This is a genomic window from Nitrospira sp. BLG_1 (assembly GCF_047338595.1).
GTDB lineage: Bacteria > Nitrospirota > Nitrospiria > Nitrospirales > Nitrospiraceae > Nitrospira_D.
This window is the reverse complement of the sequence record NZ_JBLFBO010000011.1, coordinates 1-86,371: the sequence shown is the minus strand read 5'-3', so window position 1 is coordinate 86,371 and position 86,371 is coordinate 1. Positions and strand designations below refer to the sequence as shown.

Annotated in this window: 79 protein-coding genes and 1 pseudogene; 33 read left to right on the top strand and 47 right to left on the bottom strand. The window is 55.1% G+C overall.

Features of this window, described 5'->3' with window-relative positions; genetic code table 11:
* The 9 genes from ACMTNU_RS11540 to ACMTNU_RS11500 all read right to left on the bottom strand — a co-directional run.
* Positions 1-229 (bottom strand): DUF1778 domain-containing protein (locus ACMTNU_RS11540; RefSeq protein ID WP_413935405.1); only part of this gene is annotated, 229 nt, incomplete at its 3' end.
* Between the two features lie 97 nt (positions 230-326).
* Complete coding sequence (locus ACMTNU_RS11535) at positions 327-647, bottom strand: HigA family addiction module antitoxin (RefSeq protein ID WP_413935402.1); 321 nt, start codon at positions 645-647, stop codon at positions 327-329.
* Between the two features lie 13 nt (positions 648-660).
* Positions 661-939 (bottom strand): type II toxin-antitoxin system RelE/ParE family toxin, encoded by a 279-nt coding sequence (locus ACMTNU_RS11530; RefSeq protein WP_413935401.1) that lies wholly within the window; start codon positions 937-939, stop codon positions 661-663.
* A gap of 370 nt (positions 940-1,309) precedes the next feature.
* Complete coding sequence (locus tag ACMTNU_RS11525) at positions 1,310-1,666, bottom strand: c-type cytochrome (RefSeq protein WP_413935400.1); 357 nt, start codon at positions 1,664-1,666, stop codon at positions 1,310-1,312.
* 33 nt (positions 1,667-1,699) lie between these two features.
* The gene (locus ACMTNU_RS11520) at positions 1,700-4,927 is read right to left on the bottom strand and encodes an efflux RND transporter permease subunit (protein WP_413935399.1); all 3,228 of its coding nucleotides are present in this window, start codon (positions 4,925-4,927) and stop codon (positions 1,700-1,702) included.
* Positions 4,927-6,066, bottom strand: coding sequence for an efflux RND transporter periplasmic adaptor subunit (locus ACMTNU_RS11515; RefSeq protein WP_413935398.1), 1,140 nt, complete (start codon positions 6,064-6,066; stop codon positions 4,927-4,929). The genes ACMTNU_RS11520 and ACMTNU_RS11515 overlap by 1 nt, the downstream gene beginning before the upstream one ends.
* 71 nt (positions 6,067-6,137) lie before the next feature.
* Positions 6,138-7,418, bottom strand: coding sequence for a TolC family protein (locus ACMTNU_RS11510; protein WP_413935397.1), 1,281 nt, complete (start codon positions 7,416-7,418; stop codon positions 6,138-6,140).
* Positions 7,419-7,491: 73 nt separating this feature from the next.
* The gene (locus tag ACMTNU_RS11505) at positions 7,492-8,337 is read right to left on the bottom strand and encodes a TrmH family RNA methyltransferase (protein ID WP_413935396.1); all 846 of its coding nucleotides are present in this window, start codon (positions 8,335-8,337) and stop codon (positions 7,492-7,494) included.
* 58 nt (positions 8,338-8,395) lie between these two features.
* Positions 8,396-8,737, bottom strand: a complete 342-nt coding sequence (locus ACMTNU_RS11500; protein WP_413935395.1) for a hypothetical protein — start codon at positions 8,735-8,737, stop codon at positions 8,396-8,398.
* A gap of 165 nt (positions 8,738-8,902) precedes the next feature.
* On the opposite strand from ACMTNU_RS11500, the gene ACMTNU_RS11495 reads away from it, so the two are divergent.
* The 3 genes from ACMTNU_RS11495 to ACMTNU_RS11485 all read left to right on the top strand — a co-directional run bounded on the left by ACMTNU_RS11495 (position 8,903) and on the right by ACMTNU_RS11485 (position 12,233).
* Positions 8,903-9,367, top strand: coding sequence for a helix-turn-helix domain-containing protein (locus ACMTNU_RS11495; protein ID WP_413935394.1), 465 nt, complete (start codon positions 8,903-8,905; stop codon positions 9,365-9,367).
* Positions 9,368-9,770: 403 nt separating this feature from the next.
* The gene (locus ACMTNU_RS11490) at positions 9,771-11,651 is read left to right on the top strand and encodes a hypothetical protein (protein ID WP_413935393.1); all 1,881 of its coding nucleotides are present in this window, start codon (positions 9,771-9,773) and stop codon (positions 11,649-11,651) included.
* Between the two features lie 168 nt (positions 11,652-11,819).
* The gene (locus ACMTNU_RS11485) at positions 11,820-12,233 is read left to right on the top strand and encodes a hypothetical protein (RefSeq protein WP_413935392.1); all 414 of its coding nucleotides are present in this window, start codon (positions 11,820-11,822) and stop codon (positions 12,231-12,233) included.
* Positions 12,234-12,309: 76 nt separating this feature from the next.
* Here the strand turns inward: ACMTNU_RS11485 and ACMTNU_RS11480 are convergent, their stop codons facing one another.
* The 3 genes from ACMTNU_RS11480 to ACMTNU_RS11470 form a co-directional block, all read right to left on the bottom strand.
* Entirely contained in the window at positions 12,310-12,459 is a 150-nt protein-coding gene (locus ACMTNU_RS11480) for a hypothetical protein (RefSeq protein ID WP_413935391.1), read from the bottom strand.
* A gap of 80 nt (positions 12,460-12,539) precedes the next feature.
* On the bottom strand, positions 12,540-12,992 hold the full coding sequence (locus ACMTNU_RS11475) for a hypothetical protein (protein ID WP_413935390.1): 453 nt from the start codon (positions 12,990-12,992) through the stop codon (positions 12,540-12,542).
* Positions 12,993-13,098: 106 nt separating this feature from the next.
* Positions 13,099-13,665: a heme-binding beta-barrel domain-containing protein gene (locus ACMTNU_RS11470; RefSeq protein WP_413935389.1), complete on the bottom strand. Its 567-nt coding sequence runs from the start codon at positions 13,663-13,665 to the stop codon at positions 13,099-13,101.
* Between the two features lie 267 nt (positions 13,666-13,932).
* On the opposite strand from ACMTNU_RS11470, the gene sthA (ACMTNU_RS11465) reads away from it, so the two are divergent.
* The 3 genes from sthA (ACMTNU_RS11465) to ACMTNU_RS11455 all read left to right on the top strand — a co-directional run bounded on the left by sthA (ACMTNU_RS11465) (position 13,933) and on the right by ACMTNU_RS11455 (position 17,216).
* Complete coding sequence (gene sthA / locus ACMTNU_RS11465) at positions 13,933-15,330, top strand: Si-specific NAD(P)(+) transhydrogenase (RefSeq protein WP_413935388.1); 1,398 nt, start codon at positions 13,933-13,935, stop codon at positions 15,328-15,330.
* Between the two features lie 267 nt (positions 15,331-15,597).
* On the top strand, positions 15,598-16,080 hold the full coding sequence (locus ACMTNU_RS11460) for an aminoacyl-tRNA deacylase (RefSeq protein WP_413935387.1): 483 nt from the start codon (positions 15,598-15,600) through the stop codon (positions 16,078-16,080).
* A 107-nt stretch (positions 16,081-16,187) separates the two neighbouring features.
* Positions 16,188-17,216, top strand: coding sequence for a Tim44 domain-containing protein (locus ACMTNU_RS11455; RefSeq protein WP_413935386.1), 1,029 nt, complete (start codon positions 16,188-16,190; stop codon positions 17,214-17,216).
* Between the two features lie 31 nt (positions 17,217-17,247).
* Here the strand turns inward: ACMTNU_RS11455 and ACMTNU_RS11450 are convergent, their stop codons facing one another.
* From ACMTNU_RS11450 to smbP, 4 genes are all read right to left on the bottom strand, one after another.
* Positions 17,248-17,472: a hypothetical protein gene (locus ACMTNU_RS11450; RefSeq protein ID WP_413935385.1), complete on the bottom strand. Its 225-nt coding sequence runs from the start codon at positions 17,470-17,472 to the stop codon at positions 17,248-17,250.
* A gap of 32 nt (positions 17,473-17,504) precedes the next feature.
* Positions 17,505-18,293: a UPF0149 family protein gene (locus ACMTNU_RS11445; protein ID WP_413935384.1), complete on the bottom strand. Its 789-nt coding sequence runs from the start codon at positions 18,291-18,293 to the stop codon at positions 17,505-17,507.
* Positions 18,294-18,332: 39 nt separating this feature from the next.
* Positions 18,333-18,941: a short chain dehydrogenase gene (locus tag ACMTNU_RS11440; protein WP_413935382.1), complete on the bottom strand. Its 609-nt coding sequence runs from the start codon at positions 18,939-18,941 to the stop codon at positions 18,333-18,335.
* Between the two features lie 102 nt (positions 18,942-19,043).
* Positions 19,044-19,391, bottom strand: a complete 348-nt coding sequence (gene smbP / locus ACMTNU_RS11435; protein ID WP_413935381.1) for a small metal-binding protein SmbP — start codon at positions 19,389-19,391, stop codon at positions 19,044-19,046.
* Positions 19,392-19,480: 89 nt separating this feature from the next.
* Here smbP and ACMTNU_RS11430 point away from each other — a divergent pair, with 89 nt between their 5' ends.
* The 4 genes from ACMTNU_RS11430 to ACMTNU_RS11415 all read left to right on the top strand — a co-directional run bounded on the left by ACMTNU_RS11430 (position 19,481) and on the right by ACMTNU_RS11415 (position 21,838).
* Entirely contained in the window at positions 19,481-19,711 is a 231-nt protein-coding gene (locus tag ACMTNU_RS11430; RefSeq protein ID WP_413935380.1) for a VF530 family DNA-binding protein, read from the top strand.
* Positions 19,712-19,727: 16 nt separating this feature from the next.
* A complete protein-coding gene (locus ACMTNU_RS11425; RefSeq protein WP_413935379.1) occupies positions 19,728-20,273 on the top strand; it encodes a YaeQ family protein in 546 nt (181 codons plus the stop codon).
* A 154-nt stretch (positions 20,274-20,427) separates the two neighbouring features.
* On the top strand, positions 20,428-21,084 hold the full coding sequence (locus tag ACMTNU_RS11420; protein WP_413935378.1) for a hypothetical protein: 657 nt from the start codon (positions 20,428-20,430) through the stop codon (positions 21,082-21,084).
* A gap of 334 nt (positions 21,085-21,418) precedes the next feature.
* A complete protein-coding gene (locus tag ACMTNU_RS11415) occupies positions 21,419-21,838 on the top strand; it encodes a hypothetical protein (protein ID WP_413935377.1) in 420 nt (139 codons plus the stop codon).
* A gap of 581 nt (positions 21,839-22,419) precedes the next feature.
* Here ACMTNU_RS11415 and ACMTNU_RS11410 read toward each other — a convergent pair.
* The 3 genes from ACMTNU_RS11410 to ACMTNU_RS11400 all read right to left on the bottom strand — a co-directional run bounded on the left by ACMTNU_RS11410 (position 22,420) and on the right by ACMTNU_RS11400 (position 25,854).
* Positions 22,420-23,457, bottom strand: coding sequence for a hypothetical protein (locus tag ACMTNU_RS11410; RefSeq protein ID WP_413935376.1), 1,038 nt, complete (start codon positions 23,455-23,457; stop codon positions 22,420-22,422).
* Positions 23,458-23,574: 117 nt separating this feature from the next.
* Complete coding sequence (locus ACMTNU_RS11405) at positions 23,575-24,297, bottom strand: restriction endonuclease (protein WP_413935375.1); 723 nt, start codon at positions 24,295-24,297, stop codon at positions 23,575-23,577.
* A 369-nt stretch (positions 24,298-24,666) separates the two neighbouring features.
* Positions 24,667-25,854, bottom strand: coding sequence for a class I SAM-dependent rRNA methyltransferase (locus ACMTNU_RS11400; protein WP_413935374.1), 1,188 nt, complete (start codon positions 25,852-25,854; stop codon positions 24,667-24,669).
* A 137-nt stretch (positions 25,855-25,991) separates the two neighbouring features.
* Between ACMTNU_RS11400 and ACMTNU_RS11395 the strand changes: the two genes are divergently transcribed.
* From ACMTNU_RS11395 to ACMTNU_RS11375, 5 genes are all read left to right on the top strand, one after another.
* A complete protein-coding gene (locus ACMTNU_RS11395) occupies positions 25,992-27,653 on the top strand; it encodes an alpha-keto acid decarboxylase family protein (RefSeq protein WP_413935373.1) in 1,662 nt (553 codons plus the stop codon).
* Positions 27,654-27,900: 247 nt separating this feature from the next.
* Entirely contained in the window at positions 27,901-29,145 is a 1,245-nt protein-coding gene (locus tag ACMTNU_RS11390; protein WP_413935372.1) for a glycosyl transferase, read from the top strand.
* Positions 29,142-30,470 carry a glycosyl transferase family 2 gene (locus ACMTNU_RS11385; protein WP_413935371.1) on the top strand — a complete coding sequence of 443 codons (1,329 nt, stop codon included), beginning with the start codon at positions 29,142-29,144 and terminating at the stop codon, positions 30,468-30,470. Before ACMTNU_RS11390 ends, ACMTNU_RS11385 begins: the two co-directional genes overlap by 4 nt.
* Positions 30,467-31,174 carry a mechanosensitive ion channel family protein gene (locus ACMTNU_RS11380; RefSeq protein ID WP_413935370.1) on the top strand — a complete coding sequence of 236 codons (708 nt, stop codon included), beginning with the start codon at positions 30,467-30,469 and terminating at the stop codon, positions 31,172-31,174. The genes ACMTNU_RS11385 and ACMTNU_RS11380 overlap by 4 nt, the downstream gene beginning before the upstream one ends.
* Before the next feature lie 5 nt (positions 31,175-31,179).
* Positions 31,180-32,055 carry an HAD-IIB family hydrolase gene (locus ACMTNU_RS11375; RefSeq protein WP_413935369.1) on the top strand — a complete coding sequence of 292 codons (876 nt, stop codon included), beginning with the start codon at positions 31,180-31,182 and terminating at the stop codon, positions 32,053-32,055.
* Positions 32,056-32,085: 30 nt separating this feature from the next.
* On the opposite strand, the gene ACMTNU_RS11370 is transcribed toward ACMTNU_RS11375, so the two are convergent.
* The 6 genes from ACMTNU_RS11370 to ACMTNU_RS11345 all read right to left on the bottom strand — a co-directional run bounded on the left by ACMTNU_RS11370 (position 32,086) and on the right by ACMTNU_RS11345 (position 36,851).
* Positions 32,086-32,529, bottom strand: a complete 444-nt coding sequence (locus ACMTNU_RS11370) for a type II toxin-antitoxin system VapC family toxin (RefSeq protein WP_086426157.1) — start codon at positions 32,527-32,529, stop codon at positions 32,086-32,088.
* A gap of 4 nt (positions 32,530-32,533) precedes the next feature.
* Entirely contained in the window at positions 32,534-32,803 is a 270-nt protein-coding gene (locus tag ACMTNU_RS11365) for a hypothetical protein (RefSeq protein ID WP_413935368.1), read from the bottom strand.
* Positions 32,804-32,833: 30 nt separating this feature from the next.
* Positions 32,834-33,925: an LPP20 family lipoprotein gene (locus ACMTNU_RS11360; protein WP_413935404.1), complete on the bottom strand. Its 1,092-nt coding sequence runs from the start codon at positions 33,923-33,925 to the stop codon at positions 32,834-32,836.
* Between the two features lie 41 nt (positions 33,926-33,966).
* On the bottom strand, positions 33,967-35,460 hold the full coding sequence (locus tag ACMTNU_RS11355) for a COG3014 family protein (protein WP_413935367.1): 1,494 nt from the start codon (positions 35,458-35,460) through the stop codon (positions 33,967-33,969).
* A 170-nt stretch (positions 35,461-35,630) separates the two neighbouring features.
* Positions 35,631-36,239, bottom strand: a complete 609-nt coding sequence (locus ACMTNU_RS11350) for a penicillin-binding protein activator LpoB (RefSeq protein ID WP_413935403.1) — start codon at positions 36,237-36,239, stop codon at positions 35,631-35,633.
* 45 nt (positions 36,240-36,284) lie between these two features.
* Positions 36,285-36,851, bottom strand: coding sequence for a hypothetical protein (locus ACMTNU_RS11345; RefSeq protein WP_413935366.1), 567 nt, complete (start codon positions 36,849-36,851; stop codon positions 36,285-36,287).
* Between the two features lie 146 nt (positions 36,852-36,997).
* Between ACMTNU_RS11345 and ACMTNU_RS11340 the strand changes: the two genes are divergently transcribed.
* Positions 36,998-37,168 carry a hypothetical protein gene (locus ACMTNU_RS11340; RefSeq protein ID WP_413935365.1) on the top strand — a complete coding sequence of 57 codons (171 nt, stop codon included), beginning with the start codon at positions 36,998-37,000 and terminating at the stop codon, positions 37,166-37,168.
* Between the two features lie 220 nt (positions 37,169-37,388).
* Here the strand turns inward: ACMTNU_RS11340 and ACMTNU_RS11335 are convergent, their stop codons facing one another.
* Positions 37,389-38,267, bottom strand: coding sequence for a caspase family protein (locus ACMTNU_RS11335; protein WP_413935364.1), 879 nt, complete (start codon positions 38,265-38,267; stop codon positions 37,389-37,391).
* Positions 38,268-38,462: 195 nt separating this feature from the next.
* On the opposite strand from ACMTNU_RS11335, the gene acs reads away from it, so the two are divergent.
* From acs to ACMTNU_RS11315, 4 genes are all read left to right on the top strand, one after another.
* Entirely contained in the window at positions 38,463-40,352 is a 1,890-nt protein-coding gene (acs, locus tag ACMTNU_RS11330) for an acetate--CoA ligase (RefSeq protein WP_413935363.1), read from the top strand.
* A 6-nt stretch (positions 40,353-40,358) separates the two neighbouring features.
* A complete protein-coding gene (locus ACMTNU_RS11325) occupies positions 40,359-40,583 on the top strand; it encodes a hypothetical protein (protein WP_413935362.1) in 225 nt (74 codons plus the stop codon).
* A gap of 23 nt (positions 40,584-40,606) precedes the next feature.
* Positions 40,607-40,846: a hypothetical protein gene (locus ACMTNU_RS11320; RefSeq protein WP_413935361.1), complete on the top strand. Its 240-nt coding sequence runs from the start codon at positions 40,607-40,609 to the stop codon at positions 40,844-40,846.
* Between the two features lie 301 nt (positions 40,847-41,147).
* Positions 41,148-41,321, top strand: coding sequence for a hypothetical protein (locus ACMTNU_RS11315; RefSeq protein WP_413935360.1), 174 nt, complete (start codon positions 41,148-41,150; stop codon positions 41,319-41,321).
* 199 nt (positions 41,322-41,520) lie between these two features.
* Here ACMTNU_RS11315 and ACMTNU_RS11310 read toward each other — a convergent pair whose 3' ends face one another.
* The 10 genes from ACMTNU_RS11310 to ACMTNU_RS11265 form a co-directional block, all read right to left on the bottom strand.
* Positions 41,521-42,102: an NYN domain-containing protein gene (locus tag ACMTNU_RS11310; RefSeq protein WP_413935359.1), complete on the bottom strand. Its 582-nt coding sequence runs from the start codon at positions 42,100-42,102 to the stop codon at positions 41,521-41,523.
* An 18-nt stretch (positions 42,103-42,120) separates the two neighbouring features.
* Positions 42,121-42,774: a riboflavin synthase gene (locus tag ACMTNU_RS11305; RefSeq protein ID WP_413935358.1), complete on the bottom strand. Its 654-nt coding sequence runs from the start codon at positions 42,772-42,774 to the stop codon at positions 42,121-42,123.
* Positions 42,775-42,914: 140 nt separating this feature from the next.
* The gene (locus tag ACMTNU_RS11300; protein WP_413935357.1) at positions 42,915-44,102 is read right to left on the bottom strand and encodes an MFS transporter; all 1,188 of its coding nucleotides are present in this window, start codon (positions 44,100-44,102) and stop codon (positions 42,915-42,917) included.
* Entirely contained in the window at positions 44,099-44,908 is an 810-nt protein-coding gene (locus ACMTNU_RS11295) for a hypothetical protein (RefSeq protein ID WP_413935356.1), read from the bottom strand. The genes ACMTNU_RS11300 and ACMTNU_RS11295 overlap by 4 nt, the downstream gene beginning before the upstream one ends.
* A gap of 2 nt (positions 44,909-44,910) precedes the next feature.
* Positions 44,911-46,200, bottom strand: a complete 1,290-nt coding sequence (locus ACMTNU_RS11290) for a hypothetical protein (protein ID WP_413935355.1) — start codon at positions 46,198-46,200, stop codon at positions 44,911-44,913.
* Positions 46,197-47,315, bottom strand: a complete 1,119-nt coding sequence (gene ribD / locus ACMTNU_RS11285) for a bifunctional diaminohydroxyphosphoribosylaminopyrimidine deaminase/5-amino-6-(5-phosphoribosylamino)uracil reductase RibD (protein ID WP_413935354.1) — start codon at positions 47,313-47,315, stop codon at positions 46,197-46,199. The genes ACMTNU_RS11290 and ribD overlap by 4 nt, the downstream gene beginning before the upstream one ends.
* The gene (gene ppdK / locus ACMTNU_RS11280; RefSeq protein ID WP_413935353.1) at positions 47,312-50,146 is read right to left on the bottom strand and encodes a pyruvate, phosphate dikinase; all 2,835 of its coding nucleotides are present in this window, start codon (positions 50,144-50,146) and stop codon (positions 47,312-47,314) included. Before ppdK ends, ribD begins: the two co-directional genes overlap by 4 nt.
* 215 nt (positions 50,147-50,361) lie before the next feature.
* Positions 50,362-50,853 carry a hypothetical protein gene (locus tag ACMTNU_RS11275; RefSeq protein ID WP_413935352.1) on the bottom strand — a complete coding sequence of 164 codons (492 nt, stop codon included), beginning with the start codon at positions 50,851-50,853 and terminating at the stop codon, positions 50,362-50,364.
* Positions 50,854-50,916: 63 nt separating this feature from the next.
* Complete coding sequence (gene glyS / locus ACMTNU_RS11270) at positions 50,917-53,046, bottom strand: glycine--tRNA ligase subunit beta (RefSeq protein ID WP_413935351.1); 2,130 nt, start codon at positions 53,044-53,046, stop codon at positions 50,917-50,919.
* 63 nt (positions 53,047-53,109) lie between these two features.
* A complete protein-coding gene (locus tag ACMTNU_RS11265; protein ID WP_413935350.1) occupies positions 53,110-54,045 on the bottom strand; it encodes a glycine--tRNA ligase subunit alpha in 936 nt (311 codons plus the stop codon).
* A gap of 255 nt (positions 54,046-54,300) precedes the next feature.
* On the opposite strand from ACMTNU_RS11265, the gene ACMTNU_RS11260 reads away from it, so the two are divergent.
* The 5 genes from ACMTNU_RS11260 (at position 54,301) to ACMTNU_RS11240 (ending at position 59,276) form a co-directional block, all read left to right on the top strand.
* Positions 54,301-54,735, top strand: coding sequence for an RrF2 family transcriptional regulator (locus tag ACMTNU_RS11260; RefSeq protein WP_413935349.1), 435 nt, complete (start codon positions 54,301-54,303; stop codon positions 54,733-54,735).
* Between the two features lie 6 nt (positions 54,736-54,741).
* Positions 54,742-55,599 carry a sulfite exporter TauE/SafE family protein gene (locus tag ACMTNU_RS11255; protein WP_413935348.1) on the top strand — a complete coding sequence of 286 codons (858 nt, stop codon included), beginning with the start codon at positions 54,742-54,744 and terminating at the stop codon, positions 55,597-55,599.
* Between the two features lie 285 nt (positions 55,600-55,884).
* Complete coding sequence (locus ACMTNU_RS11250; protein ID WP_413935347.1) at positions 55,885-56,469, top strand: fibronectin type III domain-containing protein; 585 nt, start codon at positions 55,885-55,887, stop codon at positions 56,467-56,469.
* A gap of 180 nt (positions 56,470-56,649) precedes the next feature.
* Positions 56,650-58,515, top strand: a complete 1,866-nt coding sequence (locus ACMTNU_RS11245; protein ID WP_413935346.1) for a transketolase — start codon at positions 56,650-56,652, stop codon at positions 58,513-58,515.
* A gap of 299 nt (positions 58,516-58,814) precedes the next feature.
* Positions 58,815-59,276, top strand: coding sequence for a c-type cytochrome (locus tag ACMTNU_RS11240; RefSeq protein WP_413935345.1), 462 nt, complete (start codon positions 58,815-58,817; stop codon positions 59,274-59,276).
* Positions 59,277-59,375: 99 nt separating this feature from the next.
* Here ACMTNU_RS11240 and ACMTNU_RS11235 read toward each other — a convergent pair whose 3' ends face one another.
* Both ACMTNU_RS11235 and ACMTNU_RS11230 read right to left on the bottom strand, forming a co-directional pair.
* A complete protein-coding gene (locus ACMTNU_RS11235; protein WP_413935344.1) occupies positions 59,376-59,699 on the bottom strand; it encodes a cupin domain-containing protein in 324 nt (107 codons plus the stop codon).
* A 41-nt stretch (positions 59,700-59,740) separates the two neighbouring features.
* Complete coding sequence (locus ACMTNU_RS11230; protein ID WP_413935342.1) at positions 59,741-60,169, bottom strand: hypothetical protein; 429 nt, start codon at positions 60,167-60,169, stop codon at positions 59,741-59,743.
* Positions 60,170-60,300: 131 nt separating this feature from the next.
* Between ACMTNU_RS11230 and ACMTNU_RS11225 the strand changes: the two genes are divergently transcribed.
* The 6 genes from ACMTNU_RS11225 (at position 60,301) to ACMTNU_RS11200 (ending at position 71,043) form a co-directional block, all read left to right on the top strand.
* On the top strand, positions 60,301-61,191 hold the full coding sequence (locus ACMTNU_RS11225; protein ID WP_413935341.1) for an HDOD domain-containing protein: 891 nt from the start codon (positions 60,301-60,303) through the stop codon (positions 61,189-61,191).
* Entirely contained in the window at positions 61,188-62,603 is a 1,416-nt protein-coding gene (gene sthA, locus ACMTNU_RS11220) for a Si-specific NAD(P)(+) transhydrogenase (RefSeq protein ID WP_413935340.1), read from the top strand. Before ACMTNU_RS11225 ends, sthA (ACMTNU_RS11220) begins: the two co-directional genes overlap by 4 nt.
* A gap of 307 nt (positions 62,604-62,910) precedes the next feature.
* Positions 62,911-65,043 (top strand): TonB-dependent receptor plug domain-containing protein, encoded by a 2,133-nt coding sequence (locus ACMTNU_RS11215; protein WP_413935339.1) that lies wholly within the window; start codon positions 62,911-62,913, stop codon positions 65,041-65,043.
* 11 nt (positions 65,044-65,054) lie between these two features.
* Entirely contained in the window at positions 65,055-67,202 is a 2,148-nt protein-coding gene (locus ACMTNU_RS11210; protein WP_413935338.1) for a TonB-dependent receptor plug domain-containing protein, read from the top strand.
* Between the two features lie 6 nt (positions 67,203-67,208).
* The gene (locus tag ACMTNU_RS11205) at positions 67,209-68,168 is read left to right on the top strand and encodes an ABC transporter substrate-binding protein (RefSeq protein WP_413935337.1); all 960 of its coding nucleotides are present in this window, start codon (positions 67,209-67,211) and stop codon (positions 68,166-68,168) included.
* A gap of 10 nt (positions 68,169-68,178) precedes the next feature.
* Positions 68,179-71,043 carry a response regulator gene (locus tag ACMTNU_RS11200; protein ID WP_413935336.1) on the top strand — a complete coding sequence of 955 codons (2,865 nt, stop codon included), beginning with the start codon at positions 68,179-68,181 and terminating at the stop codon, positions 71,041-71,043.
* Positions 71,044-71,061: 18 nt separating this feature from the next.
* Here ACMTNU_RS11200 and ACMTNU_RS11195 read toward each other — a convergent pair whose 3' ends face one another.
* From ACMTNU_RS11195 to ACMTNU_RS11170, 6 genes are all read right to left on the bottom strand, one after another.
* On the bottom strand, positions 71,062-71,412 hold the full coding sequence (locus tag ACMTNU_RS11195) for a PilZ domain-containing protein (RefSeq protein WP_413935335.1): 351 nt from the start codon (positions 71,410-71,412) through the stop codon (positions 71,062-71,064).
* A 61-nt stretch (positions 71,413-71,473) separates the two neighbouring features.
* Positions 71,474-73,621 carry a putative bifunctional diguanylate cyclase/phosphodiesterase gene (locus ACMTNU_RS11190; protein ID WP_413935334.1) on the bottom strand — a complete coding sequence of 716 codons (2,148 nt, stop codon included), beginning with the start codon at positions 73,619-73,621 and terminating at the stop codon, positions 71,474-71,476.
* A 507-nt stretch (positions 73,622-74,128) separates the two neighbouring features.
* Positions 74,129-75,580, bottom strand: a complete 1,452-nt coding sequence (locus ACMTNU_RS11185; protein ID WP_413935333.1) for an RtcB family protein — start codon at positions 75,578-75,580, stop codon at positions 74,129-74,131.
* Entirely contained in the window at positions 75,577-76,008 is a 432-nt protein-coding gene (locus ACMTNU_RS11180) for an archease (protein ID WP_413935332.1), read from the bottom strand. The genes ACMTNU_RS11185 and ACMTNU_RS11180 overlap by 4 nt, the downstream gene beginning before the upstream one ends.
* 191 nt (positions 76,009-76,199) lie before the next feature.
* A complete protein-coding gene (locus ACMTNU_RS11175) occupies positions 76,200-77,348 on the bottom strand; it encodes a M24 family metallopeptidase (RefSeq protein WP_413935331.1) in 1,149 nt (382 codons plus the stop codon).
* 237 nt (positions 77,349-77,585) lie between these two features.
* Positions 77,586-80,984 carry an AsmA-like C-terminal domain-containing protein gene (locus ACMTNU_RS11170; RefSeq protein WP_413935330.1) on the bottom strand — a complete coding sequence of 1,133 codons (3,399 nt, stop codon included), beginning with the start codon at positions 80,982-80,984 and terminating at the stop codon, positions 77,586-77,588.
* Between the two features lie 219 nt (positions 80,985-81,203).
* Here ACMTNU_RS11170 and pgm point away from each other — a divergent pair, with 219 nt between their 5' ends.
* Both pgm and ACMTNU_RS11160 read left to right on the top strand, forming a co-directional pair.
* Positions 81,204-82,850: a phosphoglucomutase (alpha-D-glucose-1,6-bisphosphate-dependent) gene (pgm, locus tag ACMTNU_RS11165; RefSeq protein ID WP_413935329.1), complete on the top strand. Its 1,647-nt coding sequence runs from the start codon at positions 81,204-81,206 to the stop codon at positions 82,848-82,850.
* The gene (locus tag ACMTNU_RS11160; protein WP_413935328.1) at positions 82,847-83,644 is read left to right on the top strand and encodes a class I SAM-dependent methyltransferase; all 798 of its coding nucleotides are present in this window, start codon (positions 82,847-82,849) and stop codon (positions 83,642-83,644) included. Before pgm ends, ACMTNU_RS11160 begins: the two co-directional genes overlap by 4 nt.
* A 692-nt stretch (positions 83,645-84,336) precedes the next feature.
* On the opposite strand, the gene ACMTNU_RS11155 is transcribed toward ACMTNU_RS11160, so the two are convergent.
* The 3 genes and pseudogenes from ACMTNU_RS11155 to ACMTNU_RS11145 all read right to left on the bottom strand — a co-directional run.
* Positions 84,337-85,185 carry a glycosyltransferase gene (locus ACMTNU_RS11155; RefSeq protein ID WP_413935327.1) on the bottom strand — a complete coding sequence of 283 codons (849 nt, stop codon included), beginning with the start codon at positions 85,183-85,185 and terminating at the stop codon, positions 84,337-84,339.
* A gap of 19 nt (positions 85,186-85,204) precedes the next feature.
* Positions 85,205-85,429 (bottom strand): annotated as a pseudogene (locus ACMTNU_RS11150) (efflux RND transporter permease subunit); the annotation flags it as partial.
* Between the two features lie 634 nt (positions 85,430-86,063).
* The coding region (locus ACMTNU_RS11145; RefSeq protein ID WP_413935326.1) for a hypothetical protein at positions 86,064-86,371 on the bottom strand (308 nt) is incomplete at its 5' end.

Sequence of the window (86,371 nt, the reverse complement as noted above, 5' to 3'; positions counted from 1 at the left end):
GCTGTATACGGGGGTTGTGGCGAGTTGGAGCATCCAGAGCGGCTTGAAACTCAGCCCACTTGGACTGACTCAATAGGAACGTACGACGATCAGCCAGCCTTTCATTAGCACGAGACAAGGCACTCTCCCGAACTAACTCACTCACGGAACGATTGGATGCAGATGCAGCAGCTTCCAGTATCCGCTTATCTGCAGAACTTAATCGAAGGTCCAACTTGTCACTGCACACTGACCTGGTCCGCACCTTTGTACCTCCTGTTGAAGTCGGTCCGTTACGTCGAGCGATGCAACTGGGTTAAGCACGCTACTATTCTCTTACATGGACCTTAGGCCGATACAAGTGATTCCCTGCTTTGCTCAATGTGTTTCCTCACCTTGCTCGACATGGCTTCTTCTGCAAGGCGCAGCTCGTAGGTCTTCTGCAGGTTCATCCAAAATTCAGCGGTGGTGTCGAAAAATGCCGCTAGACGAACGGCAGTATCGCCCGTAATGCCTCGCTGTCCTTTGACAATTGCTGTAATCCGATTCGCCGGCACATCGAGGGCCTTTGCGAGCATATTGGCATTGATCAGAGGGACTGCCGGCTTCATGAACTCCTCTAACAGAATTTCTCCTGGATGCACTGGCCGCATGCCATTTTTGATCATGGTGTTACCTCTCTCAGTGATAATCGGTGATCTCAACATCATGGGGGCCATCAGACATCCAAACAAAACAGATCCGCCACTGATCGTTGATCCTGATGCTGTGCTGTCCGGCACGATCCCCTTTCAGCTTCTCCAGCCGATTACCTGCCGGTGACAACAGGTCCTTCAGGTCGGATGCGTTGTCCAGCATCGTCAGTTTCCGTTCTGCGACTCGCCTAAAACTGGAAAACTCCTTTACCGTTTCTCCTGAAAAGAAACTTTCCGTCTTTTTGTCCCGAAAGCCTCTTATCACGACCAGAATACCATCAGATATTTATGATTTACGTAACGTGTAAAATTATACCCTAGTCAACTTTTGCCTGCAACTCATGAGGTGCCAGTAGTGGCACCTGCTCCTGTAACTCATTGATTTTTCATGACATGAAATGTCACTTTTTGCACTGTGTTTTGAGCTTATCTATTTGATCTTGCTCACTTTCTTCTTGTCCTGAAAAGGCCGGTGTCGACAGTTCGATTCTGTCCCTCGGCACCACATTCCACACCTTCTAGAATTCTTGTGTATCGGTAGGTCCCAACTTCGTATAGGGCGGCGCTTGTGGGAAGCCCTCGGTCCTTCACCACTTCGTTTCTACTGGAGAGCAATGCGGAAACTGTTCGGAGGATTATCTCTTCAGCGCCCGAATGTAGGCCAGAACCGCCCGACTCTCGTCTTCGGACAGGCGGCCTTTCCATGACGGCATATTGGGCTTGCCTTCATGGATGGTCTGAAGCAACAGCGCATCAGGCTTTTTCTTTGTGGCAGGTCTCGTCAAGTTGGCCGGATCGGGCCCTAGTAACAGGTACCCGTCTCCCTTTCCCTCCGGCCCATGGCAGCCGGCGCAATGTTTCACAAAAATCTTTCTCCCTTTGACCTGATCGACATTCGGCTGGTCGGTTTCCTTCGGCGCTGCCATCACAAGCTGACTGCTCACAATGATGGCACCTACCGTAAGAACTATTTGAACGAGCATCTTCCACATACCAAAATCACCCTTGTCTGAATCAGTGGTCCATCACGCCAATGGGATCTCGCCGGGATGGCGCGTAAACCGTGGTTCACCGTTCCCATGATGCTGGTCGCCCGCTGTGTGATGCGACTCATATGCCGATCCGGTCGGTGGAGCTCCCGCCTGCCTTGGCCCCGGTTCACGACCTTCCAGCCACCGATAGAGCACCGGCAACATGATCAGGGTCAGGAGTGTCGAACTCACTAATCCGCCGATGACCACGATGGCCAGCGGGCGCTGCACCTCCGAGCCGATTCCCTGAGCGAATGCAAGCGGCACGAGGCCCAACAGTGCGACCAACGCCGTCATTAAGACCGGGCGCAATCGAAGCAGGGCCCCCGAGGTCACGGCCTCATCCAAGCTGTGTCCGTCTTCACGCAACTTGTTCATATACGACACCAGCACGATCCCGTTCAGCACGGCCACACCGAAGAGGTTGATGAATCCGATCGACGCCGGCACACTGAGATACTCCTTGGTCAACCACAGCGCCATCACTCCCCCAATCAACGCAAACGGCAGATTCAAGATAATCAGCGTCGCCTGTCGAAGAGAGTTGAAGGTAGAGTACAAGAGAAAGAAAATCAGTCCAATCGTGATCGGCACGATGACTTTCAGCTTCGCCATCGCCCGCTCCATGTTCTCAAACGATCCACCCCACGTCACCCGGTATCCGGTCGGGAGCGCCACGTGCTCATCAATCTTCTGCTGCGCCTCGGCCACAAGGCTCCCGATGTCCCGTCCAAGGGTATTGAATCCGATCGAGACGTACCGTTGCAACTGTTCCCGGCTGATGCGGCCAGGCCCCTCTTCCAACTGAATAGTGCCGAGGTCAGCCAAGGGAATGAGGGCACCGGCCTGGTCGCTGACTTTGATGTTACTGATCGTTTCGACGCTATCTCGGTACGGTTTTGGAAACCGCACGACGAGATCGAACCGTTGCTGCCCTTCATAGACGCGGGTCGCGACCTCTCCCCCGATGGCCGTCGAGATGATTTCACGCACATCGGCCACATTGATCCCATGACGGGCGATCTTGCTGCGGTCGATATCGATGGTCAGATACGGCTGCCCATATAATTGCTCTACTTTGATGTCTCGCACGCCTCGCACGGATTCGAGTACCTCGGCAATTTCTTGCGCTTTGTTCCGAAGGGTTTCCAGATCGTCGCCGAACAGCTTCACCGTGGCTTCCGTACGCACACCGGAAATCAACTCGTCGACCCGCTGCTGGATCGGCTGACTGATGAGGAAGGTCGCACCGGAGACCGAGGTCAAGCGCTCACGGAACTTCTGCATCAGCTCCGGCATGGTCCGAGCCGTGGTCCATTGATCCAGCGGCTTGAGCCGAACCACGGGATCGCTCTCATTCGGTTCCTGCGGATCATTACCCAGCTCTGTTCGACCGATCTTGGAGACAACCATCTCGACTTCCGGAAACTCCATCACCGCCTGCTGCATCCGCTTCTCGATCTCGATGGAGGCGGGCAACGATACACTGGGAAGCCGGATCGTCTGTGGAGCGATCGTTCCTTCGTTCAAGGTCGGGATAAACTCCGTCCCCAGTGACGGCACTAACGACAAGGCTCCGATGAGCGCCCCGATGGCCATTACCAAAACCGTTATTCGATGCCCGAGCGCCCAATGAAGGGCCGGCGCATAGATCGCCTTCGCAACTCTCACAATCCACGGATCTTCTTCATTGCCTTGCCTCAGGGCGAGCGAACAGAGCACCGGCGACAACGTCAGCGAGAGAAGCAGCGACACCAGGAGCGCGATCATAATGGTATAGGCCAGCGGTTTGAACATCTTGCCTTCCATGCCGTGAAGCGACAAAAGCGGGAAGAACACCAGGATAATGATCAGAATGCCGAACACGACCGGTTGGCCGACTTCCTTCACCGCAGTGGTGACGAGCTGCAGCCTCGGCATGGTGTCGGCCGAATGGTGGGAGAGATGACGGTAGACGTTTTCGACGACGACAACCGATCCATCGACGATCATCCCGATCGCGATCGCGAGTCCTCCGAGCGACATCAGATTGGCAGTCAGCCCGATCTGTCCCATGACGATAAATGTGGCCAGCGGCGCCAAGACCAGCGTCCCCACCACGATGAGCGCACTGCGGATATTGCCAAGAAACAGAAACAGGACAACAACGACCAGTACGACCCCTTCCGCCAGTGATTGATAGACGGTGTTCAACGCTTCGGTGATCAGTTCGATCCGATCGTAGAACGGGACGATCCGCAATCCGTTCGGCAACAGACCTTTGGCATGAATTTCTTCCACACGCGCCTTCAACCCTTCGACGACATCCCGGGCGTTCCCGCCGCGCAACATCAGCACAATGCCGCTCACCACTTCACGATCCCCATTCAGAAGAGTGGCACCATGTCGCACTGCATGGTTGATCACGACTTGCGCCACATCAGAAACATAGACTGGTGTCCCACCGGTTTCCTTAACCACGATGTGCTCAATGTCCTGCAGCGAGCGGATCAACCCGTTCCCCCGCACGATGTACTTTTCTGCGTGTTTCTCCAGAATATTTCCACCGGCATTTGCGTTGTTCTTCGCCACCGCACTAAATACATCGTGAAGCGTCAGATTGTATTTACGTAATAGCCCCGGCTCGACCAGCACCTGATACTGTTTGACGTAGCCACCCATTGAATTGACGTCGATGACCTCTGGTGTGCTTTTCAGAATGGGCCGAATCACCCAATCTTGGATCGTACGCTGCGCGATCAAGTTTTGATGTTCTACTTCCGCATCGACTGCGGCTCCCTGAGGCGCGTTCAAGTAATACTGAAACACCTCGCCCAAACCGGTACTGTTCGGCACCAGCATGGGCTCGGCACCGGGAGGGAGCTGTTCTTCCACTTCGAGCAATCGCTCGAGCACCAGCTGCCTGGCCAAGTTGATGTCCATGGAGTCGTCGAACACGATCGTAATGAGCGACAGCCCGACTTTTGTGAGGGAACGCATTTCCGTGAGCGCGGGAACGCCCGTGAGCTGAAGCTCGATCGGATAGGTCACCAACCGTTCCACCTCGGCCGGGGAGAGGCCGGGGGCCTTGGTCACCACCTGCACCAACACGCTGGTGACGTCCGGAAACGCATCAATCGGAATCGTCCGGAAAGCATACACCCCTCCGGCCCCGATCATGAGGGCACAGATGATGACTAACATCCGCTGCCGCAAGGAGATGTCAAGGAGACGGGAGACCATCAGACGGGTTTCTTCAACAACTCGGACTTCAACACAAAGGCGCCGTGCGTCACCACCGGCTCTCCTTCGTTCAGTCCGCCCAGGATGGACGTCAGCGTGCCATTCGACTCACCGATGTGCACCTCGCGCATTTCATATTCATTCACGCCGCGCTGCACAAAGACGAAGGTCCGTCCCTGATCTCGTTGCAACGCCGCCTCCGGCACCGCCAAGCGATCCGGTTGTGACTCGGAATAGAGCCGTATGGTGGAAAACATCTCCGGCTTCAGCCGCCCATCCTGGTTCGGTAGTTCGATCCGCAACTGCATGGTCCGTGTGATCGGATCCAGCACATCGCCGACGTACGTGATCGTCCCCTTGAACACTTCTTTCGGATAGGCGTTGATCCGGACGTCGACCTGCGTGCCGCCGGACGCATGCACCGAATGGACGAAGGGAATGTCTTTTTCCGGTATGTTCGCGAGTACCCACACCTCCGAAAGGTCGGCGATCACAAACAGATTTTCGGTCGTCTCGACGACTTCCCCGCGCGTCAGTTTCCGTCCGATGATCCGCCCTCCGAAGGGTGCCACGATCGGTACCACCGACCGTATCTGCCGGCTCCGTTCGAGTCGCCGAAACTCTTCGTCGTTCATCCCGAGCAACTTCAACCGATCATGCGATTCATTACCTTCGGCTTGCGCGCTCAACAATTCCGCTTGCCGCCGTTGCAACTCGGCCTCGCCGATCACCTGCTCTTGCAACAGAAATTGCGCACGATTGAAGGCTTGCTCCGCAACGTGGAGTTTGGCTTTCGCCTTGAGATACGCCGACTGCGCCAGTCCCAGCTCACTGCTGTACAAAATCGCGAGAGGCGCGTTCGCTTTCACTTCCTGCCCGAGATCGGCATAGACCTCGACGACTCGCCCGCGAACCAGTGTCGTAATCTCAGCCATGTTCCGTTGATTCGGTTGCACGATCGCCGGAAAATCCCGGTGCGTACGAAAGTCACTGCGGACGACAGGCTGAACCACCAGCCCTACTCGTGACGACTCTTCCGCCGACAACGTGATACGTCCCGGCGTGGAAACGGCAGCCGGCGTTTTACTGGCCACCACATCACTCGGTGTCCCATCACAGCCCGTATCCAGTATCATCATACTGAACAACACACTCCAGAGCCCTCGGCTGAGATACGATGACTGAGGTTGGATGCAATAAGCCTGCGTGTTCACAAGGTTCCCCCTACCGCCTGTTCCAGTCTGGCCAGCGAAACGGAAAGGTCATGCCGAGCCAGGGCATAGTCTACTAAAATCTGTCGCTGCACACGCTGGGCATCCAGCACTTCCAAAAGACTCGAGGCGCCCTGTTGAAAACTGAACTGCGCCAGCCTCAACGCTTCCTGCGCCTGCTTCAGCAACCCCTTATCGAACACATCGATCAACTCGGCGGTCGTACGAACATCTTGATAATGCTGATAGACGGCTCGCCCGAGCTCATTGCGCGTTCGGAGCAGCTCTGCCTCATCTCGACGCTTCGCCCCTAATGACGCAGCAATCTCTCCCTGACGTCGATACCACAGCGGCATCGGGATTGAGAGTCCTCCTTGAAACGCTTCTCGCCCCATCTCACGCCAGTAGCTGCCATTGACCGTGACCGACGGCACACGGGCCTGTCGTTCGAATTCAATCTTCCAGTCCGATTGTTCCACGGACTTCAATAAGCGCTGGATCGTGGGATGCTGGTCCATCATCCGAGCCATAAGCCCCTCAATCTGTAAGTCCCGAGGAAGCATCCTGAATTCACCGTGAACCAAGTAGGACGGCCCAAGCGCACCGCCGGTCAAGGTGTCGACGGCAACACGATTGATGCGAACAAGATTATCGGCACGGGCGAGTTGCTGGCGGGCCTTTAGAACTTCCACTTCCGCCTTGATGGATTCGAACTGTGGAGCTTCGCCTGATTTGACGCGCGCCTTCACGATCCGGGCCACGCCTTCGACGGTATCAAGGTTCTGCTTGGCCAAGTCTGCATCCTGTTGAGCCAGGAGCAAATCGTAGAATGCCACCTTCACTTGTGAAGTCAGGTTCAAGCGAGTCTCTAACATGCCGACGTTGGCTGTCGCCAATCCAAGATCGGCGACTCGTTGACGCGCCGCACGCAACGCCGGCCATTCGACCGGTTGTCCAACAACGACGTTGTATTCTGTCAGCGAGTTTGGATCAAGATTCGGGCCGACACCGCCCCGCGTTGTATCGCGAAGCATCCCGTGGCCACCAGCACCTCCAACCGTGGGATTTGGATACGCGCCTGCCGCCGTCTGCTGGCCTTTTTGCTGTTCAATGGTGCCTTCCGCGAGCGAGACTACCGGATTCTTGGCCAAGGCCAGATCGACGATCGTCTCAAGACCATAGACTTGATTCCCAGATTCCGTAGCCACCGACATTGCGGCCACTCCAACGGATCCGACGTTCACCATGCCCAGGAGTAGTAGAGCATGTACCACTCCCATCCTGATTCCTTGCCTCAACATCACCACCCTTCCCTCAACTATCCTAGGCCCAATCTATCTGATTTTCAAATATCTACACCGACTGTGGGGGCTTTCTTCGTGGCGCTGCGGAGTCAATCGGCAATCCGCTGAAGTAGAAGGCCGAGATCGCCACCGTCGCCGCCACGTTCAATGACTCAACCCCTTCAGCCAATGGAATGGAAAACCTGATCTGAGACGCCTTCATGATTTCCGATGACAGCCCCGCGCCCTCGTTACCTACAGCAACCAGGAGCCGGCTGGGTACGGTTCGAATCTCTCTAATGGGAACTCTATCAGTTGACGACAGGACCGCTGAATAGATTCTACATTCAGACAACGTCACTGTCCGAAGATCCGTTGTCCGAAAAATGGGCAGTTCCAGGAGCGTACCAGCTGTCGCACGGACAACCTTGGGACTGAAATGATCCGCAGAGTCATGGCTCAACCACACAGCAGACAGATTCAGTGCGGCAGCGGTTCGGATAATCGCCCCCACGTTCGCTGGGTCTTGCAACCGATCTCCATATACACCCAGGACGCGCGACTGCCCAAGTACCTGCGCCTCGTCCCACTGAGGTTGCTGGACAACGGCCAGAATCCCTTGAGGCATCTCCACATCTGTCAGTTTTTCAAAGGCAGGATCCGAGCACACGAACTGTTGCGCCTCTAAGTTAACGCGCCTGCTCCGGTCCACGCTGGTCTCAGCACGGAGATAATGAGGCGATACAAGGAGACTCTGTATCGCCTGGGGATGGTGGGAGATCAGATCATGACAAGGCTTGGCGCCTTCTACAACGAAGACGCCCTCGCGTGATCGAACGTGTTTCTCTCGCAGCAACTGCCGGATCAACGAGCTCTGCGCACGGGACAAGACCTGGGGGTGTGGCCCAGTATCCACTATGATGACCCCGACCGCATGCTAGGAGGGAACCGACCAAACCAGATGAGGTGGTCGTTCACCGACGCCTTCGCTCGGACGCCGCTTCCGCCGCGCGAATACGCTGAGCGCGGGCCTTCGCTCGCTTCAAGGCCGTCAGTTTGCCTCGAGTCCTGGTTTGCTCAAACTGGAGTTGTTCCAGCTGAGATTGCAAGTGGGCCTTTTCCTGCTTGTGCAGACTGGCACATTCTGCTTTAGAAAGCTGGGTCCAATCCCCGCTGTTTCTGGCCCGCTTGATTCGATCGTCTAACGATTCTCGAAGCTGCTTGGCCCTCATTGTCATCAGCGATTTCAGCGCTTCCTGACGACGCTGCACCTCTTCTTCCTCAGCCATGATGCCACGAATATCCGTTCCTAACATAGGTACCTACCTCCTTGACACACAGACTCCACAACGAGCGTCCGCATTATAACCGAACTGACAGGCAATCTGGAATGCCCCGCAACGCATTGATTAAACAGGATAAATAACGAATTATTCACCAGGTTCCTTGAAGCCATTTCGTTCATTGTGTATCATCCATCCATGCTGATCGGAGCATGCATTCAGGGTTGGAGACTTGCACGAAAGCAATCGATTGAGTCGTTATCGAGCGCAGCTGATCTGCCCCACGAGCTCCTTGAGCAGATTGAGGCGGACCAAACAGACCCTACAGCGGGAACGATCGAGGCACTCGCTCGTGCGCTCCGAGTTCCGCCCTCCTGGCTGTTTGATGATCCTCGATCTTTCGAATACCTGTTTACGGATGCCTCAGAAGAAGATCAAGAACCGGATGCAATCCAGCTTGATCCCGTGACCGATCGAATCTTGGCCGGCTCCCGTGCGGATCGATCGCTCTTCGTTCTCTTAACGACTCTCATGCAAGCCGGCGACCCGAAACTCCTGAGAGCCGCCGAAATGAGCCTGCGAAGCTTGGTCAAACAATCCCGCCAAGCAACTGTCCCCTGGCAGCAACGCCCGTCAGGACACTTCGAACCGCCGAGCGACTAGCCACATAATCCAGGAACGCTGCTATTGCCACAGCTTCAGGTTTCGAGTTTCATGTTTAACGTTGTCCTAAACCGTGAACCTTGTCCCTCAACTTGCATTATTTGCAACTCGTGAATCGATAACAACGGTGAATCGTATCTCGTGCTAGCGTGAAGCGCCCGGACCCAGAGTCGAACCAGCGTCCCCACCTATTTCGTGAAACAAACTGTTCCTATTCTATCTCTATTGATACACTTCGGTTGTGACAGCGCTGACCACAATTACTCGCGATCCATCACGGAGGATGCTGCTGCGTGAAGGTTTTTTACTCATCCTCCTTGTACCAATTGTCGGATGCGGCAACCATCACGTCCCCTCTCCACTCCATCCGTTGCCCACGTCCTCACTCGCCGTGAGGGAACTGGTGATCGATCGGGTTAGCCCGGTTGTCGAGAGCCTTTTCAACTCTACATCTCGTGAGGCTCACAACACGATTACCGCCTCCCACCAAACGGTCGGGACACGACCAGCCAGATACAAGCCACGAGCGGTCACTGACACGTTAAAAAACCCCTGGGAAGGCCTGAGGAATCTTGAACGTTATGGACTCCTCGCCATGGAATCGGCAGCAGCCAGTCCCCTGGATCTTCCAACACTCCTGAATAGACTCGAGACCAGTATGAATCGGTCCTCTGCGCCGTTGACGACAGTTCTCATCCCGACTGGTTCACATCGCAGCAACACGATAGCGTTCATCCGTGAGGTGCTTCATCAAGCCGCGCTCCATCGAGAACATGCATTGGCAGATCTTTCCGACCAGGAACGGACCTTCCTCTTCGAGCACGGACGAACACTGGCGGAATCCTATACACCTCAAATCTCCATACTCTCTGACGTCACGATGTCTCAGATCCTCGCGAACACCAGGTTTGCGGAGCTCTTGCAAAAACGTGTGAAATACGATCATCTCCTTGCTGCAGGCCAAGTCCTGGCACAGTTGACCACTACGCAGTGGTTAGAAGAGCTATACGAGACATTCCCGGATCCCGTCTCTCCAGCACAGATTCCTCCTGGTATTACCGGCGAAGTCAGATTTGTCGTCCATACATCGGAAGGGCTCGTCATCATTGGAGGCCCAGGTCCGAACAGCTATGCATTGGAAGGGCCCGTGGCCCTTATTCTTGATCTTGGCGGGGACGATTCGTATCACGGTCTCATCGGTGCATCGTACGACGTCCGGTATGGAAATGCCGTCGTGATCGATCTGGCCGGCAATGACCGTTACACTGGAGCCCCAGTGGGATTAGCCACAGGCCGACTCGGTGTCGGACTTCTCTTCGACCGATCCGGAGACGACAACTATGAACTCTCTCCAGGATCAGGTGGAGTGGGCTTGGGAGGGCTAGGCATCTTGGTCGATACCCAAGGACATGATCAGTACCATGGTAACCGATTGACGCAGGGCGCTGCGATTGGAGGGCTGGGGCTCTTGATCGATACAGCCGGCAATGATCGTTATAGTAGCCATGGATTTGCCCTCGGGTTTGGGGGACCTCTTGGACTCGGCGCCAGCATTGATACGGACGGAGATGATCAGTACCAATGCGGTGAGGTCATTCCCAGCGCCTACAACGCCCATGAGGCGTTAGAGTCGAAACCAGGCGATCCGGAGTTTCAATACGACTGCTTCGGCCTCGGTGCCGGCGCCGGTTCGCGCGTCCTGACGACACAACCTCAATGGATCGACCAAAGCTTAGCCGGTGGCATGGGTCTGTTGCTCGATCTAAAAGGGCGTGATCGATATCAAAGCGCAAACTTCTCACAGGGAATGGGATATTTTTTTAGTGCAGGAGTCTTGCTTGATCTCGACGGTGAAGATGACTACCAGGCTGCCCGCTATGGCCATGGCGCCTCCGCCCACCATGGTGTGGCACTCTTTATCGACCGCCGGGGGAACGATCACTATGGATCAAAAGGCCCATACTATAATGGTGGAGTGGCGTGGGACCACAGTATCAGCTTAACCATTGATGCAGGAACCGGTCAGGACAGCTATGCATTCGATCGCACAACCGGTCTTGGGAAGGCCGACCACACCGGCTGGGCCGTCTTTCTGGACGAAGGCGGGCGCGACATCTATAGAGTCCAGTCAGGGTTTGGTGAGACCTCGGAACGGAGCCTTGCCGGTTTCATCGATCTCACTGGTGAGGACCAATACAGTCTCCTGTCAGGAGTCCCAGATTTCCGCCCAGGAAACAGCATGGTCTTCTCCCATGGACCCGGGAGTTTTTTCCAGGACCGGTAAGCCTCACCATCCACACCATCTCGGAACATGGGGGACACGTCCCCATGCCCACGGAATCTACTGACCAAGTAGACAGAAAGGGGTTGTTTTTTCTCTTTCAGACGTAGAAAATACCGGCGCTTTCTCAGTATTGGCCTAATCATCCACATTCTATAGAGAGGCATAACCGTGAGGCTGCGTAATCTTGTACAGCTTGTTGTGGCAGTCAGTATCTGGGGCGTAACGAACCACCTCTGGGCCTACGATGCGAGTCCGAATATCGGCACCGCAGAGGGCTCCTGTGCCGACGTGATCTTTTCCGCTTTTACACCACCCCCATACTCCTATGAGAAGGGCAATGAGGCAGCGCCAAAGTCAGACTTCTCGTTCTTGGCGTCGAAGGCAACCCGTATTGATAGCCTGAAGGTCACCGTCAAGGACGAGAAGGTCCCGGTTACCATTACACCGCAAGGAAATGGATATCTGGTCAAAGGCAAACTGCCTGCCAGCGCAACAGGATCCTACGTCCGGGTCGACATCTTCGCTGAAGGGCTGACGCTTTGTCAGCGTGCGGATGGGTGGCTCTTAAAAGTTGCGAAGTAATCTGATCTAACTGAGGGCAGTGGGCAGGTTGTTCTCCTGCCCACCTTGCTCCGGTTCTCGCCAGCCAAGAACAGCGTTACGGTTCCTGCTCTTCAACAGACTCAATCACTTCCCGCAACTTCGCCACAAAAGCCACCGGCTGATTGAGGGCATTCTCCGTCAATTGAAATTCACTGACGAGCACGCCGTCCTTATCGACCAGTACGAGGCGATACCCCTGCTTCATGGAACACCTTTCTTCTCCCTGAGACATGTCAGAACTTCGGAGGTACCTTGCAGACGGAGAGTCGTCAGCTCGGAGATAGGTCAAAAGGGAACACGAATGCCGAGATGGACTTCGTTTGGGATGAGGTGCGGTCCTAACAGGCTTCTCAAGCCTGCGGGGGGCTGGCTGGAAAGGAATGAAGCCGACGGTGCCGTATGGAGGACGCGATCACGCTCCGTAACATAGCCACCGCCAAACCCTGCCGCAACATAGGGAACCAGCGTCAGACCACTCACCGAAATCTGTGTCGAGACGGCTGGGGTTGTCCGCAAGGCCATGCCGCTCTCCCCCGCCGGTGAAACGGATGGTGCCTGCTTCAATTCCACCTCTCCTGTCGTTGCAAGAACAGATGGTCCCGCTATACCAAGGTGCGCCGGTCCTCTCGGAGCAGATCCGTCTTTCGTTGTGCCTGCATAGGACAGTGCAGCCCACAGACTCAATAGGACCATGACGCTCACTCCGGAAGACCCTTTGATCACACGAACCAGCAGCATGATTCCACCATACAATTTGCCGGATCTCGATTCAAGCGGTCGTCAAGTCACCCAGCAATGGCATTGATTGAGTCATCATGGTCATTTCAACCACGCGGCCAGTACATTACGTCGAGACACGCGTGAGCGTATTCTCATCCGTATGATGAAACAGATCCTTCCGACCCGGCATACGGAGTTGCGTATCCTCCTTATAGTGAAATCGATTCCGATCAAAAATCGTCACCGTCAGTTCATAGCGCACCGTCTTGAACTCCCTGGTGAGAAACCGATTCGAACAGATCCCATAGGTCTCCGACCCGCCTTCCGCCACCAGCGTAAAGGCCGTGGCGGTCGGCTCCACCGTCCCGCCAGCCAGCACGGCCACCCCGCGTGGCACAATAAAACAGCGTAGCACCTGTCGCTCACCGGGATCCCACAGCCAATACCCGACCTCTTCATGAAACGGGTCCGCCTCTCCGAGGCGATGCGCAACCGTCGCATAGCGCAAGCCATACAATTCCTGTTCATGATTACGCACTACGCCGATTGGAGCAAATGTGACCCGCTCGCGAAACCGATTCTGCTCTGTCCCACGATCATCGGATGGCGCTTCATCAGCACCCTTGTCTCCCTCCCAGACACCCGCTAAGACCGCCAATGGCCCAAGCTGTCTCACCCCATCTGCTTCCATGCGCTCCTCCTGCCGGATACTGGTCCTGAACAAAGCATTGCACAAAGACGCAGCCGTCGAACGAATACGAAACTCTCGGCACCATTGTAAGAGGTTCATCACAACCGGTACAAATCAGCAGCATGGAATGAAGCCGCCTCTGAATTCACCCTTGCGTCACAGTCGCTCAAGGATCGGATTCGCACATCGTCTATTTTCTTGGCGAGAAGACACCTCCACGATATCGTACCTGCAACACACTCGTGGACCCGATGTAGGTGCCCCTCTATGCGTGCCTATGACCTGGTGGTCGTCGGCAGTGGACCCGCCGGCCAAAAAGCAGCCGTCCAAGCGGCGAAACTGTCCAAGCGCGTGGCCATCATTGAGAGGGCCCGGCAACTTGGAGGCGCCTCGCTCAATACCGGCACATTACCCAGCAAAACCCTCAAAGATACCATTGAGTACGTCCATGGCTTGCGTCGGCGAGGATTGGCCCAGTTGGGCGCAGCACTCACCAGACAACTGACCCTGCCAGACCTGATGACCCGCAAAGATCAAGTCATCGAGACCGAAGTCGGTGTGATCACTCATCAACTGCAACGCAATCATATTGACATCATTCCAGGCACTGCCGCTTTTCTTGACCCGCATACTCTCAGCGTGACGCGATCGGATGGGCAGATCGATCAGGTCCGGGCCTCAACCATCATACTGGCCACAGGCTCACGACCACGCCGTCCCTCAGAAATTCCGTTTGACGATCTGATTATTTGCGACTCTGACTCCTTCCTCCGTACCACCATGAATCCGACCAGCATTATCGTGATCGGAGGAGGCGTCATCGGTACTGAGTACGCCTCAATGTTGGCTGCGTTCGGAATCAACGTCACCCTGATCGATCGGCGGACACAGATGTTGCGGTTCTTGGACCTGGAAATCGCACAGGCCCTTGAGGCTCAAATGCAGCAGAATGGGGTCACGATGCGACTCGGGCAGGAATACCTGGACATATCCGTCGACCGCACGGCTCGCCCGACAGTCCATTTTCAACATGGAGAGGCCGTCACCGCTGACATGTTACTCTACACGATGGGACGAGTCGGTAATATCGAAGCGCTGAATCTGGGAGCAATCGGCCTCACGACGGACCAGCAGGGACAGCTCTCCGTGAACGCCCACTACCAAACAGATCTCCTTCACATTTACGCGACCGGCGATGTCATCGGGTTTCCCGCGCTTGCCGCAACCGCCATGGAGCAGGGACGACTCGCGGCCTGCCATGCGTTTCAGTTACCCGACACGCATAAACCGAACGTGATTCCGTATGGCATTTACAGTATTCCTGAAGTCTCGATGGTGGGCCTTCATGAGGAGGAGCTCACCGCCGCGAACATCCCGTACGCCACCGGGAGAGCCTTCTTTCGAGAAATGGCACGGGGGCACATCAGCGGCGACCTCCATGGTCTCTTAAAGGTGATCTTTCACCGCGAGACGCACGCGTTGCTGGGTGTCCACATCATTGGAGCCGGAGCGACGGAGCTGATTCACATCGGCCAATCGGTCCTTACCTATGGGGGAACCGTCGAGTACTTCGTCCATAACGTCTTCAATTATCCCACGATGGCCGAGTGCTATCGTACCGCAGCCCTCGATGGGTTAAACCGGCTGCTCCATCCCCACTCGTAGGACACTCGCATCAGGCTGCCAAACAGGGCCTCTTCTCACCTGGAGTGCCCACGCGCTGGGAGAGCTCGGGTCAATTGGCCAACAGCAGATTTGCTAAAACCGTTAAAAGGAATATACTCACCGTATACCTGCCGGTCGTCATGAGCTACGTGGAGTCGTAGTCATGAAGATGATCCCGACGATCAGCTCTGCATCTTCCAGAAGTTTCTTCACTGAATTCCCACCAGCGATTTCCAGCTGGAAACGCCCACCACAGGAGGTCTGGCCATGCCTATTCCACGCACCCTGAAGTCACGTCTTGATCACGAACATGTCCATTACGATATCTTGGCTCACTCTCACACAAATCGCGCGCGTGCAGTTGCCGAAAGCCTCCATCTCCCGGAACAGTCCATGGCCAAGGTGGTTATCGTAAAGGTCAAAGAGCGATTCATCACCATGGTTCTGCCGGCCACGACAAAGCTCGATTTCCAACGCCTGCGAGGAATGTTCGGCACCCACCGCGTCCGACTTGCGACCGAGGAAGAATTGGCACAGCTCTTCCCAGACTGCGAAGTCGGCGCGATGCCGCCGCTCGGCACCCTCTACGGCCTTCCGGTCTACGTTGACCGCTCGCTCATCGGGGACGAGGAGATTCTCTTTGAGGCAGGGACTCACTCAGAAGCGATCCGGATGCGTTATTGGGATTTTGCAGCGCTCGTATTTCCCACAATCGCCGAATTTAACCGGCCGTCCACAGCAAGCTGTTGACATCTGGAGATCCGCCGAGTCACAGCCCAAATATTCGGTTTTCTTCCCCTAAAACTGGTAGGATAGGATCGTGCCTGAGAGTGTCACCCTCTTGTGAAAGGACATCTATGCAAAACAGTTCAAAGCTTATAGCAGCCTGCATCATCGCCTCGCTTATCGGCCTACCCACCCTGTCATTTGCCAAAGCGCGAGGAGGTGGTGGAGGATATTCAAGCGGGTCTCGTGGCGGAAATTCATCAATGGGATTCGGAAGCCGTGGATCACGAACCCATCAAGAGAACGGTGCCAAGCCCATTGAACAATCCACGACCTCCAGACCTTCAACGACACCACCACCTCAGACCACGAACAGCCCGACGGCTCAACCGACCCCGGCCACGTCTCCTTCCTGGTTTCAACGCAATCCCTTGCTTGCCGGGATCGCCGGTGGTTTAGCCGGAACATGGCTCGGCCATATGCTCTTTGGCGCGACAGAGAGCAACGCTAAAACCACGGACACGGAATCGGGATCTGGATCGGCACCGGCATCCGCATCGGGGAACTCCTTTGGGCTCATTCTCCTCCTGATGGCAATCGGAGCAGGCGCCTTCTACTTTTTCAGAAAGTCTAAGCAGACTCCTGCACCGGTATTCACCGGGCTCTCACGCAGCACCTCTACCAGAGGAAGCCTCCTCGACGTATCGGCCAACCGCTCCACCGACGATGTCGACACTGAGACCTACACTGTCACATCCGAGGATAAAGCGGCTTTCCAGCAATTACTGACGGAGATTCAATCCGCATGGAGCACACAAGACGTCGCGGCATTGCGACGGTGTGTGACACCAGAAATGTTGAGCTATTTCAGCACCGCGTTGGCCGAAGACAGCAGTCGCGGCATACAGAATCACGTGGAAGACGTGGTGTTGCTGAAGGGAGACGTACGCGAATCCTGGGCTGAAGATGGTACCGACTACGCCACCGTCGATCTTCGCTGGAATGCCCGTGACTATACCGTCTCCACAACCATCCCACGTGGAGAACCCGGCTATCTGGTTGAAGGCAGTGAAGACACCGCAACCGAATCCATCGAAGTCTGGACCTTCATGCGTGTGCAGAATGGCCAGTGGCTTTTGTCAGCCATCCAGCAGCAATAATCGATGCAAGGAGGCGGCTGGCTCAGCCGAGTCAGCCGCCGATCCACTTCCAGAAACAAGGCGTCAGGACGTAGGCTGCGGCCGAGACCAACACACCGACCACCACACCCAGCAGCCCCGCCACATAGAGTCCTGCAAACGGTGCAGCCAACACGACCAAGAGCATAAACAAGGCTATCGAAGGATGGGCTTCATAAAACGTGCGGCGGGAGTCGGCTGAAAATAAATCGGCAGAGGGGTCAGATCGATACGACATAGTGAAAATGTAGATATAACCGCTTACCTCTGTCAGTGGAAGACCGGCGCCTGCCCTGTGCCCTTCGTGAGATCACAGCACTTTTTAAACTTCTTCCCGCTCCCGCAGAAACAGGGATCATTGCGCCCAATTTTGATAGGGAGTGAGGAGTTCGTGTCGATGTCGCCCGATTCGAGTCGTACGCGATAGATCGACCGTCCCAGATGCGCATACTCACGCATGGCCTCGGGGAAGATCTCCATCACCGACTCGGCAAGCTGATCAAAGGTCCCCTTCTTGTTTCCCTCCTGATAGTAGGCGTCGGCAAGTGCTGGTGAGCTAAAAAATGTGAGTGTCATCAACAACGCGCCGATCTCCTCATCAAATTCATCCGGTGTATACGCATCCCACACCTCAGACAGATACTCATAGCCCATGCCAAATCCCTGTGCCCATTGACTCAACGGCGAATCGATCGTCAGATTCTCCATGAGATCAGGTCGTACCTCACACCCCGGTGGAAGGGATACCGCGCCTCCTGGCCGCTCCCTAACACTGTCGTTGTAGAGTGCCATCATGGCCTGGAGTACCTGGTTCGCTTCATCGTCCGTCTCGTACCCCGCATCTTGATCGTTGAAGACAAGGGGAATCCATTCTGACGGCTGGATCAACTCCGGCCCGTTCGCGAGGCCGAACAAGAAGCCGGCCAATTGGGGATAGGTCAAGGTGTCTTCAGGTCGTTGTGGTGCAGACAAGAAGCGCGTGAGGAGAATTGCCTGGTCAATCGTGAATGGTGGGACAACAGGCACCATCGCATGAGCAGTCTTGCAGATTGAGCTCATGCATTGCAATCCCTCTTCATCTTGACGAAGTGACCGGAGTCATGTACCTGTAAGCCTCCGTGGATCGATCGTCTGTCCCGTCATGGTCCCTTCGACACTGGCAAGATAGGCCTTCGCCACTACGGCAGCCGGCATGCCAGTCGCGGGGTCCATCTTGCGCGCGACAAGGGTTTCCGTCACCCAAGGTGGACTCACCACATTAACTCGGATCCCACGTGGCAATTCAAGAGCAGCCGCCCGGACAAAACCTTCAAGCCCGGCATTCACCATACTGATGGAAGCGCTGCCCTTGATCGGTTCCTGACCGAGCACTCCGGTTGTGAGCGTCAATGACCCACCATCGGCAATGAACTGCCGACCGATCCGCACGAGATTGGCTTGTCCCATCAGCTTGTTCGAGAAACTGAAGAGATAGTCTGCATCAGTCAAATCATCGAGACTTCCAAACTTTGCCTGTCCGGCCGCACTGACCACCGCATCGAATTTTCCCACTGTCTGAAACATCGCACGGATCGAATCTGGCGCGGCCAGGTCGACAGTTACGGCTCCTGACTTCCGCCCAGCCACGACGACCTCATGCCGCTCCGAAAGCATCTTCACCACAGCTGATCCAATCGTCCCCGTTCCACCAACTACAATCACACGCATAGCGTATTCTCCTTCCAGTGCCCCTCTCTCCAAACAGAAACGGGCAGGAGACTTTTCCCCTGCCCGTTCATACGAGATCACCGCAATTGAGGGTCTGAATGCTTACTTTGCTTCGCTCAAATGCGTGAGCGCCTCTTCGGCATGTTGCGTGGCAACGTCGGCATGGCCCGCCTTGCCATGCTCGATGGCTTCCGTCAGATGCTTGATCCCTTCGCCCAAATGCGGATTTTTCCCTCCCCGCTCGGCATGATTCCGTGACTTTTCCGCATGGGTCGCCAGTACGTCAGCATGCCCCTGTTTGCCATGCTCCACTGCCTCTTTCGCATGCGCAATGGAGTCCAACACGTTCCCGGCTGGAGACGGCTGAGCGTTGAGCACCGGAACACTCACCAACATCCCAAGCGCACCGAGAATGAATGCCCCGCGATAGAATTTACTCTTCATCGTCATGCCCCTCCTGGTTAAGCGTGTTGTGCCGAGTACCACTGTCTGCAATCTGGGGTTTACCTTAGCACAACATTTCTGTAGCCTGTCAATCAATGGACCTTCCACATTCCACCTCTCACCCCCGCGATCCGTTGCACGGAATCACCTTGGAAACTATTGTCACGACCCTGGTTGCACGCCACGGATGGGCCGAACTGGGTCGGCGCGTACCCATCCGCTGCTTCCGCCATCATCCAACGATCAAGTCCAGTCTGACATTCCTGCGCAAGACCCCCTGGGCGCGCACACGTGTTGAGCAACTGTTTGTCAGAGACCTGCCCTAGACTCCCCCTTGACCCTATGGCAACGAACGCAACCATCTATAAGGCCGTCCTGCAGATCTCCGATCTAGACCGTCACTACTTTCAGGACCATACGCTGACCCTGGCACGACATCCATCCGAGACCGAAGAGCGCTTGATGATGCGAGTGCTCGCGTTTGCACTCCATGCAGACGACGTCTTGGCATTCGGCCGTGGAGTCGGCACCGAGGATGAACCGGCCCTATGGCAACGGGATGCTACTGGGGCCATTGATCTCTGGATCGAGATCGGTCAGCCGGATGAAAAAACCATTCGTCAAGCATGCGGCCGTTCCAAACAGGTCGTCATCTATGTCTACGGACCTCGCGGTGCAGAAGCCTGGTGGGAAAACCAGCGTGCCTCACTCGACCGCCTCAAGAACCTCGCTGTCACGCTGATCCCGATGGAGGGCATCCGCACCCTCGCAAATATGGCAAAACCTTCCATGCACTTACAATGGACAATCCAAGACGGGCATATCTGGATCGCGGATGGTACGCAGACCCTCCAATTAGAATTACAACGATTGAAAGGGTGCGGTTGATGTCGTTCTGGATATCCAGATAACCGGGGTGGTAAAGGGTAGCTGTGATCTACTTGTTGCTGCCCCAGCCTGAATAGAACGGGGTATGATGATGCCAATCCTGGAAGAGGTCGAGATGCAAACCTCTGTGCCACAAAGAGAGGTGTCAGCGCGCATGAGTAACAGGGAGCGCCTCATCCATCGCGTCTGCCTGGCGACGGTGTTGCTGGTAATAATCACTGCCGCAGCTCAGGCGGTCCAGGCCGCAGACGGAGGCCAGGCGAAGTTCAGGCGCATCTCGACGCAGTACATCGCAGCGTTGGGTGATCCCAAATCGACCTCTGGGAACGGCGCACAGTTGTGGGGTTTGTGGCCGGTGGACCCAGGCCCTCGGGGTGTGAAGCTGAACCGCTATGACTCCTTGAAAGGTGCTGGTGGCGTCGCTCCAGCACGTTGGATGTTTGACGAAGCGGACTGGTGGTTGGAGGAACATGGCTTGATCATGGAGCAACCGACCGTTCCGCTTCCTCCCGGTAAATATGTGGTCACAGGCGCCCGCAAAGTGACAGCCGTACTGACAATTCATCCTGCCGATGGCCATGGCGACAGGCGCTGGGAGCTCGATCGAGGCGCGACGCTCTACGACGTGACCCACCTCGCCTGCCGGTCCGCACGCTATACCCCGTCAACGGCGGGTAGTTCGTGCTCACCGGCCAACGCGAAACAAACGGCATTTCCTGTTGCACCAGGGGGAGCGATGCCTCCGGTCGAGGGCTGCGCGAAACAGGATTACGCGGTGCTCATTGTGATCGGGGTGGGCGTGGAAAACTGAACTGCGGTGGCGCATCCACAACTTGCGCGGCGACTGCAATACAAGACTCCTGATTTATTCTATCCATCCCAAGCTACTCGTCACATCCTCCGGTACAGCTTGATCCGCCAGCGGATTGGCCACCGTCAGGGCTTGGTCCGAAGGAAACAGTCAGCCAGACTCGCAATGCTTCCGTCAGCCACGTGCAGGATCTTCACAACGAGCGAGCCACCCACCCCTGTCTTTGCAAGTCATCCGAGGTTTGCTATTTGTCCCTCAGGGATTACACAATAGGTCATAATCATTGAGCTCCGCCATCCCGGCCACTCTCAACAATCAACAGCGAGGTGTCATCATGAATGTTCGATATACCCTAGTGATCGTTATGATACTCAGTGCCTTTAGCAACATCGGCGAGGTCAGGGCCGGCTATGATTCCCCCCCTCCCGGCTCTAGCAGCTCGGGTGGCTGCGGCGTCGTATCGTTTTCCACATTCATGCCGAAGCCTTACTCACAAGCAGACAACAATACCGAAGTCGCGCCGCAATCGGCATTTTCGTTTGTGGCATCCAAGGGGACGTTTCCCAAAACCATTACCGTGATGATCAAGGACGAAAACGTCCCGGTCACCGTGACGCCTCACTTCGATGGGTTTCTCGTCAGCGGCAAGATCCCCGCCTCAGCCAAAGACACCTTCATCAGAGTGGCTATTACGGCGAAAGGCCCCAATCTCTGTGAGCGCGGCGACGGATGGCTCTTGAAAGTGGGAAAATGATTAAGGGCAGGATCGAGATGGCTCCGGTTGGTTGGCCGGTGTAGGCCATTCCTAACGCAACACCTGGTAGATTGCTGACGACACGGCGGTGCGCCGTGTCGTCAGAGCATCATCTCCGTAAACAGTCGAGCATCTTTCTTTATTCTCAGTTGACCGCAAAGCAACCAACCCGCCAAGGCAAAGCAGTCGGCGTTTCCCGTCGAGCCAAGAGGAGCGAGGCCTCTGGTCGAGGGCCATGCGAAACAGAATTATGCGGTGCTCATTGTGATCGGCATGGGCCTGGCAGACTGAGCCACGGTGGCTTACCAAGGGCCTTCCGAGCAGGCTAAACGGAGACTCCCTCAGTCAATCAGTGAAGAGAGGGGAACAGGTTGGCTTAGGCATTCGATCAGAAACGATTCGCTGGTACGCATGAAAGATTCCCGACCCCCTATCTTTTCCTCGTGATTCTACCTATACAGATACAAGAAACAAGACATGCCCCATATTTTACCCTCGCTTCGCGTCGCCCGAACGGCTGAGGTTACCTGTGAGTGGTGTGTCAGCGCCACGAGTCAGGTGGAGCGATTCGTTGGACTTCATCAGTGAACACGTTTGTATGTCTTTCCCTTCAGCACGTTTCTAACTTGAAGTTCGTTGAGTACTTCAACCTCATCTGTGATTTTCGCCTCGTCCCAGCCGAGAGCGGCAAGTGTTCGTATCTGCTTGACCTGATCTGGTGATAGAGTTTTCTCTCGTGCAGCCATCACACGCAAATAGAAGTCATCATCTTTCCATAGTTCGGAAATAAATGGATTCGGAATTCCTTTCCGAGGATTGCGCCTCACATATTCGGCAACAGCGTGGTCTCGTTCTTCCAGAGAAATTTGCACTCTGTCAGTAATACGATGCTCGTGAAGGAACTCCAGGCCCTTCAGGCCCCCAGGAATCATGTTCAGACCATTCGGGCGAAGAGTATATGTGTCTACAAACCACTCCTCCCAACTCATCGCAACGTCGTAAGATGCATTGATGTCAAGAAGTTCTGAACCATAGGCTACGTTGCTTAAAGAAAGGCTATCGTGCCACGCTTTGTGGAATAACTTTCTGCTCCCTGTTCGCATTTCATAAAGATGCTCATCGAGCCTCTCAAGCCAGTTTCTCTTTGTGATACCAGCGTAGGAAAACTCGGCAGCGTCACTCGTAATAGTGTGCAGGTAGCATTTATATCCTTCGTTTGCGTCGCCCCAGTTCTTTAATAGGCACTGCAAGGGCATTTTGTATCCCCACTTGGTGCCGTTTTCGTACCTTTGCCAGAATTGGCCAACCACGCGTTGGTCTGAGATAGGGCGAGCAAGTTCTGGGTATTTGTAGTAGGCCTTGACCTCGTAGTCGATCTTCATGCCCGCCAGGTCAAGCGTGAATCCAATATCCGCGTCATATCTGTACAACCGTTCCCAGGCATTCTTTCCCTGCGAGGTACGATTGCTCTCCAGAAGTCGGTCTATCAATCCCCGTTCCTCTTGGTCTTCGTTGACGTTTCCGAGATAGCCATCGAACAGGCGAATAATTTGGACCAAATTATCGAGTTTTGGCATTAACGCTTGGCAGTTGTGTATATCGAGATACCTTAGCTTCATGCATGAAGTCCCGCGGACAAATATGAGGCCAAACGATCGCGTTGAGCAGGTGCCGCGGAGGGAAGCGACGAGGGCACCCGGCAGCTACGCTGCCGGGTGCCCCGCTCGAACGCGGGGTTAGGCATCGATCTCGCCGTACAACACTTGAAAATGCTTCATCGCCAAGTCCTTACTGCTCTCAATGAAGTCATACACCTGGCGGTATGTTGTAAGAATAATTGTTCCGTCGGTGTTTCCACTCTCATTGAGCCGTGGGAGCGCAATTGGGAGGGCCCATACTGAGCCCTCCATCTCGAAGAGAGGACCTATGTGTAGAATTGGGTGATATGCCTTGATCAGAAGCTGCTGGCGCTGAACGTGTTCTTCGTTCCATTTGATCTTCGACATCTTCCCCGGGTAGTCCCAGTAAGGGAACAGGCGATCAGCCTGTGGGCGATATCTCTTCCCCATCGCAATCCGCCAACGATCGAAGAATAGTACCTGAAGTTCCTCGAAAGTAAGGAGATCGAGATTGGTATTCTGCACCGCCTCTTTAGCGCCAGACTGAAACCCCACCCGAGAGATGATGAACCCGCGGTGCGCTCCGAAGTCGGCAAGCACTGTTCTGAAAGCATGGATGACCTCTTGGGGTATCGGCTTACTCCAAAACTTGCACTCGCACAGATACACGGAGGGCGGGACCGTTTGACGGTCACGTATCGCGACATCGATCTCCTTCTCTCCCCGCACAAGCTTAACCCGCTTGCCCACTGTGACATCGCAATCAAGTTCTGAGAACAGTTGTGCGACTTGGTCCTGCAACTCCTTCCAATCTCCAGGTTCGTGGTCAAAAATTCGCATCTGCTAACGCTGACTTATCGATGCCTAACAATGTTTAGATGGCCTGTATAATCCAGTTAAGACACGCTGTCCTCTTCTGTCTAAACCAGCTGACGCACACCGATTGCCCACCCTATTCCCATTGGGGCATGACACGTTGTGCGCCCATGCCGTTTTCAGATTGTCGTCTTATGCGATCGGGCTCCTCGCTCCACGGCCGCTCTTGCTCAACACGTGCGTGTCTATCGCGGCAGAATCTTGTACTGAGCTTCAGGCTCTGTCAAGTAGAAGGTATCAGCTTGCCCGGGGATAGACCGACGATACTGACGGATAATAGAGCCCAACCCACCTTGCAACTGCCCAAGATCCCTCGCGACGGGATGTGAGCCGCTACAACACCTGCACGATGAAACACTTCAGATATCGCGTCTCCGGCATGCTGGCGAGGATGGGGTGGTCGGCGCTGTGACCACGCTGCTCGATTAACCGGATGTCGCGTTTGGCGTCGCGGGCCGCGAGGCGGATGCTCTTCCAGAGATCTGCGTCAGAAACGGGATGAGAGCAGGAACTGGTCACGAGAAACCCTTCCGGCTTCAGCAGTTTTAAGCCCAGGAGATTGACATCCTTATACCCAGTCAAGGCGCCGGCCAGGGCCTGTTGGCTGCGCGCGAAGGCTGGTGGATCCAGCATCACCAGATCATACTTTCGGCCAGCCTTCACCAGCTTACGCATCTCCTCGAACGCATCGGCTTGGCGATAGGTGCAGCGATCCTCGACCTTGTTCATCGTGGCGTGCGTTCGAGCCATGGCCAGTGTGTCTAGACTGACATCGAGCCCCTCTACTGATACGGCCCCTGCCAACGCGGCATGGATCCCGAAGGCGCCAGTATGACAAAAGACTTCCAACACTTCGGCTCCTGCCGCAAGCTTGGCCGCCGCCAACCGATTCTCCCGTTGATCGCAAAACCAACCGGTCTTCTGACCCTTCTCCACATCGACGAGAAACTTGGGGGCCCCTTCCTGAATCTCGACTTGAGTCGGGCCACTGCCTCGAAGAAATCCTCGTTCAAGCGGTAATCCTTCAAGTTGTCGACTCTTGGCTTCGTTCCTCAGATAGACCCTTGTTACATTCAATTCCTTCATCAGCACATCAGCGATGAGTTCCTTCCGGCTATCCATGCCGAACGATAAGCATTGCATGACCAGCAGCTGATCGTACCGATCCACGATCAATCCCGGCAGTCGATCACCCTCGGCATAAATCAGTCGATAGGCATTAGACTGCGTGACGACTCGCTGCCGGAGCCGGATCGCCTGCTGAACTCTCCCCCGCCAAAAGGCCTCGTCGATGAGCTCATCCTCAAATGTCAGAAGACGGACGCGGATTTTGGAAGCAGGATTATAGAGACCACGTCCATAGAACTTCCCGTCGGTGGTCAGCACATCAACCAGGTCCCCTGCGGCTGCCTGACCGACCAACGGTCCGACATGCCCGGCAAAGAGCCAGAGAGGCCGCCCCTCCGGGACGCGGAGTGACGTGAGTCGGACGTGAGCAGTCGGTGTCGTAACGTTTCCCATAGCTATTGTTGCCCCTCAGCTGGTAAGTGGGTGGATACAGGGTGATCATAAGACATCGCGTGTCGTCTGGTAGTTCTTGACGAACCGACATCAGTATGTTTTCTTGAAGTATTCAACTCTCTACAGAAAGCGATTTCATGGGTCACAAACCAACGATTGGATCAGCCGTCTTAGACCGCTTACATCATCTCGGAGTCCGTCATATCTTCGGCATTCCCGGCGACTATGTGCTCTCGTTGTATCAACTGATCGAAGCCTCGCCCATCAAACACGTCGGAACCACGCGAGAAGACTGCGCCGGGTTTGCGGCAGACGCCTATGCACGCATCAACGGGATCGGAGCGGTCTGCGTCACCTATTGCGTCGGCGGTCTCAACACCGTCAATGCCATTGCCTGCGCCTATGCTGAACGGTCGCCAGTGGTGCTCCTCACCGGCTCGCCCGGTCTGTCTGAACGAACTCGCACACCCTATCTGCATCATATGGTCCGCGACTTCGGAACGCAACGAGAGGTCTTTGAGCGAATGACCGTTGCTGCGGTCACGCTCGACGATCCCTTGACCGCCGAACGTGAAATGGACCGGGCCTTTGCCGCCCTCCTGCGCTACCGCCGCCCCATCTATATCGAGATTCCCAGAGACATGGTCCACTGTCCGCTCACCGGCGGCATGAGACCGATGTGTATTGAGGATACACCAAGCGACCCCGCCGCGTTGGAAGAAGCCCTCAGTGAAGTACGGATCATGTTGGCGTCGGCCAAACGCCCAGCCATGCTCGTGGGGGCAGAAGTCGGTCGGTTCGGGCTTCAGGATGATCTCACCCGACTCGTTGAGCAACTCAATATTCCTATCGCCTCAACGCTGCTCGGGAAATCAATCATTCGCGAAGACCATCCGCTCTATGTCGGCGTGTATGGCGGGCTGATTGCTCGAGAAGATGTCCAGCAGTTTATTAACGATTCCGACTGCTTGCTGATCCTGGGATCCATTCTATCCGACGTAGAAGATCTGGATGCGACATCCCCATTGTTATCCGAAGGCCGAACCATCCATGCGACTGCTGATCGAGTCGCCATCAAACACCATCGGTATGACTCCATCAAGTTCCAGGATTTCGTTCAAGGGCTGGTGCGATCGCCACTCCCTTCTTTTTCACGCTCCCAACGGACACTCCCAGTCAGAACCGTACCAGTACCAACGGCGCCGGATCTGGATGCCCCAGTGACGTTGGAAGGGCTCTTCCGGCATCTGGATACTGTACTCACCGAGAAGACCGTTGTGATCGCGGACGTGGGGGAATCGCTCTTTGCTGCGGCTGACCTGCATGTTCGCCATCGGTTCGAGTTTCTGTCACCAGCCTACTACACGTCAATGGGGTTCGCCGTCCCGGCGGCACTAGGCGCCTCGTTCGCCGACCCTAGCCTGCGACCGATCGTGCTCGTGGGAGATGGCGCCTTCCAAATGACCGGAACGGAGCTAGCCAGTTGTGTCCGCTACAGGCAATCCCCGATTGTGATCCTTTTGAATAACCGTGGCTATTCGACGGAGCGAGAGATTTTGGAAGGCCCCTTTAACGACGTGCATGAATGGCACTACGACAAGATCTGCGATCTGATCGGAGGCGGGAACGGTGTACGCGTGAGTACCCAGCGGGAGTTCCAGCAACACCTCTCCGCTGCGTTTGCCGACCAAGATCACCTATATGTGCTCAACATCCTGCTCAGCCCCAATGACCGCTCTCCCGGCATGGTCCGCCTGGCTCGGCGCCTGGGAAAGAAACTGTCCACCGATAAGCCATAGGGGAAATCATCCAGTCTGTCTGCTTTCCCCTACACCCCTGAGAGTTTTTACAGAGCATCACTCCCCCAGATTCTCCGGAAAGTCCCCACAGACTCACTCTTCCACCAAAGTCAGTAGTGGCACGGCCCGTGCAGATTTGTTCATTTGCTTTATGAGGAGACGTCTAGGCAGAATAGAGACTCTTGCCTCACCGTCTTTACGCCGGATCTGCGTTCAGCAATAATCGAAGACCGGCCAAGAGGATATCTTGTCGGATTTTTATCAAAATGGCGTCGTCACCGTCCTGCACCGGCTCGGCCAACCCAATACCGAACAGCTTGAGCAGGAACTGGAGCGGTATGCAAAAACGACTCCGATTGCGCTGGTCCTCCCGTCGCTCTATGCAGAGCTTGAACGACCGGCCCTCAAACGTATCGTCGACATCTTGAGCGAGGTGCGCTACATCAATGAAATTGTCATCTCGTTGGATCACGCCTCCGCCTTGGAATTCAGGCTGGCCAAGCAATTCTTTTCCCAACTCCCTCAACGAGTCCGCGTCATCTGGAACGACGGCGCTCGCATCCAAGCGATCCTGAATGTGCTGGTCTCGCATGAGATCGATATCGGACATCAGGGCAAGGGGCGCGGGTGTTGGACGGCCTACGGCTATGTCCTGGCTCGGGGCCAAAGCCAGGTCATTGCGCTCCATGACTGCGACATTGTGAGTTACGATCGCCAATATCTGGCTCGCCTCTGCTATCCCATCGCCAATCCGAACCTTGCCTACGAATTTTGTAAAGGCTACTACAGCCGTGTGACGGACCGGATGCATGGGCGTGTGACACGTCTCTTCATCACGCCGCTGATCCGCAGTCTGCAAATGCTGGTCGGGCCGCACTCTCTCCTCTCGTTTCTCGACAGTTTTCGGTACCCGCTGGCCGGTGAGTTTGCAATGGTGCGAGATCTGGCCTGGATCAATCGTATTCCTGGTGATTGGGGGCTCGAAGTCGGGATGTTGGCCGAGGTCTACCGGAATTGCGCGCTGCGGCGGATCTGCCAAGCCGATATCGCCGATGCCTATGAGCATAAGCATCAAACCCTCTCCACTCACAATCCGGACGCCGGTTTGTTGAAAATGTGCGTAGACATCACAAAATCGCTGTTCCGCAATCTGGCAAGCGAAGGGTTGGTTCTCTCTGAAAGTACGCTCAAAACCTTGCGCGCAACGTACCTGCAGGCCGCGCAGGAAGCCATCAGTCGATACGAAAATGATGCGGCGATCAACAGCCTGCGGTTCGATCGCCATGAAGAACGACGGGCGGTTGAGGTGTTTCTCCGCGGGATGACGCTCGCCACTGATAGCTTTCTTGAAGACCCCCTCGGTGTCCCCATGATTTCGAACTGGAGCCGCGTGACCCACGCCGTCCCCGATATTTTCCATCGGCTCATGGATGCGGTCGAGCAAGACCATGCCTGGGACCCTGCAGCGGAAACACGACAGCCTGTCTCATGATCAACAACGGCTTGATTCCACTCACTGCTGAAACGGAAGATCTGCTGGATGCGGTCCACCATGCCGACATTCTGGTCGGCATTCCCAGCTTCAACAATGCGAAAACGATCGGCCATGTCGTTCGTGCGGTCGGCGCAGGTCTGGCCAAATATTTCCATGGGTATCGCGCCGTCCTGGTGAACTCAGACGGAGGCTCCACCGATGAAACGCCGGCCATGGTCGCCCATACCATGGTTGATCTCGAACCGCTCTTTATCAGCGATCGGCAAAGCACGCTGCACCGGATTGTGACCCCGTATCATGGAATCCCCGGCAAGGGGAGCGCATTCCGCACCATTTTTGAGATCGCCCGACGGCTGAAAGTGAAAGCCTGTGCCGTGGTTGATTCGGATGTGCGGAGCATCACGCCTGAGTGGATGGAGCTGCTCCTTCGCCCCATCATCAAGGAAGGATATGATTACGTGGCGCCCTATTATCGACGCCACAAGTACGACGGCACCATCACGAACAGCATCGCCTATCCCTTGACTCGCGCCCTCTACGGTCAAGAAGTTCGTCAGCCGATCGGAGGAGATTTCGGATTCACCGGAGAACTCGCCCAGCACTATCTTGAAAAGCACGTGTGGGAATCCGATGTCGCGCGGTTTGGCATCGACATTTGGATGACGACTGAAGCCATCACGAACGGCGCCAAGGTCTGCCAGAGTTTTCTCGGTGCCAAGATTCATGACCCGAAAGACCCGGCCGCAGATCTTTCCTCCATGTTGCGACAGGTCGTAGGAGCCTTGTTCGCCCTGATGGAAGCGCATGCCCCAGCCTGGCTCTCTGTGACTGAATCGCGGAAGGTGCCGCTCTTCGGCTTCCAATATGAGGTGGGCGTCGAGCCCGTGAATGTGAACGTCGAACGGATGATCGATTTATTTCATCTCGGCCTGACTGATTTACACGACATTTGGGTACGCATACTCTCCGAAGAGGTACTCGAACAGCTGTCTCGACTTCGGGAGGTTCCTGCACGGGATTTCCGTATCCCCGATTCCTTGTGGGCGCACATCATTTACGACGCCGCACTGGCACATCATCGCAATGTGCTGCCACAAGAGCATCTCCTTAAGGCCTTGACTCCGCTCTATTTAGGGAAGACCGCTTCGTTCGTGCTGGATAGTCAGGGACTGACGACAGCGGAAGCCGAACACCTGATCGAAACACTCTGCCGAACATTTGAAAAAGAGAAAGAGTATCTCGTGACTCGTTGGCCTCAGTCCCATGATGCGAGGGATGTCGTCAGTACCGCCCCTTCGAGACCTGAAAGGAGCCAGCCATGACGTCAACCTGGGAACAGACGTTACTCGGACCCGTTACGGCGCTCGGCGAGCATGTACTCGCCATCCTTCCCAAGGTCCTGGCCATGATGATCCTCCTGTTGGTCGGTCTGGCCGTGGCGTGGGGAGCAGGCCATTTTATGGAGCGTCTGCTTCGGATGATCGGCCTGGATCGACTCTGTGATCGGATCGGAATCGCCGCAGCCCTTCTCAGGGGAGGCATCAAGAGTGATCCTTCCTACATCATCGGCAGAGTCACCTATTGGCTCATCGTCATTTTTTCTACCACTGCTTCGCTGGGCGCGCTGAATGTGGCCCCGATCAACGAAGCCGCCCATTCCCTGTTATCCTATATTCCGCACCTGGTCACAGCCGCCGTCATCGGCATCATCGGCTATCTCGTCTCAAATTTCGTGTCCCAGGCCGTCCTGATCGCTGCCGTCAATGCGGGATTGCCGCCGGCTCGCTGGATTGCCGCCGGTACACGCTGGGGCATTCAGCTTCTGACGGTTGCCATGGCGCTTGAGCAACTCGGCATCGCCCAGCATATCGTGGTGGTTGGATTTGGGATTACCTGGGGTGGCTTGGTCCTGGCCGCAGCGCTTGCCTTGGGGTTGGGAGGAAAGGATCTCGCCAAAGATTTCTTGGAGCGACGTCTCATCGGACACTCCCGTTCACAGGTCAACGAGGACTTACGACACCTATAACCGCTATGCCACGCTACCTTCTACTCACGGACTTGGACGGCTGTCTGTTGGACAGCGAGACGTATTCCTTCGACGAAGCGCGACCGGCGTTGAACGCCCTTCGTGCCGAGCAGATCCCCATCATCCTCGTCTCCGGAAAGACTCGCGCGGAAATCGAGCCACTACGGGAACGCCTTGACCATCAGCATCCGTTCATCGTCGAGAACGGTGCGGCGGTCTATGTCCCGCTTGACACCTTTGGCTTCCAGCCTGAGCGGTCACGCCGCCGAGCCTCCTATCATGTCATTGAGCTCGGCACCCCCTATGCGCTGCTTCGCGATGTCCTCCGACAAATTGAGGAAGCCGTAGGGACCCCACTACAAGGATTCGGTGACCTCTCGGTCGACGAGATTATGGCGACGACAGGACTGATGCGAGAGGATGCGCTGCGGGCCAAACTGCGAGAGTTTGATGAACCGTTCCTTGTGAATGGTCCGCCAAAGTTGATTGAGGAGATTTGTCGGCAGATCGTCACACGAGGCCTGAACTGGACGAGAGGGGGGCGATTCTTCCATTTAACCGGGAATAACGACAAAGGCCGAGCCGCAGAACTCCTGCTCCGCTGCTATAGACGACAGGAGCATGGACAACATCTCCCTGAAGAGATCGAGACGATCGGCATTGGCGATAGTTTGAACGATCTTCCGCTCCTCCTGACGGTCGATCATCCGGTGTTGGTGAAACGGCCTGATGGCTCGTATGATCCGGACATCAATCTGCCGAACCTCATCCGAGCCCCTGGTATCGGTCCTGCCGGCTGGAACCAAGTCGTCCTCGAACTCCTTCGTCAGGCCACCCACGAAGCATCCCGTGAACGGGCTGTCAATATCAGAGTCACCTAACGTTCACGGGACGACCACGTTCCTACCCCGTTAATCTTCAGCCGGGTTAATAATATGCAGCCCGGCGGACTTCGATGCCGCCAAGAGTTGCGTATCCGTGCTGACGACCGTCAATCGTAACGGCTTCAGCTCCAACGCCAAAGCCAAATGCATCACCTGAGTCGAGCGAAGAAAGGGATACTCCAAGACCAACTCCTTCGTGGTCAAGTAGGTCTCCATCTGAGGAGCAATGAACTGATACAGCCCTTGTTTGGATTCAATTTCAAACTTGTACAGCACCGAGTAACAATCATCCCGTGTGATCTGCCCTTCGTGAGCACGGGCACAGAGAATGGAATAGAAGTCCGTCACGGTCCATGTCGGAACGATGGCGACCCTGCCACGCTTCACCATCAACTTATTGACGATGCGGGTCCCCCGCTCCATGCTGTAGCGTTTCACCAGCGCGGTTGAGTCGTAGTAGTAGTATGGCATTCGGTCACACCCTCCCTTTCAGAATGATGTCGGCAAGCGGCCCTTGAAGCTTGGACAGTCGGTCCTGGAGTTCGTCGAGTGGAGCTTCCTCATAGCCTTCTTTTCGCAAGGTATCGGCAAGATTCCCCTTGTTAAAGGACGCCGTGTCCGCCTTGAGCCGCTCGTTCAATCGCCGTTTGGCCAGACGGCTTGAAACCTTTTGCCCGGCCTTGGTCAACCCCCGCCCTCTGCTACGCGGAGCCCGACTGACGGATAGTTCGTCTGTTTTCTTCACGATTCACGCCTCCTCATCATGAGTGTTGGTTTACCGCTTCCCTGCAGACGCTTCCCGTGGACAACCGGCAGGCATCGCCGCGGTGGCCGGCAATGTGACCTCAGCGAAAATATGTGCTGCGATTGCCCGTGCCACATCCGATGAAAATTCCTGTTGAATTACTCGAAGGACCTTCGCCGTCGCCTCACGCTCGGTCAGATGACCTTCTTTGCCTCCACGTGCGATGGCCCCGAGAACCCGCTGCGTGGCACGCTCCACGATCTCCAAATCGCTGCACCATCGCACATACTTGAAGTTCGGATCCTGCACCTCGATCGGAATCAGACGAGTCATACCTCGAACCAGTAACTCCGAGGACTCCGCATCGCCCTCCCCTGAATCAGCCGTGACATGAAACCCTTCACGAACCAGGCCTTGGGCAAGGGCCCGTTGAATCGGCTCGGCATGGTCTCCGGAAATCTGCAAGGTCAGGCCAAAATGCAACGAGAGGACCTGTGCTAACTCACCGGATAGCTCTCCGACTCGATACGCGGAGGGAACCCCCTGTCCGCTGAAACGAATCACCCGCAGATCAGTATTGTAGACCTCCCGTAAAACTAGATTCCGACCGGCCCGCCTGAGCGCACGCACCTTCGCGAGGTTGCCGGTCGTCTGCCGAGCCTCCACCACATCCGCGTCGATCTCCCGATCCAAGCTCACGACCCTGTCCGTCAGCGATGCCTCGGCCTGGGAGCGGTTCACGACAGCCAACGCATAATGCACGCTCTTCCCAGCGTCGTACCACGCATCCCCAATACTCACATTTTCGAGCACTTTGTCAGTCGAGACCTTTGTCACATGATCAATGGTCAACCGCCGCTCAGCCGTCGCGACTTCGTCATGTTCAGTGACGAGGTAGGCCTCCCAGTCCTTAGCCTGAGCCGCGACTTCCGCCTTGAAGATGCGCGCCACAGCGGCATAGGCTTGATTCTCGGCCGTACTTCGGTTGTCACCTTGGCCGACTCCGGTCAAATACTGGGACGGGGGATAGCTTGATGCTCGGCCATCGACCCACTCGGGCTTGTCCTTTCCGCCCAACCACGCACACCCGCTCGCTCCGACCCCGTAGAAGAAACACAGCATCACCACCGCACAGTTCCCACACACTGATCCTCGACGGCACCTCACTGCATCACCCGCTGGAGAATGAAGAGCGTCTGACCAGCAACCAGTGAAACAGATTGCCCGTCCTTCGTCATCGATATCCCTTGCCCTGACGGCCGAACAGAGACCTGGTACTGACCTGCCGGCACCCAAGCCCGCGCGACGTGGATCTCGTCCGGCAAGGTCTGCCAACTTCGCTTGTCGGCTTCTTCGGAGGCCACCGCGAGGCCTTTGGCAAATAACTCCACCAGTAAACCGACCCACGGCTCGGCGTCCTTGCCCACTGCTCTCCGTGCTCCGAAACTCACGCCCTCAGCCATCGCAAATTTGGTCGCGGCTCGCGCAACAGCTTTCGTGGCCATCGCCGGCATCCGTTCCGAAAGCCCTTTCTCCGCAAGCGCCGTCACGTTCTGTGCCCGTTCTGATCGAGCCGAGAATGAACCGCCCTGCGAATCAGTCAACGTCAGATCTTCGAACGGGACACGTGTCTTTTGCGGCACCAACCGCGGAAGCGCCACACGCACGACCCGACCATTCAGCCCGTACAACAGACTGTCCGCCACCCGATCCCTCTGATACGGCCCCCGAAAAACTCCTCTATTTAGCAAAACTAACTGTGCGGCATCAAGACTGATCGGCAGGTCTAAAAACATGTCTTCCTTTCGTGGAGCGCGGCCATTATAGCTGATCATGACCACGTGGGCGAGTACTTCCCCCGAGGAGGATAAGCTGGGTAACCACCTCACATCCGGAAAGGCTTGCCGATAGCGCTCAAACTCAGTTTTCAAGCCAAGCGCTTCGGCAGTTCGTAGAAGATCGGCCTGTAAGGAGGGAGGAGACGACATTCTCACCCATCCCTTCATGGCCTCATACGCTTCGTACGCGTTTCGATAGGCGATAAACGCGTTATTCAGGTCTCCTGCAGCTTCGTACAAGATGCCGCTCAGATACCGCGCAAACCCGTCATTTCTGTATTTATCCAGGTCCTTGATTCTGTCGCCCAACACATTCAGTCGATGATCGATCCGCCGAACCTCGACCAGAGCCTCCTGGATTAGGCCTTGAGCCGCATAGTTCAACGCCTTGACCACGTTGATCATCACGTGCTCATAGGCATCCCCTTCGTAGGGCAACATATTGTCGTTGGTCAGAAAGGCAGCGGTCTCGGTGCGGATACTTCTCGTATAGAGTCGCTCGACATCCTCTTCGGCTTGCTCCAACGCAGCACTGCTCTGCTCATACTGTCCTGCTACCTGCAAGACCATCCCACGGTCCATCCCATAGAGCAATTGCCCTTTTGCCCCATACTCGTCCTTCGTCTGCTCCACGATCGCCGCAGCTTGTTGTGGATTACCGGCGAGCAGGCTCTGTTCGATCAAGAGGTAACGATTGACGGAAGGCCCGCATCCGGACGAGAGGAAGGCCAGGCAACCGGCCAGGACCACTGAGATAGGAAAGATACCGCCCCACCGCACAGATCCCCCGTGGGCAAAGCGTGAGAGGAATGGTTTCAACGAATTCCGCGAGGCTAACAGGACGCCGAAAAAGGCCGCTCACGCCAGGGAGATCAAGATTGAGGATCAGGTTTAGCGAATCACGTGGCCCGCTTGGTCCTGAACCTCACCCTTAATCTGTTCGGTTTCGCTCGCTGCGGCCTTGCTGGACAGCCTTCTTGCGCATTCTGCTAGAAGACGGTCCGTTTCTTTTCAACCACCTTCTTGATCTTCTTTTGTCCGTACCACACCTTCGCATTGCTTTCCAGGTCGATCATCTGAAGATCCACCTGGTAGAACACGGCTTTCGCTCCGTCCGCTTCATCAAGAATGGTGGCAATCGTCCCCTTCATCATGAAATCGGCGCCGGTTTCTTTTCCAGGGGCCTTCTGCGTCTCTTCGCGCGCATAGATCGCCTGCTCTTTCCGTTCAGTCCGCACCTCATCGCGCTCGTTTTTTCCGGCGACAAAGGTGACCTTTTGAGAATTGGTGAGTTCTCGCTCCAAATCCGTGATGAAGGTCTGAACACTGATATGTTCATGGCTGCTGTTCAAGACGGTCCCTACCACGACGACGGGCTGGCGCTGATTGCTCTTTTCAAAATTCCCAAGCCAGGGATACTGGAGCGCATCCTTCACCATCGCCTCGGCCACCATCCGAGAGTCCGTATCGTTCCATCTCCCGCTCAGATCAGTGACCACCCCGGCATCAACACGCGTGACCTTCGTCTCATGACCGCATCCTGAAAGCGCGAGTGCAATACCCAGCGTGCCAATAAGAGAAGAACGAACCCTCTGCATCACGATGAACCTCCGAGAAGAAGTAGACGTGTCATGACGTGGGAACTACTGAACTCCTCGCTTTTCCTCTTCCTTCTCCAAACGCTCGAACATTTTATCGGCGTTCTTCCGCACAAAGTCCCGGACCTGAGCATTGAGTTCTTTGGCCTGCTCCAGGTTGTTCTTCATATCTTCTAAACTCAACTTGGTCAAGACATAATACGTGTTGGTCTTGGGATCCATGTACTGATCAATCTTCCGAACACCGCTGAGCGTCGCCGTGGTGATCGTTTTTTGAGCTCGTTCGACATTCTGCTCTTCCGTATTCCGTGTAAAATCTCCCGCCGTGGTTGATGCGGCATAATCCCGCATCAGATAGCCCGTATAGGTTTCAAACGTCTTGGCGATCTCGGCCCGTCCACGATTCTCTGCCGTTTCCCAGGCGAGCGGAGCATTCCGTACGCCGGAGACCGCGCCCACCCCATAAAAAGCTTTGCTGTCTTTCTCATTGAAGGCGCCCGACCCCTTCTGGACCCATTTGGGCGGTCCTCCACAAGCGGCAAGTCCCATGACAAAAAGGACAGCAAGACCGAGGCCGGCCAGTCTTGAGTATGTCGCTTGTGACCTGATCATACAACCCTCCTTAATGAAAATAGGTAGATACGCCGTACGTAGAACATCTCGCGAAAAAATGTTGGATTCATGCTAACATGCGTTTTTTTATCAGTCAATGCAAGGCACACTTCATTCAGATTCCTCAACGATACCAAGGAGGCGCTGTGGCAGACATCCAGATTGACGATGGCATCATCAGAATTCTCACGCTTGAGATCCAGGACCCCAAAGCGGCTGCTGTGCTCTCAGCCTACCCTCAGGCTCGTTGGCCGGAAATCACCCGCCGAGCGATCAAAATCGGCCTGGGATACCTCAAAGGCGGGGAACAGGCGTAGCAGAATTCAAGAAAAGACCTCCGCGCATGAAAAGCATCTCGCCCTTCCACAGGACTCAGGGTCGAGAGCTTGCCGATCGATGTTCCTCAGGGCCGTGAGCCTGTCGAACGGTCGAACGATGAAACGTCATTCATGTGCGAGAGACAGGATACGAACAACGGAATACGGGAGGGCGGCCTTTTGCGGAGTTGTTTACAGAAGATCATCTGACCGGAGGGGGTCATTTCACAGCCGGCTCCCAGGGAACCTTGCCTTCGACTAACACCATGTCTCCATCACCATCGATGCGAAGACTTGATGGATGCTGTACCCCACCCGATACTATCTCGACCTGGCGTACGAGATAGCTCCCCAGTTCGGAAGCCATCAGCCAGCCGTTTCCGTCCAGATCCGCTGCACCGGACAGTCCTCCGAGCAAGGCTTCGACCAAACGACTGCCCTGGTCTGAACGACCGACGGCCTCTCCCCTGCCGGCGGCAGTCACGACTTGCACGGCCCGCCGATCTGTAGCCGACTCTGGCGCCATCCGTCCTTCCCATGAAAGCCCAGGAGGTTCGGTCGTCTCCCATCCAACCACCGGCGCATCCAGAATGAGGAGTGTATGTTTCGACGCCGATCGCCGCGCAAATTCTTTCAATTGTTCGACCGTGATGGATTTCGCGGTGCTAGAGACCGGTGCATCAAACGGAACGAGGTACCCGCGATCCTGCCCGTCGGAATCTTGCATCACGCCGGCGTGCCCCACGTACACAAGCACAAGACGGTCCATCCGCCCAACTTTTCGTGGCAGCATGTCGTTCAGCAGCTGCTGCAGGCGCCTGGAACTGGCATCCTTGTCGTAGAGTTCGACCACTTCGTCAAATCCCATTTGCCGAAAGGCTTCCGCCACCTTTTTCGCGTCGTTGATGGCTCCCGGAATCGACGGCGCCAGGACGTACTGTTCGATCCCAATCACGATCGCCCAAGACTTGTAATAGAGGCCCTCGGGCCTTCCCAATTGCGCCTCCGCAACCGGCAGAAAATGCAGCGACAGCAGGGCAACCATGTAGGCAGCCAGCACGACTGGTTTCACCAGGACCATCCGAGCAGATATCATCATCAACCTCTGTGGAGCGTTCATCGTTGGGGTCATGAGCCTATCGCCGGCCATGGCCGGTGTCAAGAAACTGAATCGAAGCACTCACCCTGGTGCGGTGAGATTGGTTCGCAGTCGATGCACGGTTGCAGGTATCCATGACTTTCTCCATAATGCCCTCTCCGCCTGGACTACGTTAATGAAGGAGACATGCCTGCCATGAGTGAACAGATCGAAACTCTGCTGAAAGAAAGTCGGACCTATCAACCGACAGCCAAGACGATCGCTGCAGCCTATATCAAAGAGTACGAAACCGAATACAAGAAATCCATCGCGGATCCGGAGACGTTCTGGAGCAATGCCGCCAAAGAACTAGAGTGGTTTGCGCCTTGGAACAAGGTCCTGGAGTGGGAGTATCCCTGGGCGAAATGGTTCGTCGATGCACGATGCAACATCGCCTACAACTGTCTGGATCGTCACGTTAAAACGTGGCGGAAGAATAAGGTTGCACTGATTTGGGTGGGCGAAAACGACCAGGAACGCATCTTTACGTACGGCGAACTCTACCGACAGGTCAATCGCTGCGCAAACGCCCTCAAGAAGCTCGGCCTCCAGAAAGGTGACCGCGTCACCATTTATCTCCCCAAAATCCCGGAACAAGTCATTGCCATGCTGGCTTGTGCCAGAATCGGGGTGATTCACAGTGTGGTCTACTCAGGATTCAGCGCGCCGGCCCTCGCGAGTCGCGTGAACGATGCTGAGGCAAAAGTCGTTATCACCGCCGATGTCGGCTTTGATCGTGGCAAAGTCATCAACCTAAAACCCGTGGTGGATGAAGCGCTCAAGCACTGCCCGACCGTTGGCCATGTGGTTGTCGTCCGGCGTCAAGTGCCGGGACCAGCGCTTTCCGCTCCAAAGGAAATCGATTGGAACGAATGGGTCAAGCAGGAACGCGCAGTCTGTGATGCGGAACAACTCGATGCAGAAACTCCCCTCTACATACTCTACACCTCCGGAACAACCGGCAAACCCAAGGGCGTCGTCCATGTCCATGGCGGCTACATGGTCGGCACCTACCTGACGACGAAATATGTATTCGATTTGAAAGAGGATGACGTGTACTTCTGCGTGGCGGATCCAGGGTGGGTCACGGGCCACAGCTACATCGTGTATGGGCCTCTTCTGAATGGGGCCACGATTCTGACTGCGGAGGGAAAGCCTGACTATCCGAACCCCGGCCGCTGGTGGGACCTCATTGAACGGTACGGCGTCTCAATTTTTTACACAACCCCGACCGCCATCCGACTGCTCATGCGCTATGGGGAAGAGTGGCCAAAGAAATCTGACCTTTCAACACTCAGGATCCTTGGCAGCGTCGGCGAGCCCATCAATCCGGAAGCGTGGGAGTGGTATCACCGTGTGACCGGCGGGGACAAACCCATCATGGATACCTGGTGGCAGACAGAAACGGGGGCGATTCTGATTACCCCGCTTCCCACCGTCCCACTCAAACCAGGCTCAGCCACACGCCCATTCCTGGGGATCGAAGCCGATGTCGTCGATCGCGAGGGCAACAGTCTCCCAGCTAACGCCGGGGGGTTTGCCGTCATCAAGAAGCCTTGGCCTTCCATGATGCGGACGATCTACAAGGATCCGGAGCGGTATAAGACCTACTGGAATACGATCCCCAATTGCTACACCGCCGGTGATGTCTGTCATAAAGATGCCGACGGCTATATGTGGTTCATGGGTCGCGCAGATGACGTGATCAAGGTCGCGGGCAATCGGCTCGGTACGGCCGAAGTGGAAAGCGCCTTGGTCAGTCATCCCGCCGTCGCGGAAGCCGCCGTCATCGGCAAGCCGCACAAGACGGTCGGCGAATCCATCAAGGCCTTCATTATCTTGAAGCAGGGAGAACAGGACAGTCCGGCGCTGATCAAGTCGATCAAGGATCAAGTCTTGAAGGAATTAGGCAAGATCGGTGTGCCGTCTGAAATTGACATTGTCGCATCGCTCCCCAAAACGCGGTCCGGGAAAATCATGCGTCGCGTGCTCAAAGCGAAGGAACTAGGGCAAGACCCCGGCGACATCTCCACGATTGAGGAGTAACAGGCGGTGGGACGAGGTGGACGCAAACCAGGGGAACCGATCTACCAGCGGCGACACATGATCGCGCTCGCCCTGGCCGTGGGTCTGCCGATTGTCCTGTTACAGCTGTATAAGATCTATGTTGGCCCCGTGAGTTTCGACGCACAAATGGGATTCGGGATTCTCGTATCCATCCTGGCCGGCCTTATCCTTTACTACACCTACCGATCCTCAGCTCAGAATCAGCCGTAGATAGACAGGATGATTCTTTTCTGGTGACTGATCTGCACCTCCGGCATTGGATCCTCGTCCCCAACAATAATCAAATGGAGATTGTGATCGTGCCGGTGGATCATGATGAAAAGATGGCCAAGGCACTCGACCTCCTAGAGCACATGGAGATCCATCGGCTGGTGACACGGCGAGGACGCAAGAAACAGAAGACCACTGTTCCCCTGGAGGCGTTGCTGAAGAAGCAAGATGCCCTAACGCGATTCCAACCTCGACATCCTTAGAAGAACTATTTCTCCGCGTCTCCAAGACGTTCTATTGAGGTATCCGACTGCTACAGACTGCTCGACCCTTAATACTGCCCAAGCACAATTCGTAATACGCTCTCAACATAACGTCCTCACGATCGTCTTTGGACAAAACATTGACGCGATAGCTCTTGCCAAACGTCAAAGTTTTGTAACGATAAAACGTATTTATTACTACGTATTTATTAATCCATTGTAAACGCGCTCACCTCAATATGGCGCGGCTCTTGCTTACATATATCAGCAGTTACGAACCTAACCACCCAAGGAGGAATCGATGGAATGTCCGAAGTGTCAGGGGCTGATGACGTTGGAGCGATTCTCGGATTTCTTTATCGTGTTCTACGCCTGGAAATGCATCAATTGCGGGGCCATGATCGACCGTACCATTGCCAGTAATCGCCGAAAGAGTTTGGCGGCGCGAGAGGCCCAGACCGTTGCTGCAGGCTAAGGAGAGAGAGACCGTCGTGGGGCTTGGAATCCTGTTCGAGAAGATATGACCAAGGTCGGGAGTCTGCTACCAATTGAGATCATCCACTCCTAAAAGTTGTTTTAAAGACTCCCGACCCCTAAATATTAAATCAACAACCATCGATTTGAGATAATAGTGGGGTCAGTGCTTGACTTGAACCCCGCATCTTGATACCTCATCAACCATAGATTGCGGTGAAGGCAGGTTCATTCTCCGGTCCACTAAATAGACATTTACCAATGTCCCCGTAATGATCAGAATCTGCCTTTAACGCAGGGCTTAATCCATCATCAACAAACCACACTGCAACACGTCGCCCCTCCGCCTTTACTGCCTCAACAAGAGGCACGTAGTCTTCATCCCCTGCAACTAAAATGGCAATGTCATAATTGTGTCGGTGGGCGTGAGTGAGCATATCTGTCGCCAGCGTAATATCAACACGCTTTGACCGCCCTGATCTAGGTCGATGAAACACTCTGGGAGCCTCTATCCCCACTTGCTTCAACTTTTCCTCGACCGCCGCACGACTGAGCTGATCGCCTGGTGGAGATGTGTAGTAATAACGACGGATTACATCTTGTGGGCCGTTAGATCGAGAAGCATAAGGCGACCAAACATACACATCTCGTTCGTAGCTAACGTGTGACATCGGCTCGTGTCCACCAAGACTTGCTCCATACCGCTTAGAAAGACTCTCCCCGTCGACAAACATCATGACACGAGTTTCTGACCGTGCTGTTGGGGGAAGAAACTGCGGCATATATTCACTCACTAATTATTAGATCAGCCCGCGTTTCTGCAGGTACTCTGTATCGATGCTGATGGTGGGTTTCGCAAGCTGGCTACGTTCTTGAAGCAAACGCTCGACATACTTCCCGATGAGATCGGATTCAAGATTCACGGTGTCGTTCACCTGCTTGAGACCCAGGATTGTCACTTTCGCTGTGTGCGGAATAATGGCGACGCTGAATCCCTGTTCGCTCACGGCATTGATTGTCAGGCTGATACCGTCGACGGTAATGGAACCCTTGGGGACACAATAACGGAGAATCTCCGGAGGTGCGGTGATGGTGAAGACGATCGCATTGGCATCTTGCTGTCGACTCCGGATCACCCCTACTCCATCCACATGGCCGGCCACGAGATGCCCGCCGATGCGTTCATTGAGCTTCATCGCTCGTTCGAGATTCACCGGCATGCCTACGGCAAAACTGCCGAGCGTCGTGACCGAAAGGGTTTCGGGCGAAACTTCCACGGAAAAGTCGCGTTCGCTTCGCGAGACCACAGTCAGACAGATCCCGTTTACGCTGACACTGTCACCGATTTTGAGATCGCTCATCACCGTCGAAGCCAAGATCGTCAGTTTGGCTCCAGACAGCGACTTGTTCATGACCGTAATCCCGCCCATTTCCTCGACAATACCGGTAAACATCAGTCTTTCCTCATGATGATATTCTTCACCACATAGGCAAACAACACAAGCAACACCACCACACCTACAACGGCTAGCCCACCGATCACAAGATTCTCAGTCGCTATTTCTTTCATAATGTCCCCATTATAGCCGAGCCGTTATCGAGATGGCAGGGCTTCCAGTCTCTTTATCGTCACCCAAAATACACCTGCTGCCAGCAGCTGTATCCCAGCAATGATGGCGAAGGCTGTGGAATAACTCAGATTCGCAATCAACAGACCAGCCAGTAATGGGCCGCTGGCATGGCCGATATCCATGATCGTCCCCTGCATCCCCATGCCGGCGCCGAGCCGCTTAAACTCTGAACTGTCTGCAACCAGGGCTGATGAAGATGACGAAACCACGGCTTCGCCAAACCCAAACCCAGCAGACAGCATGAGGAGAATGGGGAACAGCGAGACGAACGGAATACAAACGAAGGTGCCCGCGCAAATACACAGGCCAAGAATGATCAGCGGCTGACGGCCGACCCGGTCGGATACTCGCCCCATAATTGGCTTCGAAAAGAAAGATGTCCCTGCCTGCACGGTAAACAAGAGACCCACCTCTCCTGGATTCAAACCGGCAGACACACCATACAGAGGGAGAAAGGCCATCAACGCGCCATTTGCAATCATCTTAGCGGCGTCGGTCACACTGGTAATCAACACCTTGCGATTTTTGGCGACGGCGGCAAATCCCTTCCACATTTCGGACAGTACGACCGTCATCCCCTGATCTTTCCTCTGCGGAACTGCCACGTCCAAATGGAGGCTATAGAACAACAGCATACCGATACAGCCGAAGATGCCGGACGTGATGAACGCCGTCGAAAACCCAGCCGCATGGATGAGATAGCCCCCAAGAAATGGTCCTAAGAGAGAACCGGACTGTGTGCAGGCCGTATAAGTTCCAAGCGCCGCACCGCGCCGTTCACGGTAGAGCTCTGCCACTGTCGCCAGGGCGCTTGGCGCGAAGATGGCTGTCGCGAGGCCGTGCAGAAACCTGAGCGCCGTCAATGCATCCAGATCCGTAATGAAGGGATAAAGAAACGGCGGCAACCCGAAGGCTACCACACCAATCTTCAGCAACAGACGCCGCCCATAGATATCAGACAGGGCGCCGGATGGCAGCTTCAGCAGCACACCCGTGAGGGTGGATACGGACACGATCAGCCCGATCCGTTCCGGACTCGCGCCGAGCGATTCGGCAAACAAGGAGAGTGCCGGCATCCGCACCATGTTGTAGCTGATGAAGGAAAAGATGCCGACCGTGCAGATCAGTATAAAACTGCGCGAGGTCGTCATGGGGTGATGTGGGCAGGCGAGATCGCCTGGGTGGAGTCGAGTGGAGGGCCGAGCATTGTTCTCAAAAACACCAGATGTGGCTCAGGCAACGGCGGTGGCTGTTCCGCCTCACGCAACACACGGGAAGGCTGTTGTCGCATGGCTACGCCTAACCGATGAACAGTCTCAACTCCCTTCTGAAGTTTGCTCGTCACCATACCGCGAATCAGCGGATGCAACAAGGACACCAATCCTGACAGCACGCGATTGTCCAATCTGGTGTAGACCACCATGGTACTGTCCATGTCTTCGTTCCCCTGCTGATCTCGTACCACCGCCATCCGGAGAAACACGACGGCTTTCCCCGTGATATGCGGAAGCAACCGACTGTCATGAGAGCCGTCCAATAAGTAAATCCGAGAATCCGCATCCTCATAGACCAGCTGCACGAAGCCCTTCGTTCCCTCACCGTCATCGCCCCAAAATCGTCGTTCCCCCCAGGCTTGAGAATGGTACGAACCGAGGCCCAGGCGACGAATCAGCGAGGCCGTAAACGGTGGCTCACCGAGCAGGTACCGATACAGTGGCTCTGACATGGCCACCCGGATGGGACCGACCCGAGTGACAGTCGTATGCGATTTAATAATCTTGTGAAGCGGGCATGTCCATTCCGAAGGAATCCGCTCGACCGGAAACGTCAGGTCTCCATGAACAGGGGAGAGGCTGCAGCTCTCGGCCCGTGCCGTACCGGTGAAGCACACGAGAGAAACTCCCAGCAGAATAGCCCATCGGCATACACCCTGTTTCCAGGTAAAGTCCCTCGCCACGTTCATGGATCCGCGGTTGGAACGGAAATGGAGAGATGAATAGGGAAGAGCCGCTGAGGATCCTGCCTGAGTCTGGCTTGGCGCAGCAAGGTTTCCAGCGACGGCGTGACGGTTCCTTCAAACGAGACCTGCCCGTTCGTAACCACGGTCAACGGCTTGGCCGGATCAATCAGCGACTGATTCAAGAACAGACTGTACCGTCGCACATGCTGCGTGTGCACCTCGATCCGATTCCCGTCTCGAATGGAGGCATCCAGCTTCGCATAGACCCGACGCTTGATTCGTTCATCGCGCTTGTCTACCAAATCATCTGAAAATGCCGCGATAGGATCAGTCGAATCCAGACGGACCCAGTTGAACGGTTGGAAATGACTCCCGTCTCGTATGACGGTGAGCCTTGTCGGCAAGGGCTCACGGCGGTGACCGTTGAACCAGTCCACAAGGTCCGGCAACTCTTCCTTGGGGAAATAATGTCCCCCCGCTACGGGATGTTCTCGTTCATGTTCGCGATACACATACGCATAGCCGAGCCCATCAAGCTCACGGGCAATCGAACGACTCAAGTCCACCGGCATCACCTGATCCTTCATGCCGTGAATCATATAGATGGGTGTCTGCCGAAGATTGGCTAAAAACGGCATGAGCACATTGTCCAGTCCACTCGCCATCGGTGCGATGCCGGCAAACACCGGCGCATGATGCATGCCGATGAGCCAGGCTCCGATCCCACCGTTCGACATGCCGGTCAGAAATATCCGGTCGGGGTCGATATGATAGCGTGTGCGAAGTTCTCGGATGGTTGCCAACACCAGGTCTTCCGCACGTCTCGTAAACCAGGCTCCGGACGGATAGGTCGGACAGGCCAAGAGATAGTCTTCACTCAACCTGCCCCGCCAACGCTCCAAATATTCTTCACCGGTAAAACCGAATCCATGCAGACACACAACCAGGGAATAGGATTGTGACGATTGATATGTTGATGGAATAAACAGGGACAACGGATAGGTCTGTCCACGGATCATGATCTGTTCATGTGGAAGATTCCCGACAGGCTGGTTCTGGTAGATTCGGCTAGTCCGTATCAGCTGAGAAACAGTATCGATGGACGCGCTCTCATCAGAGAGGACTCCCTGCAGCAGCCGTTCAGCGGCATCACCCTCAACAACATCAAGATACTGGAAGACACGTGAAGCAAGCCCCGTGATGGCTGGTCCCGCCTCCTCTGCAAAACTGGAGGTAGGAACACTGGCAAGAACGATCAATAAGAACAGACTCCGGAGGAAGACAATCACAGCTCTCCTTCTACTACTACGTCATTGCCGACAAATCTGGTCACCACATCCTGCAAAGCGATCGCGCCCGCAAGCCGTGCCGGACTCTCCCCTCCGATCACTCCTTTGGCATTCTGCCCGCCGAGTAACAGCGGCGCCATGTAGAGGCGAACGTGATCGATCAACTTGGCCTTCAGCATCGACGCATTCACCTCACCTCCTCCCTCCAGGAGAAGAGATGTGATCCCACGCCGACCGAGCTCCTTAAGCAACGCGGGCAACGAGACTTGACCGTCAACAGCCGGCACGATCAGCACCTCGATACCGTTCTTCTGCAGCGCCGACCGTCGAACCGCTGGAGCCCCGATAGTGGTGGCAATCATCGTCTTAGCCTTGTCCTGTAAAGCCAAGACCTTCGCCTTGAGCGGAGTACGCAGGCGACTATCAAGGACAATGCGAAGAGGCTGCCGTGAAGCCAGTGTATTGAGATCGGAACCCACACGAGCCGTCAAAGAAGGATCGTCTGCCAGCACTGTCCCCAGCCCAACCAGCACCGCATCGACCTCGCCTCGAAGCCGATGCACCTCCTCGCGAGACTTCTTCCCGGTAATCCACTGAGATTCACCAGAGGCCGTCGCCAGCTGTCCATCGAGCGTCATCCCGGCCTTGAGCGTCACATAGGGACGGCCCGTCTTCATCCAATGGCAATAGGCCTTGTTCAAATTCTCCGCTTCGGGTCGGGCTACTCCCACCATGACGGAGAGTCCGGCTCGACGAAGCGCAGCGGTTCCCTTCCCCTTCACGGCTGGATTGGGATCCAACATCGCAATCACAACCCGACGGATGCCGGAACGTAAAACTTCGGGCACGCAAGGCGGTGTTCGTTTCTTGAGATGGCAACAAGGCTCAAGTGTCACATAAAGCGTGGCGCCTCGTGCCTGCGTTCCGGCTCGCTGTAACGCAAGAATTTCTGCGTGAGGGGTGCCTGGTCGGAGATGAAAACCCTGGCCGACGATCCGGCCCTGTTTGACGACGACGGCGCCGACCATCGGATTCGGGCTTGTCGTTCCTTGGCCCTTCGCCGCCAGGCAAAGGGCCAAGGTCATATAGTGGAGATCTCGTGTACGGTCAGTCACCGTTTCTTGCGGCTACCTACAGACAGTTTGGATGCCGGCTTCGCTCGCTTTGACGATGATAAGGATGTCTTCCTGGACTTTGCGGTCTTCACCCGAGCGGTCGCGGCTCTCTTGGATAGAGCCGGCTTAGCGGATGCTTCCGCAATGGCAGCCTGTGCCGCCGCCAGCCTGGCAATCGCCACGCGGAATGGTGAGCAACTGACGTAGTCCAATCCGAGCTGATTGCAGAACTCAACGGAACTGGGATCGCCGCCATGTTCGCCGCAAATGCCCAGCTTAATATTTTCCCGCGTCTTGCGCCCGCCCGCGATCGCTTGCTTCATCAGCGACCCGACGCCCTCGCGATCGAGCACGGCGAAAGGATCCGAGTCCATGATCTTTTCGGTCTTATAGAAATCAATGAACTTAGCGGCATCATCGCGTGAGAAACCGAACGTCGTCTGCGTCAAGTCGTTCGTCCCGAAGGAGAAAAACTCAGCCTCCTGCGCGATCCGATCAGCCGTGACCGCCGCACGAGGCAATTCAATCATGGTCCCGACCAGATAATTCAATTTTACCCCGTACCGTTTCATCGTCTCCTGGGCCACTTCTCTCACGAGATCTTTCTGCGACTTCATTTCGGAGATCATGCCGACGAGCGGGATCATAATTTCCGGTACGATCTTCTTCCCCTCCTTCGCCAGCTCACAGGCCGCTTCCATAATCGCCCGTGCCTGCATGCGCGTGATCTCCGGCATCGTGATCCCAAGCCGGCAGCCCCGAAGGCCGAGCATGGGATTAAACTCGTGGAGTTCTTCGACACGGGTCAGTAAGCGGCGTTTTTCCTGGAGCTTCGGCCCGTCACTCGCCGTCAATTCCAGCTGCGCGATCTCCACCATCAGCTCTTCTCGTTTTGGCAAGAACTCATGGAGCGGCGGATCAAGCAACCGAATCGTGACCGGAAAACCTTCCATTTCACGATAGAGGCCGATAAAATCTTGTTTCTGGAGCGGCAGCAACTGATCAAGAAATTTCTCACGCTCCTCTTTCGTCCGTGCCAAGATCATCTTCTGCATGATCGAGATACGATCCTCGGCGAAAAACATATGCTCGGTCCGGCACAATCCGATCCCCTCAGCCCCGAACCCTCGCGCAATCTTCGCCTGATCCGGCACATCAGCATTCGCCCGGACGCGCAATCGACGTTCCGCATCGGCCCATGAGAGCAACGTGGCAAACAGCTGGTATTTTTCGGACTTCTTGGCATCCAGCTTTCCTTGCACCACTTGAATGATTTCCGACTCCACCACCGGCACATCGCCGTCATACACATTGCCGGTTGATCCATTGACGGAAATGTACTCTCCCTCGTGAAATACTTTCGAACCGATCCGCACTGATTGAGCATCAATCACCTGAACCGCTTCGCATCCGGCCACGCAGACCTTCCCCATCTGCCGCGCCACCACAGCGGCGTGCGAGGTCATCCCGCCACGTGCCGTCAAGAACCCGGTGGCCGCATTCATACCATGAATGTCGTCCGGGCTGGTTTCGTCACGAACCAACACCACGCGCTGACCGGCCGCTTTCATTTCCACCGCACGATCCGGCGTCAGCGCAATCTTCCCCGCTGCCGCACCAGGGCCGGCCGGCAGCCCTTTCCCCAACGGAGTCGAGCTGGACTCGACCTTGGAATCAAAAATCGGGTAGAGATATTGCGCCAATTGATCAGGACCCACACGCTGCACGGCCTCCCGCTTTGAGATCAATCCTTCCTTGACCATTTCCACCGCGATACGAACGGCTGAGATGCCGGTACGCTTTCCGACTCGTGTTTGGAGCATGTAGAGCTTACCCTCCTGGATCGTAAATTCCAGGTCGAGCATGTCTCGATAATGTTTTTCCAGTTTCTTATAGGTGTGCTCAAGCTCCTTATAGGCGGCCGGGACATTCGTGGCCAGCGCGGTAACCGGCAGCGGCGTTCTGATACCGGCGACGACATCTTCACCCTGGGCATTCATCAGACATTCGCCGAAGAATGTATGTTCGCCGGTATTCGGATCTCGAGTAAAAGCCACACCGGTTCCGCTCGTGTCGCCCATGTTGCCGAACACCATCGCAACGACATTGACCGCAGTCCCCCAGTGATCGGGAATCCCGTTCAGGCGCCGATAGGTAATCGCCCGTGCGCCGTTCCAGGACGAGAACACGGCGTTGATCGCCATTTTCAACTGTTCATTCGGATCGTCCGGGAAATCTTTCCCGGTTTCCTCTTTCACCAACGACTTGAATCGCCCGACGAGATCCCGCAACGCCCGCGCGTCCAATTGTGTCTCGTGCGTGACACCCATTTCCTCTTTTTTATGGTTCAGAATCGCTTCGAAATGCTCGCGAGGGACGCCCATGACGATGCTGCCGAACATCGTGACGAAGCGACGATAACTATCCTGGGCAAATCGCTCGTTCTTCGTCTTCGCGGCCAGTCCTTCCACCGTCTTCAGGGTAAGGCCCACGTTGAGTACCGTATCCATCATGCCTGGCATCGAGGCACGTGCGCCGGATCGTACCGACACCAATAGCGGCTTCTCGGGATCACCGAACTTCATCCCCATGGACCGTTCGACACGCTTCAGCGAGGCCAATGCCGCATCCCACATCCCTGGAGGATATTTCTTTCCCTGCTTGTAGTACTCGATACAAGCTTCCGTCGTGATCGTAAAGCCCGGGGGGACGGAGATACGGAGGTTCGTCATCTCGGCCAACCCCGCACCTTTTCCGCCGAGCAACTCCTTCATGTTGGAGGTACCCTCGGCTTTTCCGTCTCCGAAATAGTAGACGTATTTTTTTGCCACGTGACTTCTCCTTCTGACAGGATGCTGAACAAGTCCGCCAGCAACGTTCCTCGCCTTGCCCAAGCGGCTGAGCGAGGCAGGTCTCGTCTCTCAGCGGCCTTGCTGGACGGCCTGTTTGAGCATCCTAAAGTTATCCGGCGTTAACCCCGCAGGAAGAACCCTGGCCCTTGTGTCGACATGAACCAGGCTCTCCACAGCCTTCTACTCTGTACGGATCAACGAGCGGGCGACGCGCGATGACCGTCGGTTGATTCCAGATGCAGTCGATAGCGATTCACTAAGAACCACTTCGCCCGGACGCCTCCTATGATAATGACGGTGACGAACAATAGCAGCAACAACAATCGATAGTCGGCCTGCACCGCGTGATCGACATAGTACTGGCCGTCCGAACCCTTCTTGAGTTTCGTGTCGGGTTGGAGGGAGTGGGTCGTGCCGCTCGGATCCGACAGATTCAGCCATTCCGAACAGAGCCTGACCGGTTCGCTCGCCCCGGGCAACGACTGCCACGACAACCGAAGGCACACATCGTGTTTGGCGTCGAACAGATCGGGGGTTTTGACCAGGTCATCCAAGTTGATGCCGCTCATTCTGAACCCAACGAAAAGAACAGCATTGCAGCCGACGATCAACACCAGCGAGACCACCAAAGAAAATCGTCGGATCTTCACCGCCCGACGGCATTCACCCGTCATCGGCTGATCCATGACCACTCCGGTGGGATACAATCCCCAGTAAAAGCCGTTCGACGTTCGCCTGATTCGATCTACTTACCGCCCTTGTACCACAATCTGGGAAAAGTCTGCGAATGCCATGAACAGGTCATCGACTGCCTTGAGTAGCGACAACCGATTGCTACGGATCGCCTTGTCTTCTGCGTTTACCATGACAGCTTCGAAAAATGCATCAATCACCGGCCGAAGTCCTACCAAAGAATTCAATGCCTCCTGATAGTTCCCCGCCGATAGGGCGAACCCCATCTTCTCTCCCTCTTTAACAACTGCGTCGTAAAGCGCCCCTTCCGACGGATCCTGAAATTTTCTAGCATCGACCGCCTGGCACTCCCACTGCTCTTTTTCCACCAACCTGTGTGCACGCTTGAAGCCCACAATCAATGGATCGAACTCTGGTTTCCTCGTTACTATTTCAATAGCCTTCATCTTCTGCACAAGACCGACCAGATCCGCCGACTGGTCATAAGCCTTCAGCACCGAGTCGATGACATCATCACGAAAACCATACACGACCCGAACATAGTGCCGAACCCGTTCGAAGATGAAATCCGTGATTCGTTGTCCGTCTAGCTTTTCGGAATCTTGAACTCCCTTGAAGCCGTCATCAGAAACCAAGATTTTCGCCTGATCAATGTATCGCTGCAGATCCAACTGAAGGTTTCCTTCCAGCAGGATGCGCACAATCGCGGTCGCGTGCCGCCTGAGTGCAAAAGGATCCTCCGATCCAGTCGGTACTATACCAACATGGAAGAAAGCCGCTATGGAATCAAGTCGATCGGCCAGAGAGAGAACCTGACCCGCCACTGACTTCGGCAGCTCCCCTTCAATAGCCTTGGGGAGATACTGCTCCCGAATCGCCTGCGCGACTGCCGTTGCTTCACCGTCATGTCGGGCGTATTCACCTCCCATGATCCCTTGTAATTCGGGAAACTCCCCCACAATGCCCGTCAATAAATCGGCTTTGGAGAGAGCTGCCGCCCGTTCAGCAATCTGGCGTAACTCTGCCTGGCCGGAAGGGACCCGTTCGGCGATGAACCCCGCCAGTTTTCCGACCCGTTCCTGTTTCTGCGCCATCGTACCAAGCTTCTGGTGGAATGTGACCCCGCCCAGCTTCTTTGCCCGCTCGTTAAGACGAACCTTGCGATCTTCGTCGAAAAAGAACTTGGCGTCGGCCAATCGTGCTGCCAGCACCCGCTCGTTGCCTTCACGGATCAAGGACATATCCTTGACTCGGTTATTCGCCACGGTGATGAAATGAGGCGCCAGCTTACCGGTCTGCTTGTGTCGTAACGAAAAGAATCCTTGATGCTCTTTCATGGAGGTAATGAGAATCTCCTCCGGCACGTCCAAGTAGGTCTCCTTAAACGACCCCATGACTGCGGTCGGTTGCTCGGTCGAGTACACCGCTTGGTCAAGCAAGGCCTCGTCTTGATTCAGTTGCAATCCGGCCTTCTGGCAAAGAGCCGCAATTTGTTCCTCGATCAGTTGGCGGCGGCGCTGGGGTTCAACGATGACGCCCTGACGCTCCAATGTCCTGAGATAGGACCCGGCATCGCGAACCGACACCCATTCCCCTGCGCCCAAGACTCGATGCCCTTTTGTCTGGTTGGCTGCCGTAATCCCGGCGACCTTGACCGGCAAGACCGACCCTCCGTAGACCGCCATCACCCACCGCAGCGGACGGGCAAACCGCACACCGGCCTCATTCCACTTCATCGCTTTTGGAAACGAGAGCGCTGACACGAGTTGCGGGAGCAGATCGACCAGCACTGCGGCCGTCGGACGGCCTGCTTCATGTTTCGCCGCAAACAGATATTCGCCTTTGGGGGTTTGTCTCACTTGTAAATCTTGAACCGCGACACCCTGACCTGCGGCAAACCCAAGAGCCGCCTTGGTCGGTTGTCCGGTTTGGTCAAATGCCACGGCCTTCGATGGCCCCATCGCTTCTTTCGTTATGGACGTCTGCCTTGCTGCCAAGCCATCGACCACAATCGTCAGGCGACGTGGCGTGCCCATGGTACGGACCGACTGAAGGGTAAGCCGTTGATCGGAACACAGGCGCTCAGCGGATTCCTTGAGTGACACCAAGGCAGGAGCAATGAACTGATACGGCAGTTCTTCTACGCCGATTTCCAGCAGCAATTCAGCCACGGAAGGTCCGGACATCTTTTTATCTTTTTTCTGGCCAGCACTCCGCCGTACCATTTTCTTCTGGATCGCCATAGCGAGTTATCGCCGTCCGACTCTGACCTTCGAATGAGCCTTGCCGGACTTCGCGGCTTTCTCTTCACGGTTCAACAGTGGATGGCCCATTGCCTCCCGTTCCTCGACATAACGTTCAGCACACTGCCTCGCCAACGCCCGCACTCTGGCGATGTACCCCGTCCGTTCTGCCACACTGATGGCTCCCCGCGCGTCCAAGAGATTGAACGCATGGGATGACTTGATGCAATAATCGTAGGCCGGGAGCGTTAATCGTGTATCGGTCTGTGCCAACAGACGCTTGCACTCTGCCTCATACGATTGAAACAGCTGCATCAGCATCGGCACATCGCCCTGTTCAAAGTTGTAGCGCGACCCCTGCACCTCAGTTTCATGGTGAATGTCGCCGTACTTGATCGAGTCCGTCCAGGCCAGATCAAACACATTGTTTACTTGCTGCAAGTACATCGCAATCCGCTCAGTCCCATACGTAATCTCACCCGTGATGGGACTCAGCTCAATCCCTCCAATTTCCTGAAAGTAGGTGAACTGGGTGATTTCCATCCCATCCAACCGTACTTCCCAACCCAAACCCCACGCCCCTAAGGTCGGCGACTCCCAATCATCCTGCATGAAGCGGATATCGTGTTGCTTAGGGTTGATTCCCAGCCGGGTCAGACTCTCCAGATACAGCTCCTGAATATTGTCGGGAGCCGGTTTCAGCACGACCTGATACTGATAATAGTGCTGCATGCGATTGGGGTTTTCCCCATAGCGACCGTCCGTCGGACGACGACAGGGCTGTGCGTAGGCAGCACACCACGGTTCCGGACCCAGTGAGCGGAGAAAAGTCGCAGGATGAAACGTCCCTGCCCCCATCTCCATATCGTACGGCTGATGGATCACACAACCCTGATCAGCCCAGAATCGATGGAGGGTAAGAATCAGTTCTTGGAACGTCACTACATCTACAGCCTGGCCATGGGAGATGATCTGATACTTGCCTGTGAGATTAGGACGTCAAGCTAGCAAGAACGCTTTTGCCCTGTCAAGGAACAAGCCCTTTCCGATCGACGATCCGCCACCCGAACCGACATGAACCTATTAACCAGAACAAAGACCCAGCACCGCTCTCTTACTGAATTTTCAGATTGACCTGAGTCAGAGGTCTCCCTTATTGTAGAAATTGTTGACAAACTTACTCATATTTGAATCGCAATGAAACTGTCCAAAAAAAGTGAATATGGGCTCCGCGCGTTGATCGAACTCGCCTTGATGCATGGGAAAGCCACGCTGCAACGTCAGGAGATTGCAGCCCGCCAGCATATCCCCATCGAATTCCTGGAACAGATTCTGCTCATGCTCAAACGTGCCGGACTCGTCTCCAGCCGCCGCGGGATGAAAGGCGGCTATGCGCTCATCAAGCAACCCAAAGACATCACTCTGGGCCAAGTCATCCGCATCCTCGATGGCCCGCTCGCCCCTATCAGCTGCGTCAGTAAAACGGCCTACCAGAAATGCAATGAGTGCCCCTACGCGAACAAACCCCGCTGTCCTGTGCAGGAGGCCATGGGCACCGTCCGTGATGCCATCGCCGGGATACTTGATCACTATTCGCTGGCCGACTTTGCCGCGGGCCACCAGAGAGGGTAACCACTCATGGATACGGTCGTTCTGGTTCTCATCACCTTTGTCGCCGCTACGGTCAATGGTGCCCTCGGATATGGTTTCTCTTCCATTACAGTTCCCGTTGCCCTGGTGTTTTACACGAATCGGATCCTCAACCCTGCCCTTGTTTTGGTTGAACTGGTCATCAATGCCTATGTGCTGTTCGTGAACCGGAAGAGCATTCCCAACGTCTTCTGGCGGGTCGCGCCAATTCTGGGTGGTCTTGCAGTGGGAGTCGCTGTTGGGAGCTACCTCCTGTTTTTGGTACAACCAGCCTGGATCAAGTTCGTCACCTATTTTTTCTTATTGCCTTTGATTCTTCTTCAGGCTGCGGGTATTCGAAAACCCATCCGTGCAGAAAAAGCGATCGCCGTCCCATTTGGACTTGGGTTGGGCACCCTGTATTCCGTCACGACAATTTCGGGCCCACCGCTGGCGCTTCTCTTTAACAATCAAGGCTACCCCAAACAAGACTTCCGTGCCGCTCTGGGAATCATTCGTTTAGCGGAATCGTCACTGACAGCAATCGCCTACGGATTTATCGGCTTCTACAGCGCAGGCAGCATGGAAATTATTCCGTACATTATTCCGAGCATCATCATCGGAATCCCACTTGGGACGTATGTGATACGGCTGATGGATCCCGAGACCTTCAGACGGATCTGCATGGCATTCGATGGGCTTATCGTGGGATTCGGTCTCTCCCGTGTCCTGGGAGAACTCGATCTCGCCTCGCAGGTGACCACGTACGGCATCTTGTCCATCGTGATCCTGATCAATGGCTACCTCCTCTATCGCTTCTTTAGAGATCGCGGTGATGGGGGCATTTTGAAACAACCCCCTCCGTAATAGATCCTGACATGAGAGATCGATTGCAGAGACTCTAGGCACCAAACTCCCCCCATCATCTGAAATATTCCATCACGTTCCACTTCTCGTAGTACTTGAAGGTTGAATCCTTCACACCTGCATAGCCACCACTTCCAAGAAGTCCATAAGCAACTGATATATTGGATGTTTACTTTTAAATACGTGTGGCATTAAACGTGCTTAACCTCGACCTGGCATACATGTGTTGCACTTGCAACAACAAGTAACCATGGCAATTTCCCTCTATTGAAGGAGCACGATCAGATGCCAATGTATTCCGATTCTTTCAGATTTGCCTGCAGCAAGCCCTGGCACTCAATGGTTGGTCTGATTCTCTTGAGCTTTATGGCCCTTTCATTTGTCAGCTGTAGCGAGAGTGGAAATGGAACGGGGCCGCTCGTTTCCTCGCCGTCTTCCCCAACAGAACAGACCGCGTCATTAGGGGCAGGAGAAGGAGACGAGAATCAGATAACGGAACCAACCGAAAATGAGGCCCAAGATCCAGAAGAAGTGGCAAGTATCCCAGACCCTGATGAACAGGAGGCCCCTGAAATCTTATCGCCCCCTGTCTCAACCGGGGTCACAACTCAATTGAGGTGGGAAGCCTCGACGGACCCCAATGTGCTCGGTTATTTTGTCCACTACGGGAAACAATCACCCGGAGAGTACGGCTCGTGTTCCTACGAGCAAAGCCAACGCGTCGGGGCTCCCCCAGCCACAATTACCGACCTCGAACCCAATACACCCTATTTCTTTGCAGTCAGCGCCTTTGGCGAATCAGAAAGCGAATCGGACACTCCTTGTTCAAATGAGATCATAGTAGTCACTCCTGCTACTCCTCAGACCTGAGAGCCGTCAGCCTGACACCTCCTCGCACTCGTACAGCTCCCCTGGACTCATCAGGGGAGCTTCGTTGTTGACCTCCCTCCGACGATTTGCTAGCCTCCGACGTCATCTTTTGCATCCGAAACAGTAATTAGCGACTAGTGGAGTCTGCCACCCCTTGCGCTACTGATGAAAGGACTCTCCATGGCCGGTTTAGTCACGTCGTCTGAACTCCTCACCGCCCTACACAACAAAGCAACGCAACTCAGGATCGGCAGTGTGCGAGCCACGAGCGAAGCAGGCAGCGGGCATCCTTCGAGTTGTGCCTCGGCAGCGGATATCGTCGCAGCGTTGTTTTTCTCCGTCATGCGATACGACCCGCACAATCCGAAGGCGCGCAACAGTGACCGCTTTATCCTTTCAAAAGGGCATGCCGCACCACTCTTATACGCCGCCTGGGCAGAGGCAGGATTGTTCCCTTCCAGCGACCTCTTGAAGCTGCGTACTCTAACATCCGATTTGGAAGGACACCCGACTCCCCGCTTGCCGTTCGTCGATATGGCAACCGGCTCGCTTGGGCAAGGACTCTCAGTCGGAATTGGGATCGCACTGAATGCCAAGTTCGTCGATACACTCGATTACCGTACCTACGTGCTGATGGGAGACGGTGAATCCGTTGAGGGGTCGGTCTGGGAAGCCGCTGAAGTCGGGCGCCACTACGCACTGGACAATCTTTGCGCCATCGTTGATATCAATCGATTGGGCCAGAGTGATCCTACCATGCTGCAACATGACATGGAGGCCTATCGGTCACGCTGGACCGGATTCGGATGGCATGCGATCGTCGTCGATGGCCATGACCTGGCCGCAATCCTCTCAGCCTTCGATGAAGCAGCCCGTACCAAGGGGCGCCCGACCGTGTTGCTGGCCAAGACCTATAAGGGCAAGGGGATTTCATTTATTGAAAACAAAGCCGAATGGCACGGAAAGCCTTTAAAGAAGGGCGAAGAATCACAAAAAGCCATCGACGAACTGACTCAACAGTTACGACCAAATAACACGACGATCCAGATCTCCAAACCATCCGCTCCAGCCAGTCCTTCACCGGCCATGGGAACCATGCCGGCGGCCCCGTACACAATCGGCGACTCCGTCGCGACACGCGAAGCGTTCGGAGCGGCACTGGAAGCCCTGGGAGCCGTCCATCCTCTCACCGTTGCGCTGGATGCCGACGTCAAAAACTCGACCTATACCGACAAATTCGGAAAAACGTTCCCCAATCGATTCTTCGAGAATTTCATCGCCGAACAAAATATGGTGGGCGCGGCCGCTGGGCTGGCGGCCTGCGGGAAAGTTCCATTTGCTGCGACGTTCGCCTGCTTCTTGAGCCGAGCCTACGACTTCATCCGCATGGCTGCCGTCAGTGGCTCGAATATTAAGCTGGTGGGAACCCACGTCGGCGTAAGTATCGGCGAAGACGGCCCCTCACAAATGGGGCTTGAAGACATCGCCATGATGGCCGCGCAACCCAATGTGACCGTCCTCTATCCCTCGGATGGAAATTCAACTTATCACCTTATCGAGGCTGCGGCTCGGCACAAAGGGATGGTCTATGTCCGGGCGGGCAGACCAAAGAACCCGGTGATTTACGGAGCAGACGAGCGGTTCCATATCGGCGGGAGTAAGGTCCTCAGGCAAAGCACCGCGGATGTGCTCACTATCGTGGCGGCTGGTGTGACTCTGTTTGAGGCGTTGAAAGCCTATGACCAGCTCAAAGCGGCGGGCATCGCCGTCCGTGTCATCGATCTCTACAGTATCGCCCCGATTGATCGAACAACGTTGATGGAGAGTGGACAGGCGACCCAGCGCCGAATCCTCACGGTGGAAGATCACTATGCCCATGGAGGCCTTGGTGATGCCGTCCTCAATGCCGTGAGTACCGAGGGGATGTGCGTGCATAAACTCGCCGTTCGCGAAATTCCACATAGTGGAAAGCCCGATGAACTCATCGACCACTACGGAATCGGCGCACGCTCCATCGTAGAGGCGGTAAAGGCCATCGTCAAATAGCATGTGGGGCCTTTGGAATCATGCCCTGGGTCCCGTCACCTCGTTGCTGGCCAAACATCATGACTTATCTGATTTATCCGACCATTCGGAAGCGCATCAGGCCTCAGACGCGCAGTTCGGCACGATTGTACGACACCCAATTATTCGGTTACGAAGGCAACCTCTCCGTACGACGTTTTCACATTTTTCAAAAAAAACTGTGGTATAGTTTATGCCGATTGGATCAATACGTTGAACACGTCGATTGACGTCAACACAGAAGACGGGCAGGTCATCTTACAACTCAACAGGAGGGACGAATGACGAGGAAGATTATCAGTGTCTCAGTATTTGCAATGGGGTGTGCCCTGATTCTTTCGGGAGGCCTCGCCTCCGCCGAAGATCTCTCGCCCATAGCCCCGGTTCCAGCCGACTATGCAGGTAAACACATGCCCGCCGGTGGATGGACCGATCCAAAAGCTATCGAAGAAGGTGGAAAGATTTATCGTGGCGAGTTCAATACCGACATTAACTGTGCGAGTTGCCACGGTAAAGATGGCAAGCCGGTCAAGAAGGGTGCACGGGACCTCCGAGACCCGAAGAACACGACGCGATACTCGGACAGCTATTGGTACTGGCGTGTCGCTGAAGGAATCCCAAAGACGAAAATGAAGGCTTGGAAGGGACTCCTATCAGAACAACAGATTTGGCAAGTCATCGCCTATCAGCATATGTTCTCGCACGACGGGAAGCCCTCCGACCATTCGGATTACAAGCCGTAATCATCCGAATTCCGATCCGATAGAATGAGAGGGGGAGAATGCGGGACGCCGCTTCTCCCCCTTCGCATTTCATGGCCGAGCCATAATCACTATGACTCATCAGGCTGGATTGGGGGCAACGAACACCAGCACTTTGAGTCGCTGGGTCGTGTGATTCTTCACGCCATGCTCTTCTCCTGCGGGGGCAAGCGTACCTTGCCCAGCCTCGAGCATGCGGCGTTCTGAGCCAACCTGAAATGTTCCCTGCCCCTCCAGAACAATGTAGACCTTGTCCTGGTGGCCATGGATATGCCCCTTTTGTTCCTGACCAGGCTCAAAGCAATAGATATCACAGAACAACCGTTCGGTTTGGAACAGATTGTTCTTCTTCATTTTGTCGCTGGCAAACTCTTGACAGTCAGCCAGAGTGATCACCTTCATCATCGGTACTCCATTCCGGTCACCTGGACAGATAAAATCGAACGTTATGGTATGCGCGACAGCAGTTTCTGATAGGACTGTTTGAGTTCGTGCAACGCACTGTTCATGCCATCCTGCACATCCTGCCATTTCTTATCAGTGGTCTGCTTCAGCCCATCAAGCTGTTCCCTCACACCGTCCTTCTTTTTCTCTAATTCATTGAGCGATTTCTGCAACTCCGCCCGGGTAGATGCCGATGCGTCTGCCACTTTCCCGCGTAATGCGGCGATCTGCTGCTGAAGTGCCGCAAGTTCCTCCTGCGCTTTCCGTTGAAATGCCGTTTTTTGCTGATCCGTATACTCCTTGGTGGCCTCGATTGTCTCACGCGCTTCCTTGACGATCTTGTCCGTCCCGACCGTCGACTCAGCTCGAACGTTCTGACAAATCATCAAACCAGCTATCGAAACCCAGAGCATTCCTGTCGACCATCGCATCGCCTCTCCCTCCCTAGAAGGAGTCAGTATAGTCAGGACTCCGGGCAAAGTCACGACTGCTAAACTTTCCTGGACGAGCAACCGACAAAGCACTGTCTGGAACAGCAGGGTCACAACCTGGGAGCCCCTCTATGCCCCCTGAAACACAGCCAGCCTGTTCTCCACTCGAGCAGCTTGAACAGGCTCTCATACAGAAAATCAAGACAGGGGAAATTGAGCTTCCACTCTTGCCGCAAGCCGCCAGCAGAGTGATGGCGCTCGCGTCAGATCCAAGTGCCGATGCGGCAAAGCTCTCCGCATTGATCCATCAGGACCAAGCCCTTGCCGCTCATGTGTTGAAGATTGCCAATTCGCCGGCCTACATGCCCAGGAGTCCGGTCGTTTCGCTCCAGCACGCAGTCGCTATGTTGGGAATCACCTTGCTATCTGAAATCGCCTTTACCGCATCATTAAAGGTCGGTGCGTTCCAGATACCGGGATATGAGAATGAAGTCAAACAGCTCTGGCGACATTCGTTGGCCACCGGGGCCTTTGCAAAAGAAGTCGCCCGTGTGAAACGTATGAATGTCGAAAGCGCATATCTCTGTGGACTCTTACATGAAATCGGCAAACCCGTTGTCCTGCGGATAACCACGACGATTGCTCAAGACAAAAAAAACGATTGGGTCAAAGCACTGGCCACGATACTGGACAACAAATCTCACATCAAGACATTGATCGAGGGCTACCATACCCAGGTGGGCGTTCTGATCGCCGGTAAATGGAGTTTGCCCAAACAAGTGGCGGAAGCGATCCAATACTACGTGGATTACGAGCACACCACCGCCTTCCGCCAGGAATGCATGCTCACCTTTGTTGCAGATCGATTGGCGAGCCACCTCCTCACGCCGGAAGAAATGCCCGAAGACAGTCTCCGCGATCATCCAGTATTCGCTGAGTTGAACCTGTACCCTCCAGACGTCGATAAACTGCTGACCACCAAAGAGCAGGTCTTAACCATTGTGAATGCCATGAACCTATGAGCATACCAACTACGTACGACATCATCGTGATCGGAGCCGGTCCAGCCGGCCAGAAAGCTGCGGTCCAAGGGGCAAAAGCCGGCAAACGGGTCGCCCTTATCGAACGAGAACGTGGGATTGGAGGAAGCTGCGTCTATCGCGGAACCATTCCAAGTAAGACATTGCGAGAGAGCGCCCTCCATCTTGATCGACTCAAGCGAGCCGGTGAAGCCTTACAGTTCAATCTGAAACCAGATACCCAAATCTCCACGCTTCTCAGTCGCCTTGAACAGGTCGTCCAAGCTCATGATTCATTCATGAGCAAGCAACTCCGCCGAAACGGCATCGCCTTGCTCCATGGTCGAGCACGATTCGTCAACCCCCGCACCATCGAGATGCAAACCGTCGATGGAGCCTCTCAACAATTCACGGCAGACACGATTGTCGTCGCAACGGGATCACGCCCGAGAAATCCCAACGACATTCCTGTCGATCATGAGCACATTCTCGACAGTGACTCGCTCCTCTCGATGCTGTACCTCCCTCAATCATTGACCGTCGTGGGAGGAGGGGTGATCGGCTGCGAGTATGCCTCGATCTTTGCGTTATTGGGCGTGGAAGTCACACTTGTTGACCGCGCACCCTACCCGCTGCAATTCATGGATAAGGAACTGGTTGACCAGTTTGTCAGGGGACTGGAAAACCATGGCAGTCATTATTTCGGCGAGAGCCAGATCGCGGATGTGCGATGGGACGGGGTGACGCATGTCGTCACCACGCTCAAGAATGGGACCATCATCAAGAGTGAAAAGATGCTGGTCGCCCTCGGACGGCAAGCGAACATTGAAGATCTTGACCTTGAAGCAGCCGGCATTACCCTCTCAGACAACAGGCTCATCCCGGTTAATCAATATTGTCAGACCACGATGGAACACATCTATGCCGTCGGCGACATGGTCAGTGGACCGGCTCTCGCATCAAAGGCAATGGAGCAAGGACGACGTGCCGTCCGGCACGCCCTCAATCTCCCAATCGGGGACGCCGCCTCCACCATCCCACTGGGGATCTACACCATTCCCGAAATGGCCAGCATTGGATTGGATGAGATGGGTGCCAGAGAGCGATATAGGGATCCGCTTGTAGGGCGGGCGAAGTTTGAGGAAATTGCCCGTGCACAGATCTCAGGTGGTGGTCAGGGTCTGCTCAAGATGATCGCCGATCCGGCCGGTGAACGGCTGCTCGGTGTCCAAGTGGTCGGCGATTCCGCAACGGAGCTGGTCCACATCGGACAACTCGCACTGCAAAGCGGCACAACGATCGAATCGTTCATCGACAACGTCTTCAACTTTCCAACCTATGCCGAAGCCTACCGCATCGCCGCGCTGGATATCCTGGGCCAAGTGGCAAAACGCCAGGCGGCGAAAGCCGCATAGCACGGTTGTCTCGCACTACCACCGGCGAAACACAGCCGACGCTGAGACATTCGGTGGCGAATCGTCGCACTCTAAGCATGCACCGCCAGCCATGCCTCTACCGTGTTCAGCGCTCCTTCTCGAGTCTCGGTCCTGAGGGGAAACCGTTCCCTTGATAGAGACCTGATGGGGAAGTACCCTTCTTCACCGCTTGAGCCATCCAGCAACCCTGTGCTCACCGATAAAACGGTCCGTAACAAGCCTTGTCTTCAAGTTACTGACTTCATTGACCGATATCGCCGTGAAAGACCTTCTTCACGGGGTAGCTATGCGACCGTCACGCTTGTGGTCTGTCCGACGGCTGTTTCAGCCAAGAGATCTCCTGGTCCTAGGCATTACGCTGATCTTGCTGTGCGAAGGGACATCGCATGGAACAGCTGCCCCTGAACCGGTCTCTCCGGTCCAAACAGACTCTGCTGCCGACCCAGCCATGGATCTGCCCCTCGACCTTCCAACACCTGCCAATGGCAATCCTCAGGCTCCCCCCACCGATTCAGCCCTGAGTGAAAGGACGCTGTTCGATGAAATCCCCTCGGTCTACGGCGCCGCCAAATACGATCAGAAAGTCCACGAGGCGCCGGCTGCCGTGACCATCATTACCGCTGAACAAGTCAGGAAATACGGGTACCGAAACTTCGCCCAGATTCTCGATAGCGTTCCGGGCTTGTTTACCAACACGGATCGCAATTATGGCTACCTGGGCATTCGAGGGTTCAACCGGCCTGGCGATTATACCTCACGCGTCCTGTTATTGATCGATAACCACCGCATCAACGATGCCGTTTTTGATCAAGGGGGGACTGGCACGGAGACACCCATTGACATCGACTTGATCGATCGCGTTGAGATCATCAAAGGACCAGGCTCCTCCCTGTATGGAACCAATGCACTCTTTGGTGTTGTGAATGTGATCACCAAACGTGGTCGTGATCTCAAGGGCACCGAGGTATCCGGAGAAGCATCAAGCTTCAACACCTATCGAGGCCGCCTCAGCTACGGCAATAAATTCTCGAACGGCCTCGAAGTGCTTCTCTCCGGTTCGTATTCCGACAGCGAAGGCCACCGGGAATTGTTCTACCCAGCGTTTTCGTCGATCAATAACGGCATCGCCAAGTATGCCGACCGAGACAACCTGTATTACTACACCGGCAAACTCTCCTATGGTGATTTCACCCTCGCGGGCGGTCACCAATGGCGCAAGAAGAACGTCCCGACCGCCGCCTTCGGAACACTGTTTAATGATAATCGCCAACTGACAGTCGATGAACGAACCTATCTGGATCTTGTCTATCAGCATGAGTTCAGCAATCACCTCAATGTGAAAGCGCGGCTCTATTTTGATCGGTACTATTATTATTCGGATCTCCCCTATGACTCCGGAATCAGCAACCCACCGTCTATTCTCAATAAGGATGTGACCGAAGCTGACTGGTGGGGGGCTGAACTCACGGCCACAAAACGATTCTTCGACCAGCACAAGCTCACCGTCGGAACAGAGTATCGGGATCAATTTCGCCTCAATCAGAGTAACCGGGACATCAACCCTCCGGCGACGTACCTCGACGACAAGCGCCGTTCCAGCTTCGTTGCAGCCTATCTGCAAGATGAATGGACGATCATGGACCATCTGACGTTGGTCGCGGGTGTGCGCCATGACCACTACAGTACGTTTGGAGGCACGACAAATCCTCGGGTGGGACTGATTTCCACCTGGAACAAGACCACGGTGAAACTGCTGTACGGACAGGCATTTCGGGCGCCGAACCCCTACGAACAGTTCTACGTGACAGGCTCCACCTTCAAGGTCAATGCGAACATCCAACCCGAAAAGATCAAGACCTACGAGCTCGTCGTTGAGCAATACCTCGGTCATCACTTCCGCGCCTTGGGCAGTCTTTACCAATACAACATTTCCGGCCTGATCAGTCAGACGACTGATCCCGTCGATGGCAAGCTCTTCTACGATAACGTGGATGACATCACTGCGCGGGGTGCGGAATTCACGGTCGAAGGGAAATGGCCGTCCGGTCTTGAAGGACGAATCAGCTACGCGATTCAGACCACGCGCAATGACCAGATGGATCAGATCCTCACCAATTCCCCTCAGCACTTGGCGAAGACCAATCTGATTGTCCCGATTGTTGGCGATAAGCTCTTCGCCGGGTTCGAAGGCCGCTACACAAGTTCGCGCCTCACACTCGCAGGGAATAACGCCAGTCCGTTCTACATTCTCAACCTATCGCTCTTCAGCCAAAAGCTCATCAGGGGATGGGAGCTCTCTGCCCACATCAACAATTTGGCGAACCAGAAATATGGTTATCCTGGTTCTGGTGAACATCGGCAAGACATCATTGATCAAGACGGTCGAACCTTTTGGGTGAAACTGAAATACAGGTTCTAGAGACAGGCTCGATGAAGATTGATCTCATAACCTCAGCCATGCCAATAGCACGCTCAGGGTTTATTCTCTGGCGGTTACGATCACTCTATGGCATGGTTCTCGCCGCAACTCTCTTCACCGTGTGGGAATGGCCATCATACGAGGCTGCAGCAACCGAAGCCCCACCTCCTGCCCAAGTCGACTCAGTCTTGGATCTCCCACTCGAACTTCCGGCCCCAGCGACACCCGGCACAGGAGAATTCATCACCGATTCAACTTCGAACGAAAAAACATTATTCGACGATATCCCTTCGGTCTACGGAGCAGCCAAATACGACCAGAAAACCCATCAAGCTCCGGCCGCGATCACCATCATCACAGCGGAACAGATTCGCAAATACGGCTACCGAAATTTTGGACAAATTCTGGACAGCATTCCTGGACTTTTTACGAACACGGATCGAAACTACGGGTATTTGGGAATCAGAGGGTTGAACCGGCCGGGCGATTACAACACTCGCGTCCTCATTCTGGTTGACAATCATCGACTCCAAGACTCGGTCTATGATCAAGCCGGGGTCGGGACTGAACTCCCCATCGATGTGGACCTGATCGATCGCGTTGAAGTCATTAGGGGGCCCTCCTCCTCCCTGTACGGAACGAACGCCTTTTTGGGGGTCATTAATATCATTACGAAACGAGGAAGAGATATTAAAGGCGTTGAGCTATCAGGGGAGGCATCCAGTTTCAATACCTACCGAGGTCGACTGTCCTACGGGAACAAATTTGCAAACGGGGTTGAGATGCTGCTGTCGGGTTCCTATTCCGGCAGCGAAGGCCATCGCGAACTTTCTTACCCGGTCTTCGCATCCATCAACAACGGCATTGCCAAAGACAACGATCGCGACAATCTGTACTACTATTCGGGAAAGCTCTCCTATTCTGACTTCACCTTCACAGGCGGTTATCAATGGCGGAAAAAAGGCGTGCCGACCGGGGCATTCGGAACCGTCTTCAACGACCAGCGCTTCACTACCGTCGATGAGCGTTGGTACATGGACCTGGCGTACCAACACGAATTCTTCAGCCAGGTCAATGTCAAAGCCCGGCTGTACTACGATTATTACTACTATCATGGATTTTACCCCTACGACTATTCCGGGATCGGACTCACACCCTTTACCCTGAACAAAGATGTCGTGCAAGCTCAGTGGGCAGGGGGTGAACTTACCCTCACCAGACGGTTTTTCGATCGACACAGGATCACGGTCGGTACGGAATATCGCAGCAACTTCATCGTCAATCAAAGCAACCGGGATATTGATCCGCCTGCAACGTACCTCGATGACAAACGCCGGTCCAGTTTTATTGCCGGCTATGTCCAAGATGAGTGGTCCATCACAGATCATCTAGCGTTACATGCCGGATTCCGTCATGACCAGTACAGTACGTTCGGCGGCACCACCAATCCCCGTGCAGGCCTCATCTACACCTGGAAAACCACCGCCGTTAAACTCCTGTATGGACAGGCATTTCGAGCGCCCACGGCCTATGAACAGTTCTATGCACCGGGAACGTCGGTCAAAACCAACCCAAACCTCAAACCAGAAAAACTCCATACTTACGAACTTGTCCTGGAACAGTACCTGGGTCGGCATGTCCGTGCGCTCGGCAGCCTCTATCAATACAACATTTCCGACTTAATCGTTTGGACCGCTGACTCGGCCGGTACGTCCTTCTTTGATAATGTGGATGACATTAGCGCTCGAGGTGTCGAGCTCACGATGGAAGGCAAATGGCCGACTGGGCTCGAAGGTCGAGTCAGCTATGCCTTGCAGACCTCTCACATGGAACGAACTAAACAGCGACTCACGAATTCTCCCCAACACCTGGTAAAAACCAACCTGATCGTCCCACTCATTCCCGACAAGCTCTTTGCCGGATTTGAAGGACGATACACCAGTTCTCGGCTGACCCTGGCCGGAAACAACGCCAGTCCGTTCTACATCCTCAACCTGTCGTTGTTCAGCCAACACCTCATCAAGGGCTGGGAACTTTCCGCCCATATCAATAACGTGATGAATCAGAAATATGGATACCCAGGTGACGAATCGCATCGGCAAGACATCATCGATCAAGACGGACGAACGTTCTGGGTGAAACTGAAGTATCGCTTTTAAAGACTGATGATGACGCACGGCCTCACAGACTTTGTAACCCTCTTGACGCGAGCCATCACGCTCGTGGTCTTGGTCCTCACGCTGCCCGTCGGACTCGTCAGCGCCGAATCCAACCGCATCGTTGTGTTGAGCGGGCAGGACTTGAAACCGTATCAGGAGGTGTTGACCGGGTTCCAACAGTCGTTGGCCAAACAGGGAATCACGCTCACTGTGGAAATCTATCCTCTGCAGGGAAACCAGGCAAAGACTCAGGACGTGCTCGCAGATGTGAAACGTACCGGTGCCAAATTGGTCGTGACCTTGGGAAACCAGGTGACACAGGCAGCCGTGCGAGAGATCAGCAACGTACCGATTTTGGCTACCATGATCGTCACACCCGATGAGATACGGTCTTCTCCCAACGCCACCGCTGTCCTGCTTGATTTCCCCATCGAGACACAACTCCAGTGGCTGAAGCGAATCATCCCCACTGCCGGCACGGTAGGGGTTCTCTTTAATACTAAAGAAAACCAGCTCAAGGTGGACGCCGCGTCAAAGTCAGCAAAGGGAGCTGGCCTGACGCTCGTCCCCAAATCCGTTGATTCACCCCGTGCCCTTCCGGATGCCCTGGACGAGGTCACCCGAACAACCGATGTGTTGTGGGGCATTCCCGATGCGGTCGTGATGACGCCACAAACAGCAGAACCTATTCTGCTGAACACCTTGAAAAGCAAAGTTCCGTTTGTCGGGCTGTCCACCTCATGGGTGAAGGCAGGAGCTCTTTACGCGCTCGACCGCGATTATCTGGACATTGGTCTTCAAACCGGGGAGCTGGCCGGCAAACTCCTCGGCGGGACCAGTGTGAGCTCACTGTCTCCCACGTACCCGCGCAAGGTGACCTATGTGTTAAATCTAAAAACAGCCGGTGTGATCAACCTTGAACTTCCACCGGATCTGATCAAGGGAGCATCGCACGTCTTCCAATGAGGCACGGCTTATGAGAATACGTCTCGGGCTTCGAGGCATTGTGAATCTAATCACCATCAGCCTTGCGGTGATCACCGTCGGCATCGCCTGGTCCGTCATTCAACGAGAAACCACGGTTCGCCATCAGGATCTGGTCGACGAAGGGCTCACCATTGCCGCCCTGGTAGCCGAGAACAGCGAGTATGCGGTCTACACCGAAAACCAAGAGGCTCTCAGGCGGGCGGTGGCTGGGCTCAACTCGATGTCAGACGTCGCATACGTCTCCATTTCAAACGGAACGAATCAGACTCTCCTGGAACAATCCTTTGCGGCCTTAGGGGCTGCTCCGGTACCACAGCTACGCAGCGCGTCGGCGCCGACTCACACGCGGCGCACCGAGATGATCGCCGCTGGCGGAGTCGACTTCGTTAGTATTGTAGCTCCGATACTCAGTCGCACCACTTCGTCCACCGACCCGCTCTTTCTTGAATCGAGCCATAACGGTTCCTCGTCAGCCGTTATTGGATACATCCACATTGTCTTGAGTCTGCAGCCCCTGCAAGAGTATTTGCACCAATTCATGATTGAGACCGGCATGCTCGTGATTGTGGTACTCCTTGTCGGTCTGCTGCTTGCGTTCGTGCTGATGAGAACAATCACCCACCCCCTGCTCGCATTAACGAAGGCAACCGGGCACGTCGCAGAAGGCCGGTTCGACATCGATATCTCCCCCGGCGGAGCTTATGAGGTAGATCAGTTGGCCTCTTCCTTCCGTCAGATGACGGCTCAACTCAAGGCCTCTCAACAGCAAGTGATTAACTACCAACAAAGCCTGGAAATCAAAGTTACCGAGCGGACCGAACAGCTCGAAGCAGCAACCCAAGAGGCTCGCCGATTGGCCAAAGAGGCGCAAGCCGCGAGCAGAGCCAAATCGCAGTTTCTGGCGAACATGAGCCACGAAATCCGCACGCCGATGAACGGGGTGCTCGGGATGACCGAGCTCCTGGTGACCACTCAACTCACGGAACGCCAGCGACACATGGTCGATACCGTTCACCGATCCGGCACCGCCCTGCTGGGGATTATCAACGACATCTTGGACTTTTCCAAGATCGAGGCCGGCAAGCTCGAACTGGAACGGATTACGTTCAGTCTCCGTCAGACGATCGAAGAAGCCGTGGAGCTTTTTTCTGAGCCGGCGGCTAAAAAGGGATTGGAGTTGACCTGTTTCGTTCCTGAGAAGACACCTGATGCCGCAATCGGTGATCCGATACGACTCAGACAGGTACTCTTGAACCTCTTAGGCAATGCCGTGAAGTTCACTGAACGAGGGGAAGTCTCTTTATGGGTCCACTGCCTTTCCACGGACGCTGAAGGGATAAGACTGAAATGTGAAGTGAAAGACACCGGCATCGGGATCACTGACGAGGCCAGAAACCGAATGTTTTCAGCATTTTCCCAGGCAGACGGTTCAACCACCCGACGGTTCGGCGGCACAGGGCTCGGCTTAGCAATCGTCCGGCAATTGGTGCACCTCATGGGAGGGGAAGTCGGAGTTGAGAGCCTGCCCGGCCACGGCTCCACCTTCTGGTTCACGATGCAACTGGGATATGACCCAACACGCCAGGCAGCGAACGCGCCACCGACTCGATCGCTTGCCGGAACCAGAGTCCTTATTGTGGACGACAACGCGACCAATCGATTTATTCTGGACTCTCAGCTGAAAAGTTGGGAGGCCGAGACCGTCTGCACCGACGGTGCCGTAGCCGCATTAGAACAACTGAAACAGGCCGTGGTCGACGGCAAACCAGTCGACATGGCCATCCTTGACATTCACATGCCAGACGTCGACGGCGTCATGCTGGCTCGCATGATCAAAGCCGACCCCGTACTTACCAACATTCCACTGTTGGCGCTCAGCTCAGTCGACCAACAGTCTTGTATGGGTGAGTCAGGATCATCCAACTTTTTCGCGTGGCTCCAAAAACCGGTCCGACAGGCCCTGTTACGGGATTGTTTATTGCGCCAACGATATGCCGACACAGAGGCCGTTCCACGACCTGAACTCCCGACACCACAACCCATAGCCATCCATAGCCGAATCCTGCTCACCGAGGACAACCCGGTCAACCGCGAAGTGGCGCTGGGGATGTTGGAGCTACTCGGTTGCCGCGTCGACGTGGCTGAGAATGGCCGTCAAGCGGTGGAGGCTGTCTCGAAGCGGCACTACGATCTCATCTTGATGGACTGCCAGATGCCTGAGATGGACGGGTTTGCCGCAGCCACTGAGATTCGCCGTCATGAAGCAGCGAGCGGCATAGGCCAGCATGTTCCCATCATCGCCTTAACCGCGAATGCCTTGGAAGGTGATCGGGAAAGGTGTCTGACGGCTGGGATGGATGACTACCTCTCAAAACCGTTTTCGCAGGACAGCTTGCAAGCCACCATACGACGATGGATGAATGCGCAACCACCGGATGCGCTGCCCAACCCGCAGGCACTCAATGAACAACTCGCCTCGACGACTCCCTTGGGAATCCCCGTCATCGACGACGTCGTCTGGAAGAATCTGCTGGCCATGGAACGAGCCGGTCGTTTGAGCGCCCTGCACAAGATTCTCTCACTCTACCTCTTAGATTCCAGGAGGCTTGTTGGAGTGATGCGCAAGGCCATCCAGGCAGGAGAAGGGACTACGCTCATAGACGGAGCGCACCAATTAAAATCAGCGAGCGCACAAGTCGGGGCTCTAGCCGCCGGCTTTCAAGCGGGAGAAATCGAGCGCCTGGCACGGGCACAGCAGCGGGATGCCGCCGCTAATCTGCTGGACTCGCTCGAAGAAAGCGTCGAGCTGGCCTGCAAGATTTTTGAAGACAGACTGCGAGCACGAGCGGCATGATTCTTCACGGCGGTGGCGTTATGCGGCTTCACTGGCATCTTTCGCCTTCTGGTAGGGTTCCTTCTCCAATTCCGTCGTCACCGCACGAAGCCGAGCCCATTCCTCTGCCCCGAGGTTCACAAACTCACATCCAAAGCTACCGTCTCGATACCATCGGACGATCGCGTGAGAGATCACAATGGGCGATTCATGATCAGACACGTGAACACGAATCTGAAGCACCGTCCCCGGATTCACCTCAATTAAGCTCCGGACACGACAACCTCGCAGTGAGAGTTCGTTCAATGTCCCATCGCCAGAAATAATGTTTGCCGAGCTGAACGAGCTCCGAAATCCAACGGGGAATCGTTTACCTTTTCGTTGTTCCATGTGCACCTCTCTCCTCACGGATGTACGCCCTCATGGAGGACGTTCGTTTACGCGACATCATCTAGGCCGCTTGTCTTCCTCGTCTCTCCGCATCGACCCGAGTAAGGCACTGCACAAATTCTTCCGCCGGCATCGGACGCCCGAAGTAATGCCCTTGTGCTTCATCACATCCCTGTTCACGGAACATCTTCAACTGCTCTTCATGCTCAACCCCTTCCACCAACACCGTCAGGTTCATGCTATGCGCAAGGGAGACAATTGCACGAGAGATTGAAACATTGGCCACATTGTGCGGCACATCACACGCGAATGATTGGTCGATTTTGAGCATATTCAAAGGAAACCGTTGTAAGTGACTCAAGGACGAATAGCCTGTCCCAAAATCATCGATCGACAGTCGAACTCCTATCGCTCGCAATTCCTGCAGCATCTCAATGGACGTTTCGACATGCCGCATAGCGATTGACTCAGTCAGCTCCAACTCAAGAAATTCCGGACCAAGCTGGGTCTCTTCCAACGTTCGTGACACGGCGCTCACCAACGAAGCCCCATGGAAGAAAGAATTGGAGACATTGACCGACATGCGGATCGGCACATAACCGGCATCTTGCCACGCCTTGCCTTGCCGGCATGCCATGCCCAACACGGCTTCATCCAGCTTTCGAATCATCCCTGTCTCATTGGCGACAGGAAGAAACACGGCAGGCATCAGCAAGCCACGCACAGGGTGATGCCATCGCACTAATGCCTCTGCACCTACAATTCTCTTGCTTCGGATATCGACTTGGGGCTGGTAATACACGGTGAGTTCGTGATGCTCCAGCGCCTTCCGCAGATCATTCTCCAGTTCAAGTCGCTCCGCAGCCATAGAGTTCATAGTCGCCGAGTAAAACTGTGCGTTGTTCCGACCTCGCTCTTTCGCCTGATACATTGCGACATCAGAACTCTTCAGCAATTGATCTACTGAGTCTCCATCGGTCGGAAAGATGGCAATCCCCACACTGGTGGTGACCGAAATCTCATGGCCGTCGATCAAGAATGATCGTGCCAGCGACTCTAGGATACGCCTGGCAACCATCCCGGCATCCTGAACCTGTCGAATGTTCGTCAACAGGACCGTAAACTCGTCTCCTCCTAAGCGGGCTAATTCATGGGCCTCACCCTTCTCGACCGACCGACTGACGGAGTCGCTGTGCCTGACTGACTCTGCCAAGCGATCCGCAACCTGCTTCAACAGCAGATCACCGATGTTATGGCCTAACGTGTCGTTGATGACCTTGAACCGGTCCAGGTCGAGAAACAAGACCGCAAGCGTTGATCGGTAACGCCGCGCATGGGCGAGCGCTTGTGTGACGCGATCTTTGAATAACACACGATTCGGCAACCCAGTGAGACTGTCGTAATAGGCCAGCCGATGGATTTCCCGCTCGGAGCGCTTTCGTTCACTGATATCCTTGGCCGTCCCCACGATCGTCATTACTTTCAGCTGATCATCGAATACCGCCTCGGCCTGCAGATTGACCGTAAACTCGCCTCCGTGCTGAAACACGATCCGGTGATCGATATCACAAGGCTTCCGCTCCGCAAGAATTGATTGCAGCGCTCGATCGACGAGATCGCGATCATCCACATGCACCATCTCGAGAAATGCTTCTTTCGTTTCTCGAAAATCTTGTGATCGAATTCCCATCAACCGACAGAGCTCCGGGGATGCCAAAAACCGCCCCGTGGCGGGGTGCCATTCCCAATTGCCGATCTTGGCAATCCGCTGTGCCAAACCCAGCCGCGCCTCGCTTCGGAGAAGTGCATTGAGCGTAAGACTCCCGCGCAGCATGTACCGGACTCGATGGCCCAGGATCGTCGCATTCGTCGGTTTGGCAATGAAATCCGTGGCACCGTACGCATAGGCACGACCAATCGAGTCCTCATCATCCAGCGCCGTCATCACCAGGATCGGCACACGCTTCCCTTCCACCGACTCACGCAGCTTCATACAGGCGGCAAATCCATCCATCACAGGCATCACGACGTCCATGATGATCAGGTCGGGACGCCGCACTGCAAACTGCTCGAGGGCATGCGCGCCATTGGATGCCTCACACACCTCAAACCCAGCCTGTTCCAAGGCCTCTCGCACGAATAGTCTGATCATCGCCTCATCATCAACCACGAGGACGACGGCCGCCCTTGTCTCATCTACCCCTGACATCTCACCCTCGCTCATACCCTCTGGACTTCATGCAGGTCATCCCTCCTGACGACTCATGCCGCAGACTCCTTCAATAGCCCCTCCATCCCTCGGCTGACGAACTGCTGTGCGGCATCAACCCAAGCCGTCGAATCGACACACGACGCAGTGGAGAGCGCACGAGATGACTGTGCATCTCATGCACGCTATGCCGAACAAGCGTACGGCACCAATCCGGCCGTTCGACCCTCTGCCCTGACACCTGACGATACCAGCAATTTTTGACGCGTAAAGAATTTGGAGAAAATTCGCTTCGCAGTGCTGCGCACGTGACTCAGGAAATTCTCTTAGCCTAGGAAGGGAGCTGATTCTTATGCAACACGATGCTCAACGCAGCACTTCCCAAAACGTTGATGGCTTCACCCGCAGAACGACGCTCACGATTCGGAATAAAACACGGAGGCTGGCTCGAAACACTGTTCAGCATACGGCCATTCACCGTGCGCCTCTTTTCATGCGACCCACGGATTACCCTTTGATGTTCCCGATTGGACGTAGTTCCGCCACTTTTTTGGTAATGCCTGCACGGTCGACCGTCTCAACGACGTCAGAAATATTCTTGTATGCGAACCCTGCCTCTTCCGCCAAGCCTGACATTGATACAGCTTTCACAAGAATTCCGCGCCGGCTCATCTCCTGCTGAAGCTGTTCGCCACGAATCGATTTCTTGGCCTGCGCTCGTGACATCGTCCGTCCAGACCCATGCATCGTCGACCCAAATGTCTCAGAGACAGCCCGGTCGGTGCCGACCAAAAGATAGGAACCGGTCTCCATTGACCCTCCACAGATAACCGGCTGGCCTGTCTTCTGAAAATCCCATGGTAAGTCCGGACTCCCTGGGCCGAACGCCCTGGTTGATCCCTTGCGGTGGACCAACAGATCTCCTTCTGAATAGCGCTCGACTTTGGCGATATTGTGGGCGACATCATAGACCAACTCCATGCCCAACTCTTCAGCCGACCGCCTGAACACAGTCGCGAAGGCTTCGCGAATCTGATGGGTGATGACCTGCCGGTTGGCGAAGGCCGTGTTGGCGGCGCAGTTCATGGCTGAGAAATAGTCCTGTCCTTCCGGCGAACGGAACGGAGCGCACGCGAGTTGCGGATCCTTCACAGAGATCCCATACCGCCGCATCGCCTTCTCAAATATTTTGAGATAGTCGCTGGCAACCTGATGGCCAAATCCACGGGACCCGCAGTGGACCATCACCACAATCTGATCTTGGCCGGTAATACCGAACGCCGTAGCCGTCTCAGAATCGAACACCCGATTGCTGGAGACAACCTGCACTTCCAAGTAATGATTCCCGGAGCCCAGTGTCCCCAGCTGATTGATCCCCCGCCCCACCGCATGATCGCTGATGTTGGACGGATCGGCACCTGCGATACAACCGCCTTCTTCAATGTGCGCAAGATCCCGATGCCAGCCATAGCCTTCTTCAATGCACCACTGAGCACCTCGTGTCATGACCCCTTCGAACGAACCTCGATTCAATCGGATGAAGCCTGCTGCTCCGACACCGGCCGGTACACGCCGGAATAATTCGGTCATGAGACGATCCAGTTTCGGTTGCACATCTTCCAGTGTCAAATCCGTGCGGATCAGACGCATCCCACAATTGACGTCATACCCGACACCTCCGGGAGAAATAATTCCCGACCTGGTATCAAATGCGGCAACACCCCCAATGGGAAACCCATAGCCCCAATGCCCGTCCGGCATGCAGAGCGCATAACGCGCAATACCAGGGAGACAAGCCACATTGGTGACTTGATCGAAAACACCGCGGTCCATCGTCTGTAAAATACCCGGCGTGGCATAAATCCGCGCCGGTACCAACATCCCGGCTTTCTCAGTGACGGGGATCTCCCACACCTCATCGGTCACCCGATTGACCCGCATATCAGTATTCAATTTCATACGTCGACCACCACCTGAGCATACCAGCGCATTCCCTGCTGTTTCACTTCATACAGATGCTTCGTCACCCCCTTCACATCATTGTGGAGTGTCTGAGTTGTCCGGTCCACGGGAGCGCCTCGCAGTACAGCAGCAAGCGTCCATGTGGTGCCTTTCTGAACCACGGAAAGGTCTGCTTCGTGGAACACCACCCCCGCTGCATCTTTCCAATACACCAGATCCGACAGCCATTCAAAGAGCAGCTCGTCAAGAGCTCCACATACGTGTTCAATCCTACGCTCCCACGTCACTGCCACCGTTGAAGGATCGGCCAATGTTTCCAGTAGCGCTTCAGTCGCTCCGTGAAACAACTCCTCCACGGAATCGCCTTCCGCTCTGAAGGCCAGGTCCGCTACCGCAATATCGTCAAGAAATTGATACGAGTGCATTCTGTTCCCGTGAGCCCACTGACAGTATGACGCAACCGGGTTGGCTATTCAAAATGGCCGCTCAGGTTACCATCCTGCCATTGGTGCGTGGCTCGACCGAGCTCGCGAAAGTCAAAGAATCGTCCGGACCTGGATATGTGGAGTGTGTGAGCGAGGCAGAAATGCCGCTGAAAGTGTTTTCCAACAGCAGGCTAGTCGAGCACGAACTGCTTGGGAAAGTTCGTCAGATTCCGGCAGCCGTCCTTGGTCACCAGCACCATGTCCTCGATACGAACCGCGCCCAATCCTGGGTAATAGAGTCCTGGTTCGACCGTGACCACATGCCCTTCTTGGAGGAGCGAACCTGTTCGGCTGATGCGAGGCGCTTCGTGAATGTCCAGTCCCACCCCGTGTCCGGTCCCGTGAAAATACCCCTGCATGCGCCCGTTCACAAGGCCCGTCTGGTAACCGGCCTTCTCGAACCGTGTACAGATACCCTGATGGATCTTCATCCCGTCAGCGCCATCCTTGATTTTCGTGATGGCTTCTTCCTGCGCGTCTTTCACCGTACTATACAGCCGCTTGAGCTCAGGACTCGTCGTCCCTCGGATCACCGTGCGAGACATGTCGGCAAAATAGCGACTCGTGGCAGAGCGAGGAAACACATCAAAAATAATACTGCGATGCGCGGGTAACGGTCCGCTCCCTTCATTATGAGGATCACAGGCCTGCTCCCCACCGGCCACGATCGTATGCTGGGCAATACAGTCTCGTTCCATCAGCTTCACATTTATGAACTTCTTGATCCGCTCAGAGGTCATCGGCTGACCATCCAGCCATAGTTGCGCCCCCTTGATCTCAGCCTTCCGTAACATCGCATGAGCAGCGGTGACGGCTTCCTCCGTGGCCCGCTGAGCCTCCTCGATATGGCGCACCTCTTCCGGCGTCTTCACGACACGTTGCTCATAGAACGGATCCGATTTGGGCTTGAGGCTGTAGCCCCGCTCCTGCAAACGAGCAGCATGGATGACCGGAAAACTCGCCGGCACCGACAGGCGTCGGATCTTCGACTCCTTCAAGACCACATGAACGATATCGACGGCTGTCGGGGCTTTGATGCCCTGTTTCTTGGCCTTCTGCTCGACTTCAGAATACGACAACACTCGATCCACCGATGCCTCGGACCTGGCGCGATCCATTTCCAGATCACTCATCACCATCACCCGTTCGCCTCTGATTTCAAGATAGATGAACGGATCGGGAGCCATGAATCGCGTGGCGTAATAGAGATTCGAATCCTGCTCACTCGCGGCAATGAACAAAGTGGCTACGTCGGGTTGGGACACGGTACTGCGTTTCATGGATCAACTACCTAAAAGTGGACACCCAGCAAGGCGGGAGGAATACGCTCAAGATGCTCAAAATGGCTGCTCGGTGAGGCCGCAGCAAGTGAGAGACTGAGGCGTACCATCGGAGGTACGTTGAGGGACTGAACGCCGCGAGAACGAAGCCGACAAGCATTTTCAGCATCTTGAGTCGGATGCTAGCATGGGGGCGTGAGTCGGTCAAGAATTCGGTCTGACGAAAGTTACGACCAGTTATGGCCGAGCAGGAGCCGATGAAGGCGCAGGTTCTTTTGGCCGCACGCCGGATTCTTCATCCGGCGTCACCAAATCCATCGGCAACGTCAAGGTATTCGTGAGTACATCAACCGCAAGCTGCGCCAATCCTGAGAGACCGGAGGCAAACGACTTCACCGGCAGATAGGTGACCTCCGGATCTTCCAGCCCTCCTTTCACAGTAAACATGGCCGTGGCTAATCCTTTCCGATCTCCTGCGATGATTCGTCCGAAGAGTGGAATTGTCTTGAGAAATTGCGAATAGGATCCAAACGGGCTCACCGCCACTGCAAGATCCAGCTGATCTGTGGGTAAATCATAATTCCCCGCTGCGGTGATCTTGAGGATTGGGCTGTCAATGATTAGATTTTCCGTCTGAAACAGACCGTTTTGGATGGCAATCGTTGAGGAAATTCGGTTGTAGGGGAGCCCCTCTTTTTCCAACTCGACCTTGCCTTGCAAGACGGCAGGAAGATTCAGCAGGCTGATGATTTTCCAGACGGTGCGCTCATTTGTTTTCAGGATTCGTCCGTTTTCCAACAAGACGTCAACCTTGCCATTGAGCGAGGGGTAGATCCCATGGGGATTTCGTCCATGGCCACGAATGGCGCCGCTGATTCGAAGCTCTCCCGACACCCCATGCGCCTGTGCCTTGGCCAGCTGCAAGACATCATCGAATTCCACCCCCGTGGCCCGAAACGAAAGATCGAGGTCAGCCGGCGCGTTTGGTGGAAGCTGCACAACCAACCGGCCCGCCACATGCCCATGACTGGATTCCCCGGACAAACGATCCACATCCAGCACCCCATCCTGAATGGTGAGGCGTGCAGACAGCGCGCTGAGCTTCAGATGTTGGTAATACCCACGTGCCACCGTCGCGGTCATCGTCACGTGACTCGTTGCCGCCAGCGTCTCCAGGAACTCCCGGATAGGCGAGCGCCCGCCCTTGGGAATCAGCAGACTCAGGTCCAGCTGATTCGACTCAATCTTGCCGATGATGGATGGCTTCGCCAGCCAATTGCGAACCGTGGCTTCCATAGCGATATCGCTACCCTGGACTTTGAACGACAGTCGTTTAAGCTCGGCCTCGTTGCGAAGAAATCTGACACGGGCATAGAGCTCCTGAATGTGCCCATCAACTCCCTTGGCCTGCAGCACTCCATTCGTCAGCCCCATCCATCCGGTTATTCGCCACGCCTGCCAGTCTGGCTCCCGGCCTTTGATCTCCAACGAGAGATCAAGGTTCCCCGCTTCAAGTCCGCTCTTGGAGATCCATCTCGGGAGACTGGCAACCGGGATGGTTCCGGTCGCGACTGCCATATCAACCAAGAAACCATTCCCAAACTGCATCGTGCCCTTAGCGGGAATCGTCAAGGACGGGAGAACCAGTGCGACTCGATCCAGCTTGATACTCGCAGTCTGCGGCAGCACCCCTTCAAACTCGACCGTCGCGCGCGACCCAATGGGTTTATCGATCCCCCCAAGCACGACTTTCGCCTCATCCAGCACGATGGATCCTCGGACACGAGGTCTCGTCGTTACACCTGAGAGTGTCGCTGTCGAGCTCAGAGTCCCCTCCAGCATACCCCGATCAATCGCCGAAGATCGGAAGAGCCGAACCATCTGAGTCGCATCACCACGTGTATGAATAGACACATCTTGAAACTGACTGGTCGGCCCACCGGTAATGGTCCCTTGGACCTGCACAGCCATCCCACCAAGATTCCCCGTCACCTGATCCAGCTGAGTTGCGCCATCAGCCAATACAAACCGCCCTTGTAACCCTGTCATCCGCTCCGGCAATGCCGGATGATTGAGGCTAATGTGGCGAGCCGTAATCTCTCCACCGGCAAACGTGATTCCACCTGGTTGATTCAATGGACCAAGAAGGCGAAAGGTTGCAACCGCCGTTCCCTCTGCCTCCCGAACACCGGTAAACACCTGTGCCATCCGCTCCGCTTTGACCGTTTTCGAAAGAAACTCCACCAAAGACGCTGCCCCCATCTCACTCGTCATCTCCAGGTCCAACCACGGGCCTGCATCAAGAAACGACACCTCCGCTTTCCCATCGGTCAGCTGCATCGTCCCATAGTTCCCCGCAATTTTGGAGATACGCACCCGCCCGGTTTCGACCAGAATCACCGCCGCCAAGTCTGTTGCGGCGACATGATCACGACCGATGAGCGCATGACCTTCTTGCACATGAAATTCCCCGGTCGCCGATAACTGAGGACCCGTCGCGGTCGAGCCAGTCAGGGTGGCCTTCACAACCTGTACCTTGCCGTCGATCCGACGTTCTGCCAGCACAGCCGGTAACTGTGGATGGACCCACTCCGGAGAAATGGTTTTCAGCAATTGCGGCAGCGTCACAAGAGAACTGGCGAAGGTCACCGAGAAGGTGGGTTGCGGCGTCAGGACACCGGCAAGACTGCCATTGCCCGTCAGGGTGATCTCGTTCAAGTGTGCGCTCATATCCGATAACACCATGTCATAGCCGGCCACGCCCGGCATGACACGGACGGCACTGCGGAGATTCAACGCGCCTTGGAGATGATCGGACACCGGTCTCGGGCCGAGAAAATCGGCCGCGTCGCGCACTTTAATATCAGCGGCATCAATATGACCGTCGAACTGCAATCCGGGAACTGGTTCCCCCACATCGTCACTCGACAATGCAATGGGGTGTTCCGCCTGCTTGATCCCCCCATCCAAGGACACCCTCGAGACTCCATGCGTATCCTGATGGGACAGCGCCACATGCACATCGGCAACACCCTGCTCGGGCCGAATAGTAATGTCAAACTCGACATGTTCCAGGGTAATGGACCGAACGCCATCCGGTCTGGCCGCATCCGTCACCGTGATTGTGCCATTGACGAGTTTCGCCTGCCTGACCATGAATGTCCGTGCCATCAATGCCATGGTTTGCTGGTCGGTATCCGCTTGCCCGTTTACCCCATCCAGGATGTTCCACCGACCCCGTTCATTGCGACGAAGGGTCAGTCTGGGCTCCTCAATCAAGAGTCGTTTTCCGATAATTTGTTTTTTCAGAAGCGGCAAGAGTCGAAGGACCAGATCGACGCGCTTGGCGGTGAGCACCACTTGCGCCGATTGCGGATCATGAATGACGACTTCTGAAAGTTCCACACGAATGCGAGGAAACACCACAAACTTGACCCGGTGGACATCGATTTTCCGACCAAGACTCTCTTCCAATTGTTCCAGGACGAAGTCCTTGAGATAGTCTTGACCGGTCAACTCTCGCGAAAATACGAGGAAGGCTCCGGCGAGAACGACGAACACGAGTATGCTCAGGAAGGCAAGCCGAAAACGGGACACACCACCCCCTTCGGAGACCGGACAGGATTTCGGCGGCATCTTACCGAATCACCTACATGAAATCTATCAACACAGCAGTTCACACGGAGATTCCTCACGAGCAGAATCATGGTGAAACTCAGTCCCTCCAACTCCAGCCGTACCCCATGCATTACGCACAGGACTTGGCTGTATCAGCTGATGAGCCCACTGCTCATCACTTCTCTATCGAATCTTAAGAGTTGACAGCCACCTGGCATTGGAACTACATCTCTACCTATGCCGATTCACCGTTCCGCAGGCCAGCCGGCACCTCCTTCAAGCCTGGTAGACATCAGCAAACTCCTCTCTGCGTACTGGGCAGAGCACCCGGATCCCTCGGCCCGCGAGCAGCGGGTGTCATTCGGGACATCGGGACATCGCGGTTCTTCCTTCAAGCGAAGCTTCAATGAACGCCATATTGTGGCGATCGCTCAGGCTGTGTGCGAATACCGCGCGGCACAGCGCACGACCGGACCTCTCTATCTGGGCAAAGACACCCATGCCCTCTCCGATCCCGCCTTTGTGACCGTCCTTGAAGTCCTCGCAGCCAATCGTGTGGAGGTGATGATCGACCAAGACAAGGGCTTCACCCCAACGCCGGTCATCTCGCATGCCATCCTGCGCTACAATCGGGACCGAACCTCTGGTCTGGCAGATGGGATCGTCATCACACCATCGCATAATCCTCCAGAAGACGGGGGAATCAAGTACAACCCCCCGAATGGCGGCCCGGCCGATACACAAGTCACCAAGTGGATCGAGGACAGAGCCAATACCCTTTTGACGAACAACCTGCACGGATGTAACCGGCTTCCGATTGAACAGGCAGGACAGGCAGCCACCACACATCGCCATAACTATATCGGAAACTACGTCAGCGATCTGAAGAATATCATCGACATAGCTGCCATCAACGGCGCTGGACTTAAGCTGGGGATCGACCCCCTTGGCGGATCTGGGGTCGCGTACTGGAAGCCGATTGTCCAGCAGTATGGGCTTGATATTGAGATTGTCAATCCAACAGTTGATCCGACCTTTCGGTTCATGCCACTGGATTGGGACGGCAAAATCCGCATGGATTGTTCTTCCCCCTATGCCATGGCCAATCTCATCGCCCTGAAAGATCGCTTTGATGTGGCATTCGGCAATGATGCCGACAACGATCGGCACGGAATCGTCACCCGGTCGGGCTTGATGAATCCCAACCACTATTTAGCTGTCTCGATTGCCTATCTCTTTGCCAATCGTCCCGACTGGAAGTCTGACGCCGGAATCGGCAAGACCTTAGTAAGCAGCAGCCTCATCGACCGAGTCGCGGCCAAACTAAAACGGAAACTGGTTGAAGTCCCGGTAGGCTTCAAGTGGTTTGTGAACGGGTTGCTGGAAGGCTCGCTTGGATTTGGAGGCGAGGAAAGCGCCGGTGCATCGTTCCTCCGCCACGATGGTACCGTCTGGTCGACAGACAAGGACGGCATCATCATGGATCTGCTGGCAGCCGAAATGATGGCCAAGACCGGCAAGGATCCGGCCCAGCTCTACCGAGACCTAACAAGCGAGCTAGGCGAGCCGGTCTACGAACGGATCGACGCCCCCGCCACCCCAGAACAGAAAGCTGTTCTGTCCAAGCTGTCGCCCGAGCAAGTGAAGGCAACGGAATTGGCAGGAGATAGGATCGTCTCCATGCTCACCAAGGCCCCAGGGAACGAGGCATCTATCGGTGGCCTGAAAGTCGTCACCGACAACGGCTGGTTCGCCGCCAGACCGTCAGGGACGGAAGATGTGTACAAACTCTATGCCGAGAGCTTTCAAGGGAAAGAACATCTGAAGCGGATCCAGGAAGAAGCACAGGCCCTCATCGCTCATGCGCTCGCCTCTCAGAGATGAGTGTGCAGACCCTGCGCTGGCCCCTGCCCAGGCACGACTATTGGTCCACACCGTTTGCTGAGTCGTTATTGCAGCACCTCGACCTTCGACCAGGCCTACGAATCCTCGACATTGCCTCAGGCCATGGGATCCCCGCCTTCTATCTTGCCGAACAGATTGGTCCTACTGGTGAAGTGCTGGCCATCGATGTGAGCGCCGGACAGGTCGCTCGTGCGAAGGCTATGCAAGGATCGCAATTGCCATGGCTCCAGTTCGAGTGCATGGACATGCGTTCCCTGCGTTCCGATCTGCCAACGTTTGACCGCATCACGGGAAATCTCTCTGTGATGTTCTTTCGCCCGAACCGGTTCCAGACCGTTCAGGGATTAGTTGAGCACCTCGAACCAGGAGGCCAACTGGTCCTGACCTTTCCATCATATGGAACGTTCGATTCACTATGGCAGAGCGTGGATCAAGCAATGGCTCAGCAAAGACTGATCAAGGAGCGGGAACGATTCCAGGACTATCTGAAAGAACGTCCGTCAGCGCAGGATGGACGAAGCTGGCTTGAGCAACTCGGCCTGGAACGAGTTGGAGCCTTTGAGTACCCGCTTGAAGTGAAGACTGGCGCTGGCCAGAAATTTCTCTATCACCCGCTCCTGCGTGGTGGATTTCTGGATGACGTGTATGAATGTTTCGAAGATCAATACTATGCAGAAGAATTCATGATGAAGATAGCTGAAAACGTCAAATGCTTCACGCCGCTCATCGCACAGCGTTGTGTTTTATCCGGGCGGAAACAGAATTTGGCATAAGTGAATACGATTCACAGCACGATCAGAGCTGTGCATCAGTGGACCAAAACCAATTGAATTAACACCAGTTGAATCGTCGTAGCCGCACGCTACCCTTCTTTGGGCAGTTCAGAAAATCAGTTTAGTCCTGCCTTCCTTTCTCCCAACTCATCACCTGTTTATTTCCGTCAAATTACTTGAGCCCTTCAAGGCTACACGGTGGTTTCCGACAACATATGTCAATCAAGGCGTTTCCGTTAAACATCGATCTTCTCCGCTCAAAGCTCTCCCGATAGTGTTCTTATACTTACTTCTTCAGGGCTGTATTGGAATAGGTGTCTTGGGGATCAAGGATCGATCCAGACCCACAGGAAGTGTTCTGAACTTTTATTCTAAGAGTATTTTAGTACATAACCAAGGCCAGCCCTTACATGCTGATTATGTACGGATTCAGCGGGAAGAGCCGGGATGACATCGTGAACGCCTATCACTGATGAAGGGCTGAGCTATAAAAGACCCAGCTCGCGCAAGTCCCCCGCGCCTCACAGCAACTGAGGATCACGTTGATCCCGGCCTATTCGCCGGAAGCGCGAGGCCTATCGGAACGCGTCTTTTGCACGGTACAAGATAGGCTACCTAAATAGTTGTACCTGGCTGTGATTACGTAGATGGCGGCGGCCAATGATTGAGAATCGCCGGTGAGAGCTATCACGTCAGGTCAGCAGTCGACCGTCACACTCAGAGATCATTTTCTCCCTCGCTTGAAACCACAGAGTAGCCGCATGACCTAACAGTGGTTTAGCAGTGCCTCGCTGTAATAGCCGCCTATACCATGGGCGCATTGGATAATCAGTGTGCCATGGTTTCTTGAGTCCGATATAGTGGATCACGCTAACTGTCATATGATCATTCAGCTCAAGGTCCTTAGCCGGAAAACGTCGAATGACTCGATATCCAAACAGTTTCGAGTAGTCATCGAGATGCTCGGAAAACAGATTGTACTTATGATCCAGGTGAAGGTCCTCCCGATTCGGCCAATCTGGGTAATAGCAATGTAAGAAGGACTGATCACCATGGTCCTTGACAGGTAATTGACCAACCTGTTGCAACATATCACCCAACAACGGAACACTCGGTTCCACGACCATCAGGCCGGAATTGAGAGCGATCCAATCCCGAAGCCAGGGGAGCTGTCCACCGGCGTTGACGGCAGACAAGTGTGGTTTGGAAAACAAGTGATCAAGGTTCGTGCAGACCAGTATATCGGCATCCACATAGATTACCTTCTCGAAATCCAAACCGAAAATACGCAACTTGGTATAGGTCGTGTTCCAGTACGGTTGGCGGTCCTTGCTGGGACTCGGATTCAGAATCGACGCCACACGGTGAATTTCGATTCCAGACGCCGTCAGAATGTCATTTACGCTACGCGGCAGGTCTTCGACGCAAAGAACAACCAACGGGTACTTGGCGCCAACCTGCCGCAGGGAATAGTTGAGGACCAGGACGCCTTCCAAATAATCTGGGGTTGTGAGGACAGTCACATAGGCTCGTCTTCCCACATGCGCTCCTTACTGACGTACTCACGATGGTCTTGATGCCTTCGACCGTCTGAGTCAGCGTTTGCTCGAAAACACGCGTGACACGCCCATCGGTTTCTTGCGGCATCAAACCATCGTAGAGCCAGACGACCGAACTGACAGGCATCTGAATATTGAGGAAGACGTCGGTAGGGGCATGGATCACTGTCATGACCCCAAACACCACAATGAGAATGGCAAGAACCACAGTTGTATTGTCTTGCATAGCTCCGCGTCGCCAATGCATCGGGGCGCTGCTCTGCCACCTGTACGGGTGTAGGAGCCATGACGTATCGAGTGACACAGGAGACTTTTACGTTTTTCATTGCGTTGCCTACATTCTGTCTTCAATATCTGCATCTGCCTTGTGCAAAGTGTTTGCCTAGCAAATCTCCATAACCAACGCCATTCGTCTTTTGAATAAATCCATGTGCTTATACTGGTGAGCTTCACCGATACTCTCGGCCAAGACCTATTTTTCTATTCCCTCCATCAGTTGCACACTGCTTAAAGGAGCGATATCACACGGTCCATACGGTGCACAGTGCTTCAAACGAAGATTGCTATACATCCGCGCCTCTGTTCCTTTGGACATCAGCCCTGTTCTGTACCTAACCACAAATGACAAACAGTGCTTAGTCGCACAGTGCGTAACGTGCGATATAGCTCATTTTCCTTGATTACCAATTGAAGCTTTTGGCATAGTGGGGTCTGTTCAAGGCCTGAGTAGTGGCGGCCATAAAGATCTGGAGCCGTTTGAGATGGCGCTGAGCAGAGTCTTCGAGACGGTGGTTCCCCACTCATTCCAGACCGCTTATCAACCGCTCCCTCGGCGCACACGGGTACAGAGCACGAAGAACCTAAGGAAGAGTGATCGAGATCATCGGTAATCTGCGCGGCCTGTGCGGAGAGTCCCTGTGGCCAGGAAAGGAAGTGCGATGTTGTTGAGGTATGAAGGCGAGGTTGTGGGCGCCGACGGGAAGCCCACAGTTGCTGACGACGGCATCCACGTTGCCAGGCAGCATCTCCCGAATATTGTTCGAGACGAGCGACGCAATTCGGCCTGCGGCCTCTATTCGTAACCCGAGCGGTGCGCGCATGTGCATCTGCAGTAATCCCCCTTTGATTTGGGGGAAAAACTCCTGCCCTTCGAATGCAAACAACACAA

What these genes read in the sequence shown, in the direction of transcription:
- ACMTNU_RS11535 (WP_413935402.1), bottom strand. Translation starts at nt 647, where the DNA reads ATGATCAAAAATGGCATGCGGCCAGTGCATCCAGGAGAAATTCTGTTA.
- ACMTNU_RS11525 (WP_413935400.1), bottom strand. Translation starts at nt 1,666, where the DNA reads ATGTGGAAGATGCTCGTTCAAATAGTTCTTACGGTAGGTGCCATCATT.
- ACMTNU_RS11520 (WP_413935399.1), bottom strand. Translation starts at nt 4,927, where the DNA reads ATGGTCTCCCGTCTCCTTGACATCTCCTTGCGGCAGCGGATGTTAGTC.
- ACMTNU_RS11515 (WP_413935398.1), bottom strand. Translation starts at nt 6,066, where the DNA reads ATGATGATACTGGATACGGGCTGTGATGGGACACCGAGTGATGTGGTG.
- ACMTNU_RS11510 (WP_413935397.1), bottom strand. Translation starts at nt 7,418, where the DNA reads ATGGGAGTGGTACATGCTCTACTACTCCTGGGCATGGTGAACGTCGGA.
- ACMTNU_RS11500 (WP_413935395.1), bottom strand. Translation starts at nt 8,737, where the DNA reads ATGTTAGGAACGGATATTCGTGGCATCATGGCTGAGGAAGAAGAGGTG.
- ACMTNU_RS11495 (WP_413935394.1), top strand. Translation starts at nt 8,903, where the DNA reads ATGCTGATCGGAGCATGCATTCAGGGTTGGAGACTTGCACGAAAGCAA.
- ACMTNU_RS11480 (WP_413935391.1), bottom strand. Translation starts at nt 12,459, where the DNA reads ATGAAGCAGGGGTATCGCCTCGTACTGGTCGATAAGGACGGCGTGCTC.
- ACMTNU_RS11475 (WP_413935390.1), bottom strand. Translation starts at nt 12,992, where the DNA reads ATGCTGCTGGTTCGTGTGATCAAAGGGTCTTCCGGAGTGAGCGTCATG.
- ACMTNU_RS11470 (WP_413935389.1), bottom strand. Translation starts at nt 13,665, where the DNA reads ATGGAAGCAGATGGGGTGAGACAGCTTGGGCCATTGGCGGTCTTAGCG.
- sthA (WP_413935388.1), top strand. Translation starts at nt 13,933, where the DNA reads ATGCGTGCCTATGACCTGGTGGTCGTCGGCAGTGGACCCGCCGGCCAA.
- ACMTNU_RS11460 (WP_413935387.1), top strand. Translation starts at nt 15,598, where the DNA reads ATGCCTATTCCACGCACCCTGAAGTCACGTCTTGATCACGAACATGTC.
- ACMTNU_RS11455 (WP_413935386.1), top strand. Translation starts at nt 16,188, where the DNA reads ATGCAAAACAGTTCAAAGCTTATAGCAGCCTGCATCATCGCCTCGCTT.
- ACMTNU_RS11450 (WP_413935385.1), bottom strand. Translation starts at nt 17,472, where the DNA reads ATGTCGTATCGATCTGACCCCTCTGCCGATTTATTTTCAGCCGACTCC.
- ACMTNU_RS11445 (WP_413935384.1), bottom strand. Translation starts at nt 18,293, where the DNA reads ATGAGCTCAATCTGCAAGACTGCTCATGCGATGGTGCCTGTTGTCCCA.
- ACMTNU_RS11440 (WP_413935382.1), bottom strand. Translation starts at nt 18,941, where the DNA reads ATGCGTGTGATTGTAGTTGGTGGAACGGGGACGATTGGATCAGCTGTG.
- smbP (WP_413935381.1), bottom strand. Translation starts at nt 19,391, where the DNA reads ATGACGATGAAGAGTAAATTCTATCGCGGGGCATTCATTCTCGGTGCG.
- ACMTNU_RS11430 (WP_413935380.1), top strand. Translation starts at nt 19,481, where the DNA reads ATGGACCTTCCACATTCCACCTCTCACCCCCGCGATCCGTTGCACGGA.
- ACMTNU_RS11425 (WP_413935379.1), top strand. Translation starts at nt 19,728, where the DNA reads ATGGCAACGAACGCAACCATCTATAAGGCCGTCCTGCAGATCTCCGAT.
- ACMTNU_RS11420 (WP_413935378.1), top strand. Translation starts at nt 20,428, where the DNA reads ATGAGTAACAGGGAGCGCCTCATCCATCGCGTCTGCCTGGCGACGGTG.
- ACMTNU_RS11415 (WP_413935377.1), top strand. Translation starts at nt 21,419, where the DNA reads ATGAATGTTCGATATACCCTAGTGATCGTTATGATACTCAGTGCCTTT.
- ACMTNU_RS11410 (WP_413935376.1), bottom strand. Translation starts at nt 23,457, where the DNA reads ATGAAGCTAAGGTATCTCGATATACACAACTGCCAAGCGTTAATGCCA.
- ACMTNU_RS11405 (WP_413935375.1), bottom strand. Translation starts at nt 24,297, where the DNA reads ATGCGAATTTTTGACCACGAACCTGGAGATTGGAAGGAGTTGCAGGAC.
- ACMTNU_RS11400 (WP_413935374.1), bottom strand. Translation starts at nt 25,854, where the DNA reads ATGGGAAACGTTACGACACCGACTGCTCACGTCCGACTCACGTCACTC.
- ACMTNU_RS11395 (WP_413935373.1), top strand. Translation starts at nt 25,992, where the DNA reads ATGGGTCACAAACCAACGATTGGATCAGCCGTCTTAGACCGCTTACAT.
- ACMTNU_RS11385 (WP_413935371.1), top strand. Translation starts at nt 29,142, where the DNA reads ATGATCAACAACGGCTTGATTCCACTCACTGCTGAAACGGAAGATCTG.
- ACMTNU_RS11380 (WP_413935370.1), top strand. Translation starts at nt 30,467, where the DNA reads ATGACGTCAACCTGGGAACAGACGTTACTCGGACCCGTTACGGCGCTC.
- ACMTNU_RS11375 (WP_413935369.1), top strand. Translation starts at nt 31,180, where the DNA reads ATGCCACGCTACCTTCTACTCACGGACTTGGACGGCTGTCTGTTGGAC.
- ACMTNU_RS11370 (WP_086426157.1), bottom strand. Translation starts at nt 32,529, where the DNA reads ATGCCATACTACTACTACGACTCAACCGCGCTGGTGAAACGCTACAGC.
- ACMTNU_RS11360 (WP_413935404.1), bottom strand. Translation starts at nt 33,925, where the DNA reads ATGCTGTGTTTCTTCTACGGGGTCGGAGCGAGCGGGTGTGCGTGGTTG.
- ACMTNU_RS11350 (WP_413935403.1), bottom strand. Translation starts at nt 36,239, where the DNA reads ATGCAGAGGGTTCGTTCTTCTCTTATTGGCACGCTGGGTATTGCACTC.
- ACMTNU_RS11345 (WP_413935366.1), bottom strand. Translation starts at nt 36,851, where the DNA reads ATGATCAGGTCACAAGCGACATACTCAAGACTGGCCGGCCTCGGTCTT.
- ACMTNU_RS11335 (WP_413935364.1), bottom strand. Translation starts at nt 38,267, where the DNA reads ATGATGATATCTGCTCGGATGGTCCTGGTGAAACCAGTCGTGCTGGCT.
- acs (WP_413935363.1), top strand. Translation starts at nt 38,463, where the DNA reads ATGAGTGAACAGATCGAAACTCTGCTGAAAGAAAGTCGGACCTATCAA.
- ACMTNU_RS11315 (WP_413935360.1), top strand. Translation starts at nt 41,148, where the DNA reads ATGGAATGTCCGAAGTGTCAGGGGCTGATGACGTTGGAGCGATTCTCG.
- ACMTNU_RS11310 (WP_413935359.1), bottom strand. Translation starts at nt 42,102, where the DNA reads ATGCCGCAGTTTCTTCCCCCAACAGCACGGTCAGAAACTCGTGTCATG.
- ACMTNU_RS11305 (WP_413935358.1), bottom strand. Translation starts at nt 42,774, where the DNA reads ATGTTTACCGGTATTGTCGAGGAAATGGGCGGGATTACGGTCATGAAC.
- ACMTNU_RS11300 (WP_413935357.1), bottom strand. Translation starts at nt 44,102, where the DNA reads ATGACGACCTCGCGCAGTTTTATACTGATCTGCACGGTCGGCATCTTT.
- ACMTNU_RS11275 (WP_413935352.1), bottom strand. Translation starts at nt 50,853, where the DNA reads ATGGATCAGCCGATGACGGGTGAATGCCGTCGGGCGGTGAAGATCCGA.
- glyS (WP_413935351.1), bottom strand. Translation starts at nt 53,046, where the DNA reads ATGTCCGGACCTTCCGTGGCTGAATTGCTGCTGGAAATCGGCGTAGAA.
- ACMTNU_RS11260 (WP_413935349.1), top strand. Translation starts at nt 54,301, where the DNA reads ATGAAACTGTCCAAAAAAAGTGAATATGGGCTCCGCGCGTTGATCGAA.
- ACMTNU_RS11255 (WP_413935348.1), top strand. Translation starts at nt 54,742, where the DNA reads ATGGATACGGTCGTTCTGGTTCTCATCACCTTTGTCGCCGCTACGGTC.
- ACMTNU_RS11250 (WP_413935347.1), top strand. Translation starts at nt 55,885, where the DNA reads ATGCCAATGTATTCCGATTCTTTCAGATTTGCCTGCAGCAAGCCCTGG.
- ACMTNU_RS11245 (WP_413935346.1), top strand. Translation starts at nt 56,650, where the DNA reads ATGGCCGGTTTAGTCACGTCGTCTGAACTCCTCACCGCCCTACACAAC.
- ACMTNU_RS11240 (WP_413935345.1), top strand. Translation starts at nt 58,815, where the DNA reads ATGACGAGGAAGATTATCAGTGTCTCAGTATTTGCAATGGGGTGTGCC.
- ACMTNU_RS11235 (WP_413935344.1), bottom strand. Translation starts at nt 59,699, where the DNA reads ATGATGAAGGTGATCACTCTGGCTGACTGTCAAGAGTTTGCCAGCGAC.
- ACMTNU_RS11230 (WP_413935342.1), bottom strand. Translation starts at nt 60,169, where the DNA reads ATGCGATGGTCGACAGGAATGCTCTGGGTTTCGATAGCTGGTTTGATG.
- ACMTNU_RS11225 (WP_413935341.1), top strand. Translation starts at nt 60,301, where the DNA reads ATGCCCCCTGAAACACAGCCAGCCTGTTCTCCACTCGAGCAGCTTGAA.
- sthA (WP_413935340.1), top strand. Translation starts at nt 61,188, where the DNA reads ATGAGCATACCAACTACGTACGACATCATCGTGATCGGAGCCGGTCCA.
- ACMTNU_RS11215 (WP_413935339.1), top strand. Translation starts at nt 62,911, where the DNA reads ATGCGACCGTCACGCTTGTGGTCTGTCCGACGGCTGTTTCAGCCAAGA.
- ACMTNU_RS11210 (WP_413935338.1), top strand. Translation starts at nt 65,055, where the DNA reads ATGAAGATTGATCTCATAACCTCAGCCATGCCAATAGCACGCTCAGGG.
- ACMTNU_RS11205 (WP_413935337.1), top strand. Translation starts at nt 67,209, where the DNA reads ATGATGACGCACGGCCTCACAGACTTTGTAACCCTCTTGACGCGAGCC.
- ACMTNU_RS11200 (WP_413935336.1), top strand. Translation starts at nt 68,179, where the DNA reads ATGAGAATACGTCTCGGGCTTCGAGGCATTGTGAATCTAATCACCATC.
- ACMTNU_RS11195 (WP_413935335.1), bottom strand. Translation starts at nt 71,412, where the DNA reads ATGGAACAACGAAAAGGTAAACGATTCCCCGTTGGATTTCGGAGCTCG.
- ACMTNU_RS11190 (WP_413935334.1), bottom strand. Translation starts at nt 73,621, where the DNA reads ATGTCAGGGGTAGATGAGACAAGGGCGGCCGTCGTCCTCGTGGTTGAT.
- ACMTNU_RS11185 (WP_413935333.1), bottom strand. Translation starts at nt 75,580, where the DNA reads ATGAAATTGAATACTGATATGCGGGTCAATCGGGTGACCGATGAGGTG.
- ACMTNU_RS11180 (WP_413935332.1), bottom strand. Translation starts at nt 76,008, where the DNA reads ATGCACTCGTATCAATTTCTTGACGATATTGCGGTAGCGGACCTGGCC.
- ACMTNU_RS11175 (WP_413935331.1), bottom strand. Translation starts at nt 77,348, where the DNA reads ATGAAACGCAGTACCGTGTCCCAACCCGACGTAGCCACTTTGTTCATT.
- ACMTNU_RS11170 (WP_413935330.1), bottom strand. Translation starts at nt 80,984, where the DNA reads ATGCCGCCGAAATCCTGTCCGGTCTCCGAAGGGGGTGGTGTGTCCCGT.
- pgm (WP_413935329.1), top strand. Translation starts at nt 81,204, where the DNA reads ATGCCGATTCACCGTTCCGCAGGCCAGCCGGCACCTCCTTCAAGCCTG.
- ACMTNU_RS11160 (WP_413935328.1), top strand. Translation starts at nt 82,847, where the DNA reads ATGAGTGTGCAGACCCTGCGCTGGCCCCTGCCCAGGCACGACTATTGG.